Below are 115,343 nucleotides of genomic sequence, written 5' to 3'. Positions count from 1 at the left end.
AGAAATATTGATACTGTTGCTGCCGTCGCCGCCGGTACCGACAATGTCGGCAAACAGATAATCAGGACGCGGGAACGGAGCGGCGTTTTCCAGTAGCGCGGTTGCCGCACCGGCAATTTCATTCGGGTGTTCACCACGGATTTTCATGCTCACCAGTGCTGCAGCCAGTTGTTCCGGCTTCAGTTCACCGCGTACCACAGCAGAAAACAGCTGGTGGCTTTCCTGCTGAGACAGCGTCTGAGCCTGATACAGTTTCTCCAGAATGGGTTGCAGCGTATTGGTCTGTTCGAGCTTCTGTTGCGCCCAGGCCAGCGTTTGCTCCAGCAGACGCGCGCCCTGGGTAGTCAGAATGGATTCCGGATGGAACTGGAAGCCGCAGACGCGATCGGTGTCGTGACGCACCGCCATCACCATGCCGTTAAAGTGGGCGTTGATGGTCAATCCGGCGGGCACATTACTGCCAACCAGCGAATGGTAGCGCGCCACCGGCAGCGGATTTGCCAGACCGGCGAACATTGCCTGGCCGTCGTGTTCAATGCTGGACGCTTTGCCGTGCAGGATTTCGCCAGCCTGACCGACATAACCACCATAGGCTTCAACAATCGCCTGATGCCCCAGACAAATGCCGATAATTGGCAGTTTGCCGCGCAGGCGGGTTAACAGCTCCGGCATGCAGCCGGCTTCGCTTGGCGCACCAGGACCCGGAGAGAGCATCAGCACCGGGTTTTTCATGGTTGCTAAGCGGTCAATTAACGTCTGGGCCGGAATATGGTTGCGGTAAATCACCACGTTGTGACCGTTAGTGCGCAGCTGATCTGCCAGGTTATAAGTAAAAGAGTCGATATTATCGAGCAGCAGAATGTCAGCCATTAGAAAGTCTCCTGTGCGTGGTGCGCGGTGGCGATAGCACGCAGAACCGCTCGTGCTTTATTACGGGTCTCATCGGCTTCAGACTGTGGAACAGAATCCAGCACAATCCCGGCGCCGGCCTGCACGGTGGCAATACCGTCTTCCACGAGAGCAGAACGAATCACAATACAGGTGTCCAGATCGCCATGGGCCGTGAAGTAACCTACCGCGCCGCCATAGCTGCCGCGGCGGCGACCTTCGGCTTCGGCGATAAGCTGCATGGCGCGAACCTTCGGCGCGCCGCTAAGCGTGCCCATGTTCATGCAGGCACGGTAAGCATGCAGCACATCCAGATCGCTACGCAGCTCGCCTACTACCCGGGAAACCAGGTGCATCACGAAGGAGTACCGATCCACTTTGGTCAGATCAGCAACGTAGCGGCTGCCCGGCGTACAAATGCGCGCCAGGTCGTTACGCGCAAGGTCAACCAGCATCAGGTGCTCGGAAAGCTCTTTATGGTCTGTACGCATCTCCAGCTCAATACGGCTGTCGAGATCGCGGTCAAGCGAACCGTCTGCACGACGACCGCGTGGGCGGGTTCCGGCAATCGGGTAGATTTCAATCTGGCGACTGGTGGCATCGTATTTCAGTGAGCTTTCCGGGGAGGCGCCAAACAGCGTGAAATCGTTGTCCTGCATGAAAAACATGTACGGGCTGGGGTTACTTTTCTTCAGGACATAGTAGGCTGCCAGCGGTGACGGGCAGGGCAGCGAGAAACGGCGGGACGGAACAACCTGGAAAATTTCGCCCGCGCGAATGGCTTTTTGCATCCCACGCACCACGGCGCCAAATTCTTCATCGCTCTGATTGCATTCACAGCGCATCTGCGGGACTTCAGTGACGGGCAGCGGCGGCGCAGGCTCGGTAAGCTGCTGGCTCAACTGCGCCAGTCGGGCGTTGAGTCGCTGTTTTTCTACATCGTCAGGGGTAAATACGCTGGCCTGAATGCGGGTACTTTTCTTCTGGTGGTCGATCACCATCAGCGTTTCAGCCAGATAGAAGCAGTAGTCAGGGCAACGGTTGCCCGCTTCAAGTTGTGGTAACTCTTCAAAACCGGCAACCAGGTCGTAGGAAAACAGACCGCCAAAGAACATGGCTTCACGTTCTTGCGCAGGAACATTAACCAGCTCCTGCAATAAACGGAAAGCATCAAATACGGAAAGGGAGCATAAGCGAGCGTCTTCATCAAGCAGCGGGCTGACGGCAGGGAATCGCAGATGACGGCCATTTGGTTGTTGTTCGTTCTCAACGCCAGCTGGCAGAGCGGCATCCAGCAGGGGCAGCAGCGATGCGCCGTTTGCGGATAATGCCTGAATAGTGACAGCGTCACCGAGGGCGGTAATGCGTAATGCGCTGTCGACCAGCAGCAGGCTTTTCAGATCGTCTTTGCTGTCGATATCGGCAGATTCCAGCAGCAGCGTGGCCGGGCGTGCGCCACACACCTGGTGAAACAGCGCCGTTGGATTTTCACGGTAGGCGGCATCGCAGGCTAGCAGTTCGAGTGTCGGTTTTTGAGTTTGCATCGTTATTCTCATTAATTTTGTTCAAAAAAAAGCCCGCTCATTTGGCGGGCCGGGTATCTGGTTGCATATTGCAGACGTAAGACACTGCCCGAAATCAGGAAGTGCGCCACCAACCGTGCAGAAAAAATGTTGCTTTCATCTCAGATACCTTCTTCATGTGAACTTGCGTACTAGTTAACTAGTTCGATGGAATAAAGTCAACACCTGATTTCAGTATATTTGTCGAAACCGCTATGATGAGCGTGTTAAGACATTTATTGAAACGGGAGCCGCCTTGAGCGACACGAATTACGCAGTGATTTATGACCTGCACAGTCATACTACAGCCTCCGATGGACGATTAACGCCAGAAGCCTTAGTACACCGTGCGGTAGAGATGCGAGTCGGTACACTGGCGATCACCGATCATGACACCACGGCGGGTATTGCGGCGGCAAGAGAAGAAATTTCACGTTCGGGTTTAGCGTTAAATTTGATCCCCGGCGTCGAAATATCAACGGTCTGGGAAAATCATGAGATCCATATAGTGGGTCTGAACATTGATACCGCCCATCCAATGATGCGCGATTTTCTGGCGCAACAAACGGAACGTCGTCAGCAGCGCGCACGCCTGATTGCCGAACGGCTCGATAAAGCGCATATTCCCGGGGCGTGGGAAGGGGCGTTACGTCTTGCTGATGGCGGGGCGGTTACCCGGGGCCATTTTGCGCGTTTTCTGGTGGAATGCGGAAAAGCCACAACCATGGCGGATGTCTTTAAAAAATATCTTGCCCGTGGGAAAACCGGTTACGTTCCGCCACAGTGGTGTACAATAGAACAAGCTATTGATGTCATTCATCATTCTGGCGGTAAGGCAGTTCTGGCTCATCCTGGGCGGTACGATCTTAGCGCTAAGTGGCTGAAAAGACTGGTTGCGCATTTTGCTGAACATCGCGGCGACGCGATGGAAGTGGCACAGTGCCAGCAGTCTCCCAATGAACGCACCCATCTGGCGACGCTTGCGCGTTCGCATCAACTGTGGGCATCGCAAGGGTCTGATTTTCATCTACCCTGTCCATGGATTGAGCTGGGGCGTAAACTCTGGTTGCCCGCAGGCGTAGAAGGCGTCTGGCAACTCTGGGAACAGCCCGAGACCACAGAGAGGAAAGTATGAGCCAGTTTTTTTATATTCATCCCGAAAACCCACAACAGCGACTGATCAATCAGGCCGTTGAAATCGTGCGTAAAGGTGGGGTGATCGTCTATCCAACCGATTCCGGCTATGCGTTGGGCTGCAAAATTGAAGATAAAGGCGCGATGGAGCGCATTTGTCGCATTCGTCACCTGCCGGACGGGCACAACTTTACGCTGATGTGCCGTGACTTGTCTGAACTGTCGACCTATTCGTTTGTCGACAACGTGGCCTTTCGTTTAATTAAAAACAACACGCCGGGCAACTACACCTTCATCCTGAAAGGGACGAAAGAAGTGCCACGTCGACTGTTGCAGGAAAAACGTAAGACCATCGGCCTGCGTGTACCCTCGAATCCCATTGCGCTGGCGTTGCTGGAAGCGCTGGGCGAGCCGATGCTCTCTACGTCGCTGATGCTGCCGGGCAGCGAATTTACCGAGTCAGATCCGGAAGAAATTAAAGATCGCCTGGAGAAACAGGTGGATTTAATTATCCACGGCGGATATCTCGGCCAGCAGCCGACCACGGTCATCGATTTAACCGACGATTCTCCGGTCGTGTTGCGTGAAGGCGTCGGCGACGTTAAACCTTTCTTATAAGGACGCGAACCGCTATACTACGCGGCCTTAAAATGGCGCTGACTGGCGCCGTTGATTCTCCTGTTCGACGCCTGTGAAGGCGACATCTAAAGGAAGCTCTATGAGCGAAAAGTTACAAAAAGTGCTGGCGCGCGCTGGCCACGGTTCTCGCCGTGAAATTGAATCCATAATTGCCGCGGGTCGCGTGAGCGTTGATGGCAAAATTGCCACGCTCGGCGATCGCGTTGAAGTCACTCCGGGTCTGAAAATCCGTATCGACGGTCATCTGATTTCGGTTAAAGAGTCTGCGGAGCAAATCTGCCGCGTTTTGGCCTATTACAAGCCCGAAGGTGAACTGTGTACCCGTAACGACCCGGAAGGTCGTCCAACCGTGTTTGATCGTCTGCCAAAACTGCGCGATGCGCGCTGGATTGCCGTAGGGCGTCTGGACGTGAATACCTGTGGTTTACTGCTCTTTACCACCGATGGTGAACTGGCTAACCGTCTGATGCACCCAAGCCGCGAAGTTGAACGTGAATATGCGGTACGTGTGTTTGGTCAGGTTGATGATGCAAAACTGCGCGATCTGAGCCGTGGCGTGCAGCTGGAAGATGGTCCTGCGGCATTTAAAACGATCAAGTTCAGCGGTGGTGAAGGGATCAACCAGTGGTACAACGTTACGTTGACCGAAGGGCGTAACCGTGAGGTCCGTCGCCTGTGGGAAGCCGTGGGTGTGCAGGTAAGTCGTCTTATCCGTGTCCGTTACGGTGATATCCCGCTGCCGAAAGGCCTGCCGCGTGGCGGCTGGACGGAGCTTGATCTTGCCCAGACCAACTATCTGCGTGAGCTGGTAGAACTGAAGCCGGAAACGACCTCTAAAGTTGCCGTCGAGAAAGATCGTCGCCGTATGAAGGCGAATCAGATCCGTCGTGCGGTGAAGCGCCATTCACAGGTCGGCAGCAGCCGTCGTCCGGGCGGTCGTAGCAACAACGGTTAATCATGACCAGGCCTGATAAGCAAAGCGCCATCAGGCGTTAGCGTGGAGCCGGATGTGGTGCAAATCCTTATCCGGCCTACACTCAATAATCTATTCCTATTTGGGCTTTCACACCCGCTTCAAACGCGTGCTTGACCGGGCGTAGTTCGCTGACCGTATCCGCTAACTCCAGAATATCGCGATGGCATCCACGACCGGTGATAATGACCGTTTGATGGGCAGGGCGCGCGTTTAGGGCATTGATGACCTCTTCAAGCGGCAGGTAGTCGTATGCCACCATATAGGTCAGCTCGTCCAGTATCACCATATCCAGTTCAGCGTCGGCCAGCATCCGCTTGCCGTGTTCCCACACGGCCATACAGGCTGCGGTGTCGGACTCGCGATTTTGCGTTTCCCAGGTAAATCCTGTCGCCATAACCTGAAACTCTAGGCCGTGGGGTTCGAGTAAGTTTCGTTCGCCGTTTGGCCACGTACCCTTAATAAATTGCACCACACCGACTTTTTTACCGTGGCCTACCGCACGCGTGGCGGTACCAAACGCAGCGGTGGTTTTACCCTTACCATTTCCGGTGAACACAATAATAATCCCGCGCTCATCCTTCGCTGCGGCAACACGGGCGTCAACCCGGTCTTTTACGCGCTGCTGGCGCTGCTGATAGCGTTCTTCACTCATTGGGCAATTCCTGGTTTACGGCCCGGTTGGGCATCGAAAGTCATACCGGTTTTACGGCGGCTGTCATCGCCCATCAGCCACAGGTAGAGCGGCATAATATCGGCGGGGGTTTTCAATTTGTTCGGATCTTCCGTCGGGAACGCGCTGGCTCGCATACCAGTACGTGTACCGCCTGGATTGATACAGTTTACGCGCAGGTGACGGTTCTGATATTCATCTGCCAGAACCTGCATCATTCCTTCGGTAGCAAATTTGGAGGTAGCATACGCTCCCCAGTTGGCGCGCCCCTGGCGGCCAACGCTTGAAGAAGTAAAGACCAGCGATCCGGCATCGGATTTGAGCAACAACGGCAACAATGCCTGGGTCAGCATAAAGGTGGCGTTGACGTTTACCTGCATCACGTCCTGCCAGACCTGCGGGTTTTGCTCACTCATCGGGCAAATATCGCCGAGCAGACCAGCATTATGCAGTACGCCATCCAGACGCGGGAAATGCGCGGCAATACGCTGTGCGAGCTGGTGGCATTCATCAGAAGTACAGGTGAGCAGATCCAGCGTGAACCAGTGTGGTTGCGTACCGTTTTCATCGGCAATGGTGCGGGCAACCTGACGCAGCTTTTCTTCATTACGCCCTAGCAGAATAACGGTCGCGCCGTAACGCGCATAAGTTTGTGCGGCCTCACGTCCGATGCCGTCGCTGGCACCGGTGACCAGAATAATACGGTCCTGTAGAAGGTCTTGTTTAGGTTGATAATGCACGGCTACTCCTCGGCGACGCCTGGCCATCTCGTTCGCGATAACTTTTGGGCTTTATGCCTTAAACCCTGTTCTTTTTCAATCAGCCAAAGGCAATAACACCGCAAAATGAACGCTTTGTCATGCTTTTTGCTGATTCCTTGCGGGGTGGATGAAACAAGACGGGTTAACAAGGCTGTTGTACACTGAGCGAAAGTAGTGTTGTTTAACCAAGGTGGGTCTCGTGGAATTGTTGTCTGAATATGGGCTGTTTTTGGCAAAAATTGTCACTGTCGTGGTGGCTATTGCGGTGATAGTTATGCTGATCGTCAACGCGACACAACGCAAACGTCAGCGTGGGGAATTGCGGGTTATTAATCTCAGCGATCAGTATAAAGAGATGAAAGAAGACCTGTCGCTGGCCCTATTGGATGGGCATCAACAAAAGTTCTGGCATAAGGCGCAGAAAAAGAAACATAAGCAAGAGGCTAAGGCTGCCAAAGCTAAAGCAAAACAGGGAGACAGCACGTCATCTGATAAACCGCGTGTATGGGTACTTGATTTTAAAGGCAGTATGGATGCCCATGAGGTTAGCGCATTACGCGAAGAGGTGACGGCGGTGCTGGCGGTCGTTAAACCTCAGGATCAGGTAGTGGTTCGTCTGGAAAGCCCGGGCGGTGTGGTACACGGCTATGGCCTGGCCGCGTCGCAGTTACAACGCCTGCGCGATAAGCAGATCCCACTGACCGTCACGGTGGATAAAGTCGCTGCGAGCGGCGGATATATGATGGCCTGCGTGGCGGATAAAATTGTCTCTGCGCCGTTTGCCATCGTCGGCTCTATTGGCGTCGTGGCACAGATCCCGAACTTTAACCGCTTCCTGAAAGGGAAAGACATTGATATCGAACTGCACACGGCCGGACAGTATAAGCGTACGCTGACGCTGCTTGGCGAGAACACGGAAGAAGGGCGGCAGAAATTCCGCGAAGACCTGAACGAAACGCATCACCTGTTTAAAGATTTTGTGCAGCGCATGCGTCCGACTCTGGACATTGAGCAGGTAGCCACCGGGGAGCACTGGTTTGGGCAACAGGCGCTGGCAAACGGGCTGGTGGATGAGATTAATACCAGCGATGAGGTGATTCTCAGCCTGATGGAAGGTCGCGAAGTGTTTAACGTACGTTATCTGCAGCGTAAAAAACTGATGGACCGTTTTACCGGCAGTGCGGCCGAGAGCGCCGATCGTTTACTGCTGCGCTGGTGGCAGCGGGGTCAAAAGCCGCTGATGTAAATTGACATTGCCGGATGGCGCAAACATAGTCATCCGGCAAATCATTTCTCGCGTTAATCGATCAAGTGATACTTTTCAGAAAGTACATGCGCCAGGTGTTTAAACATATTAAACACCGCCGTACTTTTGGCCGTTGGTAGCCCTTGCTCGTCTAAAAAGTAATCTCCGCTGAAAACCAGCACGCCATTTCGCTGCGTAACGCCGGTGGCGACAATCCCCGCCAGCGTGTCCTCATGCTCACGAATGATTTTGTTGGCTTCAATCAGCAGTGTTTCGCGATCGATGGGTTGAGTGTCTTTATGCATTATTTACTCCTTAAACAAGGACATTAGTCTACGCCGAGCCCGGCTTGTGGGCAAATATTCCCTGACTTAAATGAAGGCTTTAGGAGGGGATTGCAACTGGCGAGATTTGTTTTTGCATGCTAATAAAGTTGCGTAACGCATTTTATCAGGTACAGTGTGACGCTTTCGTCAATCTGGCAACAGATTTGCTTGACATTCGACCAATACTCCGTCGTGCTATAGCGTTTGTGAGCAAAAAAGCCTGTTAACTCAGTAACATGAGAGTTACATTACAAGCGCGAATCAGTTTTAGGGGTTGATATCCGCCGACGCAGAGACCATATCGATGTCTCGTCGCCAGTGGAAGGTGAATCAACGTGCGACGCATTCTGGAAGAATCAAATTAGGTAAAGGTGAATATGGGTAAAGCTCTTGTCATCGTTGAGTCCCCGGCAAAAGCCAAAACGATCAACAAGTATCTGGGTAATGACTACGTGGTGAAATCCAGCGTCGGTCATATCCGTGATTTGCCGACCAGTGGCTCAGCAACTAAAAAGAGCGCCGACTCAACCTCCACCAAAACGGGTAAAAAGCCCAAAAAGGATGAACGTGGCGCTCTCGTCAACCGTATGGGTGTTGACCCGTGGCACAACTGGGACGCGCGCTATGAAGTGCTGCCCGGTAAAGAAAAAGTTGTTTCTGAACTGAAGCAACTGGCTGAAAAAGCAGACCACATCTATCTCGCAACCGACCTTGACCGCGAAGGGGAAGCCATTGCGTGGCACCTGCGGGAAGTGATCGGCGGCGATGACACCCGTTACAGCCGCGTGGTGTTTAACGAAATTACCAAAAACGCTATTCGTCAGGCGTTTGAAAAACCGGGCGAACTGAATATCGACCGTGTGAATGCGCAACAGGCGCGCCGCTTTATGGACCGTGTTGTGGGCTATATGGTGTCGCCGTTGCTGTGGAAAAAAATTGCGCGCGGTCTTTCCGCTGGCCGCGTACAGTCGGTTGCTGTGCGTCTGGTGGTTGAGCGTGAACGCGAAATCAAAGCATTCGTTCCAGAAGAGTTCTGGGAGATTGATGCCAGCACGACTACGCCAGGCGGCGACGCGTTACTGCTTCAGGTAACGCATCAGAATGACAAACCGTTCCGCCCGGTCAACCGGGAACAAACGCTTGCCGCCGTTAGCTTGTTGGAAAAAGCGCGCTACAGCGTCATGGAACGTGAAGATAAGCCGACCAGCAGCAAGCCGGGCGCGCCGTTCATCACCTCCACGCTACAGCAGGCTGCCAGCACGCGTCTGGGCTTCGGCGTGAAGAAAACTATGATGATGGCGCAGCGCTTGTATGAAGCGGGCTACATCACGTATATGCGTACTGACTCAACCAACCTGAGCCAGGATGCGGTGAACATGGTTCGCGAGTACATCGGCGATAATTTTGGCAACAAGTATCTGCCGGAGAGCGCGAACCAGTACGCCAGCAAAGAGAATTCGCAGGAAGCGCACGAAGCTATCCGTCCTTCTGATGTCGCCGTACAGGCGGAATCGCTGAAAGATATGGAAGCCGATGCGCAGAAACTGTATCAGCTGATCTGGCGCCAGTTTGTTGCCTGTCAGATGACGCCAGCCAAATATGACTCCACCACGCTGACCGTGGGCGCGGGTGATTTCCGTCTGAAGGCGCGTGGCCGTATTCTGCGCTTCGATGGCTGGACCAAAGTAATGCCTGCGCTGCGTAAGGGCGATGAAGATCGCATTTTACCGGCGGTAGATAAAGGCGATACGTTGACGCTTATCGAACTGACGCCAGCGCAACACTTTACCAAACCGCCTGCGCGCTTCAGCGAAGCTTCGCTGGTTAAAGAGCTGGAAAAACGTGGCATTGGTCGCCCATCCACGTATGCGTCGATCATCTCTACGATTCAGGATCGCGGTTATGTTCGCGTTGAGAACCGTCGTTTCTATGCTGAAAAAATGGGTGAAATCGTCACCGATCGTCTGGAAGAAAACTTCCGCGAACTGATGAACTACGATTTTACCGCGCAGATGGAAGACAGTCTCGACCAGGTGGCAAATCACGAAGCCGAATGGAAGGGCGTACTCGACAACTTCTTCACTGATTTTACTCAGCAACTGGATAAAGCTGAGAAAGACCCTGAAGAAGGCGGTATGCGTCCGAACCAGATGGTGCTGACCAGTATTGATTGCCCAACCTGCGGACGCAAGATGGGTATTCGTACCGCCAGTACCGGCGTTTTCCTTGGTTGTTCCGGCTACGCGCTTTCCCCAAAAGAGCGTTGCAAAACCACCATTAACCTGGTGCCGGAAAACGAAGTGCTGAACGTGCTGGAAGGCGACGATGCGGAAACGAACGCGCTGCGCGCCAAACGACGCTGCCAGAAGTGCGGCACGGCGATGGACAGCTACCTTATCGATCCTAAGCGCAAGCTGCATGTATGTGGTAATAACCCTACCTGCGACGGCTATGAGATCGAAGAGGGTGAATTCCGTATCAAGGGTTATGACGGTCCTATCGTTGAGTGCGAGAAATGTGGCTCTGAAATGCACCTGAAAATGGGACGTTTCGGTAAGTACATGGCGTGTACCAACGACGAGTGCAAAAATACCCGTAAGATCCTGCGTAACGGTGAAGTCGCTCCGCCGAAAGAGGATCCGGTTCCGTTGCCAGAACTGCCGTGTGAAAAATCTGACGCGTATTTCGTGTTACGTGATGGTGCTGCGGGTATCTTCCTGGCGGCAAATACGTTCCCGAAATCACGTGAGACCCGTGCGCCGTTAGTGGAAGAGTTGTACCGTTTCCGCGATCGTCTGCCGGAAAAACTGCGCTATCTGGCAGATGCGCCGCAGACCGATCCGGACGGCAACAAGTCCATGGTTCGTTTCAGCCGTAAAACTAAGCAGCAATATGTTGCCGCTGAGAAAGACGGTAAGGCTACCGGCTGGTCCGCGTTCTTCGTTGATGGCAAATGGGTAGAAGGAAAGAAATAACAGCATTCTGGCTGAATTTCTCCTCAAAGGGTCGCGTAAGCGGCCCTTTTTGTTTCTGGCGTATTATTTTTTTTCATCACTATACAGCTCACATAGAAATGATATAGTGGTTATAGTTAACACACTTTTTATTATTAAATCGTATTAGCAGCGCCAACGAGCCTGCTCTGAAACGATGATTTGATGGCGCAAATCGGGATGGCTTAACATGAAATTACAGCAGCTTCGCTACATTGTTGAGGTGGTGAACCACAACCTTAATGTCTCCTCAACCGCGGAAGGGCTTTATACCTCCCAGCCAGGTATCAGTAAGCAAGTTCGCATGCTGGAAGATGAGCTTGGCATCCAGATTTTTGCCCGTAGCGGTAAGCACCTGACCCAGGTTACGCCAGCGGGACAGGAAGTTATTCGTATTGCGCGCGAAGTTTTGTCCAAGGTCGAGGCCATTAAGTCCGTAGCTGGCGAACATACCTGGCCGGACAAAGGCTCATTGTATATCGCTACTACTCACACTCAGGCGCGTTACGCGCTGCCAAACGTGATTAAAGGCTTTATTGAACGTTATCCTCGCGTCTCATTGCATATGCATCAAGGATCGCCGACGCAAATCGCCGAAGCCGTCTCGAAAGGGAATGCAGATTTTGCTATCGCGACGGAAGCTTTGCACCTGTATGACGACCTGGTGATGCTGCCTTGCTACCACTGGAACCGTTCGATTGTCGTTACGCCGGACCATCCGTTGGCGGGCAAATCTTCCGTATCTATTGAGGAACTGGCACAGTATCCGCTGGTGACCTACACCTTTGGATTTACCGGACGTTCGGAGCTGGACACCGCGTTCAATCGTGCCGGACTGGAGCCGCGCATTGTTTTTACCGCGACCGATGCCGATGTCATCAAGACCTATGTCCGTTTGGGTCTCGGCGTGGGGGTCATTGCCAGTATGGCGGTTGATCCTGTGTCCGACCCTGACCTGGTTCGCGTTGATGCGCATGACATTTTCAGCCATAGCACCACCAAAATTGGTTTTCGTCGCAGCACCTTTTTACGCAGTTACATGTATGATTTTATTCAACGTTTCGCACCGCATCTGACGCGTGATGTGGTGGATACGGCGGTGGCGCTGCGTTCCAACGACGATATTGAAGCCATGTTTAAAGATATTAAATTACCTGAGAAATAATAACGACTGTAACCTCGTCGGTATCCTTAAACATAAAGCGATACCGACGACAGAATCTGAACTATTCATTATTTTTCATCTCTATATTAACCGTATATTGTTTATGGTGAAGTCTCACTAAAGTAGTTTCAAATTACTAAGCGCGCCAAAAATCCTTCACAAATATTTATAACCGATCAAACTATTAATTTATTTATCAGGTCGAGCACGAAAATTATCTGGCTTTTTTTCACCTTTTTTATTAGGATTCCTCCTATCTGATGATTAATTGTACCAATTGTTTGGTGCCTAAATGATAAGTGATTTCGATAGTATGAGGTTAGCGATGCCTTCAGGAAACCAGCCAGCACGCCGGGATCCCGCAATGAAACGTAAAGCCTGGTTCGCTGTGTTTCTTGGCTCTGCGATATTCTGGATCATCGTCGCGCTCGTGGCCTGGAATGTGTGGGGGTAGGTGATGTCCACACCGGAACAACGCTCCACCGCAACGCCATCTCCTGACTCTCGTGAACATGAGAGTCAACGCGACGCAGAGAATAAGCCGAATATTCCTGTGACCTGGAAACTCTCTCCTGAACAGCGGGCCTTTATCGATCTGTTTGCTGATGATGATGAACAGAAACAATAATTGATATGTTTTTTATTACTATTATTAGCCCACCGTCTTGTATCTCTACTAATTAATTCCGAACAAGCGCCCTGAGCCACGTTAATCCGCGTATTATCGAGTGGCCGTTGTCTGTTACACATTCACCGTTTAAATTTTCATTGCTTTAACCTTTCTCTCGCCATTGACTTCACCTGCCACTTTTATCAATTTGAGTTGTTATCAAAGCGTTACATTTTGTTTGTGTTATCTTTAATACTAACCCTGAAGAAAATCAGGGGAACCAACCCTGTCATTTAAGGAGGAGCTATGTCGTCGACCCTACGAGAAGCCAGTAAGGACACATTGCAGGTTAAAGATAAAACCTACCGTTACTACAGTCTGCCGCTGGCCGCGAAATCACTGGGTGATATCACCCGCCTACCTAAGTCGCTAAAAGTTTTGCTGGAAAACCTGCTTCGTTGGCAGGACGGAAATTCTGTTACTGAAGAAGATATTCATGCACTCGCGCATTGGCTGAAAACCGCCCATGCCGATCGTGAAATTGCCTATCGACCTGCTCGCGTTTTGATGCAGGATTTTACCGGCGTGCCAGCGGTGGTCGATCTGGCCGCCATGCGCGAAGCGGTGAAACGTCTGGGTGGGGATACGGCAAAAGTGAATCCGCTTTCGCCAGTGGATCTGGTCATTGACCACTCGGTAACGGTGGATCGTTTCGGTGATGATGATGCTTTCGAAGAAAACGTTCGTCTGGAAATGGAACGTAACCATGAGCGTTATGTGTTCCTGAAATGGGGACAGCAGGCATTTAGTCGCTTCAGCGTTGTGCCGCCGGGGACGGGGATTTGCCATCAGGTTAACCTTGAATACCTGGGCAAAGCCGTCTGGAGCGAGTTACAGGACGGTGAGTGGGTGGCTTATCCCGATACGCTGGTCGGTACCGATTCTCATACGACGATGATTAATGGTCTCGGTGTACTGGGCTGGGGCGTTGGAGGCATTGAAGCCGAAGCGGCAATGCTGGGTCAACCCGTCTCAATGCTTATCCCCGATGTTGTGGGCTTTAAACTGGTGGGCAAGTTGCGGGAAGGTATCACCGCGACTGACCTGGTTCTGACCGTCACCCAGATGCTGCGTAAGCACGGCGTGGTCGGTAAATTTGTTGAATTCTACGGTGATGGGCTGGACACCTTACCGCTGGCCGACCGGGCAACCATTGCGAATATGTCGCCGGAATACGGCGCAACCTGCGGTTTCTTCCCGATCGATGACATCACCCTCGAATACATGCGTCTGAGTGGGCGAAGTGAGGAGCAGGTTGAGCTGGTCAGCGCCTACGCCAAAGCGCAGGGCATGTGGCGTAACGCCGGCGATGAACCCGTATTTACCAGTTCGCTGGAGCTGGATATGGGCAGCGTGGAGGCAAGTCTTGCCGGACCAAAGCGCCCGCAGGATCGGGTGGCGCTGGCTGATGTACCGAAAGCTTTTTCGGCCAGTAATGAACTTGAGGTGAATAGCTCGCTGAAAGACCGTCAGCCCGTGGACTACACCATGAGCGGCCAGCAGTATAAGCTGCCGGACGGTGCGGTGGTGATAGCCGCTATCACTTCCTGTACCAACACCTCCAACCCAAGCGTACTGATGGCGGCGGGGCTACTGGCGAAAAAAGCAGTGACGCTGGGTCTGAAACGTCAGCCGTGGGTAAAAGCCTCGCTGGCGCCTGGATCGAAGGTGGTCTCTGATTATCTGGCACAGGCCGGGTTCACACCGTACCTTGATGAGCTGGGATTCAATCTTGTAGGTTATGGCTGTACCACCTGTATAGGTAACTCTGGGCCTTTACCCGATCCTATCGAGACCGCCATCAAAAAAGGCGATCTGACGGTAGGGGCGGTACTTTCCGGCAACCGTAACTTCGAAGGTCGTATCCATCCGCTGGTGAAAACTAACTGGTTGGCGTCTCCGCCGCTGGTGGTGGCTTACGCGCTGGCGGGAAATATGAATATCAACCTGACGAAAGATCCGTTAGGCCATGACAGAAAAGGCGATCCCGTTTACCTGAAAGATATCTGGCCGACAGCCCAGGAAATAGCCCGTGCCGTAGAGCAGGTCTCTACCTCCATGTTCCATAAAGAGTATGCTGAAGTGTTTGAAGGCACGCCAGAATGGAAAGCAATCCAGGTTGATCGGGCTGATACCTATGGCTGGCAGTCTGACTCGACCTATATCCGCTTGTCGCCATTCTTCGATGGTATGCAGGCTACGCCAGACCCGGTTCAGGACATTCACGGCGCGCGTATTCTGGCAATGCTCGGGGATTCCGTCACCACCGACCACATTTCTCCTGCCGGCAGTATTAAACCAGACAGCCCGGCGGGGCGTTATCTGCAAAGTCACGGCGTTGAACGTAAAGATTTTAACTCCTACGGTTCACGACGCGGGAATCATGAAGTGATGATGCGTGGTACCTTTGCCAATATTCGTATTCGCAATGAGATGGTGCCCGGCGTGGAAGGCGGCATGACGCGTCATTTGCCGGGAACTGAAGTGGTGGCTATCTATGATGCGGCCATGCAATATCAGCAGGAGAACGTACCTCTGGCGGTTATTGCCGGGAAAGAGTATGGCTCCGGTTCCAGCCGCGACTGGGCGGCGAAAGGCCCGCGCTTGCTAGGGGTTCGCGTAGTTATCGCTGAGTCTTTTGAGCGTATTCACCGCTCTAACCTGATTGGTATGGGGATTTTACCGCTGGAATTCCCGCAGGGCGTCACGCGTAAAACGCTGGGATTAACCGGTGAGGAAGCGATCGATATCACGGACTTACAAAACATTAAGCCGGGGGCGACAGTCCCGGTGAGTATGGTACGCCCGGATGGGCGTAAAGAGGTGATACTATGCCGCTGTCGTATTGATACCGCAACGGAGCTAACGTACTATCAAAACGATGGTATTCTGCATTACGTGATTCGTAATATGTTGAATTAAAATGCAAAAAGCCTGCGAGAGCAGGCTTTTTTACCAGTGCTGGCAATGCTTATTTGCTCAGCAAATGTCCCATCTTGGCGGCTTTGGTGTCCAGGTAATGTTCATTGTTTGGGTTACGGCCCACAATCAACGGCACACGTTCAACAATATTGATTCCCGCTTCGGTCAGGATTTCTACTTTCTTCGGATTATTGGTCAGCAAACGAACTTCATCCACACCCAGCAGCTTGAACATATCCGCACACAGCGTGAAATCGCGCTCGTCTGCCGCAAATCCCAATTGATGATTAGCTTCAACGGTATCATAACCCTGGTCCTGCAACGCGTAAGCGCGGATTTTGTTGAGCAGGCCGATGTTACGTCCTTCCTGACGGTGATAAAGCAGTATCCCTCGCCCTTCTTCAGCAATATGGGTGAGGGCCGCTTCGAGCTGGAAACCGCAATCGCAACGCAGGCTAAACAGCGCATCGCCAGTCAGACATTCCGAGTGGACGCGCGCCAGGACAGGCGTTTGGCCTGTAATATCGCCAAAAACCAATGCGACATGATCGTGTCCGGTTGCCAGTTCTTCAAATCCCACCATCAGGAAATCACCCCAGGGGGTTGGCAGTTTGGCTTCTGCCACACGTTTAAGCTGCATGTAATTCTCCAGATTATGCTGGCACTCGTCGTGCCTTCGCCTGTCGGCTTCTGTTCTGTATTACACTATTTTGCCATAAGGCAACGACGTTCACCTAATCGCGACCAAGGATTCGCTTTTGGAATGGCACAAAATTGTCAATTTTCCCGGCATGCGCAATTTTCAGTTATGATTGTGAGACTTATCGACGAAAGGAGAGGCAATGCTTTCTATTGCAAAGCGCACCGCAGTTGGGGCTGGACTACTACTTATCATGCCGGTTGCCGTATGGGTATCTGGCTGGAGTTGGCAGCCGGGACACAATGTCTGGTGGTTAAAATCCTTGTACTGGGTAACGGAAACCGTGACGCAGCCGTGGGGAATTATCACTCATGTTGTTCTCTGCGCATGGTTTCTGTGGTGCCTGCGCTTTCGTCTGAAAGCCGCAGTGATGTTGTTTGCTATTCTGGCGGCAGCGATTTTAGTCGGGCAGGGCGTGAAGTCCTGGGTCAAAGACAGGGTGCAAGAGCCGCGACCTTTTGTCATGTGGCTGGAAAAAACGCACCATATTCCGGTTGATGAGTTCTACACTTTAAAACGTAAAGATCGTGGGCACTTAGTCAAAGAACAATTGGCAGAACAGCAGGATATTCCAACGTTTTTACGCAAGCACTGGCAAAAAGAAACGGGTTTTGCTTTTCCATCCGGGCATACGATGTTTGCCGCCAGTTGGGCTTTACTGGCAGTAGGATTGTTATGGCCGCGCAGACGTACGCTGACAATTGTGTTTTTGCTGACCTGGGCCACCGGCGTTATGGGTAGCCGCTTGCTGTTAGGCATGCACTGGCCCCGTGATTTGGTGGTGGCAACGCTGATTTCGTGGCTGCTGGTGACGTTGGCGACGTGGCTTGCGCAGCGGGTATGCGGGCCATTAACACCGCCAGTACAGGAGAAAAAAGAAATTGCGCAGCGAGAACAAGAAAGCTAGCGATGATTGATTTTTCAAATTTTGCCCTTAAATCAGAAAGTGGAAAGCGCTTTTCCGTTTCGCACTCGTTGTGAAAATGGTAATTTAAAGGGCTCAACGCGGTAAGTTGGACACGATTTATTCGCTCAAACCACATAACGGGAAGTAATGTGAAATATTTACTCATTTTCTTACTGGTGTTGGCGATTTTTGTTATTTCGGTGACATTAGGCGCGCAAAACGATCAACAGGTTACGTTTAATTACCTGCTGGCTCAGGGTGAGTATCGTATCTCTACGCTGCTTGCTGTATTGTTTGCCGCAGGTTTTGCGATTGGTTGGTTAATTTGCGGCCTTTTCTGGCTGAAGGTTCGTGTGTCTCTTGCGCGCGCCGAACGTAAAATCAAACGACTGGAAAACCAGCTTGCGCCTGCGACCGACGTTGCGGTTTCTGCCGATTCGTCGGTTGTGAAGGAATAATTATTTATGTTGGAGTTGTTGTTTCTGCTTTTACCTGTAGCCGCTGCCTATGGGTGGTATATGGGTCGCAGAAGTGCGCAACAAAACAAGCAGGATGAAGCTAACCGTCTTTCCCGTGACTATGTCGCCGGGGTTAACTTCCTCCTGAGCAACCAACAAGACAAAGCGGTGGATCTGTTCCTTGATATGCTAAAAGAGGACACAGGCACCGTTGAGGCTCATCTCACCCTCGGAAACCTGTTTCGCTCTCGCGGTGAAGTCGATCGCGCAATCCGTATCCATCAAACGCTAATGGAAAGTGCCTCGCTGACCTACGAGCAGCGTTTACTGGCCGTGCAACAACTGGGACGCGACTACATGGCCGCGGGTTTGTATGACCGCGCTGAAGACATGTTCAATCAGCTGACCGATGAAACTGATTTTCGCGTCGGCGCATTACAGCAGCTGTTGCAAATTTATCAGGCCACCAGCGAATGGCAAAAAGCCATTGATGTCGCGGAGCGTCTGGTGAAGCTTGGTAAAGACAAGCAGCGTAATGAGATAGCCCACTTCTATTGCGAACTGGCCCTACAGCAAATGGGTAGCGACGATTTGGATCGCGCCATGACGCTGTTGAAAAAAGGCGCAGCGGCAGATAAAAACAGTGCGCGGGTATCCATCATGATGGGGCGCGTGTATATGGAGAAAGGTGATTACGCAAAGGCAGTTGAAAGCCTGCAGCGGGTGATTTCCCAGGATAAAGAACTGGTCAGTGAAACGCTGGAAATGCTGCAAAGCTGCTACCAGCATCTGGGGAAAAACGATGAGTGGGTGGAGTTTTTGCGTCGGGCCGTTGAGGAGAATACTGGCGCCGCCGCCGAACTGATGCTGGCTGATATTCTTGAAGCGCGTGAGGGTGCTGAGACAGCTCAGGTTTATATCACTCGTCAGTTGCAACGCCATCCTACGATGCGCGTGTTCCACAAACTGATGGATTACCATCTCAACGAAGCAGAAGAAGGGCGTGCCAAAGAAAGCCTGATGGTTCTGCGCGATATGGTCGGGGAGCAGGTACGCAGCAAGCCGCGCTACCGCTGCCAGAAGTGTGGTTTTACCGCGTATACGCTGTACTGGCATTGCCCATCTTGCCGTTCATGGTCAAGCATTAAGCCCATTCGCGGACTTGATGGGCTGTAATTTTTAAAAAAATCTCACTTTAGTTACAACATACTAGTTATATTTAATAGATCCATCCTCCAACTCCGCTGCCAGTTTCGCCTGGCAGAAATGTAATCGCGCCTGTTAATTTTCTATTACCGCAGGTAGAATGCACGCCGTTTACCCATTTCGCGCCGCCGGAGGCGCCCATCCTCAAGAAGGTCTGGTCATGACGTTTACTGCTTCATCTTCTTCTCGTGCTGTTACTGATTCTCCTGTCGTTGTCGCTCTCGATTATTCCAATCGTGATAAAGCATTAGCTTTTGTCGACAGAATTGATCCTCGTGATTGCCGTTTGAAAGTGGGCAAAGAGATGTTCACGCTTTTTGGACCTCAGATGGTTCGCGATTTACAACAGCGTGGCTTTGATGTCTTTCTTGATTTGAAATTTCATGATATTCCCAATACCACCGCGCATGCCGTTGCAGCCGCAGCCGATCTTAGTGTGTGGATGGTTAACGTTCATGCCTCTGGCGGGGCACGTATGATGACCGCAGCCCGTGAAGCCTTACTCCCTTTTGGCAAGGACGCGCCGCTGCTGATTGCGGTAACGGTTCTGACCAGTATGGAAGCCAGCGACCTCGCCGATCTTGGCGTGACGTTGTCACCTGCAGAGCATGCTGAGAGACTGGCGCGCTTAACTCAAAATTGTGGTCTGGACGGGGTTGTGTGTTCAGCGCAGGAAGCGGTGCGATTCAAGCAGGCGTTTGGTCAGGCATTTAAGCTGGTGACGCCAGGGATTCGTCCGGAAGGTAGCGAGGCGGGCGATCAGCGTCGTATTATGACGCCGGAGCAGGCGCAGTTAGCCGGTGTGGATTACATGGTGATTGGTCGTCCGGTCACGCAGTCTGCGGATCCCGCGCAGACGCTGAAGATGATCAACGCCTCCCTGAAACGAGGTGCGTAAATGAACGACTCAAACTCTCGTCTGGTCTATTCAACCGACTCCGGGCGTATTGATGAACCGAAAACGGCGCCTGAGCGTCCAAAAGGCGATGGCATTGTGCGTATCCAGCGCCAGACCAGTGGCCGCAAAGGTAAGGGCGTGTGTCTGATTACCGGTCTTGATCAAGACGATGCCGAACTGACCAAATTAGCCGCTGAACTGAAGAAAAAGTGTGGGTGCGGTGGGGCGGTAAAAGACGGTGTGATTGAAATACAGGGTGATAAACGCGACCTGATTAAATCGTTGCTGGAAGCCAAAGGAATGAAGGTTAAACTGGCAGGCGGTTAATAAAAAAAGCCACGGAAAAAATCCGTGGCTTTTTAATAATACAGACCTGAAAAAGTAAACGTATTATTATATCGAGCCGTTCAACCGTAGATTATTTACCCACCTGGTGGCCAATTATACCACCTACTGCAGCACCACCCAGCGTACCCAGCGCACTGCCATCAGTCAGGACTGCGCCACCCACTGCACCCGCACCAGCGCCGATAGCGGTGTTACGGTCTCGTTTGGACCAGTTAGAGCAGGCACTCAGAGACATTGCCAGAGTAATTGCCAGAATGGCGGCGGTCATTTTTTTGCTCGTTACTAACATAATACTTTCTCCTGAATTATTGATTCACGGAATCCAGTGTTCTTTAAGAATAGCGCTAAATTAAGACTATAGAAGATATTTCCGTGAAACCGTGTAGCGAAGGCATTACAAACACTATCCTGAAGGTGGATGTTCGTTCCTGTTATATCGCTAACATTAATTTTACGACTTTATCCTGTTAACGACAGGTAAAAAGTCTTAATTGGACTGTCAGATAACTCTCAGAGAGGAGATGATTTGCCTGCTGACAAATCATCTGCTGAAGATTTTATGCGTGGGCATCAATGATATTGACGGTCAATCCTGAATGCTCGAGCTGCATTTGCACGCTGGCACTGAGTCTGGAGTCCGTCACTACACGGCTGAATCGCTCTAACGGACCCAACGTGTAAGGGTGGATGGCTTCGAATTTTGAGCTGTCGGTTAGCACAATGACTTCTGCGCCTTTTTCCAGCACCGCGTTAACCACGTCAGAACGCATCATGTCGCGTCCGGTAAAGCCGGTGTCTGCTTGCCAGCCATCAATGCCGATAAAGGCCTTGCTGAAGTGTACCTGCTGGATAAACTGGCGAGTTAAAGGGCCGACCATACTCTCGCTTTTTTTCTGGTAAATTCCACCGAGAAGAATTACCTCGCAGGAGGTTTCTTTCAGCAAATGGGCAATGTAGCTGCTCACAGTGATAATGGTGACATCCTTTTGCTCAGCCAATGTTCTGGCCAGAAGCGCATTGCTGCTGCCGTTTTCAATGAACACGGACTCGCCTGGGCTTACCAGCGATGCGGCGAATTCAGCCAGCTCACGCTTCAGGGTGAAATTGGTCATCATGCGTGTTTCAACATCATCGCTGTTCAATGAAACAGCAAAGCCGTGCGCTCGGCGTAAATAACTCTGTTTTTCCAGCGTGTTCAGGTCCTGTCGGATCGTCACTTCTGATACGCCGGTGAGTTTTGCCAGATCGGCGACGCTCATCTGACCTTTGTCGGTCACCATCTGCAAAATAGATTGTTGTCGGGAATTCATAGTATTAATTTTATAGCGATATCGTATCGGAAATTAAACGGAAACTGCATTATCCGCAGTTTGCTGATAGCAGCGACATCAAAAGTGCGATGTCATCAGATCTCCCACGGAGCCTTAGGCTTTTTCGCCAAAGATTCGGTATCTTCTTTGACAGTGTTTAACAGTTCAGCCTTCAGAATTTCAAGGTTATGGATGGCTGAGTGGTAATCACCTGCAACGAGGATATCCAGCACGGTATCAATACGTTCGGCCAGACGCTGAGCGTCGATATCAGACATGGTCATCATCCTAATGGCAATAGAGTTTGAATTTCATGATGCAGAATTTCATGGCAAAAGAGAAGGGAAAAATAGTATTAACCTGAACGATTGGAGAATATTATATATTCTGTGATTACATGCAGATAAGATCTCCATGTAATGTCCATTTATGGCTATTCACTACGTATAATTTCTCTACATTAACGCAATTTTTTACTCAGATGTCGGCGATACCAACGTTCAAATGCGGCTGCTGGCATTGGTTTAGCGAATAAAAACCCCTGACGCTCATTGACGCCATTTTTGGTCAGAAACGCATCCTCTTTCGCGCTTTCCACGCCTTCAGCAATCACCTGCAGGTTTAGCGCCTGTGCTACTGCAACAATGGCTCGCACCAGCGACTGTGAAATGGATTGCTTGTGTACATCTCGGACAAATGTCTGATCCAGTTTAATTGCATCCAGCGGGAAGCGGGCCAGTTGCGACAGCGACGAATAACCGGTACCAAAATCATCCAAATGGATTTGCGCTCCCAACTGGCTAAATTGCTGAATAACGGACAACGCCAGTTGTTCATTTTCAATCAGGCTGCTTTCCGTTAATTCAACATCGATGGGGCAATACTCAAAGTTGAGTTCCTGAAGTACCTGCTTCAGTGCGGTAAAAAGCGTCTGGTCGGCGAGCTGGCGGGCAGAAACGTTTACCGCCACGCGCAGGTTTATGCCCTTGGCGCGCCATTTCGCGACCTGGCGCACTACGTCGAGAATAACCCAACGACCCAGCGGGACGATGAGCCCCGATTCTTCGGCGTAGGAGATAAACTCCAGTGGGGGAATGAGGCCACGTTCCGGGGACTGCCAGCGTACCAGCGCCTCCAGACTACGCACTTCACCGCGCCAGGTTATCTTTGGCTGATAATGGATAACCAACTGATCGTTTTCCAGCGCCTTACGCAGATTGGTATCCAGCCACAGATATTCAAATACGCGCTGATTCATTTCCGGAGAGAAAACACAAAACTGTCCGCGACCGCCTTCTTTTGCGGTGTACATGGCTGTATCCGCATTACGAATGACGCTCTCGCAGTCCTGACCATGCTGAGGTGCGAGGGAAATACCAATAGAGCATCCGGTATAGATTTCAATCAGGCCGATGCGAAATGGCTGGCGCAGGCGCGTCAGAATGCGTGATGCGGTAGCTTCCAGTGTGCCCTGGGATGTTTCGGTGGCCAGGACAATGAATTCATCGCCGCCAAACCGCGCCAGTATCTGGTTGTCGTCGAGACAACTGAGGATTGCCAGCGATACGCTTTGTAATAATTGATCGCCAAACATATGCCCGTAGGCATCGTTTACCTTTTTGAAGTTATCCAGATCGAGGTACACAATCCCGACCTGCGTATCGCCTGCGTTCTCAATCGCATTGCCGATCAGTTCATGAATTGCGTTGCGGTTAGGTAAGCCTGTGATGGAGTCGGTATTTGCCAACACCCGCAGTCGCTCCTGCGCGCGGCGTTCTTCAGTGATATCGGTCCCGGAACAGATCAGAAATATTTCGTTCTTGCCGCTACCGTTATGCACAAATTTATTGCGAAACAGAAACAGACGCTGGCCTTTGCAGGTTTTCACCCAGCGCTCAACCTCATACGAATTACCTTCGCGGAAAAAGACCTCGATATTGCGCCGTGAAGCCGCAGCCTCACGTCGACTCATAAATAATGTGAATACACTTTGGCCAATAACTTCACGTTCTTTGAGGCCAGTGTACTCTTCACACAGGCGATTAAACCGCTGAATGTTGCCCATCCGGTCAAGAATGACAATAACGGAATTGGCTTCAGAAACGACCTGTTCGGCAAAAGAGAGCCCGTGAGCCAGGTCGCGGGCGACGGAAGGGGTGTCATCCCAGGCGGATGCGCTTCCGGCCCATTCGCGTTTATTGATTTTTCGACCGACCAGATGCACAGGTATGTCGTCATCTTCAATGGGCAACGTCATTAACAGACTTGACGTAATCACCGTCATCTCGCGAATGCGATCGGCTTGTTCAGGTGATAACTCGATGGTCTGATCGGCGCCTGACGTTTCGTCGATAGAGAAATGCAGGATGTTGCAATCCTCTGACAAACGCCAGTAGGGGTTATGAGTGCCCACATAGCTATACAACGTAACCAGCTCCCGGACGTCTTTCATGATGTGTACTATCCCGTTTAAAGCGCATAGAGCCTCAAAAGTAAGGGTAGCCATGATTCATTCAGGGTGATTATGGCTGAACGTATTGTTTTTTTTATATATTTATGTGTAATCCAGAATCCGTAAAAAGCAAAGCAAACGGAACTGAAAATAGTAAAAAAATAATTTTGACCGATTGAAAGAAGTGTAGTGCCTGGTGGGAATTTGGGCGGAAAAAAGAAAACGACCTTTCACAAAATGAGAAAGGTCGCTGGATTACGACATTTTACATAGCGGGACGTGCGATAACGCTGCGAGTTTCCATCCGCACTTCGGCGATAGTTACGTCAATCACATCCGTGACTTTGTAAACCACTTCACCTTTAATTTGTACGGTGCCGCTTTCCTGGCTGCATACCAGTTCGTCACGAACGGCGTGCAGGAACGGGGCAGGAATAAATGCAACAGCGCCATTATCAATTAAACGCACACGCATGCCGCCACGGCTGACGTCAATGATCTCGGCTGCAAAGCGGGTATCGGTCCCGGCTTTGTCGCTCAGGAAACGGGCGTATAACCAGTCACCAACATCACGCTCAGCCATCCGGTTCAGGCGACGACGTTCCGCCATTTGCACGGTGGTATCATCCTGAGGGCGGGCGATGTTTTCACCTTTGATGACGGCCTTAAGCAGGCGGTGGTTGATCATATCGCCATACTTACGAATAGGAGATGTCCAGGTGGCATAAGCCTCCAGACCCAGCCCAAAGTGCGGACCTGGCTCGATACTTATTTCAGCGTAAGACTGGAAGCGGCGAATTCGACTGTCGAGGAAACCAGAAGGCTGTGCATCCAGTTCGCGGCGCAGTTTGCAGAAACCTTCCAGCGTCAGGACCTCTTCGGCATCCACGTGCATGCCATGGGTTTTCAGCAGCGCGGCCAGAGCGTCGGCGTTAGCGGGGTCAAATCCCATATGGACGTTATAAATACCGAAGCCCAGCTTGTCGCGAAGCACGCGGGCGGCACAAATGTTCGCCGCAATCATGGATTCTTCCACGATACGGTTTGCGATGCGGCGCGGTTCTGCGACGATGTCCAGCACTTCGCCTTTTTCACCCAGAACGAAACGGTAATCCGGGCGATCTTTAAATACCAGTGCATGATTATGACGCCACTCACCACGACTCAGGCAAATACGGTGCAGCAGGCGGATTTGTTCAGCAATCGCGTCGTTTTCAGGCTGCCAGTCGCCTGCGCCTTCCAGCCAGTCGGAGACGTTGTCGTAGACCAGCTTCGCTTTCGACTCAATCGTTGCTGCGAAGAACGTGATGTTGTCTTCAATCGCGCCATCCGCGGTGATGGTCATCCGACATGCCAGAACCGGACGCTCAACGTTTGCACGTAGAGAGCACAAATCGTCAGACAGTTCACGTGGCAGCATCGGGATATTGAATCCCGGCAGATAGTTAGTAAACGCGCGAATTTTTGCCGTTTTATCCAGTTTGCTGCCTTCTGCAATCCAGGCGGTAGGATCGGCAATGGCGACTGTTAATTGCAGTTTGCCGTCGGCCAGTTCTTCAGCATACAGCGCATCGTCCATATCTTCGGTACTGGCGCTGTCGATGGTGACAAAGTTGAGGGCGGTTAAGTCCTCACGAATCAGACCTTCATCCAGCATCTCAGTTGCCACACCGTCCGGTGCTTCCTTTTCGAGATTATGGCGTGCCAGCGTGACCCACCACGGAACAAAGTGGTCATCAGCAAACGTGATAAATTGGGTTAACTCGGCATAGAAGGTGCGATCGCCTTTCAGCGGGTGGCGGCGCATTTCAGCTACGGCCCAATCACCTTCTTTAAATTCATGCTCGACGCCGCGGGCGGCACGGCAAGGGATAGCATCTTTCAGTAACGGATGATCTGGCACAATCGCCAGGCGGTCATTTTTGCCCTGAACTTTACCCACGAAGCGCGTCAGGAAGGGTTCGATCAGTTCTTCCGGCTCGGCAGATTCACGATCTTTTTCTGTATGGATAACCGCTACTATACGGTCGCCATGCATGACTTTTTTCATCTGCGGGGGCGGAATGAAATAGCTTTTTTGTGCATCGACTTCCAGGAAGCCAAAGCCTTTTTCCGTGGCTTTTACCACCCCTTCAGCACGTGGCGTCTGGGAATGCAGTTGCTGTTTAAGCTGCGCTAGCAGCGGGTTGTCCTGAAGCATAATTGTCTATTTTCGTGGCTAAAAGAGCGGCTGACAGTTTTACGCGATTCTATCAGTTGCGGCAAGCGCTCTTTCAGTAAGTGGATCGGTTAACAAGTCTCGCCCAGCGCGATTTTCAAGCGATTCAACCATCCGCACAATCCGCTCCAGGCCAGCAGGTTAATCGCTTGTTCAGAGGAGATGTCCTGATCGAACAAGGGAGTTAACAGCGTGGCGCTAAAGCGGTCAGGCGCTCGGGTTAGCCATTGTACCGCCTGCAGGGTGACGCGCTCAACCGGATGTCGTTGTTCCCAACGCTGTAATTCACGCTCATCCAGGCGAAGCAGGGCGATGACCTCGGCTAATTCATTTGCTGTGTGAGTATGTTCATTAAAGCAGGCCACGCTGCCGTTAATCCGTGACGTCATTAGCACCGTCAGAGAAAATGCCCGCGCCGGTACAGCGCTGCGCCGGGTACTGGAAATAAGCGTCGCAAGTAAATCCAAAATGACCGGTGAATGTATCAGTAATGGCGCCAGAGCTTGCAGTTCATCGGGATAACGTCTGGTCGCCGCCTCATCAAGACCAGGATGTTTTTCTATCGGGAATGGCGCAGCGTGCCAGGTTGTGTTTGTTGCATTAAATGGCGCAGCGTGAGCGAATTGCTGTATATCCAGTCCCGGAATTCGGCGTACCGGATGTCCGGACCAGGCCTGAAACAGGGCTACGATACGGGCCTGAAAACCGACGAATCCGATAATTTGATTCATCAAAATGGTATCGCTGGTGGTCAGCCCGACAGCATCCAGATGCTGGCGATCGCGTGCACCTATCACGGCAGGAGAGCTGGCAAGTTGACGCGCATATTGGGTGATTTGCGCCAGTCGATGGTTACTCTCCCGTGAGGAGTCCGGCCCAGGAAGCGGTGTTAAACGTGCGGCATAGTGATTACACAATCGCTGGACGCCATACACCTGAGCGACAGTTAAGGCTGTACTCATCCGATCATAGGCGCTGAATGTGTGCATCTGATCCTGGTTTACATGAGCCGGGAAGAGGGTCTGGGCGAGTTTACGGGCAGGAGTTAACCAGGATTGAAAAGGCAAAAGGGCGTCATCAGGTATCGCCAGATCCAGTAAAAAGCTGTCGTCGACATGAGCGGCTTCCGGCACCAGCGGCAAAACATCTTGCGGATACGTGCTGGATTGCGTCTCATGATACCAGTGGCTTTTGCCTTCAATTCGGCGTTGTTCCATGGGCGGTCCTTGGTCTAAAAAGTGGCGACCCGGACACGTCGTCATACCACTACGCCGGATCGTTTGCGCTGCAATATCCTGACGTAAGCAGAAGAGGGGATGAAAGATTGTTACGTGATAATAAATATCAGAAAAGCATATATGGCGGCGGGTAGAGAAGAGTCATGGGCGGGTTAATTCCGCCCATTGAGGACTTACGATTATTTCAGTTCCAGCTCGTTCATAGCCGCGATACTGAAGCCACCATCGACGTGAACGACTTCACCAGAGATGCCGGCAGCGAGATCGGAGCACAGGAATGCCGCGGAGTTACCCACATCTTCAATGGTTACAGTGCGGCGAATCGGCGTAACCGCTTCACAATGCGCCAGCATTTTACGGAAATCTTTAATGCCGGAAGCGGCAAGTGTCCGGATAGGACCTGCGGAAATAGCGTTCACACGCACGCCTTCAGGACCCATCGCATTAGCCATGTAGCGAACGTTCGCTTCCAGAGAGGCTTTCGCCAGGCCCATCACATTGTAGTTAGGGATGGCGCGCTCAGCGCCTAAATAGGATAGCGTCAGCAGCGCAGAGCCTGGATTCAGCATGGAACGGCAGGCCTTTGCCATCGCTACAAAGCTGTAAGCGCTGATGTCATGAGCAATTTTGAAGCCTTCGCGGGTGACTGCATTCACGTAGTCGCCATCCAGTTGGTCAGCGGGCGCGAATCCAATTGAGTGAACGAAACCATCGAATTTCGGCCAGGCTTTGCTTAGTTCCGAAAACATTGCATCAATGCTGGCGTCTTCCGCCACATCACACTGCAGTACGATGCTGGAACCCAGTTGAGCTGCAAATTCTTCCACGCGGACTTTTAGTTTGTCGTTCTGGTATGTGAAAGCCAGTTCAGCGCCTTCGCGATGCATTGCCTGAGCGATACCCCAGGCGATAGAAAGTTTGCTGGCAAGACCCGTTACCAGAATACGCTTACCGGAAAGGAAACCCATAGTTTTAATCCTTATGGTCATTGCTTATTTTTAGCAATCAATGAGTTATGATCACAATTTCAAGCTTGCCCGAAATGGGGCTGCAATTATATCCCACTCTTTGTTCCTTGTAGAAGAGTAATCAGCCCGCAGTGACAATCACTACCCATGACATATGAAGATTATACAAGCGCGGAAGGATGGAGAAAATACAAGGCTTTAAAGGCATCTCAATGGTATTATTAGCTGCTAGCTTATGTTTATAAACATAGCAAGGTAGGAACTTTCTTAAAACAAAAAATATGACCAGATTCAGTTCTTTATGATATATTGTTTTTATCGATCGATATTGATACATTGATCGATATTATTGATTGATTGTGATTAAAAGTGCATTATCAGGAAGTTATGATCAATTGGAGTGGTCTTATGCACTATCATTTCATCGCGGAACCGATGAGAGACACAACTGATACGTTACTGGGAGTTGAGATGAGCGCCCGGTTTACTTCAGATACGGTTTCTCCGTTACATCCGGAGTTCATCATTTCAGCGTGGAATAGCGAACAAAAACGTCATTTCATGCTCGAGCAAATTCGATTAATTGCCGAAAAACGTGACTGGTTTGAAAGCCACAACCTTTTCTGTACTCTGAACCTTATTGATGAAATGGCGCTACTGGCGATTGGAGACCCGATTGTCAAATCGGCATTACATGCAATGCCATTTGTTGCACTGGAGCTTTCAGAACGCTTTCTGACGAATACCGTGTGTCTGAATAATCTACTGATTAATTCACTTCGCGACGGCCCAAACGCATTATGGCTGGGCGATCTGGGTTCCGGCAGCATTGGTGCCAGTCCGCTGGTGTGCGGTCGTTTTGACGTTGTGAAGCTGGATCGTGGTTTCTTCCTGGAGCAGGTTGAAAAACCAATGTTCCCGGTGCTAATGAAAAACATTCGTGAATATTGCGACCGTATTGCAGTGGAGGGCGTGGAAACAGCACATCTTATCGACGAGGCAGGCGCTGCGGGTGTTTGGGTGATGCAGGGAACCCTTTTCCCTTCGGTTGCTTTTAGCGAGGTAGATACACTGCTCTTACCCAGCGTTTGCCACTGAGTGCAAAATTGCCCTCCGCTGAAGGAGGGCTGCATCTGCTAGCGATCTTTACGCCACGCGTCAGCGGTAAGCGCTTCGCCGAAATGGCCTGCAATCAGGCGACGGGTAAGCTCATGCAGCGGCGAGGCCAGAACATCTGCTGTGCTGCCGCGTTCAACTACTTCCCCCTGGTGCATGACTAATACCTGATCGCTGATATGCTTCATCATGCCGATGTGCTGGGTCACATAAATATATGAAATACCCTGTTTTTCCTGCAATTCCAGCATCAGATTGATGAGCTGCGAACGCATCGACATGTCGAGAGAGGCCAGAGCCTCGTCGGCGATAATTACTTTGGGTCGTAAAATGAGCGCTCGAGCAAGGCCCAGACGCTGTTTTTGTCCCGGGGCCAGCATATGCGGGTAATAACTCACATGGTCAGGCAGCAGACCGACCATACGCATGGTCTCGACGATCTGCTTGCGACGCTGTTCCGGCTCGAGGTCGGTGTTAAGACGTAGCGGGAAATCGAGGATCTGTGAGATACGCTGCCGCGGGTTAAGTGACGTTGACGGATCCTGGAAAATCATCCTGATACGCTGACTACGGAATGAGTAATCGCCATATTTTAACGGGTGATCGTCAATCAGTACCTCACCGCTGGTGGGCTCAATCATACCGGCCAGCATCTTCGCCAGAGTAGATTTACCAGAACCATTTTCGCCTATCACGGCGAGCGTCTGACGCTCGCGCAGGGTAAAGCTCAGGGGCTTAACGGCTTCAACGGTCTGACGGCGAAATAAGCCCGTCCGGTAGCGAAAGGTTTTGCTCAGATTACGAACTTCGAGCAGGGTTTCTACCATCTCACTCTCTCTCCATATTCAGCGGGAAATGACAGGCGTAGAGATGATTCTTTGCTCCGGTCAGTCTTGGGGTTTCGATACATTCGCGCTGAGCATAAGGGCAGCGCGGCCCCAGACGACAGCCGATAGGTAATTGTTCCAGCAATGGAATTGCTCCTGGCATGGTATTCAGGCGGCTTTTGTGCGGCATTGCGCTACCAAAATCAGGAATGGCGCGAATCAACGCCTGAGTGTAAGGATGATGCGGAATCGTCACCAGGTCCTTACTGGGCGCAGTTTCCACCGTTTGCCCGCAGTACATCACGTTAACTTTGTCTGCCCACTGGCTGAGCATTTGCAGGTCATGGCTTATCAGCAAAATGGTGGTGTTGCTGTTTTGATTTAGCCGGGTCAGCAGGCGGAAAATTTGCGCCTGAGTGGTGGGTTCCATCGCGTTCGTCGGTTCGTCGGCAATCAGCAAGCGTGGCTGATTAGCCAGGGCGATAGCGATCATCACCTTCTGGCATTCGCCGTCGGTGAGTTCGTACGGGAAGCTGCGCATGGCATCTTTATGATCTTTTATCCCGACGCGGTGCAGGAGTTCAATCGCGCGGCGTTTGCGCCAGCCAATGCGCTGCCACCAGCGGCCCTTGTAGGTCCATGCCGGAATATTTTGCATTAGCTGACGTCCGATGCGCTCGGAGGGGTCGAGACACGATTGCGGTTCCTGAAAGATCATAGAAACGTTATGACCGACCAGCTTGCGTCGTTCACGAGCTGAAAGGCGCAGCAGATCGATATCATCAAAGCGCATACGGTCTGCGGTTACGCGCCAGTTATCTTTAGCAACGCCGCAAATGGCCTTGGCGATCAGGCTTTTTCCGGACCCGGACTCGCCGACCAGCCCGCGGATTTCACCTTCATTGAGGGTCATGCTGACGCGGTCAACCGCCTTTACCCACTCGTCGCCGGTCCTGAATTCAATGGTCAGGTTACGGATATCCAGTAATGGCATTATTCCACCCCCGCAATAATTGCGCGGCGCACGCCATCACCCAGCAGGTTAACCAGCAGCACGCTTATCATAATCGCTGCACCTGGCAGCATCACCGTCCACGGCGCGACATAAATCAGCTCCAGCGCGTCGCCCAGCATGGCTCCCCATTCTGGTGACGGCAACTGTGCGCCAAGGTCGAGAAAACCCAGCGCGGCGATGTCCAGAATCGCCATCGACAGCGCACGGGTAATTTCGGTGATAAGCCCGGCGGTAATATTGGGCAGAACGGCGAACCACAGAATATTGAGTGTGGTTGCGCCGTCCAGACGAGCGGCAATAACGTACTCTTTTTCCAGCTCGTCATGCACCATGCTGTAGACGGAGCGTACCATGCGCGGCAGCAGCGCCAGCCAGACGGCAAACATCGCGTGGGTCAGATGCGGCCCCGCAAAGGCCACCACAATAATCGCCAGCAGCAGCGAAGGGATCGAGAGCAGAGTGTCCAGAATGTGGTTCAGTACCGCGGAGCGCAAACCGTGCGTCGCACCGGCAACCACGCCCAGCAACAGACCACACAGGGTAGCGGCGAGGGTGACGACAAACGCGCCGCCAACGGTCGGGGCCGCACCGCTGAGCAGGCGGCTTAACACGTCACGCCCCAGATCGTCAGTTCCGAGGAAAAATGAGACTTCGCCATAGCGCGACCATGACGGCGGTAAAAGCTGATAACCGAGAAACTGCTGGTCGATGCCATAAGGGGCAAACCAACCGCCAAAAACACACAGAATCGCTAATCCCGCGCAACCATACAGGCCAATCATCGCCGTCGCATCGCCGTAAAAATTACGCCATGCGGTGCGTAGCGTACCCGGTGGGCGCTTTTCGCTGTAGACGCTATCGTAAGGCATACCATTCCTTATGTTTCAGAGGGTTAGCCATAGCACCCAAAATATCAGAGATGACGTTGACGATGATAACCAGTGAGCCAATCACCATAACGCCCGCCGAAATCGCCGCGTAATCCTGCTGGCGAATCGCGTTAATCAGCCAACGGCCAAGGCCAGGCCAGCTAAAGACCATCTCGGTGATCATCGCCAGCGTCAGCATGGTGGAAAACTGTAAACCCAGGCGCGGGATCACCGGCGGGAGGGCGTTGTGCAGGACGTGACGGCGCAGAATTGTTAAGCGTGACAGACCACGCGTGGCGGCCGCTTTGATGTAGTTTTGATCAAAGACCTCGATGGTGCTGATACGCATCAGGCGAATAACTTCGGTAGTAGGGGCGACGGAAAGCGTCAACACCGGGAGCACCATGTGCCGGATTGCGCTGACCAGCATTTCATCGCGCCAGGGCGAGTCGGAGATCCACGCATCAATAATGGCAAAACCGGTAACGGGTTTTACTTCGTAGAGCAGATCAAAACGGCCCGACACGGGAAGCCAGCCGAGGGTCAGTGAGAAGAGCAATGTCAGCAACAGCGCCAGCCAAAAAACCGGAATCGAAAAACCCATTAGCGCTAATGCGCTGATGCAGCGGTCCTGCCATTTGTTCCGCGTGATGCCTGCCAACATACCAACGGGGATCCCGACCATCAGCGCAAAACCAAAGGCCAGAATGCACAGTTCCATCGTCGCCGGGAACACCTCCTTCAACTGTTCTGAAATCAATTGGCCATTAATACTGGAGACGCCGAAATCCCAGTGGATGAGGCCATTGAACCAGAATACCCAGGCGTTCCACAGTGATGCGCCCTGTAACGGCGCATGAGGTGTGAAGTAGCTCAGACTGAATCCAATAAAGGTCAGAAAGAACAGGGTGATCAGCAGCAATAAAAAACGGCGCAAGGTGAAGATAATCATGGTTTTTTCACCTCATCTTTCTTTTCCCTGGAAACCCCGGCAAAAGAGGCATTACCGAACGGACTGAGCACCAGCCCTTTAATATCGTAGCGGTAAGCCTGCAGACGCAGTGAAGAGGCCAGCGGCAGGATTGGTAACTCTTTCGCGAGAATATTTTGCGCTTCGTCATAGGCATCAATTCGCGATGAGAGCTGCTGCGACGAGAGGGCTTTGCGCAGAACGCTGTCAAATTCCGGATTACACCAGTGGGCGAAGTTGGTTTGCGAGTTGATGGCGGCACAGCTTAGCAACGGTCGGAAAAAACTGTCAGGATCGTTACTGTCCGTCGCCCAGCCGGATAACGTCAGATCATGGTTCATATCCATTAATCGCGCCTCCTGAAATCGACCTTCTACCGGAATGATTTTCACTTTCACACCCACCTGAGCCATATCTGCCTGAATCAGCTCGGCGGTTTTCAGCGGACTTGGGTTCCAGGCCTGTGAGCTGGTGGGAACCCAAAGTTGCAAGGTCAGGTTCTCCAGCCCGAGCGCTTTTAACTGTTCGCGCGATTTTGCCGGGTTGTATTCTGTAATTTTAGCTTCGTTGTCATATGCCCACGAGGCGCGAGGCAAAATAGATGCTGCTGTTTCCGCCGTCCCGTAGTAGATGGACTGCATCAGCCGTTGGTTATTAATGGCCAGCGCCAGCGCATGCCGCACGGCAGGGTTATCCAGCGGCGGTTTATTGGTGTTGAATGCCAGATACGCGATGTTCATCCCCGGACGCAGCGTCAGACGCAGGCGCGGGTCATCACGCAAAATGCTGAGCTGGCTGGCGGCAGGCCAGGCCAGAACGTCGCACTCACCGGTCAGGAGTTTCGATAAGCGTCCGGTGCCGCCGGAGCCAAGGTCCACAACCACCTGCGGCATCAGCGGAGTACCACGCCAGAATTTTTCATGACGCTGCAGTCGAATATATTGGCCGGCGCGATTCTCCGAAAGCTGGTATGGGCCCGTGCCGACGGGTTGTCTGTCGAGCAGTTCCTGGCGATCCTGTTTTGCAAGGTTAGCCGCATATTCCGCTGACATCACCGAAGCATAGTGCGTGGCAAGGTGCCACATAAAGGAGGCATCGGGCTGGGTTAAGCGAAATTCAACGGTGTTATTGTCCAGCTTGCGTACGCTTTGGACGTTATCGGCGAACTGTAAACTGTCGAAGTAGGGGAAACTACTGCCGTTCACATTATGCCACGGATGTTGGCGATCAAAGATGCGCTCGAAGGTAAACACCACGTCGTCCGCATTTAGTTTACGGGTGGGGGTAAACCAGGCAGTCTTCTGAAACTGGACGTCACGACGCAGGTGGAAGCGGTAGGTTGCACCGTTATCCAGCACCTCCCAGCTTTCGGCCAGCTCAGGCACCAGTCGATAGGTGTACGGGTCGACATCAAGCAGTCGGTCATACAATTGGGCCGCCAGCGTGTCGACGATGAGGCCGCTGCTCGCTTTTTGCGGATTGAACGTATTGACCTGCCCGCTGACGCAATAGACAAAGCCGCTGTCACGAATATCGGCGTGCGAAGCCTGTTCAGGCGCGGCAGCAGCCTGACCACTCAGAAATCCAGCCATCACGATCAGAGATGATAAAACCAGGCGCATAATTTTAAAGGATTATAAATAAAGAGGCTATCTTACTAATACTTAATGACATTTGCCATTACCGTTTGTGTTTGGGGGCAGCAAGGGTGATAACCGCGAATTCAACATCGCGACATGTTCAACATTCATACCCGCTATCCACTTTGAATCTACTCTGTTAACTATCTTAGCATTTTCATGACCCATCTGACTCGCTTAAACGCGTGATTCGCTGGCAGACAGAAAAACGTGAGGGAAAAGAGGGGAGGAAATGACCATGACGGGCAGAAGTGAGCATTAGCAAAATCGTAGGAATAAAGAAAATCGACCGGGAAGAGTGGCTTCCTTCCCGGTTATTGCGTTACTTCTGGATCTTATTTACGCGAACCACTGGTGGTTGCATTTTCACATCGAGGCTACCGTTAATACTGATCATGTGATCGGGTTTAACCGTTCGGCCATCGAAAACCGCGTGTGGAATTAAAGTCTGGATACTGCCGGTTTTATCACGAAAGATAAATTTGTCTCCGCCTTGATCCTCGATGAGATTACCTCGTAGAGAAATGGTCGCACCGTCATGCATCGTTTTGGCCTGTTCGACAGTCATGATTCTTGCATCTTCGGTCCCACGATAACCTTCATCCAGAGCGTGGGCTGGCGGTGGAGCTGTATCATTTTTCAACCCGCCGTTATCATCAGCAAGCGCTGGCGACAATAAAAAACAACATAATAATGGCGTTATGGATAATTTCATACGTTCTCCCTTTTGCCTGGGGTGAGATGTAAATTGTGGTTGCTATTTATTAATACTGCGAACTGGAAAAGTCTCAAATGATATTGTTCAAATTAAGTCTAACGTTGGTGGGGATATAAGCGTAACGGTAGGGGGAAGTAGGGAGGGGAATATTCCGAGAAAATTAAGTACTGCTGGGGAATATAGGTCATGCCATTCACTTTGGTCTACGCTTATTAGTCTTTGTGATAAATTAAGAGAGGTAATTGCATGGCTGGCTTAAACAAGGAAAAAAAGACCATCAATAAAACCAATTCTGCGCGTTTTCCGGCGCCGCCTTTTCAACAGCAGCAGCAGCCCTTTCCAGGGCTGGCGGGGAAAATGCAACCGCGTCCCGACCATGGAGAAGACAGCTATCAGGGAAGCGGTCGCCTGAATGGGCGCAAGGTATTAATTACCGGTGGGGATTCAGGGATTGGTCGTGCTGTTGCTATTGCCTATGCTCGTGAAGGCGCTGATGTTGCGATCAACTATTTACCTGAAGAAGAAGACGATGCGCGTGAAGTGGTCGACCTGATAAAAAAAGCAGGCAGAAATGTTTTGGCCATCCCCGGAGATATCCGTGATGAGGCTTTTTGCGGTCATCTGGTAACACAGGCGGTTAAAGGACTTGGAGGGTTGGATATCCTCGTCAATAATGCGGGTCGTCAGCAATTTTGTGAGTCAATTGAGGAACTCACCACAGAAGATTTCGACGCAACATTTAAGACCAATGTCTACGCTATGTTTTGGATCACCAAAGCGGCCATACCCCATCTTTCACCAGACAGCGTGATAATTAATACCTCCTCGGTACAGGCTTATGAGCCAAGTGAAATCTTGCTTGATTATGCTCAGACTAAAGCAGCTATCGTGGCATTTACTAAATCGCTGGCGAAACAGCTGGCCCCGAAAGGGATCCGTGTTAATGCCGTCGCGCCGGGTCCATACTGGACGGTGCTGCAGTGTTGTGGCGGTCAACCGCAGGAGAAGGTGGAGAAATTTGGGGCAAATGCGCCGCTGGGACGTCCTGGACAACCGGTGGAAATCGCGCCGCTTTATGTCACCCTGGCCGCTCAGGAGAACAGCTATACGTCTGGTCAGGTCTGGTGTTCTGATGGGGGAACCGGAACCCTCTAACGTTTATGCTCTGTACGTCGAAAGTGACTTTTAAGGCAAAGACGAACACTATTGTATAAGGGCGGGAGCGGTACTTACCGCTCCGAGAATGCTAACCAATCACCGCGATACCAAGCCGCTCCATCAGCAACGCTGCCTGATAGCTATCCAATTTGACGCCTTGTAAATCTACACCCCGAATATCTAAATCACCCAGTTCTGAATTGGTCAAATCACAGTGCGTGAAGTTTGCGGCCCGCCAGTCGAACGCTGAAAATTCACCGCCCGAGAGATCTGATCCACTGAACGTTGCACCCGCTACCTGAGTTCCCATCCAGCGGTTTTCCCACAGCTCGCACTTTTCCAGGACAACCTTCGAAAAGTTGGCGTAGCTTAGATTGGTATTCGTGATGTATGCGCTGCAAAACCAGGTCCGCGTGGTGATCATGTTCATAAAACTCGCGCCGCGAAAATCTGAACCCTGCGCGCGGCAGTGGCGAATTTCAATTCCCAGGGCACTGGCGTTGCGAAAATCCGCCATGGATAAATCGCAACTTTTAAAAATGGCATCTTTCAGCATTGCGCGACTAAAATTACACCCTTTCTGGCTTTCGCGATCATAAAACTGACAGCCGATAAATTCAGTGCCGCTAAGATCGGCCCCTGAAAAATCACAGTTAAAAAAAGTACTGTTTTCAACTTTTTCCCCGGTGAAGCGGTTTCTGTCAATTTTTTCGCTAACTAATGCCAGAGTCATAATGATATACCTGTTTTTTTATACAGTGATTTCATCATGGTAATCTGTTTTAACGCTATGCGTCAAATCCTCCAGTATAACGTCGGCGAAAGTGTCCTAAATCTGGTGTTTCTTCAGCAAGGCACGAAGCTGATGGTAAGTCAGACCCAGTAGTTCAGCGGCCTTTTTCTGATTAAATTTCGCTTGCTGCAAGCTGGTTTGTAAAAAGTCTTTCTCTTGTTGCTGCTGGAATTCACGCAAATCCAGCGGTAATGCTGCAGATGCCAGCGTTGTTTCCTCTACCTGCGGCTGCGCAACATGGCGACGGAAGGGGTCGATGATTATCTCATCCAGCGGGTAATCGCTGGTACCGTGCCGGTATACGGAACGCTCCACGACGTTTTTTAGTTCACGAATATTGCCCGGCCAACGGTAGTGGAGGAGGGTCTCCCTGGCCTCGGCGGTAAACCCCGGGAACAGCGGTAACCCGATCTCGCGACACATCTGAATGGCAAAGTGTTCGGCCATTAACATGATGTCGCTTTGACGCTCGCGTAACGGGGGAAGTTGCACCACGTCAAAGGCCAGACGATCCAGCAGGTCTGCGCGGAAAGTGCCTTCGCTGACCATACGTGGCAGGTCGGCATTAGTCGCACAAACCAGGCGTACGTTAACCTGCAACGGCTGGCTGCCGCCAACGCGCTCCAGCTCGCCATACTCAATGACGCGCAACAGTTTTTCCTGCACCAGCATGGGGGCAGTCGCCAGCTCGTCAAGAAACAGCGTGCCGCCATCGGCGCGTTCGAAACGTCCAGGGTGGCGTTTTTGCGCGCCGGTAAAGGCACCCGCTTCGTGACCAAACAGTTCGGAATCGAGTAAGTTCTCGTTGAGCGCCGCGCAGTTAAGTGAAATAAACGGGCCTTGCCAACGCGTAGAGAGGTAGTGCAAGCGGTTGGCAATAAGCTCTTTCCCTGTACCTCGCTCACCGATAACCAGCACAGGTTTATCCAGTGGCGCCAGATGAGAAACCTGCTCCAGCACTTCAATAAAGCTGTTTGCTTCACCCAGAAGATTATCTTTGTATTCTGCCATGATGAAATTCACCATTTGTTAGTGTTATTCACCAATTTACCCTAATTATCTCGACAGGTAAAATTAGATATAATCATTATAATCAATGAGATAAAAAGTTGGCACGCCAAGTGCATTACGAAATCAGCAGGGCATAGCCCGATATCAGAACAGTAAGTGAGGATTACATTATGGGTATTTTTTCTCGTTTTGCCGACATCGTGAACGCCAACATTAATGCGTTGCTGGAAAAGGCTGAAGATCCGCAGAAGCTGGTGCGGTTAATGATCCAGGAAATGGAAGATACGCTGGTTGAGGTGCGCTCAAATTCCGCACGCGCTCTGGCAGAAAAGAAACAATTATCTCGCCGTATTGAACAGGCCAGCGCGCAACAGGCAGAGTGGCAAGAAAAAGCCGAGCTGGCGCTGCGTAAAGAGAAAGAAGATTTGGCGCGTTCTGCGTTAATCGAAAAACAGAAACTGACTGACCTGATTGCCTCTCTGGAGCATGAGGTGACGCTGGTTGACGATACGCTGGCGCGTATGAAAAAAGAGATTGGTGAGCTGGAAAATAAACTCAGTGAAACCCGGGCTCGTCAGCAGGCGCTGATGCTGCGTCATCAGGCAGCGAGTTCTTCGCGTGATGTCCGTCGTCAACTGGACAGCGGTAAACTGGATGAAGCGATGGCGCGCTTTGAATCTTTCGAGCGTCGTATCGATCATATGGAAGCTGAGGCTGAAAGCCATAACTTCGGTAAACAAAAGTCTCTGGATCAGCAATTTGCTGACCTGAAAGCAGATGATGAAATCAGCGAGCAGCTGGCGCAACTTAAAGCCAAAATGCAGCAAGACAAGCAATAATAACATCTGGCGGCGCCCGAACGCGCCGCCGCTCATCACCTGTAAGGAGTACTCATGAGCGCGCTATTTCTGGCTATCCCGTTAACCATCTTTGTGTTGTTCGTTTTACCGATTTGGCTCTGGCTGCACTACAGCAACCGTTCCAGTCGTGGCGAACTGTCGCAAAGTGAACAGCAACGTCTGGTCGAACTCAACGATGACGCACAGCGGATGCGCGAGCGCATTCAGGCGCTGGAAGACATCCTTGATGCTGAACATCCAAACTGGAGGGACCGCTAATGGGAGGCGTTAACCTGAACAAAAAACTGTGGCGTATTCCGCAGCAGGGCATGGTGAAGGGGGTTTGCGCAGGTATTGCGCATTATCTCGATGTGCCTGTGAAGCTGGTACGGATCCTGGTGGTGTTGTCAGTCTTTTTTGGCCTGGCCTTTTTCACCTTCGTCGCCTACATCGTGCTGACGTTTGTGTTAGACCCGATGCCGGACAATGTGGTCTGTGGCGAGCAACAGCCATCTAGCGGCGAGCTGTTGGATGCCGTCGATCGTGAGCTGGCAGCAAGTGAAAAGCGTTTGCGTGAAATGGAACGTTATGTAACGTCTGATACTTTTTCATTACGTAGTCGTTTCCGCCAATTGTGAGGTTAGACATGAACAATCGCTGGCAACGTGCCGGGCAAAGGGTTAAGCCGGGCTTTAAAATAGCAGGTAAGCTGGTGCTTTTGACGGCGCTTCGTTACGGCCCGGCAGGGGTAGCAGGGTGGGCGGTGAAATCCGTCGCCCGACGCCCGCTAAAAATGCTGCTGGCGTTGGTTCTGGAGCCGGTGTTGAGTCGGGCTGCAGCAAAATTGTCGAAACGCTATTCTGGTAATCAAACCTGATATCTGAATCAGCAAAAGCAAGCAACAATTAATCAACATTCCCTCAGTTAATTTGCGGCAGCTCACAAATACGATTTTTTGGCTGCCAAAATTCTTTTTTTACCCCCCTCCAGACCACCTCAGTTGATTGACAGCTTATTTTCCGCAGAGTAGTCTCTTGATTCATGGGACCGCTACCACGAGAGTTGAAGGTGAACCAAAAAATCCAAAAATGTCTGACAGAAGTTTATGGTGATACATTTACTTCATGCCACTATGAAGCGCTGCTTGCACGTTTAGAGAAGTCACAGGGATTAATTAAAAAGATCCGTAAAGCGCATTGGGATGAGGGCGATGTCGTTCTTATTACCTACGCCGATCAATTCCACGGGGCTGGTAAAAAACCGCTGCCTACATTTAATCAATTTTATAATGAATGGCTTAAGACGACATTTTCTCATGTGCATCTGCTGCCGTTTTATCCGTGGTCATCGGATGATGGGTTTTCCGTGATTAATTACCATCAGGTTGCCGAAGAAACGGGTGACTGGAATGATATTAAGGAATTAGGTGAATCCAGTCGACTGATGTTTGATTTTGTTTGTAACCATATGTCAGCTAAAAGCGAGTGGTTTAATAATTATTTACAACAGCTTGACGGTTATGAAAATTTCTTTATTGCAATGGATCCTGATACGGACCTGAGCAACGTCACACGTCCACGCGCATTACCGTTACTGACGCCGTTTACGCTAAAAGATAACACCGTACGCCATTTATGGACGACGTTCAGCGACGACCAGGTCGATCTCAATTATGCCAACCCGGTAGTACTACTGGCGATGGTCGATGTGCTATTGAGCTATCTTGAGCAGGGCGCAGATTATGTCCGCCTGGATGCAGTTGGCTTTATGTGGAAAGAGCCAGGAACGAGCTGTATTCATCTGGAAAAAACGCATCAGCTTATCAAACTATTCCGCGCTATTGCTGACTGTGCGGCGCCTGGCACAGCGATTATTACCGAAACGAACGTCCCACATAAGGATAACGTGTCTTACTATGGTAATGGCCGTGATGAAGCGCATATGGTGTACCAGTTCTCGCTGCCGCCGCTGGTGCTGCATGCGGTACAACGCCAGGATACGTCGACATTGTGCCAGTGGGCGCAATCACTGGAACTGCCGTCTGGCGAGACCACCTGGTTTAATTTTCTCGCATCGCATGACGGTATTGGTCTCAATCCATTGCGCGGTTTGTTGCCTGAAGACGAGATCATGCGTCTGGTGGCAGAATTACAACAGGAAGGCGCGCTGGTTAACTGGAAAAATAATCCTGATGGTACTCGCAGTCCGTATGAAATTAACGTGACATATATGGATGCGCTAACGCCAGGAAATTGTAGCGATGCTGAGCGGTTTTCTCGCTTTATTCTCGCACATGCCATTTTGCTGAGTTTTCCTGGTGTGCCGGCGGTTTACATTCAAAGCATCCTTGGATCACGCAATGACTATAAAGGTGTTGAGACGTTAGGTTATAACCGTGCGATCAACCGCAAAAAATATCAGATAAGACAAATAGAAACGGAGCTGGCAGATGAAACCAGTTTGCGTAACGCTATTTATCATGAGTTATCCCGACTCATTGTAATACGTCGCAATAATAAAGCATTCCACCCTGATAGTAATTTTCAAATTTGCAATGTTACACCAGCTGTCATGCAAATTAAACGTACGGCGGAAACAGGCGAGGAAATTACTGGACTATTTAATGTCAGCGGTCATACGCAAACCATTTGCATTGATATTGAAAATGGATTTGATTTGATTAGCGGTGAAACTATTTCAGGTAAAGAATTAACGTTGTACGCCTGGCAGGTCATGTGGGTTAAGTAATAAAAAGGAACATTTCATGCTTAAAGCTAAAATTGTGCTGATTTCAGCACTGGTTTCCTGCGCCCTGGTTTCCGGGTGTAAGGATGATAAAAAGTCCTCTGTCGCGATTGAATTTATGCACTCTTCTGTCGAGCAGGAGCGGCAAGCAGTTATTGCAAAACTGATTGAGCGTTTTGAAAAAGAAAATCCGGGCATCAGCGTCAAACAGGTTCCTGTGGAAGAAGATGCTTACAACACCAAGGTCATTACCCTGGCGCGCAGCGGTTCACTGCCTGAAGTCATTGAAACCAGCCATGACTACGCGAAAGTTATGGATAAAGAATCCCTTATCGATCGTAAAGCGGTGGCGCAGGTCATCAACGGCGTCGGTGAAGGGACTTTTTATGATGGCGTCCTGCGTATTGTGCGTACTGAAGACGGTAGTGCATGGACTGGGGTTCCGGTCAGCGCCTGGATTGGCGGGATCTGGTATCGCAAAGATGTGCTGGCAAAAGCTGGACTGGAAGAACCAAAAGACTGGCAGCAATTGCTGAACGTGGCCCAGAAGCTCAACAATCCTGGCAGTAAGAAATACGGTATTGCGCTACCCACGGCAGAAAGCGTTTTGACCGAACAGTCATTCTCTCAGTTCGCGCTCTCTAACCAGGCCAACGTTTTTGATGCGCAGGGAAAGATTACGCTCGACACCCCTGAGATGGCGCAGGCGCTGCAGTATTACCGCCAACTTGCCATGAACACCATGCCGGGCTCTAACGACATCATGGAAGTCAAAGACGCTTTCATGAACGGCACGGCGCCAATGGCGATTTATTCCACCTATATCCTCCCGGCGGTGATCAAAGAGGGCGATCCTAAAAATGTTGGCTTTATGGTACCGACGGAAAAAAATTCCGCGGTTTACGGCATGCTGACGTCGCTAACCATTACTGCTGGTCAAAAAACCGAAGAGACAGAAGCCGCAGAGAAATTTGTCACCTTCATGGAGCAGGCCGACAACATTGCGGATTGGGTCATGATGTCGCCAGGGGCTGCGCTGCCGGTCAACAAAGCGGTGGTGAATACGCCGACGTGGAAAGATAACGCCGTTATCAAAGCGCTGGGTGAATTACCCGATCAATTGATTGCCGAACTGCCGAATATTCAGGTCTTTGGCGCTGTCGGTGATAAGAACTTTACCCGCATGGGCGACGTAACCGGATCGGGTGTTGTGAGTACCATGGTGCACAACGTCACGGTAGGGAAAGCTGACCTTTCATCGACTATCAAGGCCAGCCAGACAAAACTGGATGACCTCGTTGAACAGCGCTAATGGGGAAATGGAAAGCCGTGATGAATAAGTTCTTTTCAGGTCGATCTGATATGCCATTTGCCATGCTCCTGCTGGCGCCCAGCTTACTGTTATTGGGCGGTTTAGTGGCGTGGCCGATGATATCTAATATCGAAATCAGCTTTATGCGTCTGCCGCTTAATCCGCAAATTGAGTCTACGTTTGTCGGGCTGAGCAACTATATCCGAATCTTATCCGATCCTGGATTCTGGCATTCGCTATGGATGACGGTCTGGTATACCGCGCTGGTTGTGGCAGGGAGCACGGTACTGGGGCTGGGAGTGGCGATGTTTTTTAACCGTGAGTTTCGTCTGCGGAAAACGGCGCGCTCACTGGTCATCCTCTCTTACGTAACGCCATCAATTTCGCTGGTGTTTGCCTGGAAATACATGTTCAACAACGGCTACGGCATTGTGAACTACCTCGGCGTGGATCTGTTGCATCTCTACGATCAGGCGCCGCTGTGGTTCGACAATCCCGGCAGCAGCTTCGCGCTGGTCGTGCTGTTCGCCATCTGGCGCTATTTCCCATACGCCTTTATCTCGTTTCTGGCGATTTTACAGACTATTGATAAATCGTTGTATGAGGCGGCAGAAATGGACGGCGCGAATGCCTGGCAACGGTTTCGTATCGTCACGCTGCCGGCGATTATGCCCGTGCTGGCGACCGTGGTCACGCTACGTACGATCTGGATGTTCTACATGTTCGCCGATGTTTATCTGTTGACCACTAAAGTCGATATTCTCGGGGTCTATCTCTATAAAACGGCGTTTGCATTTAATGACTTAGGCAAAGCGGCCGCGATCTCTGTCGTCCTCTTCGTCATCATTTTCGCTGTAATCCTGCTGACCAGAAAACGGGTGAACCTCAATGGCAACAAATAAGCGCACGCTTGGCCGCATTGGCTTTTACTGTGGATTAATTGTCTTTCTGGGCATCACGCTATTTCCATTTTTTGTGATGCTGATGACCTCATTCAAAAGCGCAAAAGAGGCGATCTCGCTGCATCCGACGCTGTTACCGCAGCAATGGACGCTGGAACATTACATCGACATCTTCAACCCGATGATTTTCCCGTTTGTTGACTACTTCCGTAATAGCCTGGTGGTATCGGTCACGTCATCGGTGGTGGCGGTATTTCTGGGCGTGCTCGGGGCATATGCGCTTTCCCGCCTGCGTTTTAAGGGACGAATGACCATCAATGCCAGCTTTTATACGGTGTACATGTTTTCAGGGATCCTGCTGGTGGTGCCGCTTTTCAAAATCATCACGGCGCTCGGTATTTATGACACCGAAATGGCGTTGATTATCACCATGGTCACCCAGACGCTGCCGACCGCGGTGTTCATGCTGAAAAGCTACTTCGACACTATTCCGGATGAGATAGAAGAAGCCGCGATGATGGATGGGTTGAATCGTCTGCAGATCATCTTTCGCATTACCGTGCCGTTGGCGATGTCTGGTCTGGTTTCGGTCTTTGTGTACTGCTTTATGGTGGCGTGGAATGACTATCTATTTGCCTCGATTTTCCTTTCCAGCGCCAGCAATTTTACCTTACCGGTCGGTCTGAACGCGCTGTTCAGTACGCCTGACTATATCTGGGGACGCATGATGGCTGCATCGTTAGTCACTGCATTGCCGGTTGTCATTATGTATGCGCTTTCCGAACGTTTTATTAAAAGTGGTTTGACCGCAGGCGGCGTGAAAGGCTAAGCGGCCAGTTTAATTAAGGAGTTGTAAATGAAGAAGTTAGTTGCCACAGAACCGCGCGTTGCGGCGTTGGTGGAATATGAAGACAGAGCGGTATCCGCCAATGAAGTTAAAGTTCGCGTTCGCTTTGGTGCGCCGAAACATGGCACGGAAGTCGTCGATTTTCGCGCGGCCAGCCCGTTTATTGACGAAGATTTTAACAGCGAATGGCAAATGTTCATGCCGCGTCCGGAAGGGGCGCCGCGCGGGATTGAATTCGGCAAATTCCAGCTTGGCAACATGGTGGTAGGCGATGTTGTTGAGTGTGGCAGCGATGTGACCGAATACGCCGTTGGCGATTCAGTTTGCGGCTACGGTCCTCTGGCTGAAACGGTTATTTTTAATGCGGTGAACAACTATAAATTACGCAAAATGCCGGAAGGCAGTTCGTGGAAAAATGCCGTTTGCTATGACCCGGCACAATTTGCCATGAGCGGGGTGCGCGACGCCAATGTGCGTGTCGGCGACTTCGTAGTCATCGTGGGTTTAGGTGCGATTGGTCAGATTGCCGTCCAGTTAGCTAAGAAAGCGGGAGCCTCGGTGGTTATTGGCGTGGATCCGATTGCTCATCGCTGCGATATCGCACGTCGCCACGGCGCGGATTTCTGTCTGAATCCTCTGGGCACCGATGTGGGGATGGAAATTAAGAAGCTGACCGGCAAGCAGGGCGCGGATGTGATCATCGAAACCAGCGGTTATGCGGATGCGTTGCAATCGGCGCTACGCGGTCTGGCCTATGGTGGAACCATCTCCTATGTCGCTTTCGCGAAACCTTTTGCAGAAGGGTTCAATCTTGGGCGTGAAGCGCACTTCAACAACGCCAAAATTGTCTTCTCCCGCGCCTGCAGTGAACCAAATCCAGATTATCCGCGCTGGAGCCGCAAGCGTATTGAGGAGACCTGCTGGGAGCTGTTGATGAACGGTTATCTGAACTGTGAAGAACTTATTGACCCGGTAGTAACTTTTGCCAGCAGCCCGGAAAGCTATATGCAATATGTGGACCGACATCCGGAAAAGAGCATCAAAATGGGCGTGACGTTTTAATTAAGGAATGCAGAAAATGAAAATCGGAACACAGAACCAGGCTTTTTTCCCGGAAAACATTCTTGAAAAATTCCGTTATATCAAAGAAATGGGGTTTGACGGTTTTGAAATTGACGGCAAATTGCTGGTCAATAATCTTGCAGAAGTAAAAGCGGCAATCAAAGAAACGGGGCTGCCCGTCACGACCGCCTGCGGCGGATATGACGGTTGGATCGGTGATTTTATCGAAGAGCGTCGTTTGAACGGTTTACAGCAGATTACCCGCATTCTCGAAGCGCTGGCCGAAGTCGGTGGGCAAGGCATCATTGTACCCGCGGCATGGGGCATGTTTACCTTCCGCTTACCGCCGATGACGTCCCCGCGTAGCCTGGAAGGCGATCGTAAAGCCGTCAGTGATTCATTGATTTATCTTGATAAAGTTGCCGAGCGTACGGGGACGGTGGTGTATCTGGAGCCGCTCAATCGCTATCAGGATCATATGATCAACACCCTGGCGGATGCCCGTCGATATATTGTGGAAAACAACCTGAAGCATGTGCAAATCATTGGTGATTTTTACCATATGAATATTGAAGAAGACGATATGGCACAGGCGCTGCACGACAACCGCGATCTGCTGGGTCACGTCCATATTGCGGATAATCATCGTTATCAGCCGGGGAGCGGTACGCTGGATTTCGCTGCGCTGTTTGACCAGTTGCGTGAAGATAATTATCAGGGTTACGTCGTGTACGAAGGGCGCGTGCGGGCAGAGAATCTGCCGGAAGCGTACCGTCAGTCACTGGCCTGGCTGCGTACCTGCTAAGAGGATTTCCGTGAAAAGTGCACTGACAAGCTCTCCGCTACGCGTCGCCATTATCGGCGCCGGGCAGGTGGCGGATAAAGTTCATGCTTCGTACTACTGCACCCGTAACGATCTGGAACTGGTGGCTGTCTGCGACAGCCGCCTGTCACAGGCGCGGCTGTTTGCAGAAAAATACGGTAATCCGCAGGTTTGGGACGATCCTCAAACGATGTTACGTGAGGCTAAGCCAGATATCGTCAGTATTTGCTCGCCCAATCGTTTTCATTATGAACACACCATGCTGGCATTGAACGCTGGGTGCCATGTGATGTGCGAGAAGCCTCCGGCAATGACGCCAGACGAGGCGCTGGAAATGTGTCAAACGGCGCGTCGGATGGGAAAAGTACTGGCTTATGATTTTCATCATCGTTTCGCACTGGATACGCAACTGCTTCGTGAGCAGGTGATGGCCGGTGTGCTGGGTGAAATTTATGTCACCAATGTCCGTGCTTTGCGCCGCTGCGGCGTGCCCGGCTGGGGGGTGTTTACCAACAAAGAACTGCAGGGCGGCGGGCCGTTAATTGATCTTGGTATTCATATGCTGGATGCCGCCATGTATGTGTTGGGGTTCCCGGCGGTAAAGCGCGTTAACGCGCACAGCTATCAACGCATTGGCACGCGTAAAAACAGCGGCCAGTTTGGGAAATGGGATCCCGCGACGTATACCGTGGAGGATTCCCTGTTCGGCACGATTGAATTTCATAACGGCGGTATCCTGCGCCTGGAAACCTCTTTCGCGCTGAATATCCCGGAACAATCGATTATGAACGTTAATTTCTGCGGCGATTTGGCGGGGGCAACGTTATTCCCGGCCCAGGTCTACACCGACCGCGATGGTGCGCTTGACGTGCTGCTTGCGCGCGAAATGGCTGATGACAACCGTCATTATCGCAGCATGGACGCTTTCGTGAATCATGTCCAGGGTGAGCCTGTCACTATTGCTGACGCAGAACAAGGCGTCGTTATTCAACAATTGGTTGCCGCACTGTATCAATCGGCTGAAACAGGGACCTACGTAGACTTATGACGAAGCCAGTAATGCTAACTGAACCGGCTTTTTGCCCACACAGCCTGAATAAATATGCGTCACTCATGACGACCGGCAACGGTTATATGGGCATTCGCGCCAGCCACGAGGAAGCCTACACCTTACAAACTCGCGGCATGTACCTTGCAGGACTGTATCACCGGGCAGGGAAAGGCGAAATTAATGAACTGGTTAATCTGCCTGATGTGGTGGGCGTCGAGATTTCACTCAATGGCGAGATTTTCACACTCAACAGCGGCGTTATTGAAAGCTGGCATCGTGAACTGGATTTTGCCAGCGGAGAATTACGCCGTACGCTTACCTGGCGTGCGTCTGACGGGGCGCGTTTTGCCATTGAGAGCAGGCGATTTGTCTCGGCACATAAACTGCCGCTGTTTGCTATGGAAGTTGTCGTAACACCACTGGATGCCGATGCCAACATTGGTATCTCGACCGGTATTGATGCCACGATCACTAATCATGGTCGCCAGCATCTGGACGAAACGCAGGTCCGGGTCTTTGGCCAGCATCTTATGCAAGGGATTTACACCACCCAGGACAATCGTAATGACATCGCTATCACGACATATTGTGATGTAGATGGCGCGGCGCAGCGTTGTTTCACCGCGAAAGAGCGCCGGTTGTTACAACACAACAGCGTGCATGCACAAGCCGGGCAGCGCGTCACGCTGACGAAAATGAGCTGGGTAGACTGGGCGAGCGAACGCAACCTGTCGCTGGATACCTGGGGACGTCAGTCACTGCGTAACCTGGAATCATGCGCCCAGCAGGGATATGACGCACTGCTAGCTGAGTCGACCGCCAACTGGCATGCCTGGTGGCAAACTCGTCGCGTTCAGGTTACCAGCACGGATATCAGCGATCAGCGGGCGCTGGACTATGCGCTCTATCATCTGCGTGTGATGACCCCAGACCACGATGAGCGCAGCAGTATTGCGGCCAAAGGTCTGACAGGCGAAGGGTATAAAGGGCACATCTTCTGGGATACTGAGGTCTTTTTGTTACCGTTTCACCTGTTTACCGAACCGAAAACCGCGAGAAGTCTACTGCGTTATCGCTGGCATAATTTGCCGGGCGCGCGTGAGAAAGCCCGCCGTAACGGTTGGCAGGGCGCGCTTTTCCCGTGGGAAAGCGCTCGCAGCGGTGATGAGGAAACGCCTGAATTCGCGGCGATCAACATCCGTACCGGGCTGCGGCAAAAAGTGGCCTCCGCGCAGGCTGAACATCACCTCGTGGCGGATGTTGCCTGGGCGGTAATCAATTACTGGCATGCCACCGGTGATATGAACTTTATGTCCCGTGAAGGTATAACGCTGCTGCTGGAAACGGCGAAGTTCTGGATAAGCAGAGCGATCATGGTCAACGGTCGTTTAGAGATCCACGATGTGATTGGCCCGGATGAATACACTGAGCACGTGAACAACAATGCATTCACCAACTACATGGCCTGGTACAACGTAGAGCAGGCGCTGGGTTTTGCCCGTCGGTTGGGCTGCGGCGATGACACGTTTATTCATCGCGCAGAGCATTTTTTACAGCATCTCTGGCGACCGGAAGTTCAGCCCGATGGCGTGCTTCCTCAGGATGATACCTTCCTGAACAAACCGGTTATCGACCTGTCGCAGTACAAAGCCAAAGCGGGCAAGCAGACCGTTTTGCTCGATTACTCCCGTGCAGAAGTCAATGAGATGCAAATTCTTAAACAGGCCGATGTAGTGATGCTGACCTACATGTTGCCGGAGCAGTTTAGCCCGCAAACCTGTCTGGCTAACCTGCGTTTTTACGAGCCGCGCACAATACACGACTCGTCTTTGAGTAAGGCGATCCATGGGATTGTGGCTGCACGTTGCGGTGATTCGGCTCAGGGGTATCGGTTCTGGCGCGAAGGATCGCTTATCGATCTTGGGGATGATCCACATAGTTGTGATGACGGAATTCATGCCGCGGCGACGGGGGCCATCTGGCTGGGCGCAATTCAGGGATTTGCTGGTGTGAACGTTCGCCATGGAGAGTTACATCTTGCGCCTGCATTACCTGCTCACTGGCAAATGCTGTCTTTTCCGCTGCGCTGGCAGGGTTCCGCTATGCAGATAACTATCAACGCTGCCGAAATCAGTATTCGCAGTGCTGAGCAAATTTTCCTTTGGGTCAATGGCGAAAAAATCTCCGTGCAGGGGGAGGCCGTAATCAGTAATGACGCCATTATTTCGCCCAGCTATGGGACCGCTACCACAAAAAGGGGCGATGAATGATACTCAAACCACAGGCCATCATTTTTGATTTAGATGGCGTGATTACCGACACTGCGCATCTGCATTTTCTCGCCTGGCGGCAGGTAGCCGCTGAAATCGGGGTTGCGATTGACGAAGCATTTAATGACAGCCTGAAAGGGATTAGTCGCAGCGAATCGCTACAGCGTATTTTGCGCCATGGTGGGAAGGCGGGGGCGTTTTCTGCTGAGGCCTGCGTACAATTGGCCGAGAGAAAAAACAGACTGTATGTCCATTCTTTGCGCCAGTTGACGGTGAACTCGGTATTGCCGGGTATACGTGAGCTGCTGATGACGCTGCGGGAAGAGCGAATTCCAGTGGGGCTGGCCTCTGTGTCGCTCAATGCCCCTGCGATTTTACACGCGCTTGATCTTAGCTCTTATTTTGATTTCTGTGCAGATGCGGCGCTGATTTCCCGCTCGAAACCAGATCCCGAAATATTCCTGGCCGCATGTTCGGGCCTTGGCGTTGACCCGCAGCAGTGTATTGGCATAGAAGATGCACAAGCGGGAATTGATGCAATCAACGCCTGCGGCATGCTTTCTGTCGGCATCGGTACAGGGCTGAATGGAGCAGGCTTGCAGCTTCCTGCAACCGAATTTCTGACGTGGCCGTGCTTATCGGCTTTCTGGCAACACGACAAGTAAAGGATTCAACATGGCACAGCTTTCGTTGCAACACATTCAAAAAATTTACGACAACCAGGTACACGTCGTTAAAGACTTCAATCTGGAAATCGAAGACAAAGAGTTTATTGTTTTTGTTGGACCTTCCGGCTGCGGGAAGTCTACTACGTTGCGCATGATCGCCGGTCTGGAGGAGATCAGTGGCGGCGATTTGCTGATTGACGGTAAACGGATGAACGATGTGCCGGCGAAATCGCGCAACATTGCGATGGTTTTTCAGAACTACGCGTTGTACCCGCACATGACAGTCTATGACAACATGGCGTTTGGCCTGAAAATGCAGAAAATTGCCCCTGCCGTGATTGAAGAGCGTGTCAACTGGGCGGCGCAAATCCTTGGCCTGCGCGATTATCTGCAGCGTAAACCCGGCGCGTTATCTGGTGGACAGCGTCAACGTGTGGCGCTGGGGCGTGCGATTGTTCGTGAGGCAGGGGTCTTCCTGATGGATGAACCCTTATCGAATCTCGATGCCAAACTTCGCGTACAGATGCGGGCAGAAATCAGCAAACTGCATCAGAAACTCAATACCACCATGATATATGTTACCCACGATCAAACCGAAGCCATGACGATGGCGACGCGTATTGTGATTATGAAGGATGGCATTGTTCAGCAAGTTGGTGCGCCGAAAACGGTTTATAACCACCCGGCAAATATGTTTGTCGCCGGATTTATTGGCTCACCGGCTATGAACTTTATTCGTGGCGCGATTGACGGTGATAAGTTTGTCACAGAAACACTGAAATTAACGATTCCAGAAAATAAATTAGCACAATTAAAAGCGCAGGGTTATGAACATCAGGCGGTCACGCTGGGAATTCGTCCTGAAGATATACATCCGCAGCTTAATAATGAAAATAGTGTATCGGCAAAAATTAGCGTTGCAGAATTAACCGGCGCTGAATTTATGCTTTATACCATTGTTGGGGGGCATGAGTTAGTGGTCCGTGCTGGGGCAGTGAATGATTATCACGCAGGAGAGAACATCACTATTCATTTTGATATGGCGAAATGCCATTTCTTTGATGCTGAAACTGAAGTGGCTATTCAATAAAATTCCGGGGGGATAATCATCCCCCAAGCCTTGGGGCATTTTTGCGAGTATTTTAACAAGGAATAATAATGAAAACCCTACTGTCCGCTACTGCGCTGATTATGAGCGCAGGAATGGCCTGCGCGCAGGCTGCTGAAAAGAATGACTGGCACTTTAATATTGGTGCTATGTACGAAATAGAAAATGTTGAAGGTCAGGGCGAAGATATGGATGGACTGGCTGAGCCGTCCGTCTATTTTAATGCGTCTAATGGGCCGTGGAAAATATCGCTGGCCTATTATCAGGAAGGACCGGTTGATTACAGCGAGGGGAAACGTGGAACCTGGTTTGATCGCCCAGAACTGGAAGTCCGCTATCAATTTCTGGAAAGCGAGGATGTTAATTTCGGCCTGACCGGTGGTTTCCGTAATTACGGTTATCACTATGTCAATGAACCCGGAAAAGACACCGCCAATATGCAGCGCTGGAAAGTTCAGCCGGACTGGGATGTTAAACTGACCGACGATCTGCGCTTTAGCGGTTGGCTGGCGATGTATCAGTTCGTTAATGATTTGAGCACCACCGGCTACTCTGATAGCCGCGTTGAAAGTGAGAGCGGTCTGAATTATACGTTTAACGAAACGGTGGGTTTAACGGTTAACTATTACCTCGAACGCGGTTTTAATCTGGCTGATTCGCGCAATAATGGTGAATTCTCAACTCAGGAAATTCGTGCATATTTGCCGCTGTCTTTCGGCAATACCACCCTGACGCCGTATACCCGTCTGGGGCTTGATCGCTGGTCAAACTGGGACTGGCAGGATGACCCCGCACGTGAAGGCCATGACTTCAATCGTCTCGGTTTACTGTATGCATATGATTTCCAGAACGGTTTATCAATGTCGCTGGAGTATGCCTATGAGTGGGAAGATCACGACGAAGGCGAAAGTGACAGATTCCATTATGCTGGTATAGGCGTGAACTACGCATTCTAAAAGAAACTGGGGCATTAATGCCCCAGTTTTTACACCAGTGAGTCGGCCAGCGATATGTGTGTGCTCACCGTGATATTCTTTAATCCTTTCTCGCCTGCGATCAGGTTAAATAATAAATTACAGCTTTGCTCGCCCAACTGCTGGGTAGGTACATCAATTCCGCCTGGAACCGGTGTCAGCATAAACGATAACAGCTCATTACTGTAGCCTACGACGGCAAGCTGTTGCGGAATAGTAATATTCTTCTCAGCCGCCACGCGATATAAGCTCATTAATTTCAAACTATCGGTAGCAAATACAGCGTCGGGTAACGGTTGTTGACTCAGTAATTTTCGTGAAGCGAGCAGGGCTGTTTCATGGGTATAGCCACCGTCAATAATCCATTCATCACGCATATTAATGTTATGCGCCTGAAGACTGGCTTTATAACCGTTCACGCGATCGATAGAAACATGAACGTCAAGCGGCGCATGCAAACAGGCTATATTACGGTGCCCACTTTCAATCAGCGCATTTGTCAGAGTAATACTGTCGCGATAGTTATCTGTGTCTACAGAATAGACATTGGCGTAGTCACCTTCAACTTTCCCAATAACCACAACCGGGACGTTGTATTTATCCAGACGTGCAAAAAATGATTCATCAGCAGGAGAGCTCAGCATAATGATCCCTTTGATCAATTTCTGCTTAATCTTGCTCTCACATTTTTGTAAATCATCTTCGGTGCTTCGCGACGTCTGCAATATGACATCAAAACCGACTTCTTCGGCCTTGGCCGTAATGGCATGCAGTACTTCAGAGAAAAACGGATTACCGGCGGTAGTTTTTGCAGAACGGGTAGATATCACCATTATTGCATCAAACCCGGAAGAGGTGAGCGCGCGAGCAAGTTTATTAGGCTGATACTGTAACTCATCAATAGCGCGCAGCACCTTTTCAAGCGCTTCTGGCGAGATGTTGGTTTGCTTATTCAGCACGCGCGATACCGTGGATTTTGATACGCCAGCGGCTCGTGCAATATCATAAATGGTAGGAGACATAGATCCCAAGCTCCGTCCGAGAGTCAATGGCGGACATATTATGGAGTTAATTGGCGAATGACAACAATCTCGGAATGCGGGTAGAAAAATCAAAAGGCTAACTGCAGTACGTGTCACCTGAGGAACAATCGTCCGCACCTGCAGACGGTGATAATGTGGTCGCAATATTTTCTTAAGAACAAGCGTATAGTGTGGTGGTTAAATCCAACAATCAGTCGGGAAGATATTATGTTGAAAAAAGGCGTATTAGCGTTGGCACTGGTCATTGGCATGCCGGTTTTTGCAGCCGAACACTGGATTGATGTTCGTATTCCTGAACAGTACCAACAGCAGCATATTCAGGGGGCCGTCAACATACCGTTGAAAGAGATGAAGACGCGTATCGCAGCTGAAGTTCCTGATAAGAACGACACTGTGAAGCTGTACTGCAACTCCGGGCGTCAATCGGGGCAGGCCAGGGATATGTTGACTGAAATGGGCTACACGCAGGTGACCAACGAAGGTGGCATCAACCAGATAGCGCTTCCTAAAGTAGAGAATAAATAAACCGCCCGCATTCATTCTGCAGCAGGCGGTAAGAATAATGCCGCCTGATACAGCTCAGGTAGTTGATAAGTAAGAATTGACCCCTATCTTTACTTCCTGTTTGTTATAATTTCTTCGGTTCCTTCAGCAAAACGGGATGGCGATGAAGCGACTTAAAAATGAACTCAATTCGCTGGTTAATCGCGGCGTAGACCGGCATTTGCGCCTGGCTGTCACCGGACTTAGCCGCAGCGGTAAGACGGCGTTTATCACCGCGATGGTAAACCAGTTACTCAATATTCATGCCGGTGCGCGTCTGCCGTTGCTCAGTTGCGTGCGCGAAGAGCGTTTGCTTGGCGTTAAACGGGTTCCACAACGCGATTTTGGCATTCCGCGCTTTACCTATGATGAGGGACTGGCGCAGTTGTATGGCTCACCGCCGACCTGGCCGACGCCTACGCGCGGTGTGAGTGAAATTCGCCTCGCGCTGCGCTACAAATCCAATGACTCTTTATTGCGCCATTTTAAAGACACCTCCACGCTGTACCTGGAGATCGTCGATTATCCGGGAGAGTGGCTGCTCGATTTACCGATGCTGGCCCAGGATTATCTGAGCTGGTCGCGGCAAATGACCGGGTTATTGCAAGGGCAGCGGGGCGAATGGTCGGCAAGATGGCGTCAGTTATGCCAGGGGCTGGATCCGCTGGCGCCTGCTGATGAAAACCGTCTGGCGGAAATCGCTGCCGCCTGGACGGAGTATCTGCATCAGTGCAAGCAGCAGGGGCTGCATTTTATTCAGCCGGGCCGTTTCGTCCTGCCCGGGGATATGGCGGGCGCGCCTGCGTTACAGTTCTTCCCGTGGCCGGACGTTGATGCTTATGGTGAATCGAAGCTGGCCCAGGCAGACAAACACACCAACGCGGGCATGCTGCGCGACAGGTTTAACTATTACTGTGAAAAAGTCGTGAAGGGATTTTATAAGAATCACTTCCTGCGCTTTGACCGCCAGATTGTGCTGGTCGACTGCCTGCAACCGCTCAACAGCGGGCCACAGGCGTTTAACGACATGCGTCTGGCGCTCACCCAACTGATGCAGAGCTTCCATTACGGACAGCGCACGCTGTTTCGTCGGCTGTTTTCTCCAGTGATCGACAAGCTGCTGTTTGCCGCTACCAAAGCCGATCACGTCACGGTGGATCAGCACGCCAATATGGTGTCGTTATTGCAGCAGCTGATCCAGGACGCCTGGCAAAACGCCGCGTTCGAAGGTATCAGCATGGATTGTCTGGGACTGGCATCGGTACAGGCAACCACCAGCGGTTTGATCGATGTGAAGGGCGAGAAGATCCCGGCGCTGCGTGGTAATCGGCTGAGCGATGGCGAACCGCTAACCGTTTATCCGGGGGAAGTACCCGCGCGTTTACCCGGACAGGCATTCTGGGACAGCCAGGGCTTCCAGTTTGAGGCGTTTCGCCCGCAGGTTATGGATGTCGATAAACCCTTACCGCATATTCGTCTTGATGCCGCGCTGGAGTTTTTAATAGGAGATAAATTGCGATGAGCGAGCCGTTAAAACCGCGTATCGATTTCTCAGGTCCGCTGGAGGTGGAGCAAAACGCGGCGTTTAAAGCGCAGCAGATGTTCAATGAGACGGAGGCACAGACTTTTTCTCCGGCGAAAGTGGATGAACCACTGGAAGACGAAGGTCAGGCTGAGGCCGTCATTGATGCGGCCTTACGCCCTAAACGCAGTCTGTGGCGTAAGATGGTGATGGGGGGCCTGGCGCTGTTTGGCGTGAGCGTCGTCGCGCAGGGCGTGCAGTGGACCATGAACGCCTGGCAGACTCAGGACTGGGTCGCGCTGGGAGGATGTGCCGCTGGCGCATTGATTATCGGTGCCGGTGTTGGATCGGTTGCGACCGAGTGGCGTCGGTTATGGCGCTTGCGCCAGCGCGCGCACGAGCGTGACGAAGCACGAGATCTGCTCCACAGCCATGGAACCGGAAAAGGTCGTGCATTTTGTGAAAAGCTGGCGCAGCAGGCGGGTATCGATCAGTCCCATCCGGCGCTACAGCGCTGGTATGCCTCAATTCATGAAACGCAGAACGATCGCGAAGTGGTCAGCCTGTATGCCCATCTTGTGCAGCCAGTGCTGGATGCGCAGGCCCGACGTGAGATTAGCCGTTCAGCGGCAGAGTCCACACTGATGATTGCCGTCAGCCCGCTGGCGCTGGTGGATATGGCGTTTATCGCCTGGCGCAATCTGCGGCTGATCAATCGTATTGCATCGCTTTATGGCATTGAACTTGGTTATTACAGCCGCCTGCGCTTGTTCCGACTGGTGCTGCTGAATATCGCTTTTGCCGGGGCCAGTGAGCTGGTGCGGGAAGTAGGAATGGACTGGATGTCGCAGGATTTAGCCGCCCGCTTGTCAACGCGTGCCGCACAGGGCATTGGCGCGGGGTTATTAACGGCGCGACTGGGCATTAAAGCCATGGAACTGTGCCGACCGCTGCCGTGGATAGATGACGATAAGCCGCGACTGGGCGATTTTCGCCGTCAATTGATTGGTCAGGTGAAAGAGACCTTACAAAAGAACAAATCTCCACGCGAAAGTTAACTAAAATTGGGCGCCAGTTGTTTAAGTTTACGCCCCGGCGCCCAATTTTCCAACGAGCTGTCAATATTTGTTGACAGAGTTCTTCCTGCAAACGAAATACTGTCTTATCATTTAACACATAATCCCTTGTCCAGGTGAAGGTTCCTATGCGTTTGGAAGTCTTTTGTGAAGACCGACTTGGTCTGACCCGCGAATTGCTCGATTTATTGGTACTCAGAAGCATTGATTTACGCGGTATCGAGATTGACCCCATCGGGCGAATTTACCTCAATTTTGCGGAACTGGAGTTCACTAACTTCAGCAGCCTGATGGCTGAAATCCGCCGTATCTCAGGGGTTACGGATGTGCGTACCGTGCCCTGGATGCCCTCCGAGCGTGAACATCTTGCGCTGAGCGCGCTGCTTGAGGCATTGCCAGAACCGGTCCTTTCTCTGGACATGAAAAGCAAAATCGAGATGGCGAACCCTGCGAGTTGTCAGCTTTTCGCGCACACTCAGGATCGGATGCGCAATCATACCGCCGCCCAGTTAATCAACGGGTTTAACTTCCAGCGCTGGCTCGAAAGCAATCCACAGGATTCTCATAGCGAGCATGTCGTTATTAACGGCCAGAACTTCCTGATGGAAATTACGCCTGTCCATTTGCAGGGTGAAAATCAGGAGCAGATGCTGACCGGTGCTGTTGTCATGCTACGTTCCACCCTGCGGATGGGACGTCAGCTGCAAAATATGACGACCCAGGATCTGAGCGCGTTTAGCCAGATTATTGCCGTCAGCGCCAAAATGAAACACGTGGTGGAACAGGCGCGAAAGCTGGCGACGCTGAGCGCGCCGCTGCTGATTACCGGTAATACCGGCACCGGCAAAGATCTCTTTGCTCATGCATGCCACCTGGCCAGTCCGCGTGCGTCGAAACCGTATCTGGCGCTCAACTGCGCGTCAATTCCTGAAGATGCGGTCGAAAGCGAACTGTTTGGCCATGCACCGGAAGGCAAAAAAGGCTTCTTTGAGCAGGCGAATGGCGGTTCGGTTCTGTTAGATGAAATTGGCGAAATGTCGCCGCGAATGCAGACCAAATTGCTGCGTTTTCTCAATGACGGCACGTTCCGTCGGGTGGGAGAAGATCACGAGGTTAACGTTGATGTCCGCGTGATTTGCGCGACGCAAAAGAATCTTGTTGAGCTGGTACAAAAAGGACTTTTCCGTGAAGACCTCTATTATCGTCTGAATGTACTGACGTTAAACCTGCCGCCGCTGCGCGATTGCCCGCAGGATATTATGCCGCTTACCGAACTGTTTGTGGCGCGCTTCGCCGATGAGCAGGGCGTGCCACGTCCGAAGCTGTCCGCTGACCTCAGCACGGTGTTAACCCGTTACGGCTGGCCGGGTAACGTGCGTCAGCTTAAAAATGCCATCTACCGGGCACTGACCCAGCTTGAAGGTTATGAGCTGCGGCCGCAGGATATCTTACTGCCAGATTACGATGCGGCAACGGTTGCGGTCGGAGAAGAGGTGATGGAAGGGTCGCTGGATGAAATTACCAGCCGCTTTGAACGCTCAGTGCTGACGCAGCTTTATATGAATTATCCCAGTACGCGCAAACTGGCCAAGCGCCTCGGCGTTTCGCATACCGCGATTGCCAACAAATTGCGTGAGTATGGTTTGAGCCAACAGAAAAAAAGCGAAGAGTAATGCCGTAAATAAAAATGCCTCCATTCGGAGGCATTTTTGTATGCAGACGCAGCTTACGCTTTCAGTACGTCCAGCGCCGCTGTGTAGTCTGGTTCGTTGGTGATTTCATTGACCAGTTGGCTGAAAACAACGTTGTCATTTTCATCGATAACGACCACGGCACGTGCGGCCAGGCCTTTCAGCGGGCCTTCAGCGATTTCAACACCGTAGTTTTTCAGGAATTCTGCGTTGCGCAGGGTGGACAGCGTGATAACGTTGCTCAGACCTTCCGCGCCGCAAAAACGAGAGTGGGCGAATGGCAGGTCGGCCGAAATGCACAGTACGACGGTATTGTCGATTTCTGTCGCCAGTTGGTTAAACTTACGTACCGATGCCGCACAAACGCCGGTATCGATGCTTGGGAAAATATTCAGCACTTTGCGCTTGCCTGCGAACTGGCCCAGCGTAACGTCAGACAGGTCTTTAGCCACAAGGGTAAAAGCCTGAGCTTTGCTTCCAGCCTGAGGAATAGAGCCGGCAACGGCTACCGGGTTGCCCTGGAAATGAACGGTTTGTGACATGGTTATCTTCCTGTTTACATATAGTTAACGTCAGGGCTAGTTTATGCCATCAGTAGTTAACACGGCAAACGCTATTTGCGGATATCCGCTTCAGGTACTGCATTAAGGAAAACAGATGAGAACAGTTAAGGTGTATGAGGAAGCCTGGCCGCTGCACACTCCCTTTGTTATCGCCCGTGGGAGCAGAACCGAAGCGCATGTGGTGGTAGTTGAAGTCACAGAAAACGGCGTCACCGGTATCGGCGAGTGCACACCGTACCCGCGCTACGGTGAAAGCGATGCTTCTGTGCTGGCGCAAATTATGAGCATTGCGCCAAAACTGGAAAACGGACTGACCCGTGAAGAGCTGCAAAAGCTGCTGCCAGCGGGGGCTGCGCGTAATGCCGTGGACTGCGCGTTGTGGGATCTGAGTGCGCGCCAACAGCAGCAGCCGTTGGCGGAATTGGTGGGAAGTGAACTGGCGGAAGTGGTAACGACGGCGCAAACCGTGGTGATTGGCTCGCCGGAACAAATGGCGGCGAGCGCGGCTGCGTTGTGGGAAAATGGCGCGAAACTATTAAAGGTTAAACTGGATGCGCGATTAATCAGCGAACGGATGGTCGCTATCCGTGCCGCGGTCCCTGATGCCACGATTATTGTCGACGCCAATGAATCCTGGCGGGCAGAAGGCCTGGCGGCACGCTGTCAGCTCCTGGCTGATTTAGGTGTGGCGATGCTGGAGCAGCCGCTGCCGGCGCAGGACGATGCCGCGCTGGAGAATTTTGTGCATCCGCTGCCGATCTGCGCGGATGAAAGCTGTCATACCCGCAGCAGCCTGAAAGCGCTGCACGGGCGCTATGAAATGGTGAATATCAAACTGGATAAAACAGGCGGCCTGACGGAAGCGCTGGCGCTGGCAAATGAAGCTCGCGAGCAGGGATTTGCGCTCATGCTGGGCTGTATGCTGTGCACCTCCCGGGCGATCGGCGCGGCGTTACCCCTTACGCCGCAGGTTAGCTTTGCCGATCTTGATGGTCCTACCTGGCTTGCCAGCGACGCGGAGCCGGCACTGCATTTTACGACCGGACACCTTCATCTCTAGGGTGCCAGCGCAGGAGATTGGACATGGCCAGCAGGTATTTCTCGCTCGCTTCATCTGATGAAATGGGGGGGAATTCGGCGGTTATGCAGTGTAAGTTCAGATCTGCGCACCAGCTTCCAAAAGAGCCGGGCGTTTCATAACCTACGCTGGTAACGAGGGGCAATTCAAACGACTGCGCCAGCCACGCGCCTAATTCGCTGCGTCTGGGATCTTCAATACAGGCCAGCGGATCGTGAAAAGAGACTACCCACGCCGGATGAATTCGGTGAATAAGTTGGCATAGCGCCTGGGTTTCCGGTTCTGAGCCCGGACTTTCGCCGGTCAGCAACACCACATCGCGTTCTTCTGCGCTGCTGTTCCAGCGATACACCGTTTCGCCCGCTTTCCAGTTTGCGGCGGGAAAGTTACGGTTTAGATCCACGCCGTTGGCATTTGCGCGTAGTCCGAGCTGGCAACCGTCAGGGTTAACGGCCAGCACCACATGGTGACGACGCAAGGAAGGGTTAAGCGTACGCAATGCGCAGGAGAGAGTGACGACCGATGCGTTTTCGTCGCCGTGCGTTCCTGCCAGTATCAGGCCGCTTTCACGATCGGCTGCCAATGCGGGAAACCAGATTAACGGCGCGCCTAACAATGAACGTCCGTAATGTTCGGTCCCAGGTGGAAATGCGCCGCGCTCGGCACGGGGGCGGGTAACGGTCATAGTCATCTCTGAATGCATGGGTTATTACTCGCAGTGTTGTGCAAAATGTATGGATAATCAAATCGTTTTCACACACTTATCTTTTCAGGTGTAATATCACTTTCTTGTCGGAAGTTAATTGCATTTCCTGCTGGCGATACAAATAATTACACATTCACTTAGTAGCCGGAATTGAGGGTATTTTATGCAGCATTCTGTTTCAGTAACCTGTTGTGCGCTGTTGGTAAGCAGCATTTCATTATCCTGGGCTGCTGATGTTCCCAGCGGAACGGTACTGGCAGAAAAACAAGAACTGGTGCGTCATATCAAAGACGAACCTGCGTCGCTGGATCCGGCAAAGGCCGTCGGGCTTCCTGAAATTCAGGTTATTCGTGATTTATTTGAAGGGCTGGTCAACCAGAATGAGAAGGGCGAGATTGTGCCCGGCGTCGCCACCCAATGGAAAAGCAACGATAACCGTATCTGGACCTTTACGCTGCGTGACAATGCGCAATGGGCCGATGGTACGCCGGTAACGGCCCAGGATTTTGTCTATAGCTGGCAGCGTCTGGTTGATCCGAAAACGCTGTCGCCGTTTGCCTGGTTTGCTGCGCTGGCGGGAATTAGCAACGCGCAGGCGATCATCGATGGGAAAGCCTCTCCGGATAAGCTCGGCGTTAGCGCGGTTGATGCGCGTACATTAAAAGTCCAACTGGATAAACCGCTGCCCTGGTTTGCCAATCTGACGGCGAGTTTCGCGTTTTATCCGGTACAAAAAGCTAACATTGAGAGCGGTAAAGAGTGGACCAAACCGGGCAACCTGATCGGTAACGGCGCCTATGTGCTCAAAGATCGCGTCGTCAACGAAAAACTGGAAGTTGTGCCGAATACGCATTATTGGGACAACGCCAAAACGGTGCTGCAAAAAGTGACCTTCCTGCCAATTAACCAGGAATCGGCAGCAACCAAGCGCTACCTTGCTGGTGATATCGATATTACCGAGTCCTTCCCGAAAAACATGTATCAGAAATTGTTGAAGGATATCCCGGGCCAGGTTTACACCCCGCCGCAGCTTGGTACTTACTATTATGCCTTCAATACCCAGAAGGGACCGACGGCAGATTCACGCGTGCGTCTGGCGCTTAGCATGACTATCGATCGTCGTCTGATGGCGGAGAAAGTTCTGGGAACCGGTGAAAAGCCCGCATGGCATTTTACGCCGGATGTCACGGCAGGATTTGTGCCGGAACCTTCACCGTTTGAGCAAATGAGTCAGGAAGAACTGAATGCGCAGGCGAAAACGCTGCTGCGTGCGGCGGGCTATGGTCCACAGAAACCGCTTAAACTGACGCTGCTGTACAACACCTCTGAAAACCATCAGAAGATCGCTATTGCTGTCGCGTCGATGTGGAAGAAAAATCTCGGCGTTGACGTAAAACTGCAAAACCAGGAGTGGAAAACCTACATCGATAGCCGTAATACCGGCAATTTTGATGTGATCCGCGCTTCCTGGGTAGGTGATTACAATGAGCCATCTACATTCCTGTCGCTATTAACCTCGACCCATACGGGTAATATCTCCCGCTTTAATAATCCTGCTTACGACAAAGTGTTGACCCAGGCTACTCTGGAGAATACGCAGAAAGCGCGCAATGCCGATTATAATGCCGCGGAGAAAATTCTGATGGAACAGGCACCTATTGCGCCGATTTATCAGTATACCAACGGACGTTTAATTAAACCGTGGTTGAAAGGATATCCGATTACTAACCCTGAAGATGTCGCATACAGTCGCACAATGTATATTGTGAAGCACTGAAATAGCTCGCTCGTTCGGGAAGTGGTACTGGCTATTTCCCGAACAAATAAGGCTGTGACGAAGGTGGGGTTATGAAAGCAATGGAAAAGTATCATCCGATAGATTGCGATCTTCATGATTACCTGGAAATCGCCTGTATGTACCACTATTTGTTGCGCATTGAGTTAACGGATAGCACATGTTTTGATGCCAAAGCGCTGACAACCTGTACCACCGCCGATAAAGAAGAATTTCTGCTGGTGGAGCTGCATGAAAATGAGCAAAAAATTCGTCTGGATTGTCTGTCATCAATCACCGCGCTGACGCCAGGGGCGTCGTTCAGCACAGTGAGATTTCGATGAGCCATACGGCCATATTGAAAGGGACGTAGCGCCGCCGCTACACGGTATAAATCCGGATGTCGTGCGCCTGGAAAGCCGTGGCATACTCTTTGCTGATATTTTCCTCGACGACAATTACATCAATATTGCTGCTTTCAGTGACGATATAACGGGCAACTGCCGGGATTTTCTCCGCCGTCAGCGCGACGATAGTTTCATTACACTGCTTGATCACCGCTTTTTTGAACTCACAATCCGCGTAATCAAATCCCGTTAATCCGGACTCGGGCGACATCGCGCAGCCGCCAATAAATCCCTGATCGAATAAAATACCCTGCACCTGTGAGATGGCCGGGGCGCCCACACACCCTCCCGAAGATCGCTGTACCGCGCCGCCCAGCATAATGACCTCAAACAACGGCTTTTTTAGCAAAGCGGCAGCAATCTCCGGTGAGTTTGTCACTACGGTTAACGCCAGCTCGGCGGGCAGGGCTTCTGCCATCGCCAGGTTGGTACTGCCGGTGTCAATAAAAATGCAGCTTCCCGATTTGACCAACCGGGCACATCTCTGCGCGATGTTGCTCTTTTTCGCCACATTAATATTCTTGCGCACGGTGATGTCTTCGGACTCAGGGAGTGCAATGACCGCGCCGCCATAGACCTTTTTGCACACGCCATCTTTACTCAGTTCATGCAGATCACGGCGGATTGTATGTTCAGAAACACCTAACCTGCTGGCAAGTTCGGAACAGATGACTCTGCCGTTTTCCTGCAGGATCTGATAGATAAGCGCCTGGCGTTGTTCCGGGAACGCTGCGTAATCGAGCATAAACACTCCAGAGAAAATAAAAATCGAGCAACAACAAGCATGATCGTGCATTATGGTTCGCGATGTCAACATCCCTGTGGGGAACCTATTTTTTTGGTTACAGCAAGTAGAGGTCAGCTATGAAGGTTGCGCATATCGCGTTATGGACATTGGATCTCGAGCAGCAAGCTCAGTTCTGGGTTACGTTTTTTGACGCAAGGATCAACGAAAAATACTGCAGTAAAACCAATCCTGGATTTGAATCCTATTTTGTCAGAATGGGTGAAGATATCGCGATTGAGTTAATGACTAAGCCCGGGCTGACAAAACATACTCCGGACAATAACACCTCAGGGTGGGTGCATCTCGCCATTTCCGTTGGCGGTAGCGAAAATGTTGATGCTATGGCGATGCGTGCAAAAGAACAGGGTGTATTAGTTTCTGGCCCACGCACCACAGGTGATGGCTATTACGAAGCGGTAATACGCGATCCGGACGGTAACCTGATTGAAATTGTGGCGTAGAGCTTAACGCAAGCGCCAGGAGATAAATCGTACGCTTATTATTAATGAGTATGATTCATAAGTTTGTCCTTCTTTCCACCTCTAATCACCAGCCTGTCGAGTCTCTATAATTTTTATAGTTTTCAGCATCCGGTGGCGCATGCCGCCACCGTTTTGGAGAGTCGAAATGCAAAATCAACTGAATACCGTGTCCAGCGCTGATGCGGAGATTATGAATCACCAATTTGATGGCAACAGCGTCTTTCCGCGAGGGGAGAAAAATGAAGCGTATGCGAAGTATTTCACTGGCGACAGCTATCTGACCATGCTCTCCAAGGAAGGTGTGGTAATTGGCAACGTAGCATTTGAGCCGGGTTGCCGTAACTTCTGGCATATCCATCATCAAGGGGGACAAATATTGCTGGTGACTGGTGGAAGAGGCTGGTATCAGGCATGGAGTCAACCGGCGCGTGAGCTGAAAACCGGTGACGTCGTACACATCCCGGCAGGCATGAAACATTGGCACGGCGCCGCGCGTGACAGCTGGTTTGCCCATATCGCGGTTGAAATCCCGGCGCCTGGCGCATCGAATGAGTGGCTGGAACCGGTGAGCGACGCTGAGTACAACCTGTTGCCCTGAACTATGCTGGTTCTGGTAATACCCAATCCCTGAGGAAATCTACATGGTCATGAACGTGAAGGGTTATGCCGCGCTGGCGGTGAAAGAAGATTTAGTCCCACACAGTTTTGTTCGTCGCGATCCGCGTGAAGATGATGTGGTTATCGACATCTTATACAGCGGTGTTTGCCACTCGGATATCCATAACGCCTACAACGACTGGGGTGGCGCTAAATATCCGATGGTACCAGGCCATGAAATCATTGGCCGCGTGATACATGTTGGTAAGTCGGTAACGAAATTTAAAGTGGGCGATCTCGCCGGGGTCGGCTGTATGGTCGATTCATGTCAACATTGTAGCGCCTGTGAACAGGGATTAGAGCAGTATTGCGAAGAAGGCAACACGCTGACGTATAACGATACCGATCGTCACGACGGTTTACCCACTTTCGGCGGTTATTCTGACAAGATTGTCGTGACTGACAAGTTTGTTGTGAAGGTTCCTGAAGGGATCGATTTACGCGGTGCCGCACCGCTGCTATGTGCCGGGATCACCACCTGGTCGCCGCTGCGTCACTGGCAGGTTGGGGAGGGGAGTAAAGTCGCGGTTGTCGGGCTGGGAGGCCTTGGGCATATGGCGATCAAACTGGCTAATGCGCTGGGTGCTGAAGTCACGCTGTTTACGCGCTCGCCGGGTAAAGAAGCCGATGCCCGGCGTCTGGGGGCCCGCCATGTTGTACTTTCGACTGACAGCGAGCAGATGAAAGCCTCAGCGAATCAGTTTGATCTGATTATTGATACTGTCCCGTATGTACATGACCTGAATCCGTATATTCCAACGCTGGCGCTAAGCGGTACGCTGGTGCTGGTGGGTTATCTGGGGGCATTGGATCCCTTCGTGAACTCGGTACCGTTAATCCTCGGACGACGGTCTGTAGCGGGATCGGTTATCGGCGGTATTGCTGAAACCCAGGAGATGCTGGATTTCTGCGGCCAGCACGGTATTACAGCCGATGTTGAAGTGATCAATATTCAAGATATTAACCATGCCTGGCAACGGATGTTGAAAAGCGATGTCAAATACCGCTTTGTAATTGATATTGCTTCATTGAAATAAATACAAATAAAGACGCGGATTTCCGCGTCTTTTCTTTTGTTAGTGTGTCGAGGACGATGCTTCAGGATTATCCATATACAGTGTCTGGCTGGGGAAAGCAAAGTCGGCGCCGTTTGACTGGACAATCGAAATAATTTTCAAATAAACGTCTTGCTGTACCGCGAGCCATTCCTTCCAGACGGTGGTTTTCGTGAAGCAATACACCATGATATTCAGCGATGAATCGGCAAATTCATTGAAATAAACCAGCAGGGTTTGTTTCTGGTCTATTCCCGGATGATTTTGCAGCATTTGTCTGACCGATTCGACAACAGCAGCGACTTTATCGGCATCTTCATATCGTAACCCGATCACCGTTTTGATGCGGCGGTTCGTCATCCTGCCTGGATTTTCTACGCTGATGGAGGAGAAAATCGAGTTTGGGACATACAACGGACGATGATCGAAGGTGTTTATTTTGGTCATTCGCCAGCCGATTTCCGTAACCGTGCCTTCAATATTGCGGTCTGGAGAACGGATCCAGTCGCCGATGCTAAACGGTCTGTCAAAATAGAGCATAATTCCTGAGAAAAAGTTGCTCAGAATGTCTTTGCCCGCCATACCGACAGCGATACCGCCGATGCCGCCAAAGGTTAACAGGCCGGATAAGCTCATGCCGAAATGCTCGCCATACAGCAAAATGATGGCAACGATGATGGTGATCTTGATAATTCGCGACAGGATCCTCGCGCTGGTGATATCTCTGCCTTTATTGATCTGCGTCTTTTCAAACTGATTAATCACCAGAAAAAGTTTGATAGTCAGGATTAGCGCAATCAACGAGGTGCAGATAAAGTCGACCACGCTGGGGGAGATAAATTTCAGGCTGTAGCTTTCGATAACGTTATTAGCAATACTGCCAAACGTCCCGATGATAATGGCATAGACAAAAAATTGCGCTGCGTGAAATATGAATCCTTTACAGCGCCGCTCTCCACGATGATACCAGACGCTCATCAGGACCAGCGCTGCGCAGCTGCTGAGAATTACCGTCAAATTAAACGCATTATTTATAAACAGTTCAGCGATCATGATTCTTCCAGGTAGCTCCGTGGTAGTTAAATATCATCTGACATCCTCATCATCGAATATTTTACTCAGTTCAGGCGGTCAGATCATTAATCATCAGGAGAGATATATAATGCAATTAGCGCTATTTTCCGGGAAATAGCGCAGGCATCACCTTTGTGAGCAGTTTATGTAGCAGACAGTCAGTTGATGTCATGGTATTGTTAGCGCAAAGTAACAAGGTTTTCATCTGCAAAAGGACAGTACTATGATCATGGCTAAGCTGAAGACAGCGAAGGGACGGAAGTTTCTGTTGTGCCTGCTTGGGGTGTTTATTATCGCAGCGTCGGTCGTGACGCGAGCGACGATCGGTGGCGTTATTGAACAGTATGACATTCCGCTATCCGACTGGACCGCTTCAATGTACGCCATTCAATCTGCAATGATTTGTGTCTACAGTATGGTATTTACGATTCTGTTGGCTATCCCGCTGGGTATCTATTTCCTCGGCGGTGAGGAACAGCACTAAACGTTTGTTATGCCGGATGAGGTCGCCATCCGGCATTGAGTTGAGCGGTTAATCGTCTTCTTCGTCGTCCAGTTCAACGGGCGTCTGATATTCATCCGGCTTGATGACCAGCAGGTCGCAGCGTAGATGATCGATAACCTGTTCTGCGGTGTTACCAAGAAACGCGGCAGAAATCCCGGTACGACCAACGGTCCCCAGTACCACAATACCCGCCTGCAAGTGCTCGGCTAAATCGGGAATGACCTCTTCAGGCAATCCTTTTTCAACGTGCGTCACTTTCTCATCGATACTGAATTTCTGGCGTAACGCCTTCATGGCCAGCAGATGCTGTCCACGGATCGCATCGTTATAAACGCTGGGGTCAAATTCAGGCAGTTCAATTGCGATGTTGATTGGCGTAACAGGATAGGCGCCAACTAAATGCACTTCAGTATGGTTAACCTGTTCTGCCAGTTGGATCGTTTCTTTGACCAGTTTTTCATTGAGCGCATTGTGATAAGGCTCTTCACTGGCGAGGTTAACCGCAACCAGCGCTTTGCCACCTTCAGGCCACGGCTGGTCTTTGACCATCCATACCGGACTTGGGCATTTCCGCAATAAATGCCAGTCGGTGGGGGTGAAAATTACGGCTTCGAGGCGGTCGTGTTGGTGCGCCATCTTGAGGACCAGGTCATGTTGAGCGCTAATGACTTCCTGGATGATGGCTTCAAAGGGACGGTTGTGCCATACCACTTTAATTTCAAGGGGGATCCCTGCTTCGATATAGTATTTCGCTTGTTCACGGATCCATGCTGTTCGTTGACTGATGACCCCCTGACGCATTGCCGTACGCTCATCGGGCGACAGCAGGGTAGTCATCTCGTAGGAAAAGTCATAGATCGGCAAAAAGGCTTTAATTTTGCCACCAATCCGTTGATGCAAATAAACAGCTCGCCGTAATGCTGGTTGATCGTCCTGGTTCGGGTCGATGACGACCAGCATATTTTTATACATAGCCATACAGGGTCTCCTTACAACTGTCACTGCAGTTTGTAATTAAAAGAGTAACCCAATAATGTGGATTGAAACAGGGGATAACCTCCTGCCAGATCAATAAATCGGGAAAATTTAGCGATTTGACAGAAGGATAACAGAGATGCTTGCGGAAGGATTACGCAACGTTACGCGTGTGGCCAGCAAGAACTGCCAACGCGTCGCTATTCTCAATAGTGATGTATTTACCTTTCACTGCCAGCATACCGCTTTTCTGGAAACGACCCAGCAGGCGGCTGATGGTTTCGACCGTCAGACCGAGGTAGTTACCGATGTCGCCACGGGTCATGGTCAGGCGGAATTCACGAGGCGAGAATCCACGCTGGGCAAAGCGACGAGACAAATTGTAGATAAAGGCCGCCAGGCGCTCTTCTGCATTTTTCTTCGACAACAGCAGGATCATGTCCTGGTCGCCTTTGATTTCGCCACTCATCAGACGCATCATCTGCTGACGCAGATTTGGCATTTTGCCGGACAGGTCATCAAGGGTTTCGAAAGGAATTTCGCATACCATTGAGGTTTCCAGCGCTTGGGCAAAGCTCGGGTGATGTCCGCTGCCAATCGCGTCAAAACCGACCAGATCGCCCGCCAGATGGAAGCCAGTAATCTGCTCATCGCCTTGTTCGGTAATGGTATAGCTTTTAATCGTTCCGGAGCGGATAGCATAGAGTGATTTAAGCTCATCACCTGCTTTAAAGAGCGTCTGCCCCTTTTGGATAGGCTTTTTGCGCTCGATGATGTTATCGAGCTGGTCAAGCTCATGCTCGTTAAGTGTGAACGGGATGCAAAGCTGGCTGATGCTGCAATCCTGGCAATGGATAGCACAACCGCCAGACTGAATGCGCCGTATAATTCGCTTTTCCGGGATCATAGGTCTGCTCAAGCCGTAATTGATATTTGTCAATTTTAACATCTTTTTGGTGAGCACGTAAGCCTGAGCTACTCCCAATAGAGAATAATTCAGGCATAACTGGAGTGAATGTTTGTATCTGCTTGATTAACCACACTTAATTCGGGGGCGCATTATGCGGAAGTGTGATGAATAAGGCATTAATTGCCTGGAATCTAGAGTAGCAAATAACCTTCGTGGCGCAATAACCACTCTTTTCGTTGTACGCCACCGGCATATCCGGTCATGGTGCCGTTACGTCCGATGACACGATGACAGGGGACCACAATGCTTACTGGATTGGAGCCATTAGCTGCACCGACGGCTCTTGCAGCGCCGGGGCGTCCCAACTGTTCGGCCAACTGACCATAGTGCATGACCTGCCCACAGGGGATAGTGCGTAATGCTTGCCAGACTTCACGCTGGAAAGGCGTGCCAGCGGTTGCCGTTTCCAGCGTGTCAATAATGCTGAGGTTCCCGGCAAAATACTCCGAAAGCTTATCGCTTAATCCGCCGGGGTTTTTGTTTGCAATGCGCAGATAACCTTGCGCGCGGTAATGAATATCCAGCAATTGTTCCATACGATCGCGGTGCTGATCCCATTCCACCGCGCGCAGGCGAAATTGCTCATCACAAATAACCCACAGCGGGCCCAGCGGCGTGTCGATGATGTCTTCCAGTAAGTTAAGCATCCATATCTCTCATTACAGCGTTCAGGCGAGGTTACACATTATCACGCCAGTGACCGTCGCAGCTATACCCCTAAAAACGGAGATCGGCATGTCGTGAGTAGATCTTTTCAGCGGAGTGAAGCGGATGAATTACTGGAAATAATCGTAAACCGTTGTCGGTATAATTGTGCGCGGTTATGATAACGTTCGTCGTAATTCGCTGGAGGATGAAACATGAGCCTTGATGATGCTTCGCTGTTTCTTGATGCTATGGGGGATGTTCAACCGCTGAAGGGCTGCGCCGATGTACACTGGCAGCCAACGCGCAATATCCGCACTCCAGCGCGTATAGATATGTTGCAACTGGATAACTTTCTCTCGACGGGGTTTCTCGATATTGTCCCGTTGAGCGAACCGCTGGAGTTTCGTCGCGAAGGTTTGCAGCACGGCGTGACTGACAAACTGCGAAGCGGAAAATACCCGCAGCAGGCGAGCCTTAATCTCATCCGTCAGCCCGTAGAAACATGCCGTCAGATGTTATTCAGTTTTATACTGCAGGCGCAGCAAGATGGGTTACGTAACGTGCTGGTGATACACGGCAAGGGGCGTGATGATAACTCCCATGCCAATATTGTGCGCAGCTATGTGGCGCGTTGGCTGACGGAATTTGATGACGTACAGGCATACTGCACCGCTTTGCCGCATCACGGCGGCAGCGGGGCATGTTATGTCGCATTACGTAAAACCGCGCAGGCAAAACAGGAAAACTGGGAGCGTCACGCTAAACGCAGTCGCTGAGCAACCTGGTTCATCAGGCGGCCAGCACTCTGTTCCTGCCTTCGTTCTTGGCTTTGTACAACGCGTCGTCCACGCGTTTGAATAATTCATCAATACTTTCGTTTGTTTCGTGCCGCGCAACGCCAATACTGACGGTAAAGCGGGGAAGACCAGGGAGCGTCACCCTGGCGACCGTTGCGCGGATCACCTCTGCAAGATTGAGTGCGGCCTCCAGTGAGGTTCGCGGCAGAAGCAGCACAAATTCTTCACCACCCCAGCGAAAAATAAGATCGTCTTTTCGCGCACACGATTCCAGAGTGCGTGCCAGAGCGCAAAGCACCTCATCGCCTTTTAAATGACCGAAGAGATCGTTAATGCTTTTAAAACGATCGGTGTCGATCAATAACAGGCTGTAGTCCTGCGTCAATGAGATCGCATGCGTCGGCTCGGGCTCTGTTACCTGATAAAAATGTCGGCGGTTCAGTAATCCCGTTAAGGCGTCACGCAGTGCTGCTCGCTCAAGCTCCTGCTCCAGTCGTTTTTGTTCGGTAATGTCATGAATGATGCACAACATGAGTTTATTACCGTAGATTTCAATCGGTCCGGCGTAGGTTTGTACATGACGCGAGCTGCCGTCTGCCAGTTTATGAACAAAATGCAAAGGTTTATGGCCGCCGGGCAGGTGGGCGATTTCATGCATTACCGGCAGTATGTGGCGCCCCAGCATGTTGATTTCCCAGGTATGTTTCTGACACATCACGTCATGGCTGTATCCATAAAAATTGAGGGCACTGAGGTTCGCATCAACGATTAGGCCATCGCGGGACGGATCGATAAGTAACATTGGCGCGGAGTTGGTCTGGAAAAAACGCGCATAAAATCCCTGCTTTTTTCGTTGATAAGTTGCTGAACGGCTCGCTTTCAAACCCTGCGCTGCAGGCGTCTCAATGCCTTCAAAAAGGATGACGTCACCCACATCCGGCAACGTCCTGATCGACAGGCGACAGGCCATTGCGATTTTTTCGCCGTCGCGATAAACCGTGAGAATTTCTACAATGCCGTGATGATTTCTCAAGTCACTGAGATACATAGTTAAATCATTTTGCGCATGTGTTGAAAATAGGCCGTTACGCAGTGGGGAAAAACAGAGATCCTGCATTAGCTCCCGTGCAGCGTTATTAGCGAAGACCAGCTCTTCGGTATGCGGCGAAACAATCCACACCGGAAAGGTTAATAAATCCAGTGAATTCAGCTCGGTTGTGCTCATCGATAATCCCGTTATCTTTATCTGCTGTGCTGCCCATTTAATGGCGAATATTTTAGATATCGCAGTCTCACAAGGTTATTGATTGTCGGTGAGACAAGGGTTGTACGACTGGCTTTTGTTTGATGCTGTTTTCTGGTTGTAGCAGTTCATGAATCTTATGCGCTGGCAGCGGTTTTGCAAACAGGAATCCTTGCAGCATGCTACACCCCATTTGGGTAAGAAGTATTTCCTGCTCCTGGGTTTCTATTCCTTCAGCTACTACGCGCATATTCATGGAGTGAGCTATATCAATAATGGTAGACACAATTTTTGTATTTTTGCTGTTCTCGCTAATATCTTTGACAAATATCCTGTCGATTTTTAATTCCCGCGCCGGGAGAGACTTCAACATCAATATATTTGAATAACCAGTGCCGAAATCATCAATAGAAACGGTGATCCCCAAAGCAGAAAAAGCATTCAGTATTTCAATACTGCGTTTTAAATTTTTTAGCGCAGTGCTTTCAGTGAGTTCCAGCGTAAGGCTGGCCGGTGAAAGTTGATATTGCGCAAGGGCATTACACACAACATCAATAATATCATGCTGTTCAAACTGGGCGGGAGAGAGGTTAACGGCAAGCGTCCATTCTGTATTTCCTTGTAATTTCCAGTGATGCAACTGCATGCACGCCTGCTGGATAACCCATTTGCCGACGGGAATAATCAGGCCCGTTTCTTCCAATGCAGGAAGAAATTCAGCTGGGAGCAGCATGCCGCGATCCGGATGATGCCAGCGTAATAGCGCTTCAAAGCCGGTCAGAGAATGATCTCCGGCAGTATATTTAGGCTGATACCATAGCTCAAACTGGTCGCGTTCAAGCGCTTGTGACAGTTCCTGAAGAAATGTCGGCGGCGTATCCGCGATAGCTTCCATCTCGGGACTATAAATAGCCCAGCCGTTTCTGCCCGCCTGTTTGACATGATACATCGCCATATCGGCCTTCACTTTTAGCTCATGCAGTGTTGAACCATGTTCTGGATAAATACTGCTCCCCGCACTTAACGAAACCCGAATGGTATGTCCGAACAAGGTAAAAGGGTCGCCGATCGCATCGGCAATCCGCGCCAGCAGGGCAGAGATAGCCTGCTGATTGCAGTCCGGAACCAGCAGGATAAATTCATCTCCTCCCAGTCTTGCCAACGTCATTGAGTCATCAAGGCAACTATAGATTCTTTGTGTACTGGCAATCAGCAACTGATCGCCGATGTGATGTCCCCAGGTATCGTTAACGACTTTGAAGCGATCGAGGTCGATGAATACCAACGCGAAATGCTGTTGATGCAGTTTGGAATGCCGCAGGCAGGCCTGTAAGCAGGTGTCTATTTGCGTTCGATTGGCAAGTCCGGTCAGCGCGTCGAAGTGGACCTGATGTTCAAGCTGGCAATTCAACTGATGCAGATTGTCGGCCAGTCGGGAGGTGCGCAGTTGCGAATCCACCATCGAAACCACCAGCATGATCCCCAAAATAATCAGCGTGACAGCGCAGACCCACACAGAGAGTTCGAGGGTACTGAGCCCATCGTGTGCAGTATGTCCAAAATGGGTGAAGGATGCCGCTCCCATACCGGTGTAATGCATCGAGGCTATTGCCAGCGCCATAATAAGGGCGGCAATAAGCCGGTTAATCAGCGCGCGACGGGTGTTTTGGCGTAAATGGAAAGCCAGCCATAAGCCGACGCCAGACGCAACGATGGCAATGATCACCGAGAGCAAAATCAGTGAGCGATCCCATGCGATAGCCACATGTTCGATTATGGCGTACATGCCGACGTAGTGCATCGTGACAACGCCAGCGCTCAATATACCAGTGGCAATGACCAGCCGTTTTGTTGATAGCGTATGACCTGAAATAGCGATATTGATAGCGAGAGTCGCGGATATGAGCGCAATAAAGAACGAAAAAGCCGTGAGTGCTAAGTGGTAATTGATCGGCATACTCATTTTCATGGCCAGCATACCGATAAAATGCATCGACCAGATCCCCATACCCAGCGTAGCGCCGCCAGAGAGTCGCCAGAAGGTAGATTCACGTCTGCTGGAGATTGCTACTTTACCCGCACTGTCGAGGGCTATAAAGGAGGCAATAAACGCGACAACAAAGGAAATCCCAATCAATACAGGGTCCCACGACACGTGCAACATCTTGCTACCTATCGAAAAAAAGCCGTGATGGTAAATCTAGCAGGTTTTGTCCAGTTAACCTGATAAAATCAGGTATGTTCTTGTGTTTTTACAATGAGTATTAGAAGTAAGGGCCAGATATTGAAAATAACAGGCCATTACTAATATATCTATTCATAAAAATTATAATTCTGTGTGTTTTATGCTCGTCACGTGCTCGCCATCACAAAAATCTGATAGCGGGCATCATCGTCTCTGTTTGCGGGATAAGGTACTGAGTTATTCTAAATAAACAGTGCAATTTATCGTCTTAAGTAAAAGGATCTCTGGCTCTCATTGAAAGTTAAGCTTTCATCACCGAGCTATGGAAATCTGTATTGCAGATGCTATAAAAATAACATCCACGTTATTTCTTGGTGTACAGGACTAAAATGTTAAATGATATTAGCGTCAGAACCTTTATTATTTTATTTCTGATCATTACGGCGGTTGCGCTCAATCTTGTTGAAATGATTTTCTCCGCCACCCCAGAAATCATTATTGGCACTAATGCGGTAAGTATTATTTCTATATTGTGTTTATGGTGGTACATGACGAAATATCTGGTCATGCCGATTAATACGGTTAAAAGAAGCATTGAAGAAGTGACGTCCGGAAATCTGGCAATCAGTATTCCAGAGTTTGGCAATAACTGTGCGGGTAGACTAATTCCTGGTATCAATAGTTTATCAAGTAATATCTCAACACTCGTTAATGAGATCAGAACATCCTCGCAAACGGCGATGGCGCTCTCTGAACAGCTTGCAGAACGCAGCGCTGAGCTCTCTGTGAAAACAGAACAGCAATCCGGAGCATTGATGCAGACAGCTGCCAACATGGATGAAATAGCGGTTAATACGCGAAATAATGCTGATAACACGCAAATAGCCAGCGCCCAGGCAACAATTGCCACGCAATGCGCCCGTCAGGGTGGCGAATTAATGGTGCAGGTAGCGACAAATATGCGATCAATCACCGAATGCGCACAACAGATGACAGAAATTATTACGCTAATAGATGGTATTGCATTCCAGACAAATATTCTGGCCCTGAATGCTGCTGTAGAAGCGGCGAGGGCTGGTGAACATGGTAAAGGTTTTTCCGTGGTTGCCGGTGAGGTAAGAATGCTTGCGCACCGCAGCGCAGATGCAGCGAAGAATATTAAGCAACTGATTGCCCAAACCCATCAAAATGTTCAGCAAGGCGCAGCTGTGGTGCGGGAAGCTGAAAAAAATATGCATGATATTGTCGGCGGAGCCGGGCAATTAAACCAACTGATGGGCGAGATATTAACCACCACGCAGGAGCAGGAGAAAGGGATTATCAGAATCACCCATGCTCTGGCCGAACTGGAAAACGTAACCCAAAGTAATGCCATCATGGTTGATGAGCTTTCTGACTCCTCAGGTATCCTGAAAAATCAGGTGATTGACCTTCAATCGCGAACGCATAAATTCCGCTTAAGTCATGCCCTTGAGTCAGAAAGACGCCAGCAAGCTTAACAGGGGAATCTCGTAACCAGCGCCGCATTCGTCGGCGCTTTTCTTGTTATCAGATACTTTTATGAATCATTTCAGCACAATGGGACAATGAGATATTGCTTAACATATTCTGACGGCTAGACTAACGAAAAAAGCTGAATGTTTGTGGAGGCGCTGTGGAAGCCATTAAGGGAACGGATGTTAATGTGCCGGATGCCGTGTTTGCCTGGCTGTTGGATGGTCGGGGTGGGGTGAAACCACTGGAAGATAACGATGTTATCGACAGTCAGCATCCCTGTTGGCTACATCTTAATTATACTCATCCTGAAAGCGCGCAATGGCTGGCGACAACACCTTTACTTCCCAATAATGTGCGTGATGCGCTGGCAGGCGAAAGCACGCGCCCACGCGTCAGCAGAGTTGGGGAAGGTACGTTGATTACACTGCGCTGTATCAATGGCAGCACCGATGAGCGACCTGACCAACTGGTGGCGATGCGTTTATATATGGATGAACGTCTGATTGTCTCAACACGCCAGCGTAAAGTGCTGGCGCTGGATGATGTTGTCAGCGATCTCCAGGAAGGTACGGGACCGGCTGACTGTGGTGGTTGGCTGGTGGATGTTTGTGATGCGCTAACCGATCATGCCAGCGAATTTATCGAACAGCTGCACGACAAAATTATCGATCTGGAAGATAACCTGCTGGATCAGCAGATCCCCCCGCGTGGTTTCCTGGCATTACTGCGTAAACAGCTCATTGTGATGCGCCGTTATATGGCGCCGCAGCGCGATGTCTATGCTCGTCTGGCGAGCGAACGGTTGTCCTGGATGACTGACGACCATCGGCGGCGAATGCAGGATATCGCTGACAGGCTGGGGAGAGGGCTGGATGAAATAGACGCCTGTATTGCCCGGACCGGTATTATGGCGGATGAAATTGCACAGGTGATGCAGGAGTCTCTGGCTCGCCGAACGTATACGATGTCATTGATGGCAATGGTTTTTCTTCCCAGTACATTTTTAACCGGACTGTTTGGCGTTAACCTCGGCGGTATCCCCGGCGGTGGCTGGCCGTTTGGTTTCTCACTTTTTTGTATTCTGTTAGTGGTCCTGATTGGTGGTGTTACTTTATGGTTGCATCGTAGTAAATGGTTGTAACAACTACGTTTTTTAGTGACTTTCTGGCATGAAAACGTCCTGGTTTTTGAGCGAGGTCAATAAACCATCTACCTATTCGGGGCAATATCTCTCTCGCAGGTGAATGCAACGTCAAGCGATGGGCGTTGCGCTCCATATTGTCTTACTTCCTTTTTTGAATTACTGCATAGCACAATTGATTCGTACGACGCCGACTTAGATTAGTCGGCTTTTTTTTGCCTGCATGAAATCAGCGTCTACCCTAAAAGAGTCAACCTGAATGACTGGAGGGGTATATGACCTGTCTGATTGCAACGTCGCACACTGATTCGCTACCGACTGACCCGGTTCCCATTCCCGATCCCATTCCTCGTCCGCAGCCCATGCCGGATCCGCCGCCGGATGAAGAGCCGATTAAATTGTCGCATCGCGGGCGCAGATCTGCGAGGATACGCGCCTGCTGAATGTGAGTTTTTACCGCGAGATTAAATTGTGACCGCTTTTTCAACCCTGAATGTTTTACCTGCTGCCCAACTCGAGAATCTTAACGAGCTGGGATATCTTGAAATGACGCCTGTTCAGGCTGCTGCGTTACCGGCAATCCTGGCGGGGAAAGATGTTCGCGTGCAGGCTAAAACCGGCAGTGGCAAAACGGCGGCTTTTGGTCTTGGATTGCTACAGCACATCGATGCCGCGCTATTTCAAACGCAGTCGCTGGTACTGTGCCCAACGCGCGAGCTTGCCGACCAGGTTGCGGGTGAGCTGCGTCGCTTAGCGCGTTTTCTGCCAAACACCAAGATCTTAACGTTGTGCGGTGGGCAACCCTTTGGCGCACAGCGCGACTCCCTGCAGCATGCGCCACATATTATTGTCGCCACGCCGGGGCGTTTACTCGACCACCTGCAAAAAGGCACGGTTTCTTTAGACGCCCTGAATACGCTGGTTATGGATGAAGCCGACCGCATGCTGGATATGGGCTTTAGCGATGCGATTGATGATGTTATTCGCTTTGCGCCAGCATCTCGTCAGACCCTACTGTTTTCGGCAACCTGGCCGGAAGCTATTGCCGCCATTAGCGGCCGGGTGCAGAGAAATCCATTAACGATCGAAATTGATACGGTTGATGCGCTGCCGGCGATTGAACAGCAGTTTTTCGAAACCTCCAGCCACGGAAAAATTCCACTACTGCAAAAATTACTCAGTCAGCATCAGCCTGCCTCTTGCGTGGTTTTTTGTAATACCAAAAAAGATTGTCAGGCCGTGTGTGACGCACTGAATGCGGCGGGGCAAAGCGCACTTTCACTGCATGGCGATCTTGAGCAGCGCGATCGCGATCAGACGCTGGTACGTTTTGCCAACGGCAGTGCGCGCGTACTGGTTGCCACCGATGTGGCCGCGCGTGGTCTGGATATTAAATCACTTGAGCTGGTGGTGAACTTCGAACTGGCATGGGATCCGGAAGTCCACGTCCATCGTATCGGACGTACTGCGCGTGCCGGCAACAGCGGTCTGGCGATTAGCTTCTGTGCTCCGGAAGAAGCGCAGCGGGCCAACATTCTTTCTGAAATGCTGCAACTGAAGCTGAACTGGCTGCCTGCGCCGGCTAACGGCTCAATCCTGCCGCTGGAAGCCGAGATGGCGACGTTATGCATTGATGGCGGTAAAAAGGCCAAAATGCGTCCCGGCGATGTTCTCGGCGCGCTGACCGGCGATATTGGTCTGGATGGCGCCGACATCGGCAAAATTGCCGTTCATCCGGCGCACGTCTATGTCGCCGTTCGCCAGACTGTAGCGCATAAGGCGTGGAAGCAATTGCAAAACGGTAAGATTAAAGGCAAGACTTGCCGGGTTCGGTTATTGAAATAACTGCCCGTTGGGGCGCCTGATGGCGCTCCGCTTATCAGGCCTACAGGCGTTTGTACGCATTGTAGGCCTGACAGACGCTTACTTCACTTCCACCACGTTCAGACGCAGCTCATCCAGTTGAGCATCTTCTTCTTCTGGCTGCCAGCCCGCAGGCTGCAGCGGGATCTCTTCACGATCGAACGCTAAGTCACCACCGTCAACAACCTCTGAACCGTGCTTAATACCTTTAAAGTCGAACAGATTGATATCGCTCAGATGTGAAGGCACAACGTTCTGCATCGCGCTGAACATGGTTTCAATCCGGCCAGGATAGCGTTTATCCCAGTCGCGCAGCATATCGGCGATGACCTGACGCTGCAGGTTAGGCTGTGAGCCGCACAGGTTACACGGAATAATCGGGAAACCTTTTGCTTCGGAGAAACGCTCGATATCTTTCTCACGGCAGTAAGCCAGCGGACGGATGACGATATGCTTGCCGTCATCGCTCATCAACTTCGGCGGCATGCCTTTCATTTTCCCGCCGTAGAACATGTTTAAGAACAGCGTTTGCAGGATGTCGTCGCGATGGTGGCCGAGCGCAATTTTGGTGGCGCCTAATTCAGTTGCCGTGCGATACAGAATGCCGCGACGCAGGCGAGAGCAGAGTGAGCAGGTCGTTTTACCTTCAGGGATTTTATCTTTGACGATCCCGTAGGTGTTTTCTTCGACAATCTTATATTCAACGCCCAGATTTTCCAGATACTCCGGCAGAATGTGCTCCGGGAAACCGGGTTGTTTCTGATCGAGGTTAACCGCAACTAAGGAAAAACTGATCGGGGCGCTTTGCTGCAAATTACGCAGGATCTCCAGCATCGTGTAGCTGTCTTTCCCGCCGGAAAGACACACCATAATGCGATCGCCGTCTTCGATCATATTGAAGTCGGCAATGGCTTCCCCGACGTTACGACGCAGACGTTTTTGTAATTTGTTCAGGTTGTATTGTTCTTTCTTTGTAACTTGTTGATTATCTTGCATTCTTACCGTTCTCAAAAACCAAAGGGGCATAATAAGGGGTAAACTTCCATCACAGGGCTGGTTTGTTATTCAACACCGCAACCCGATCGCCATTCATTTCTTTAATCCATGTACTGTAGACTTCGGACACTATTTGCGCGTTTTTATGCCCCATCTGATTAGCTATAAATGATGGGTTTGCTCTAGCCGATAACAGCCAGCAGGCAAAAGCATGCCGCGTATGGTACGGATTACGGCGACGAATACCAGCACGTTTTACAGCTGCGTTCCATCTGGCGCTGATGCTACTCATAGAGTAGTAAGGTTTTTGCTTTCCGTGACCAGACCAGAATGAACAGGGAACCGCATAATTGAATAAAGGTGCGTGGCCCCGGGCGGGAAGTAATTAATCAACTGAAGGCGGATGTTGAAGCGCTGAAGATATTCGTGGAACCGCTCACTGCCAGATAATTTATTTCTGAACGATCAACGTGTAGTGTCTGAAAGCAAAACCACAAGGTGTGGTGAACTGCCGCAACCATACCGTATGCAAGAGCATGGCTGCGGCCAACTGGCAAACATCCGATAGTGCGAGTATTGAATGATTGCCAGTCACAGCGGATTGTACTTAAGCAATATGACGGTTCAAGGCGTTTAATCTGAAACCAGCCACATATCAGCCTCTTCAAACATTTCCTGCACCGTTCGGCTTATCTGTTCTTTCTCATGCTTGCTGGCGTCAGTATTGATCGCCGGCAGTGTCATCATCGGTTTAACCCGAACATCAGCATCGGGGAAGATCCGGTGAACCCTCTTAGTTAACTCGCCCAGAATGATATCTTTTGCACCGGGCAGACCATCAAAATTCCTTTTGTCATAAACGAGTTCCACGAACATTGCTTATCGCTCTTTTTGCTGGATATATATACAGTATTTATACTCTGTTTTTATCCGGGTTTCAAGAGAGGGCGTAATGATGTCACGACATAGCGATACTGAAATGGCCTTGTATGCTTCGATCAGGAATCGTGGGGAAAATGAGGGCGAAACAAAAAGCCCGCAGCGATGTGCGGGCCAGACAGATTAGCGAACTACCAGTACCGAACACTCCGCATGACGCACTACGGCTGCGGCGTTAGAACCCAGCAGGTAGGTGGTGATGTCGGGTCGGTGTGAGGCAATAATGACCATATCAGCCGGTAATTTTTTAGCGATCTCCAGAATCTTGTCTTTCGGTGCACCTTCTGCAACATGAACGTGCATTCTGTCCGTTGGGATATTGAACTTCTTGATAATCTCTTCCAGTTGAGATTTCGCTTCGGCTTTCAGATCCTCCATGGCCGGTAACTCTGCCGAGTAGGCCAGTCCCAGAGAAGCATAATAGGGCAGTGACGGAATGACGGTCAAAAAATGGACCTGTGCATCGTCAATTTTTGCCTCTGCTTCAACATGGGCGATAACGCGTTGAGTTAATTCTGAGTCTGAAATATCGATGGGTACAAGAATCGTTCTGTTCATAAAACCTCCTGTTTAAGCATCCTCTTAAAGCTTACCGCGTAATGGCACTTTATGTACAATGACAACGATCACATTTTGGCATCACTTTATTTTAATTTCAGGAAACTTTCCTTTTATTACTCCATCGTAAAATCGACCTTTAGAAACGACGCTGAGGAAATCACGAAAAATACGGGCAGGCACATGCTGATATTGCAGGGTCGCCAATTGGTGAAAGCGAATTTCTAGCGTACGGGAGGATTCGTCATAGCCGACGGATGCAATACGGGATGATTTTACAGGATGATGATTCATTGCAGGTATCCTCTACTACCGGTCTTAATGCAAGATATCATCTATCAGAGAAGTGTTTTAGCGCAACAGATATAATGTTTTGATCTGAATAAAACAGAATTGTTAGAACATAAAGAGAGCCCGCTGTTGCCAGCGGGCTGAGGGATTAGAACTGGTAAACCAGACCTACTGCGACTACGTCATCAGTAGAGATGCCAGTATCTTTGTAGAACTGATCATCTTCGTCCAACAGGTTGATTTTGTAATCAACATAGGTGGACATGTTTTTGTTGAAGTAGTAGGTAGCGCCGATATCAGCATATTTAACCAGATCTTTATCCTGACCAGCGTTGCCGTTGTATGTCAGGTCCTTACCTTTAGACATCAGGAAGGACACTGCCGGGCGCAGACCAAAGTCGAACTGGTACTGTGCAGTCACTTCAAAGTTCTGGGTTTTGTTTGCAACACCGCCCTGATCAGTATTCGCCATTGAACCATACGGAGTCATGTTACGGGTTTCGGAATACATGGTTGCCAGGTAGATGTTGTTGGCGTCGTATTTCAGACCAGTAGTCCATGCGTCAGCTTTATCGCCGCCAGCAACTGTACCGCCAGCAGTAGTCTGCTCGTTAGTACGGTCAGAAGTGGTGTACGCCGCACCGAAGCTTACGCCCATACCCAGATCGTAGGTAGAGGAGATACCGAAACCGTCACCGTTAGAGTTCTGGACGTTGCGGTCACTACCGTTACCGGTGCCTTCTTGTTCATCACCTGCTTGTTCGTTCGCGCCCTGATATTGCAGTGCAAAGTTCAGACCGTTCACCATACCGAAGAAGTCAGTGTTACGGTAGGTTGCTACGCCGTTCGCACGGCCGGTCATGAAGTTATCTGCTTTGGTGTAAGAGTCGCCACCGAATTCTGGCAGCATATCGGTCCAGCCTTCAACGTCGTACAGTACGCCATAGTTACGACCATAGTCGAATGAGCCGTAGTCGCCGAATTTCAGACCGGCAAATGCCAGACGAGTAAAGTTGTTGTTACGGTTGCCTTCAGTGGTGTTGGCATTAACCTGATATTCCCACTGGCCATAACCGGTGAGCATATCGTTAATCTGAGTTTCGCCTTTGAAACCGCCACGAACATAAGTCTGATCGCCATCGCTGTTAGCGTCATCAGAGAAATAACGCAGGCCGTCTACTTTGCCATAGAGATCTAATTTGTTGCCGTCTTTATTATAAACTTCAGCCGCGTGAGCAGCGCCTGCAGCCAGCAGGGCAGGAATTACGAGAGCCAGTACTTTTCTGTTCATTGAAATAATCCTTTAGTTTTTTTATTAACCTGTGACTACCCATGTAGGGAGTAAAAGCATGCTAAAGGAGAAGTTCCGTAAAGAGATAAATATGAATTGTTACGCCTTAAGTAAAACCTTAAATAAATAATTCTACGGAAATGATGATAATTGCGATGAATGTGTTGTATGGAAATATATAAAATAAAAATTATACAAGTGAATTGTGTTGGGCTATTCTGCGCGTGTTATATGCCTTTATTGTCACGTTTTATTTTTCGTTGACCTATTGATAGCTATTATTAATTAGCCAGCGAATAAATTGACAAGCCCGAACGACTGTTCGGGCTTTTTTTTTGGTTCCAGGTTAATACTGAGATAAACGTATTACTCAGTACCGCTCTTTTCCGCTTTTCCTGCCAGTTGGGCCAGGAAGTCGTAACGCTTTTGCAGATCGGCGGCGGCGTCTTTCCACAGCTGTTCAGCCACTTCTGGCTGTTGAGCATTCAGACGACGGAAGCGCTGCTCGTTAAGCAATGTCTCGGCCAGGGCGTCCGACGGTGGGCGAGAGTCCAACGCCAGCGGCAGTTTGCCTTCGTCTGCGCGACGTGGATCGAAGCGGTACAGCGGCCAGAATCCGGTCGCCGTGAGCTGACGCATCTGATCGTGGCTTAGTGCGAGATCGTAACCGTGCTCCTCGCATGGGCTATAGGCGATAATCAGTGACGGCCCGGGATAGGCTTCCGCTTCCTGAATAGCTTTCACCGTCTGGTTCAACTGAGCGCCCAGAGAAATCTGTGCAACATACACGTGACCGTACATCATCATGCTGACGCCAAGATCTTTGCGAGCCTTGCGTTTGCCATGCTCACCAAATTTAGTGACGGCTCCGAGCGGTGTGGCTTTCGACGCTTGCCCACCTGTGTTGGAGTAACACTGAGTATCCAGCACCAGAATATTGACGTTCTCGGTCAGGCTCAGGACGTGATCCAGGCCGCCAAAACCAATATCGTAAGCCCAGCCATCACCGCCAATCAACCAGATAGATTTCTCGACCAGCGCGTCGGCATCGGTTAACAACTGCTGTGCGCCTTCGACATCCTTCAGGTGCTGGCGCAGTGCTGCAACTTGCTCACGACGTACCTCTGGCGTGGCTTCAGCGTGCAGGGCGTCATTCAGTTCAGCCGGAATGCTATCGGCAAACTGTTCCAGCAAACGCATGACGCGCACACGATGCTGATCCACCGTCAGACGGAAGCCCAGACCAAACTCGGCGTTATCCTCAAACAGTGAGTTTGCCCATGCAGGTCCGCGACCATTGGCGTCGGTGGTATACGGCGTTGAGGGCAGGTTACCGCCATAAATTGATGAACACCCGGTCGCATTGGCGATCAGCATGCGGTCGCCGTACAACTGCGTGAGCAGTTTGATATACGGCGTTTCACCGCAGCCAGAGCAGGCGCCAGAATATTCAAACAGTGGAGTGATCAACTGCGAGGTACGAATATCAATACGCTCCAGCTTCGTGCGATCGATTTCCGGCAGATTGAGGAAGTAGTCATAGTTAACTTTTTCCTCTTCAACATGCTCAAGGCGCGACATCATATTGATGGCCTTGATCTCCGGGTTCTGGCGATCTTTCGCCGGGCACACTTCAACGCACAGGTTACAGCCGGTGCAATCCTCTGGCGCAACCTGCAGGACATATTTCTGACCGCGCATATCGCGTGATTTCACATCCAGAGAATGCAGGCTGGCAGGGGCGTTTTCCATCGCTTCTGGTGAAACCACTTTGGCACGGATAGCCGAGTGCGGGCAGGCGGCAACGCAGTGGTTACACTGAGTACACAGCTCTTCTTTCCAGATGGGGATCTCTTCTGCAATATTGCGTTTTTCCCAACGCGTGGTGCCCATCGGCCAGGTGCCGTCTGGCGGCAGTGCTGAAACGGGGAGGGCATCGCCGAGACCGGCGAGCATCGCCGCGGTGACGGTTTTCACGAAATCAGGTGCGGCATCAGAAACCACCGGTGGGCGGTTGGCGCTATGCGGATCAACGGGCTGGAGCGCCACTTCGGCGACGGATTCACGCGCCAGGGCCAGCGCCTGCCAGTTACGTTCCACCAGATCCTGTCCTTTACTGCTGTAGCTTTTCGCAATCGCACCCTGCAATTCGATCAACGCGCTGTCGCCGGGTAAGATTTGCGTCAGATGGAAGAACGCCATCTGCATAACGGTGTTAATACGCGCAGCCAGGCCGCACTCGCGGGCAATTTTGGCGGCATTAATGACGTAGAAACGGGCTTTCTTTTGATTCAGTACAGCCTGAACTTCCTGCGGCAAACGCGACCAGACTTCATCCACGTTATACGGGGTATTAAGCAGGAAGATACCGCCTGGTTTCAGGCGCTCGGCCATTTGATACTTATCGATAAATTGCAACTGGTGACAGCCAACAAAATCGGCTTGCGACACCAGATATGCTGAGCGAATAGGTTGCTCACTAACGCGCAGGTGAGAAACCGTCAGGCCGCCTGCTTTTTTCGAATCATAGACGAAATAACCCTGCGCATACCACGGCGTAGAGTTACCGATAATCTTGATGTTGTTTTTGGTAGCCGACACGCTACCGTCGCTGCCCAGCCCGTAAAACAGCGCTTCGAGCTTAGCGCTACCGGGTAGCGTGTTTTCTGGCAGCGGTAGCGACAGGTTAGTGACATCATCATAGATCCCGACCGTAAAGCGAGGCTTCGGCCTGGCGTTACTCAGCTCATTAAAGACCGCCATGACGCAGTCCGGGCCAAACTCTTTGGAGGAAAGGCCATAACGCCCGCCAATCACGCGCGGTAGCGTTTCTCGCTCGCCGCAGTTAAAGGCTTCCGCCAGCGCGGTCATCACATCCAGATACAACGGTTCAGCCTGCGCGCCAGGCTCTTTGGTGCGATCCAGGACGGCAATACTCCGTACCGTTTCCGGCAGGGCGCGTAGCAAATGTCTGGCAGAGAATGGGCGGAACAAACGCACTTTCAGAACGCCCACTTTCTCGCCGCGCGCCAGCAGCTCTTCAACGACTTCTTCACTGGTGCCAATTGCCGAGCCCATCAGAATAATGACGCGTTCTGCCTGCGGATGGCCGTAATATTCAAATGGCTGGTACTGGCGACCCGTCGCAGCGGCGAAGTCGTTCATTGCCTGCTCGACGTGATCGTAAACCGCGTTGTACCACGGGTTAGTTGCTTCGCGTGACTGGAAGTAGGTGTCAGGGTTCGCAGACGTACCGCGAATAACCGGATGCTCAGGATTAAGTGCGCGGGCACGGTGAGCATCGATTTCCGCCTGCGGCATCAGTCCGAGGATCGTGTCATCGGCCAGCGGCACTATTTTATTAATTTCATGCGAAGTACGGAAACCATCAAAGAAATGAATAAACGGGACCCGGCTTTTGAGGGTGGCCATTTGCGAAATTAGCGCAAAGTCCTGTGCTTCCTGGACGCTGCTGGCACACAGCATTGCGCATCCCGTCTGGCGCACCGCCATCACGTCAGAATGATCGCCAAAGATCGATAATGCGTGAGTGGCTATCGTACGTGCCGCAACGTGCAGTACAAACGGGGTCAATTGACCGGCCAGTTTGTACAGCGTCGGGATCATCAGCAGCAGGCCCTGCGATGAGGTGAACGACGTAGAGAGCGCACCGGTCTGCAATGCGCCATGAACGGTCGCTATCGCACCGCCTTCCGACTGCATTTCCACGACGCGAGGAGTATCCCCCCACACGTTTTTAAGCCCGTTCCCGGCCCAGGCATCTGCCTGTTCAGCCATAGTCGAACTTGGCGTAATTGGGTAGATGGCGATAACCTCGCTAGTACGAAATGCGACTGAAGCAACCGCACCATTACCGTCAATTGTGATCATACTGACACCCTTACATTGCGCAAAAAGAGGGACACGCGTAACAGCGGCGAGTCCTGTAATTATCTTTCTATTTTAGCAAAAGCCGTTCAGACAGATTTTCGCTTTTGTGTCCCTGGAATTAACAGAATGAATGGTTTGATCAAAGGAGCAGGCAAAAAATTGCCAGAAAATGTAAACAACGCGCATAAATGCGCATATTGCCTCTCGACGGCGGTGTTTCCGCTGCCTATTATTTATGGCTGTGTCGTTTGGTTAATATTCAGAGGGGAGTAAGATGCGCGCAGCGTTTTGGGTAGGGTGTGCCGCGTTATTATTATCGGCTTGTAGCAGTGAACCTGTTCAGCAGGCAACCGCCGCGCATGTCGCACCGGGGATGAGGGCTGCAATGTCCAGTTCTGGAGAAGCTAATTGCGCCATGATTGGTGGTTCGCTCTCCGTTGCCCGTCAACTGGATGGTTCAGCTATCGGAATGTGTGCGTTACCCAACGGCAAACGCTGTAGTGAGCAGTCGCTTGCCGCCGGAAGCTGTGGCAACTATTAAGCCAGCGCGTTTCTTACATTAAGTCCGCGAGTTTATACGTCAGCGTTTGTTCTGCTGTCGCCAGCGTTAACTGGTCAGCAGTCAGATCAACCTGTGCGCCTTGCTTGAACATTTCGCTGACGATCCCGTCGAGCGCGTTAAGCTGTGGATCGGCGCACATCATGCGGGTCATCGCCATATCTTTTACCTTCAACTCGCCGTCGGACAGTTTGCCCTGACCGTGGAATTGATTACACATCTTTCCCGACACCGTCATGTTTTCACCAAAACTCAATTCGGGCGGGTTATTAGCGACGGTGACGGCCTTACCATTCACGCTCTGTAAAACGAAGCGGTGATGCTGCAACTGATCGCGATTGACGGAAACTTTTCCATTGCTCACACAGCCAGCCATCAGCATGCTGAGCGCAATCAACGTGACAACTTTCTTCATTAAATTTCTCTACGTTTGTGACGGGATACATTCAATATAATAATGATACTGAATGTTTTATCATCGGTGATTGTCTGAAAATGCCCCCCTGAAGTCAGGGGAGCACTGGGATTAAAAGAGGGCGTTTGGACAGGTTTCGCCTTTGGAGATTTGCGCCAGATTTTGCAGCGTAGTCTCAGAAATACTGGTCAATGCTTCGGCGGTCAGGAAGGCCTGATGACCGGTAAACAGCACGTTATGACAGGCCGACAGACGACGGAACACATCATCCTGAATCACGTCATTGGATTTATCTTCAAAGAACAGATCGCGTTCGTTTTCATACACGTCCATACCCAGAGAACCAATTTTCTGGTTTTTCAGCGCATCGATAGCGGCTTGCGAATCGATCAACGCGCCGCGGCTGGTGTTAATCACCATCACGCCATTTTTCATTTGCTCAAAGGCTTCGTGATTGAGCAGATGATAATTCTCCGGCGTTAACGGACAGTGCAGGGAGATGACATCGGACTCTGCGAACAGAGTTTTAAGATCGACATATTCAACGCCTAACTCCAGCGCAGCAGCGCTCGGGTAAGGATCGAACGCCAGCAGACGCATACCAAAACCTTTCAGGATACGCAGCGCAGCAATCCCGATTTTACCGGTACCGATCACCCCGGCTGTTTTGCCATACATGGTAAAGCCGGTCAGGCCCTCAAGAGAGAAGTTGGCATCACGGGTACGCTGATAGGCGCGGTGAATACGGCGATTCAGCGTCATCATCATGCCAATCGCATGCTCAGCGACGGCTTCAGGTGAATAGGCCGGTACACGTACGACCTGCAGACCCAGCTCTTTTGCCGCGTCGAGATCGACGTTATTAAACCCGGCGCAACGCAGCGCGATATATTTCACGCCATGCTTTTTCAGCTCTTCCAGAACAGGGCGACTGCCATCGTCGTTGACGAAAATGCATACGGCTTCACAGCCATGGGCAGTCTTCGCTGTTTTTTCCGTCAACAGAAAGTCAAAGAATTCAAGTTCAAAACCAAAAGCCTCGTTAACCTGCTGCAGATACTTCTTGTCGTACTGTTTTGTACTATAGATGGCGAGTTTCATAAGACTTTCTCCAGTGATTTTGAGGTCACATTAATCCAATTCAAATTATTTTACAAAATCTAAAAAGTTATTGATAGTCATAGGCGTAATGAATAATTTCAGCGCATCTGTTGTTAGTGTGGGCAGGTTACTCAATTTCAACAACCGGATATTTTTCCATCCAACTCAACCCCCAGATATCGCCGCAGATAAAAAGCCAGCCGAATCACATCCGGAAGGCTACGCTTATACAGGTAGCAAATATCGGGAGGGGTCATGTTAACTCACTCTGAAGCAAAACGATGGGCCACCTTAATGCTCAAGGCGGCATTATGCGATGGTATGAAACCTGATGAGATTTCCCGGCAGGTACATCTGGTCTGCGATCATCACGGTAGGGAGTGCCTCGAAGAACTTATCGAGGAAATTCTGATCGAAGCAGGTCGTATAGGACCTAAACATAGCGATGGACAACTGAGGCCTCATTGAGTCTGAATCTTACTATTCCCGACGGCACGTGTAACAGCGTGCCATATAATATAATGATTTATCTCATTGAATTAAATGGTTTTTTACTGGTTCTCTTTCATTCATTAACTCTGCGTATACTTCATGGGAATTTATTCTTAATGTGGGCATATCCTGTTAAACATGCCACAATACTGGCCTAAACCGGCTTAAATTTTCGCTAAATCAGGATATTAACTACCCATGAAGGGTAAATATAAAGCCGTTCTGGCACTCCTCTTATTATTAATTCTCGTGCCGCTGACGCTGGTAATGACGCTTGGCCTGTGGGTTCCTACGCTGGTCGGCATCTGGTTACCGGTTGGCACGCGTATCGCGCTGGATGAGAGTCCACGGCTGACACGGCATGGGCTGCATATTCCGGAACTCCGCTATCTGGTCGATGATTGCCCGCTAGCGCGCATTACTCAGGCGGATCTTTCCCATCCCAGTCGTTGGTTGCTCAATGTCGGGGCTGTGGAGCTGGATTCGGCTTGCCTGGCCAGGTTGCCGCAGACAGAATCATCCCCGGTAGCGCCCAAAACGTTGGCAGAATGGCAATCTATGCTGCCTAATACCTGGATTAACATCGACAAAGTCATTCTCTCTCCCTGGCAGGAATGGCAGGGAAAACTGTCGCTCTCGCTAACTCCCTCTAGCCAGCAACTGCGCTACCAGGGTGAAAAGGTTAAATTCCAGGGGAGCCTGCATGGGCAAAATCTCACTGTAAATGAGCTGGATATCGCCGCATTTGAAGGGCAGCCGCCGATAAAACTGGTCGGTGAATTTACCATGCCGCTGGTTCCCGATGGATTACCGGTGAGCGGTCATGCGGTTGCTACTCTGAGCTTGCCGCAGGAGCCAACGCTTGTGGATGCCGAACTTGAATGGCAAGAAAACAGCGGACAACTGATCGTCATGGCGCGAAATAATGCCGATCCGCTGCTTGATCTTCCGTGGGAAATAACCCGTCAGCAGTTAACCATTAGCGACGGTCGCTGGAACTGGCCTTATCAGGGATTTCCGCTAAGCGGACGGCTGGGCATGAAAGTTGAAAACTGGCAGGCAGGGCTGGAAAATGCCGTGGTGAGCGGACGTCTGAACATACTTACTCAAGGCGATGCGGGTAAAGGAAACGCCGTATTAACGCTGGGGCCGGGCAAGTTGGGTGTGGATAGTAGCGATATGCCGTTGCAGTTGATCGGCGAGGCGAAACAGGGCGATCTCATCTTCTACGCCAGGTTACCCGCCAGACTGACTGGCAGCCTGAACGACCCGCAACTTGTTTTTGAGCCAGGGGCGCTGCTGCGTTCACGCGGACGGGTGATCGACTCGCTGGATATTGACGAAATTCGCTGGCCTTTGGCGGGCGTAAAGGTAACGCAACGCGGCGTGGATGGCCGTCTGCAGGCTATATTGCGCGCGCATGAAAACCAGATGGGCGGTTTTGAATTGCATCTGGATGGTCTGGCAAATGATTTTCTCCCCGACGCGGGTCGCTGGCAGTGGCGATATTGGGGCAAAGGCAGCTTTACGCCGATGCATGCGCGTTGGGACGTGGCGGGTAAGGGGGAATGGCATGACAATACCCTGAAGCTTTTTGATCTCTCCACCGGGTTTGATCATCTGCAATACGGCACCATGCAGGTGGAGAACCCGCGCCTGGTGATGGACGAACCCATTGTCTGGGTGCGGGATGCCAACAAACCGACGTTTAGCGGTGCGCTGTCACTGGACGCAGGGAACACCATTTTCACCGGGGGAAGTGTGTTACCACCGTCGACCCTGAAGTTCAGTGTGGAAGGCTCCGACCCGACGATTTTCCAGTATAAAGGCCAGCTCCACGCGGGGGCGATTGGCCCTGTACAGCTAAATGGTCGTTGGGACGGGATCCGACTGCGCGGACAGGCCTGGTGGCCAAAACAATCGCTCACCGTCTTTCAACCGCTCATCCCACCTGACTGGAAAATGAAGCTACGTGAAGGGGAACTGTATGCGCAGGTAGCGTTTTCAGCTGCCCCGGAACAGGGCTTTGAAGCTGGTGGTCATGGGGTATTAAAAGGCGGTAGCGCCTGGATGCCCGATAACCAAATTAATGGCGTCGATTTTGTGCTGCCTTTCCGGTTTAGCGAAGGCGCATGGCAGTTGGGTACGCGTGGGCCTATTTCACTGCGTATTGCGGAAGTGGTTAATCAGGTGACGGTGAAAAATATCGCCGCCGATCTGCAGGGGGCGTATCCCTGGAGCGAAGCTAATCCGTTACTGTTAAGCGATGTCAGCGCCGAACTGCTGGGGGGCAAAGTCATCATGCAGCAACTGCGGATGCCGCAACACGATCCTGCATTATTGCGGGTGCAGAATATCTCCTCGAGTGAGCTTATCAGCGCGGTTAACCCCAAGCAATTCGCCATGTCTGGCCCGGTCAGCGGCGCGTTGCCGTTATGGCTGGATAACGAGAAGTGGATCATTAAAGACGGATGGTTAACCAACCCGGGGCCGATGACGCTGCGTATTGATAAGGATACCGCAGATGCCGTCGTCAAAGATAATATGGCGGCGGGTGCGGCCATTAACTGGCTGCGCTATATGGAAATAAGCCATTCCTGGACGAAAATAAATCTGGATAACCTCGGCGTTTTAACCATGCAGGCAAACGTGACTGGTAATAGCCGGGTGGATGGCAAAGTGGGGACGGTTAATTTGAATTACACCCACGAGGAAAACGTCTTTACGCTCTGGCGCAGTTTGCGTTTTGGCGACAATTTACAGGCATGGCTTGAACAAAATGCAGCGCTGCCGGAACCCCATTGCCTGGAAGGCAAGGAATGTGAGGAACAACAATGAAAACGATAGCTGCCATGCTGGGTCTGCTGGCTTCATCTCTGCTGGTCGGGTGTACCCCAAGAATCGAAGTGGCTGCGCCAAAAGAGCCGATCACGATTAATATGAACGTCAAAATTGAGCATGAGATCCATATTAAAGTCGATAAAGACGTTGAGAGCTTATTAAAATCGCGCAGCGATCTGTTCTGAGGTCACAATGAAAAAAAAGCTTGTAGCGATCCTTTTGGCGTTGAGTTTTTTGAGCGGCAACGTGTGGGCATTGACCCTGAGTGAAGCCAGAACCGAGGGGCGGGTGGGCGAAACGCTTAATGGTTATCTGGTGGCATTGCAAACCGACGCAGAAACGCAGGCGCTGGTGAATGAGATTAACAAAGCGCGCAGCGCCAGCTATCAGCAACTGGCCAGGAGCAACAACATTCCGCCTGATGAAGTGGCGAAAATGGCCGGGCAAAAGCTGGTTGCTCGCGCGAAACCGGGAGAGTATGTGCAGGGTATTAATGGCAAGTGGCTGAGAAAATAATCAACGGAGTTGTAGATAGAATCCGATTTCTGTTTAATCCAAAGAAAAGTAATAGGCGGGTACTGTTAATTAATCCACTATAGTCAACACCGTAAATTATCAAGGAGTGATGATGACGCTTTATCAGATCAAGCCCGCCTTCCAGGCACTTCTGCGCCCATTAATGTTCTGGCTACATAAAAAAGGCGTCACAGCGAATCACGTTACCCTTGCCGCAATGGCGCTCTCTTTTGTGACCGGCGGCGTACTGGTGATTTTCCCCCAGCCTGAATACTTTGTTCTCCTGCCCATCGTGCTGTTTATTCGAATGGCGCTCAATGCCCTCGACGGTATGCTGGCGCGTGAATGTCACCAGCAGTCACGCCTTGGGGCCATTCTGAACGAGAGCGGGGATATTCTTTCAGATATAGCGCTTTATTTGCCGTTTATGCTGCTTCCTGACAGTAATGGATTGCTGGTTATGGTGATGCTGTTCTGTGCGGTAATGACGGAGTTTTGCGGCGTTCTGGCACAAACGATTAATGGCGTTCGCAGCTATGCCGGGCCGCTGGGGAAAAGTGACCGGGCGCTGGTATTTGGCGCATGGGGTCTGGCGCTGACTCTGTGGCCGCAGCTTGTACAGTGGAACAATGTGCTGTGGAGTGTTGCTATTCTCCTGCTGCTATGGACAGTGATTAACCGCTGTAGAAGCGCATTACGCGAAGAGGTGGCGCAATGATGATGCTGGAGAAGTCACTCGCGGTCATTTTTGCACTGCTGCTGGTTGCAACAGTGGTGAATGGATTACTGGTGTGGCGACGACCGGATAAAGACTGGCGGGAACTGACATTACGTATACGCACCTGGTGGATAATCATCGTCCTGTTTTCTCTGGCGATTTTAAGTCCGCACTGGTTGGCGCTGACCTTTTTCGCGCTGGTCAGCTTCATGGCGTTAAAGGAATTTTTAACGCTGGCGCCGTCGCGTCAGACCGATCGCATGCCGCTGCTGTGGATGTTCATTGCTATTCCAGTCAACTACTGGCTGATCGGTATTAACTGGTACGGCATGTTTGTGGTGTTTATCCCGGTCTACGCTTTTTTATTCTTACCCGTGCGAATGGTGATTGCGGGCGATACGCAGGGCTTCTTGCGCTACGCCTCGCAGCATCACTGGAGCCTGATGACCACCGTTTTTGCCTTCAGCCATGTCGCGTTTTTGCTGGTTCTGCCTGATGATGGCCAACAAACCGGCGCATTGCTGGTGCTGTTCCTGGTTGGCTTAACGGAATTCAATGATATTGCGCAGTACCTGTGGGGCAAATCGATTGGGCGCATCAAAGTGATCCCCAGAGTCAGCCCTAATAAGACACTGGCGGGACTGGTCGGCGGCGTAGCGACCACCACGCTGATGGCGGCGCTGCTTGGGCCGCTGATGACGCCGTTAAGCATTCCGTTGTCGCTGCTGGCGGGCTTTATTATCGGCATCAGTGGTTTTTGTGGCGATGTGGTGATGTCGGCAATCAAGCGCGATATCGGCGTGAAGGACAGCGGAACATTGCTGCCAGGTCATGGCGGGATCCTTGACCGACTGGATTCTCTGATCTTTACCGCGCCGGTGTTTTTCCATTTCATTCGCTACTTTTGCTATTAACTTATGCTGAACTCAATTCTGCGAACCCTGTTTACGCTGTGCATCGTCTGGCCGGTGATTTGGCTGTGGCTGGGGCTGCGTATCAGGCACCGGGAGCGTTTGCCTACCCGCGGCCCGGCAATTATTGTCGCCAATCACAATAGCCATATGGATGTTTTTGCGCTGCTTTCGCTCTTTCCGCTGCGCCGTCAGGCGTCGGTTCATCCGGTGGCTGCCGCTGACTATTTCCTGCGTAATAAAGCCATGGCCTGGTTTGCGCTAAATATTCTTAACATTATTCCCATTTCGCGAAAGGGCGGAGAAGCCAATCCGCTGGCGCAGTGCGAACAGGCATTACGCGACGGCAAGATCCTGATCCTCTTTCCGGAAGGCACGCGGGGCGAGCCGGGGAAACTGTCGCCGCTGAAATCCGGATTGTGGCATCTGAGCCAGTGCGTACCGGAGGTACCGATTATTCCCGTCTGGCTGCGTGGTACCGAATCTGTCATGGCGAAAGGGAATCGTATCCCGCTGCCGCTGTTTATTGATGTCAATATAGGCAGTGCGTTGTATTTTCACGGGGATAAACCCCTCTTCATGGACGGACTCAGACAGCAACTGTTGCTGTTGGAGCAACAAACTAAAGGATTACATTCGCATGAGTGATACACGCGTACCTGACGAACGTCATTTTGTGACCAGTGACAATACCGAACTGTTTTATCGCTACTGGCCGGCAATTGCCCCTGGCGCAGCGCCTAAAGTGATCGTCATGTTCCATCGCGGACACGAACATTCCGGGCGGTTACAGCATATTGTGGACGAGCTGGCGATGCCGGATACCGCATTTTATGCCTGGGATGCGCGTGGTCATGGCCACTCTCCGGGCCAGCGCGGCTATAGTCCTTCTCTGGCGCGCTCGGTACAGGATGTCGAAGAATTTGTGCGTTTCGCCGCTGCAGACAGTCATGCCGCCATGGAAGATGTGGTGGTGGTGGCGCAAAGCGTTGGCGCGGTACTGGCCGCGACCTGGGTACATGACTATGCTCCCGCTATTCGCGGATTAGTACTGGCATCACCGGCCTTTAAAGTGAAATTGTATGTGCCGTTTGCTCGTCAGGGGTTGGCGTTAATGCACCGACTGCGCGGCCTGTTTTTCGTTAACTCTTATGTTAAGGGTAAATACCTGACGCATGACGTCGATCGTGTGGCGAGCTTTAACCTCGATACCCAGATAACCCGGGCTATTGCGGTTAATATCTTGCTGGATCTCTACAAAACGGCAGAACGCATCGTCAGCGATGCCGCCGCTATTACGGTGCCTGTGCAGTTGCTGGTGTCCGGCGATGATTTCGTTGTGCATCGCCAGCCGCAAATTGATTTTTATCAGCGTCTGCGAAATCCCCTCAAAGAGCTGCACGTGCTGCCGGGGTTTTACCACGACACGCTGGGCGAAAAAGACCGGCACCTGGCGTTCGATAAAATGCGTCATTTCATTTCTACGCTTTACGCTATGCCTCCACAGCGTTTTGATTACAGCAACGAAGATCGCTGGAGCCCAGGCGCCGATACCTGGCGGATGCTCAACGGGGGACCCGCGCCGTATTCTCTCGACGACATTGCGTACCGTGGCCTGCGCTACGGAATGAAGCTTCTGGGCACACAATCAACAGGCGTGCGTCTTGGATTTGAAACCGGTTTTGATTCCGGTAGCACACTGGATTATGTCTATCGCAACCAGCCGCAGGGCAACGGTGCGCTGGGGCGTTTAATCGACAAGAACTACCTGAACAATGTCGGCTGGCAGGGGATCCGCCAGCGTAAGATTCATTTGCAGATGCTGATTAGTAAGGCTGTTGCACAGTTGAATGAGCAGGGCACGCCGGTACATGTGGTGGATATTGCTGCCGGACATGGACGCTATGTGCTTGATGCGCTGGAAGGCGAAAAGGCGGTACGTTCAATTTTATTGCGTGATTACAGTGAATTGAATGTGAATAAAGGTCGGGAAATGATCGCCAGCAGAGGCATGGCTGACATTGCGCGTTTTGAGCAAGGCGATGCCTTCAACCGCGAACAACTGGCGGCGCTGGAGCCTCGTCCTGGTCTGGGGATTGTCTCTGGTTTGTACGAGCTTTTTCCTGAAAATGCGCTGGTCAAAAACTCTCTGGCCGGGCTGGCAGAGGCGATAGCGCCGGGGGGCGTATTGATTTACACCGGGCAGCCGTGGCATCCGCAGCTTAAAACGATAGCCTGGTCGCTGACCAGTCATAAAGACGGCAAAGCATGGGTTATGCGCGTGCGTACACAGGGTGAAATGGACGCGCTGGTCCGCGAGGCGGGCTTTGAGAAGTGTACCCAACTGATTGATGAGTGGGGTATTTTCACCGTTTCTATGGCGGTACGTCGTGCATCCTGAACAGCGTAAAGTTATGGTGCAGGCGGTAGGCTGGTTACTGCTGCTGGCGCCATTTTTTTTCCTTACCTACGGCAAGGTGAATCAGTTTACCGCCTGGCAGGATGCTCATTATCAGAACGTTGGCAGCATCGTTTTTGCCTGGGAATCTGCCATTCCTTTTATTCCGTGGACCATCATCCCGTACTGGAGTCTGGATCTGTTTTACGGGTTATCTCTGTTTGTTTGCACTACACGTTTCGAGCAGCGTCGGTTGGTGCTCAGGCTGGTACTGGCATCGTTGATTGCTTGCGCCGGTTTTTTACTGTTCCCGTTACAGTTTACCTTTACCCGCCCCGAAGTGACGGGCGCGGCGGGTTGGCTGTTTGCTCAGCTCGAACAGTTCGATCTGCCTTATAACCAGTCGCCGTCGCTGCATATCATTCTTTGTTGGCTGCTGTGGCGGCATTTCAGTCGCCATCTGTCCGGCGGCTGGCGCAGACTGTGCGATGGCTGGTCTTTACTGATCGCGGTATCGGTGCTGACCACCTGGCAGCATCACTTTATCGATATTATTACCGGGCTGGCGGCAGGAATGTTGATTGACTGGATGGTACCGGAACAATGCCGCTGGCGCTGGTGCAGACCGGATGCAGCCCGTCAGAGGCTGATGCGCCGTTACCTGCTGGGCTCGGCATTATGTTTTTTTGCTGCAGCGTTGCTGACGCCATGGCTGCTGTGGCCAGCGATGGCCTTGTTGATGGTCGGCTGCGGTTACGTGGGATTTGGCGCGGCGGTGACGGCGAAAGATTCGCAGGGGCGACTGTCTCCCGCGGTTTACTGGCTATCATTGCCGTGGCGTGCGGGAATGTGGCTGTCGATGCGCTGGTTTACCCGCCGTATACCGGCAGTAAGTCAGGTTGTGGCTGGCGTATCTCTCGGCAGTTTTCCGCGCTCGGCACCTGCGCAAAAGGCGGTGCTTGACTTAACCTTTGAGTTTTCACGTGGGCGGGCGACGTCCTCGCGTACTTATCATTGCGTACCGATGCTGGATTTAGTGATCCCGCATGAAGCTGAACTGCAGCAGGCGGTTAGCACTCTGGAGACTCTGCGTGAGGAACAGGGAACGGTGCTGGTGCACTGTGCCTTAGGGCTGTCGCGCAGCGCAATGGTGGTTGCAGCGTGGCTGTTGCGTTATGGCCATGCGGCGACGGTAGAGCACGCCGTGGCGCAGATTCGGGCGAGTCGGCCACAGGTGGTACTGACAGATAAACATCTGGAGATGCTGCGACAATGGCAACAGAAAGTGACAATGTAACGAATGGTGATGTGCTTCAGCATGCTCTGCTGCGGCATACGCTGGCAAGCTGGCGCTTCATGCTGCTTTTTTCCCTCCCGCCGATGGCATGGGTGCTGTTTGTTGCTCCGTCAGGAGTACTGCGCGCCGTCATGGCATTGCTGTGCGCTGTGGTCTGGTTTGGTTGCTGGCGACTGTGGCTCGACGAGCGCTATTTTTCGCTGATTAATCCGCAAAACAACGAGCAGGCCGGAAGTGCGCTGTGTTTTATCTGGCGACGTGAACGGTTGAAAACGTTAACGCTGGCTGAACGGCAGTCCGGCGCATTGAAACAGTTTCGTCATACGCTCTGCATGATTGCGGTTCTGTGGGCTTTCTGGCTGGTGCTGTTGATGTAGCATTCATCTGGATTATTCATCAACATCGCAATAGTTGCCACACGGCATCAAATTGAGGCTGATATAGTTCTATATCGGTCACGATGCGGAGTGAGATCATGTGGCTTCTCAAATGGTATGTCTGGAATCGTTGGGTATTTAAGCTATTAAGCCGGGATGTTGCCGAGCCAGAACAATTTTTGCTGCATTGCTGGGAAGAGAATCTGGCGAAATGCAGGGATTATGCAACTATCTGGCGTGATATTAATCGCATTCACGGCAAACAGATTCGGGTGCAGGTAAAGAAGTAAATACTGGAGAAACCCTCCCACCGGATGGTGAGAGGGTGAATTATCAGGCAGCGACGACGCTGTCGATAGCGGCTTTCGCATCGGACTGCGCTTTGGTCGCCACTTCCGGACCGTACGCAATGCCTTCCGCAAAGACGACGTTCACGTCGGTAATGCCGATAAAGCCCAGGAATACGTTCAGATACGGCGTGATCAGGTCGGTCGGGGTATCTTTATGGATACCACCACGGCTGGTCAGTACTACTGCGCGTTTACCTGTTACCAGACCTTCCGGACCTTTCTCGGTATAACGGAAGGTTACGCCAGCACGGGCAATCAGGTCGAAATAGTTTTTCAGCTGCGTTGGGATGTTGAAGTTATACATTGGCGCGGCGATAACAATTACATCATGCGCTTTCAGCTCAGCAATCAGTTCGTCGGACAACGCCAGCGCTTCTTGTTGACGCGGAGTCAGCGGCGCATCGCTCGGGCGCAGGGCACCCACCAGTTCGCCATCCAGTACCGGAACAGGATTTGCAGCCAGGTCGCGGACGGTGATTTCATCAGCGGAGTGCTTTTCACGCCACTGTTCAACAAAATAATCAGACAACTGACCAGACTGAGAGTACCCTGCCAGAATACTGGATTTCAGAACTAATACCTTGCTCATGGGTGTTTCCTTATATGTGTTTGAAGGGGTTATGCCCCGTTGCTTGTTGACACTTTATTCACAATCCTGTCGCAGTGATAGCGCAATATATCGAATCCTATGTTCGAAATTATTGAACAACACATGAAAAGCGCCGATGTGGTACTCTATACCTATCATCTAAAAGAGATTTAACCCGGCAGAGCACTGCCTTTTAACGCTATGACAGAACAACAAAAATTAACCTTCAATATGTTGCAGCAACAGCTGGATTCACTGATGCTGCGTGACAGACAGCGTTTTGCCCGCCGCCTGCACGGTGTTAAGAAGGTTAAAAATCCTGATGCACAACAGGCCATTTACCAGGAGATGGCAAAAGAGATTGATCACGCAGCCGGTAAAGTTGTGCTGCGTGAAGCGGCGCGTCCGGTCATCAGCTATCCGGAAAACCTGCCAGTCAGCCAGAAAAAACAGGATATTCTGGAGGCAATTCGCGACCATCAGGTGGTGATTGTTGCCGGTGAGACCGGGTCAGGTAAAACCACCCAGTTACCCAAAATCTGTATGGAGCTCGGACGCGGGATAAAAGGGCTGATCGGCCATACCCAACCGCGTCGTCTGGCGGCGCGTACGGTAGCGAACCGTATTGCGGAAGAACTGCAAACCGAGCCGGGTGGCTGTATCGGCTATAAGGTCCGTTTTAGCGATCATGTCAGCGACAACACGATGGTGAAGCTGATGACGGACGGTATCTTGCTGGCGGAAATCCAGCAGGATCGGCTGTTGATGCAGTACGACACTATCATCATCGATGAAGCGCATGAACGCAGCCTGAATATCGACTTTCTGCTCGGCTATCTGAAAGAGCTTCTGCCGCGCCGTCCGGATCTAAAAATTATCATCACTTCGGCGACTATCGACCCGGAGCGTTTTTCAAAGCATTTCAATAATGCGCCGATTATCGAAGTCTCCGGTCGAACGTATCCGGTGGAAGTTCGCTATCGTCCGATTGTTGAAGATGCAGATGATACCGAACGTGACCAACTGCAGGCTATTTTTGATGCTGTAGAGGAATTAGGCCGTGAAAGTCAGGGCGACATTCTGATCTTTATGAGCGGCGAGCGCGAAATCCGCGACACCGCCGATGCCCTGAATAAGCTGGATTTACGCCACACCGAAGTGCTGCCGCTGTATGCGCGTCTCTCCAATAGCGAGCAGAACCGCGTGTTCCAGTCGCACAGCGGTCGCCGTATCGTGCTGGCGACCAACGTGGCGGAAACGTCGCTGACCGTACCGGGCATCAAGTATGTGATTGACCCGGGCACTGCGCGTATTAGTCGTTACAGTTACCGCACCAAAGTCCAGCGCTTACCGATAGAACCGGTGTCACAGGCTTCCGCTAACCAGCGTAAAGGCCGCTGCGGTCGTGTTTCGGAAGGGATCTGTATTCGTCTGTATTCCGAAGATGATTTCCTGTCGCGCCCGGAGTTTACCGATCCGGAGATCCTGCGTACTAACCTGGCGTCCGTTATTTTGCAGATGACGGCGTTGGGGCTGGGCGATATCGCGGCGTTTCCGTTTGTTGAGGCACCGGATAAACGCAATATTCAGGACGGCGTACGCCTGCTCGAAGAGCTGGGGGCGATAACCACCGACGAACAGGCAACCGCTTATAAGTTAACGCCGTTGGGCCGTCAGCTGTCGCAACTGCCGGTGGATCCGCGTCTGGCGCGCATGGTGCTGGAAGCGCAAAAACATGGCTGTGTGCGTGAGGCGATGATCATTACCTCGGCGCTGTCTATTCAGGATCCGCGCGAGCGTCCGATGGACAAGCAGCAGGCTTCCGACGAGAAGCATCGCCGTTTCCATGACAAAGAGTCTGATTTCCTCGCATTTGTGAACCTGTGGAACTATCTCGGCGAGCAGCAAAAAGCGCTGTCGTCAAACCAGTTCCGTCGCCAGTGCAAACTTGATTTTCTGAACTACCTGCGCGTGCGTGAATGGCAGGATATTTACACCCAGCTGCGTCAGGTAGTGAAAGAGTTAGGGATCCCGGTTAACAGCGAACCAGCTGAATACCGGGAAATCCACGTCGCGCTGCTGACCGGTTTACTGTCGCATATCGGGATGAAAGATACCGATAAACAGGAGTTTACCGGTGCGCGTAACGCCCGCTTCTCGATCTTTCCGGGCTCCGGTCTATTTAAAAAACCGCCGAAGTGGACGATGGTAGCGGAGCTGGTGGAAACCAGTCGCCTGTGGGGACGTATTGCCGCACGCATCGATCCTGAGTGGGTTGAACCGGTTGCCCAGCATCTGATCAAACGTTCATACAGTGAACCGCACTGGGAACGTGCGCAGGGCGCGGTGATGGCAACAGAAAAGGTCACCGTCTATGGTTTACCGATTGTTGCGGCCCGTAAGGTGAACTACAGCCAGATCGATCCCGCACTGTCGCGTGAGTTGTTCATCCGCCATGCGCTGGTGGAAGGTGACTGGCAAACGCGCCATGCGTTTTTCCGCGATAACCTGAAGCTACGGGCGGAAGTGGAAGAGTTAGAGCACAAATCGCGCCGTCGCGACATTCTGGTCGATGATGAGACGCTATTTGAGTTTTACGACCAGCGCATCAGTCATGATGTGGTCTCCGCGCGTCACTTTGACAGCTGGTGGAAAAAGGTCAGCCGTGAAACGCCGGATCTGCTCAACTTTGAAAAGAGCATGCTTATCAAAGAGGGCGCGGAAAAAATCAGTAAGCTGGATTACCCGAACTTCTGGCATCAGGGTAACCTCAAACTTCGCCTGAGCTATCAGTTCGAACCGGGAGCTGATGCGGACGGTGTGACTGTGCATATTCCGCTGCCGCTGCTCAATCAGATCGACGAGAGCGGTTTTGAATGGCAAATTCCGGGGCTACGCCGCGAACTGGTGATCGCCCTGATTAAGTCGCTGCCGAAACCGGTACGACGCAACTTTGTGCCTGCGCCGAACTATGCCGAAGCGTTTTTAGGTCGCGTCACGCCGCTGGAACTGCCGCTGCTGGACGCGCTGGAGCGTGAACTGCGCCGCATGACCGGCGTTACCGTTGACCGTGAGGACTGGCACTGGGATCAGGTGCCCGATCACCTGAAAATCACCTTCCGGGTCGTGGATGATAAAAATAAGAAGCTGCAGGAAGGGCGTTCGCTGCAAGATTTGAAGGATGCGCTGAAGGGTAAAGTTCAGGAAACATTGTCTGCGGTGGCGGATGACGGTATCGAACAAAGCGGGTTGCACATCTGGAGCTTCGGTCAGCTTCCGGAAAGTTACGAACAAAAACGCGGTAACTATAAGGTCAAAGCATGGCCAGCGCTGGTGGATGAGCGTGACAGCGTCGCCATCAAACTGTTTGATAACCCACTGGAGCAACAGCAGGCGATGTGGTGTGGTTTACGCCGCCTGTTGTTGCTGAATATTCCATCACCGATCAAATATTTGCATGAAAAACTGCCCAACAAAGCCAAGCTGGGATTGTACTTTAACCCGTACGGTAAAGTGCTGGATTTGATTGACGACTGTATCTCCTGCGGTGTGGATCAGTTAATTGACGCCAACGGCGGTCCGGTGTGGACCGAAGAAGGCTTCACCGCGCTGCATGAGAAAGTGCGGGCTGAACTGAACGATACGGTGGTGGATATTGCTAAGCAGGTCGAGCAGATCCTGACCGCGGTATTTAATATCAACAAACGTCTGAAAGGGCGCGTGGATATGACCATGGCGCTGGGGCTTGCGGATATCAAAGCGCAGATGGGCGGGCTGGTGTACCGTGGATTTGTTACCGGCAATGGTTTCAAACGTCTCGGCGATACGTTGCGCTATTTGCAGGCTATCGAAAAACGCCTGGAAAAACTGGCTATCGACCCACATCGTGACCGTGCGCAAATGCTGAAAGTGGATAGCGTGCAGCAGGCCTGGCAGCAGTGGTTCAATAAACTGCCTCCCGCGCGGCGTGAAGATGATGATGTCAAAGAGATCCGCTGGATGATAGAAGAGCTGCGCGTCAGCTATTTTGCCCAGCAGCTTGGTACGCCGTATCCCATCTCCGATAAACGTATTTTGCAGGCGATGGAGCAGATTACAGGGTAATACGGTGCTGGACTGTAGGCCGGATAAGGCGTAGCCGCCATCCGGCCTCTGTACCCGGTAAAGAATAAACGCCAGGAGTTATAAGTATGAGTCAGTTTCCGATACTTGCCGCAACCACCCTCGCGGCTATAAATACCGTAGGGCGATGGTTGGCGCAGAATGATTTTACGGGGAATATCACCGTTCAGTCAGATTGCGTGATTCTGGCAGGGAATGCGGTTATTCCGACTATCGACGCCGCCTGCCGGATCGCCAAAGAGCAACAGGTTCCCTTGTTGATTAGCGGTGGTATCGGCCACTCCACACGATTTCTGTATGACGCGATTGCAGAGCATCCTCGTTACAACATCATTCGTACCACCGGACGTGCGGAAGCGGCGATCCTTGCTGATATCGCTCATCAGTTCTGGCAAATTCCGGGAGAGAAGATTTGGGTGGAAGACCAGTCAACAAACTGCGGCGAGAATGCCCGATTTAGCTGTGCATTACTGAATCAGGCGACAGAAAGTATTCATACCGTCATTGTGGTGCAGGATCCCACTATGCAACGTCGCACGATGGCAACATTTCTGCGCGTAACCCGCGATGAGCCGCATGCGCCGCGCTGGCTGAGTTTCCCTGGATTCATCCCCGAGCTGGCCCAACGGCAAGACGGCGTGGATTTTGTGCCAGCAGCAGAAGGTTTGTGGTCGGTAGATCGCTATCTTTCTCTCATTACCGGTGAGCTTCCGCGCTTGCGTGATGATGCCACCGGCTACGGACCTTGCGGCCGCGATTTTATTGCCCATGTTGATATTCCTCAGAACGTTGAGCAAGCCTGGCAGCAGTTGCAAAATGATACCGCGCTGACTGACTTACTGGAAAGCCGTTCTCTGTAATTCCTGCTGCCCGTTTGTTGATGTTTTGCGGCAAACGGGCAGAAATCCCACCTGGTTTTTCTCTTTATCCTTACTTTGCCAGACGCTTTTATGAAGCCGCTCACAGAACAGCCACTCCAGCCATAATGTGACAGGCATGATTGATATTAATTAACAATAGTTTTACTTGTTAAAAACAATTCAATCACAGGAGAGCCGCATGTCAGTACCCGTACAACATCCTATGTATATCGATGGGCAGTTTGTGACCTGGCACGATGAGGCCTGGATTGATGTCGTCAATCCGGCCACGGAAGAGGTTATCTCGCGTATTCCCGATGGCCGCGCCGAAGATGCGCGTAAAGCGATAGACGCCGCCCAGCGCGCTCAGCCTGAGTGGGAAGCGCTGCCCGCCATTGAACGGGCGAACTGGTTACGCAAAATTTCTGCGGGTATTCGCCAGCGAGCCAGTGAAATCAGCGCGCTGATTGTGGCGGAGGGCGGAAAAATACAGCAACTGGCAGACGTCGAAGTCTCGTTTACCGCCGACTATATCGATTATATGGCGGAGTGGGCGCGTCGCTATGAAGGCGAGATCCTGCAAAGCGATCGTCCGGGCGAAAATATTTTGCTGTTTAAACGCGCTTTGGGCGTGACTACGGGCATTCTGCCGTGGAATTTCCCGTTTTTCCTGATTGCCCGCAAACTGGCTCCCGCATTACTGACGGGGAATACCATTGTCATTAAACCGAGTGAATTCACCCCGAATAACGCCATCGCTTTTGCCAAAATTGTTGATGACATTGGCTTACCGCGCGGCGTCTTTAATCTGGTGCTGGGACGCGGTGAAACGGTCGGTCAGGAGCTGGCCGGAAACCCGAAGGTCGCCATGGTGAGCATGACCGGTAGCGTCGGCGCGGGGGAGAAAATCATGGCTGCAGCGGCGAAAAATATCACTAAAGTGTGTCTGGAACTTGGTGGTAAAGCTCCGGCGATTGTGATGGATGATGCGGATCTCGAGCTGGCGGTGAAGGCCATTGTCGACTCACGGGTGATTAACACCGGGCAGGTGTGCAACTGTGCCGAGCGCGTGTACGTTCAGAAAGGTATTTATGATCAGTTCGCCAATCGTCTGGGCGAGGCGATGAAAGCCGTACAGTTCGGCAATCCGGCGGAACGCAACGACATCGCGATGGGACCGCTGATCAATGCCGCTGCGCTGGAGCGTGTTGAGCAGAAAGTCGCACGGGCGGTGCAGGAAGGCGCCCGTGTGGTGTTGGGCGGTAAGGCCGTTGCCGGCAAAGGTTATTACTACCCGCCGACGTTGCTGTTAGACGTGCGCCAGGAGATGGCGATTATGCACGAGGAGACGTTTGGTCCGGTGCTGCCGGTGGTGGCGTTTGATAAGCTGGATCAGGCGCTGACGATGGCTAATGACAGCGACTACGGTCTGACCTCATCGATCTATACGCAGAATCTGAATACGGCGATGAAAGCCATTAAAGGGCTGAAGTTTGGCGAAACCTATATTAACCGTGAAAACTTCGAGGCGATGCAGGGCTTTCACGCTGGCTGGCGCAAGTCCGGGATTGGCGGGGCCGACGGTAAACACGGTCTGAACGAATACCTGCAAACGCAGGTGGTGTATTTGCAGTCCTAAGTTTCTTGCCGGGTGAGCCTGTACGCCACCCGGCGCAATTCTCACACTTTGGTGGCGATCCAGTTCATCATCATTTCCGGCCAGATGGCCAGCGGCAACCCCTGTGCATCGCGAATACCAAATCCGTGCTTACCGCGTTCAAACAGATGCATTTCGACCGAAACCCCCAGCTCACGTAGCGCATTAAAGAAGACCAGGCTGTTTTCCACCTTCACCGCTGGATCGTCAATGGCGTGTAGCAGGAACGTCGGCGGCGTTGTGTTATCCGCTCGTTCTTCAAGAGAATAGCGCTGCAGGTCTTCCTTTTCGGGCGTAGCGCCAACCAGCTCAAGGCGAGAGCCTGGGTGACCGATGTCTTCGCGCAGGGTGACAACCGGGTACACCAGCGCCATGAAGGCAGGACGCGCAGGTTGCTCGTCTACGTCATCAATTGGCGTATAAACCGATTCGGCAAACCGGGTTCCCAGACTGGCGGCTACGTGACCACCGGAGGAGAAGCCCAACACCCCGATACGGTCAGGGTTAATTTTCCATTCATGGGCGTTGGCGCGAATGTAGCGCATGGCGCGTTGGGCATCGGCCAGCGGTGCATTGGCGCCTTCTTCGTGCCCATCGCCCGGCATGCGGTAGGTCATCACAAACAGAGTATAACCGCGGGCGTTAAAGAACGGTGCCAGTGCGCTGCCTTCTTTATCCATCACCACGCGACGATAAGAGCCACCAGGGGTAACAAGGATCCCAATACCGTTAGGTTTGGCAGGGGCGTAAACGGTAATTTCCGGGGCGCGAATGCCGGTGACCGCGCGATCGTAATCAGACGTTCCGGTATGTCGGGGTTCAGGCGTAAATACCGCATCGCTGTTTTTTGCTCCGGGGGCTTCACCCTGTGGCCAGAGGGTAAACGTGGAAGAAAGGCTAACGGCGTGCGCCATCATTTGAGTCAATTCAGAATGGGGCAGATTCATGCTATGTGTTCCTTACAACCGCAAAGGAACATCATAAAAGATGGCAGGGCGTAAAGCAGTGATACGACAGGCGGTCACGACTGCTTTACGCATTTGCTTTATGATTTTGTGAGTAAACGCCAGGTTATGTCCGATTCCAGCGTCGTTTGATCGGATATGTTGCTAAAGGCGCTGTCCTTCAGTACAGGAAATAAGGTTACCGTAAAGCTGACCTGCTGACCCAGAGGCACCTCGTTATTTTCAACGGCGATGACGGCCTCGTTATTGTGAATATAAAGAGGATTTGTCGTACCGCTTGCAGGTGAGAAATTCACCTGATCGGTTGTTTTGCCAACCGTGTAGCTTTTGCCATCCACGATCATATTACCGACTTTTACGCCTACGCCTCCCTGATCGCCAAATTTGAAACGACCTTTCTCACCTGCAGAGCCGTTTAACAGTACGGCCACGCGCTGTTTCTCTGGGCAGTAGATATTCACGTTTACTTCACGCTCTTCCAGCTTATGCCAGTTTTGCTGTGAACTTACGATGCTCTCACGCTGGATCCGGGCGTAGTTAACTTCAGTACTTGAAAGTGTAATCTGACATTCATCCTCACCGGCATAGGCAAGTGATGACGCCAACAATGTTATCAAAGTTAAAGCGGTTAATCGTACTGACGCGCTAAAGGCGGTTTGAATCATCACTGGCACACTCCGTTGGCTTCTTCATAAAATGCCTGTTCATCTCGTGTTGGATTCAGAGTGAAATCAATCTTGCATAGTTTGCGATCGTTGTTATCCATGGCATACAGTGCGTCAAGCTGATCTGCATCCGTCAGAAATACATGTCCATCATCCACGCTGGTTACGATGTAATTTTCTTTTCCATCAACAATAGAGAGGCCCTTAGCCAGCGGTGTACCGTCCGGGTTTTTAACGCGCAGCATCACGCGACGGCTGTTCAGCACTTTGAAACTGACCTCACTTACCGAAGCATGTGCAGCAGCAATGTATTTGGTTCCATTTGCCAGCGTCATACTTTGCGGCAGCTTGTTGGCATTAATCTCCAGGCGCGAATTACGCCATTCGGTCAGGCCGGGCACCACGGCTTGTCCCCAGAAATCAGTCCAAATCGTGCCTTGCGGTGTTTCAATTTCAACGCCGCTTGTATGCTCATTTAGCCGGGCAATGGCAAAGGTATCCCGGATAGAATAGGGAGAGAACGTCACCCCATTTTTATGCGCGACGATGCCGCCTGATAATGTAGCGTTGTAGTTGCGCTGATGGTCGCTGCTGTTACCCACACCAAGTCCCAGTTGGGTATAATGCAGGTTAGTGTTCAGATTGCCATTGAAGCTGTTAGTCCGGTCCTCATCGTCCCGATCAGCGGAGATCGAGTAATTCGTATTTTCCGTTAACTGACCGGCGTTTTGTACGCCGTAGGTTGTGCGGTCATCTTCTTTACGCATGTAAGTGCTGATGCTTTGTCCGCTACCGAGTGGAATGCTGAGGTTAACGTACAGCAATTCGTTGTCCTGATCGTCATCGACATTCCCGACAGCGCTCTGCCAGTTGACGGTGACGGAAGCGTATTTAAAGGTTTTCCCCCAGGAGAGCAACAAATAGCGGCTGTCTTCAGCGTCGCCAGCCCTCTGGTTATAGTTAAAACCTGCGCTAAAAGCGCCAGCCAGGGAAGAGCCCCAGCTTAGCGTTCCCGAGTACATATTATCATATGGCTGATAATCTTCATTCAGCGCATCGGACAACTCCCGATACCCGTTGTTGTAATGGGCGGCACTCACCGATAAGCCAACACCTTCCGTCAGCCTGAGGTCGCTTTGCAGCTCGCTTTTAAACCCGTGGCTGTCCTCACCAAATTGCTCCTGGCTCGCGGCGGCGCTTGCGGAGACGCTGAAGCTCTCATTGAGCATATATTCTGAGCGGACACCCGCGGCCTGGTAATCTTCAGCCAGCATACCGGTGGCGAGTAAGTTGGCGTTTTGCATTATTCGCCACCCGTCGGACAGGCTGACAACCCACGGGTTATCATAATCACCGTCAAGATCCCGGACGCGACCGGCAGATACCGTCAGTCCCTGTGGTCGCGACAGCTGCTGCGTTCTTACGGCAGACGCCGGAACAATAAAACGGCTGCTGGAGCCATCGGTTTCGAACACGGTCACGTCCAGCGCGACGTTGTTACGCGCGATGGGAACATCTTCAAGAGTGAAGGGGCCTGCGTTTACCAGCGTATTGTAAATCAGCTGACCGCTCTGACGGACTTCAACGCGCGCCTGGGCGCTTCTGGCAATACCTGAGACATTCACCCCAGAACGGCTTCCCAGCAGACCGTTGGTGGGCATTAACTGCACGCCGGTAACGGAGACACCGCTCAGCACATCGGAGTTGGCGTTGATTTCGCCGACCTGGAGAGTCTGTTTTTGTTCGGTAAACACATGCTCGGCAAAAGTATAAATACTGTCAGTGCTTTTTGTGCCGTCATCATCGGCAAGAATATAGCGACTACGCAATGCCCAGCCGGCAACGTTAAAGCCGCCTTCCAGGCTTGCCTGGGAATACTGGCGGCTGTCGCCCCCCTGAAATTCATTTCGGGTGCTGAATAATGAATAGTTCAGTAAACCGGCCGTGCCGCCATGCTGAAAGTTTTTACTGTCAGCCGCAAAATTATCCAGCGCTGTTTCTGGCAGATAAAGCGCTACCGTATTTTCACCGGGCAGGGCATTAACAATGGCCTGGGGATAATCATCACGAATATCATGACATTGTTCATCTGCCTTGAGTGGAACAGGCATCAGCCCGGCAAAGTCCAGAAAATCTTTATCAATACAGAGTGTGCCGTCTTCCCCAAAACGTACGGCAGCGGTGCCGCGCGTTTTATTATTTATTTTTACCTGAACGGAATGTGTTCCCGGTAAAAAACGTGGGGATTTGGCGAAGTAACGATTAAGATCCTGGCTCAGGCCACGATTTTTAATTATGTCCGTGTCAAAAGTGACCTCGCGAGCGCAGAGGTCGGCTGAACTAAACAGCAGCAGAGGAAATGCGCCAGCCATAATTATCTGAATAGAAAGCGCCAGACGGCTTTTATTATACAAAGTCGTACTCTCTTATTATTTGTGGTTTAATTCAGCAATAAAACTTGGAACTTCTACTCCATAGCGACTGGCAGGGAAAAATTTGACTTGTTTATCACCACCAGTGTCTTTATTCAGCGACAGGGTGATGGACTCGCCCGGCAGAATATGTGTTTTGCCAATGTCAGTCGTCGTTTTTGATGGTAAGAAAACGGCATTTTGCGCCAGTCTGACTACATATTTACTGGGGTTGGATAAAGTGACTGTTTTACCAGACTGACTCCATTCCAGATATTTCCACGCATCGGTAACAACCGCAAGCCTGGCCGGGCGAATCAGTACGGGAATATCCTGGCGAATATTGATGCCGATTTTAATCCGGTTATCATCGCTTTTCGGCGGTATTCCTTCAAATGTGACGCGCTTATAATGTTCAACATCCAGCGGTTCATTGCTTTGCAAAATAAAACGCAGTTGCTGTGTTTGTTGTGGTTCAAGACGAACAACAGGTTGCGTCACAATAAGTTTTAACCCCTGATCGTCCTTTATATCAATGACATTGGTATACAGCAGTGACGGATGGTCGTCCGTGTTCTTGATATTTATGGTTCCGCTGTGGGTGGCTTCGTCGATCACCAGCAGGCTGGTTTCGGGGACCATGCCAGCCGCGAAGGCCGGTGCCTGCGATATTAATAAAGCACTCGACAGAACAGTGTTGAGCGTGGTGTTTTTGAATAACATAAATAGTATCTCCTTGATAAAAATAACATTCCATGTTTAGCGTGATGCCTGAAAAAAGAGTAAACGGGACCCGTTTACTCTCGGTGCGATCGCCAGGCTAAATTACAGATAACGCAGGCTGATGGTTACCTGACCATTGAGGTTGGTATCGTCAGTAATTGCGAGGGTCGCGGTATCCTGAATTGCCAGAGATGTGACCAGCGGGAATGTTGCGCTCAGGAACGCCAGCGGCTCGGTGGTACCCGCAGTTGCAACGGTGATGTCACGTACGTTGCTACCCTGGGTCGCGCCATCAGCGCTTTTCGTCCAGTCACCGGTTTTATTTTGCTGATAAATAGTATCAACCGTGTTGGTATCAGCAACGACGCCGCTGGTTTTAACAAACAGGGTGTAAGCGCCAATTTTAACGTTGCCGCCGGTTAACCCTACGCCGTAGCTCTGCGCACTGCCGAGATAGGTGCCGCCGGTAAAGGTAGCGTCATTCACCGTGATATCCGCACGCGTGTCCGCGCGGTCATCGACCATATTCCAGGACACTTTGGTGGCGGAGGCGCAAGTAATGGTCAGATCAATATCTTTCTGACCCAACTGATTGACATCCGATGCAGACAGAGATCCCAGGCGAATAGTGCCATAGTTAACGACACCGCTATTGCTCAGCGTGGGCATGCAGGCTGCGTTGGTCAGTAAACCCTTGACCTTCAATACGGCAGTCGGGTCTGCCGCAAAAGCGGAAGTCACGCACAGGGAAAGTGCCGTCGCAAGAAGCAGTTTTTTCATTTGTTAATCCTTAACATTAAAATACAGACGTTATTTAAGATTTATGCTCAGATGAATTAGTTAAATAACGTAATTACAGATAAAACATGGTAAACGTCGCCTGACCATCCATATTGGTATCGTCAGTAATTGCCAGCGTTGTTGTATTTTGAATCGCTAGCGTGGTAACCAGGGGTATAGTCACCGTGGTGAATGCCAGTGGTTCTATGGTACCAAACTTGCCAACGGTGTATTCATATGCGTTATGCGCGAACGTTGTTTTGTAACTCAACGACGCCATCATGCTTCTCCATGTATTAACGCCCCCATGGCCGTAACGAACGAGCAGCGTTGCGGAGGCTCCGTCAGCAGTGACCGTTTCCGATGCCGCACGGATGCTATAGTTGCCAATATTGACGCCGTTGGTCGTTTTACCTACGCCAAACACGAGATCTGAGGCACCAATTACCCCACCATCCGTTGCCGCGTTTTCAATCATAATACCCGCCACGCTGTCAGTACGGTCGTCGGTAACCTGAAAACCCAGTTGCGTTGGCACCGGGCAGTTAATGACCAGATTGGTTTCTTTAGCGCCCAACTGATTATTGTCTACTGCTGAAAGCGCACTCAAGTGAATTGTGCCGTAGTCGATAGTTGTTCCACCGCCAATTTCTGGCGTGCAGGCAGAGTTTGTTAACACGCCCTGGACTTGCAATACGGTCTGATCTGCGGCAAATGCAGATGCTGTGCACAGTGATAGCGCAGTAAAAAGAAGTGTCTTTTTCAATTGTTAATCCTTAACAAATGTTATCGCTGAGATAATCTCTGGATATCTTAATAGTTTATGTATGAACTCAATGTATAAACCGAATTCATAATATATTGAGGAGGGCGATACTGGCAATTAAGTAAAATTAAATATCAAATTTACATATTTTAACATTTTGTATGTGAATACATTTATGGTGTGGATTTTTTTACTTATGTAGCGAAACACAATAATGACAGAGAAAAGGTGAACCGTCATGATGCTAATGACTACATAACGGTTACTCAACGCAGAATTGAGTAACCGGATGTAATTAATCAGCTAGATCTTGATAAACTTATCCAGCGTACGAATAAGTTGGGTGACAAAACCGTATTCGTTATCATACCAGGCGACGGTTTTTACCAGTTGCAGATCGCCCACTTCGGTAATTTCGGTTTGCGTTGCATCAAATACCGAACCGAAATGCGAGCCAATGACATCTGACGAGACAATTTCTTCGTCGGTATAGCCAAATGATTCATTATTTTGCGTGGCTTTTTTCAGCGCGTTGTTAACCTCTTCAGCGGTGACTTTTTTACCCAACACGGATACCAGCTCGGTGACGGATCCGGTTTTCACCGGCACACGCTGGGCGTGGCCTTTTAATTTTCCGCTCAATGCCGGAATGACCAGACCAATGGCTTTGGCGGCTCCGGTGGTATGGGGAATGATATTCTCCGCCGCCGCGCGTGAGGCGCGCAGATCTTTCCCGCGTGGGCCATCAACCAGCGACTGTGTCCCCGTGTAGGCGTGAATGGTGGTCATGGTGCCAAGCTGAATACCGAAGCTGTCGTGCAGCGCTTTCGCCATCGGCGCCAGGCAGTTGGTGGTGCACGACGCCACTGAAATAATCCGATCGTTCGCCTCCATAGTGTCGTCGTTGACGTTAAAGACGATCGTCTTCATATCGCCGGCAGGGGCGGATATCAGGACTTTTTTGGCCCCTGCATCAATATGCGCCTGTGATTTCTCGGTTGAGGTATAAAAACCGGTGCATTCGATGATTATCTCAGCGCCAGTGGTTTTCCACGGAATGTTTTTGGCCTCTTTTTCCGCGTAAACGGCGATCTTTTTACCGTCGACAATCAGCGCGTCTTCGGTAAAGTCGACGCTCCAGGGAAACGGCCCGTAGTTTGAATCGTGTTTTAACAGATAGGCGAGAATTTTGGGCGAGGTGAGGTCATTAATGGCGACAACCTCCACGCTGCTTTTGACTTCCCGTAGCCGACGCAATACCAGACGACCGATACGACCAAAACCGTTAATGCCAATTTTACTCATGGTTTTCTCCTGTCAGGATGGGGCGGTACGACATATTTTCCCTACCAGGCTTAGTTCAGACAGGCATTCAGGGCAATAGCTGTTTTTGCGGTTAAGCGTAAGCGACTGAAAATGGGTGAACAAAAGTTAATGAATTTTTAACAAAAGCCCGTTATGTTGACGCATTATTGTTTTTATTCAGGAAGTGTTATGGGGAATAAGTATTCTGGCCTGCAAATTGGTATTCACTGGCTGGTCTTTTTGTTGGTTATCGTGGCGTACAGCGCCATGGAGTTTCGCGGATTTTTCCCGCGCAGCTATCGCCCCTTGTTCAACATGGTGCACGTCTCCTGCGGTATCACTATTTTAACGCTGATGGTGGCGCGTCTGCTGGTCAGACTGAAATACCCGGCTCCACCGATTGTGCCAAAACCGAAGCCGATGATGACCGGAATGGCGCATCTGGGGCATCTGGTTATCTATCTGTTGTTTATCGTTCTGCCGATTATTGGGCTGGTGATGATGTACAACCGGGGTAACCCGTGGATTGCATTCGGCATCGTTATGCCGCATGCGGCAGAGGCCAACTTTGATTTAGTGGACATGCTGAAGTCCTGGCACGTGACGCTGGCAAATCTGGGCTATTTTGTTATTGCTCTGCATGCCGCCGCGGCCCTGATGCACCACTATTTCTGGAAGGACAATACGCTGTTGCGCATGATGCCGCGCAAACGCTCCTGAGGTCACGCCCCGCAAGCGCGCAATGTCGTTCAGGTTGAACATGTGATTCTTGATCAGGGTTCCGTTCACCTCAGCCGTATCACTTTTCTAAAGCACAGATACCCGTGAACGTGCAAGGGAGGCTCACCGCCGCCTCCCTTGCATCCCAGGCTCCCGGCGGGAAAATCGTCGCTGCGCGAGCTAT

At 51.3% G+C, this 115,343-nt stretch carries 110 protein-coding genes, 1 pseudogene and 1 other annotated feature (1 of these 112 cut by a window edge); of the genes and pseudogenes, 62 read left to right on the top strand and 49 right to left on the bottom strand.

What is annotated here, in order from left to right; translation table 11 throughout:
- The 3 genes from trpD to trpL all read right to left on the bottom strand — a co-directional run.
- A protein-coding gene (gene trpD, locus OGW16_RS25705; RefSeq protein ID WP_003020639.1) for a bifunctional anthranilate synthase glutamate amidotransferase component TrpG/anthranilate phosphoribosyltransferase TrpD crosses the window boundary here: on the bottom strand, nt 1-870 show its 5' portion. The gene continues 726 nt to the left of window position 1, outside the view; the window shows 870 of its 1,596 coding nt (coding positions 1-870); its start codon is at nt 868-870; its stop codon lies off the left edge, out of view.
- A complete protein-coding gene (locus OGW16_RS25700) occupies nt 870-2,432 on the bottom strand; it encodes an anthranilate synthase component 1 (protein WP_047410834.1) in 1,563 nt (520 codons plus the stop codon). The genes trpD and OGW16_RS25700 overlap by 1 nt, the downstream gene beginning before the upstream one ends.
- 23 nt (nt 2,433-2,455) lie before the next feature.
- Nucleotides 2,456-2,550 (bottom strand) — a sequence feature (Trp leader region).
- The gene (gene trpL / locus OGW16_RS25695; protein WP_191229385.1) at nt 2,527-2,571 is read right to left on the bottom strand and encodes a trp operon leader peptide; all 45 of its coding nucleotides are present in this window, start codon (nt 2,569-2,571) and stop codon (nt 2,527-2,529) included. Its footprint overlaps the feature before it by 24 nt.
- A 135-nt stretch (nt 2,572-2,706) precedes the next feature.
- On the opposite strand from trpL, the gene rnm reads away from it, so the two are divergent.
- The 3 genes from rnm (at nt 2,707) to rluB (ending at nt 5,178) form a co-directional block, all read left to right on the top strand.
- Nucleotides 2,707-3,585: an RNase RNM gene (gene rnm / locus OGW16_RS25690; protein WP_047410842.1), complete on the top strand. Its 879-nt coding sequence runs from the start codon at nt 2,707-2,709 to the stop codon at nt 3,583-3,585.
- The gene (locus OGW16_RS25685; RefSeq protein WP_003020628.1) at nt 3,582-4,202 is read left to right on the top strand and encodes an L-threonylcarbamoyladenylate synthase; all 621 of its coding nucleotides are present in this window, start codon (nt 3,582-3,584) and stop codon (nt 4,200-4,202) included. The genes rnm and OGW16_RS25685 overlap by 4 nt, the downstream gene beginning before the upstream one ends.
- Before the next feature lie 100 nt (nt 4,203-4,302).
- Nucleotides 4,303-5,178 (top strand): 23S rRNA pseudouridine(2605) synthase RluB, encoded by an 876-nt coding sequence (rluB, locus tag OGW16_RS25680; protein ID WP_003020625.1) that lies wholly within the window; start codon nt 4,303-4,305, stop codon nt 5,176-5,178.
- An 82-nt stretch (nt 5,179-5,260) separates the two neighbouring features.
- On the opposite strand, the gene cobO is transcribed toward rluB, so the two are convergent.
- Complete coding sequence (cobO, locus tag OGW16_RS25675; protein ID WP_286519270.1) at nt 5,261-5,851, bottom strand: cob(I)yrinic acid a,c-diamide adenosyltransferase; 591 nt, start codon at nt 5,849-5,851, stop codon at nt 5,261-5,263.
- Nucleotides 5,848-6,609: a YciK family oxidoreductase gene (locus OGW16_RS25670; RefSeq protein WP_043016145.1), complete on the bottom strand. Its 762-nt coding sequence runs from the start codon at nt 6,607-6,609 to the stop codon at nt 5,848-5,850. The genes cobO and OGW16_RS25670 overlap by 4 nt, the downstream gene beginning before the upstream one ends.
- A 220-nt stretch (nt 6,610-6,829) precedes the next feature.
- On the opposite strand from OGW16_RS25670, the gene sohB reads away from it, so the two are divergent.
- Entirely contained in the window at nt 6,830-7,876 is a 1,047-nt protein-coding gene (gene sohB, locus OGW16_RS25665; protein ID WP_043016146.1) for a protease SohB, read from the top strand.
- A 53-nt stretch (nt 7,877-7,929) separates the two neighbouring features.
- Here the strand turns inward: sohB and OGW16_RS25660 are convergent, their stop codons facing one another.
- On the bottom strand, nt 7,930-8,181 hold the full coding sequence (locus tag OGW16_RS25660) for a YciN family protein (protein ID WP_043016147.1): 252 nt from the start codon (nt 8,179-8,181) through the stop codon (nt 7,930-7,932).
- A gap of 398 nt (nt 8,182-8,579) precedes the next feature.
- On the opposite strand from OGW16_RS25660, the gene topA reads away from it, so the two are divergent.
- The 5 genes from topA to acnA all read left to right on the top strand — a co-directional run bounded on the left by topA (nt 8,580) and on the right by acnA (nt 15,952).
- Nucleotides 8,580-11,177 carry a type I DNA topoisomerase gene (gene topA, locus OGW16_RS25655; RefSeq protein ID WP_286519269.1) on the top strand — a complete coding sequence of 866 codons (2,598 nt, stop codon included), beginning with the start codon at nt 8,580-8,582 and terminating at the stop codon, nt 11,175-11,177.
- Nucleotides 11,178-11,385: 208 nt separating this feature from the next.
- The gene (cysB, locus tag OGW16_RS25650) at nt 11,386-12,360 is read left to right on the top strand and encodes an HTH-type transcriptional regulator CysB (RefSeq protein ID WP_043016149.1); all 975 of its coding nucleotides are present in this window, start codon (nt 11,386-11,388) and stop codon (nt 12,358-12,360) included.
- Nucleotides 12,361-12,652: 292 nt separating this feature from the next.
- Entirely contained in the window at nt 12,653-12,814 is a 162-nt protein-coding gene (locus OGW16_RS25645) for a YmiA family putative membrane protein (protein ID WP_008784933.1), read from the top strand.
- A gap of 3 nt (nt 12,815-12,817) precedes the next feature.
- Nucleotides 12,818-12,988, top strand: coding sequence for a YciX family protein (locus tag OGW16_RS25640; RefSeq protein WP_167373449.1), 171 nt, complete (start codon nt 12,818-12,820; stop codon nt 12,986-12,988).
- 288 nt (nt 12,989-13,276) lie between these two features.
- A complete protein-coding gene (gene acnA, locus OGW16_RS25635; protein WP_286519267.1) occupies nt 13,277-15,952 on the top strand; it encodes an aconitate hydratase AcnA in 2,676 nt (891 codons plus the stop codon).
- Between the two features lie 49 nt (nt 15,953-16,001).
- Here acnA and ribA read toward each other — a convergent pair whose 3' ends face one another.
- A complete protein-coding gene (ribA, locus tag OGW16_RS25630) occupies nt 16,002-16,592 on the bottom strand; it encodes a GTP cyclohydrolase II (protein WP_043016151.1) in 591 nt (196 codons plus the stop codon).
- Nucleotides 16,593-16,794: 202 nt separating this feature from the next.
- Here ribA and pgpB point away from each other — a divergent pair, with 202 nt between their 5' ends.
- From pgpB to yciH, 5 genes are all read left to right on the top strand, one after another.
- Nucleotides 16,795-17,559, top strand: coding sequence for a phosphatidylglycerophosphatase B (pgpB, locus tag OGW16_RS25625; RefSeq protein ID WP_043016152.1), 765 nt, complete (start codon nt 16,795-16,797; stop codon nt 17,557-17,559).
- A gap of 149 nt (nt 17,560-17,708) precedes the next feature.
- Nucleotides 17,709-18,017: a LapA family protein gene (locus OGW16_RS25620; protein WP_006684318.1), complete on the top strand. Its 309-nt coding sequence runs from the start codon at nt 17,709-17,711 to the stop codon at nt 18,015-18,017.
- A 6-nt stretch (nt 18,018-18,023) separates the two neighbouring features.
- Complete coding sequence (lapB, locus tag OGW16_RS25615) at nt 18,024-19,193, top strand: lipopolysaccharide assembly protein LapB (protein ID WP_043016153.1); 1,170 nt, start codon at nt 18,024-18,026, stop codon at nt 19,191-19,193.
- Nucleotides 19,194-19,383: 190 nt separating this feature from the next.
- Nucleotides 19,384-20,121 carry an orotidine-5'-phosphate decarboxylase gene (pyrF, locus tag OGW16_RS25610; protein ID WP_286519265.1) on the top strand — a complete coding sequence of 246 codons (738 nt, stop codon included), beginning with the start codon at nt 19,384-19,386 and terminating at the stop codon, nt 20,119-20,121.
- Nucleotides 20,122-20,448, top strand: a complete 327-nt coding sequence (gene yciH / locus OGW16_RS25605) for a stress response translation initiation inhibitor YciH (protein ID WP_043016155.1) — start codon at nt 20,122-20,124, stop codon at nt 20,446-20,448. It begins immediately after the preceding gene.
- 91 nt (nt 20,449-20,539) lie between these two features.
- Here yciH and osmB read toward each other — a convergent pair whose 3' ends face one another.
- The 7 genes from osmB to fabI all read right to left on the bottom strand — a co-directional run bounded on the left by osmB (nt 20,540) and on the right by fabI (nt 28,655).
- On the bottom strand, nt 20,540-20,758 hold the full coding sequence (gene osmB, locus OGW16_RS25600) for an osmotically-inducible lipoprotein OsmB (protein ID WP_043016156.1): 219 nt from the start codon (nt 20,756-20,758) through the stop codon (nt 20,540-20,542).
- 268 nt (nt 20,759-21,026) lie between these two features.
- Nucleotides 21,027-21,779, bottom strand: a complete 753-nt coding sequence (gene yciT, locus OGW16_RS25595) for a DNA-binding transcriptional regulator YciT (protein WP_043016157.1) — start codon at nt 21,777-21,779, stop codon at nt 21,027-21,029.
- 95 nt (nt 21,780-21,874) lie between these two features.
- Nucleotides 21,875-22,057, bottom strand: coding sequence for a YciZ family protein (locus OGW16_RS25590; RefSeq protein WP_047410865.1), 183 nt, complete (start codon nt 22,055-22,057; stop codon nt 21,875-21,877).
- A gap of 182 nt (nt 22,058-22,239) precedes the next feature.
- On the bottom strand, nt 22,240-24,231 hold the full coding sequence (gene pdeR / locus OGW16_RS25585) for a cyclic di-GMP phosphodiesterase (RefSeq protein ID WP_043016159.1): 1,992 nt from the start codon (nt 24,229-24,231) through the stop codon (nt 22,240-22,242).
- A gap of 265 nt (nt 24,232-24,496) precedes the next feature.
- Nucleotides 24,497-26,431, bottom strand: coding sequence for an exoribonuclease II (locus tag OGW16_RS25580; protein ID WP_080625247.1), 1,935 nt, complete (start codon nt 26,429-26,431; stop codon nt 24,497-24,499).
- 89 nt (nt 26,432-26,520) lie between these two features.
- Nucleotides 26,521-27,666: a carboxymuconolactone decarboxylase family protein gene (locus tag OGW16_RS25575; protein ID WP_080625246.1), complete on the bottom strand. Its 1,146-nt coding sequence runs from the start codon at nt 27,664-27,666 to the stop codon at nt 26,521-26,523.
- Nucleotides 27,667-27,866: 200 nt separating this feature from the next.
- Nucleotides 27,867-28,655, bottom strand: coding sequence for an enoyl-ACP reductase FabI (gene fabI / locus OGW16_RS25570; RefSeq protein WP_043016162.1), 789 nt, complete (start codon nt 28,653-28,655; stop codon nt 27,867-27,869).
- A 408-nt stretch (nt 28,656-29,063) separates the two neighbouring features.
- Here fabI and OGW16_RS25565 point away from each other — a divergent pair, with 408 nt between their 5' ends.
- Nucleotides 29,064-29,753 carry an EAL domain-containing protein gene (locus OGW16_RS25565; RefSeq protein ID WP_172863310.1) on the top strand — a complete coding sequence of 230 codons (690 nt, stop codon included), beginning with the start codon at nt 29,064-29,066 and terminating at the stop codon, nt 29,751-29,753.
- Between the two features lie 38 nt (nt 29,754-29,791).
- Here the strand turns inward: OGW16_RS25565 and sapF are convergent, their stop codons facing one another.
- From sapF to OGW16_RS25535, 6 genes are all read right to left on the bottom strand, one after another.
- Entirely contained in the window at nt 29,792-30,598 is an 807-nt protein-coding gene (gene sapF, locus OGW16_RS25560) for a peptide ABC transporter ATP-binding protein SapF (protein ID WP_043016164.1), read from the bottom strand.
- Between the two features lies 1 nt (nt 30,599).
- Nucleotides 30,600-31,592, bottom strand: coding sequence for a peptide ABC transporter ATP-binding protein SapD (sapD, locus tag OGW16_RS25555; protein WP_043016165.1), 993 nt, complete (start codon nt 31,590-31,592; stop codon nt 30,600-30,602).
- Complete coding sequence (gene sapC / locus OGW16_RS25550) at nt 31,592-32,482, bottom strand: peptide ABC transporter permease SapC (protein ID WP_043016166.1); 891 nt, start codon at nt 32,480-32,482, stop codon at nt 31,592-31,594. Before sapC ends, sapD begins: the two co-directional genes overlap by 1 nt.
- Nucleotides 32,469-33,434 (bottom strand): peptide ABC transporter permease SapB, encoded by a 966-nt coding sequence (gene sapB / locus OGW16_RS25545; RefSeq protein ID WP_043016167.1) that lies wholly within the window; start codon nt 33,432-33,434, stop codon nt 32,469-32,471. Before sapB ends, sapC begins: the two co-directional genes overlap by 14 nt.
- On the bottom strand, nt 33,431-35,074 hold the full coding sequence (sapA, locus tag OGW16_RS25540; RefSeq protein ID WP_047410878.1) for an ABC transporter substrate-binding protein SapA: 1,644 nt from the start codon (nt 35,072-35,074) through the stop codon (nt 33,431-33,433). The genes sapB and sapA overlap by 4 nt, the downstream gene beginning before the upstream one ends.
- A gap of 340 nt (nt 35,075-35,414) precedes the next feature.
- Nucleotides 35,415-35,807 carry a YdeI family stress tolerance OB fold protein gene (locus tag OGW16_RS25535; protein WP_286519263.1) on the bottom strand — a complete coding sequence of 131 codons (393 nt, stop codon included), beginning with the start codon at nt 35,805-35,807 and terminating at the stop codon, nt 35,415-35,417.
- Nucleotides 35,808-36,056: 249 nt separating this feature from the next.
- Between OGW16_RS25535 and OGW16_RS25530 the strand changes: the two genes are divergently transcribed.
- Nucleotides 36,057-36,965 carry an SDR family oxidoreductase gene (locus OGW16_RS25530; RefSeq protein WP_047410880.1) on the top strand — a complete coding sequence of 303 codons (909 nt, stop codon included), beginning with the start codon at nt 36,057-36,059 and terminating at the stop codon, nt 36,963-36,965.
- Nucleotides 36,966-37,056: 91 nt separating this feature from the next.
- Here OGW16_RS25530 and OGW16_RS25525 read toward each other — a convergent pair whose 3' ends face one another.
- Together OGW16_RS25525 and pspF are read right to left on the bottom strand one after the other, a co-directional pair.
- On the bottom strand, nt 37,057-37,701 hold the full coding sequence (locus OGW16_RS25525; protein WP_032494874.1) for a quinolone resistance pentapeptide repeat protein QnrB27: 645 nt from the start codon (nt 37,699-37,701) through the stop codon (nt 37,057-37,059).
- 96 nt (nt 37,702-37,797) lie between these two features.
- Nucleotides 37,798-38,787 carry a phage shock protein operon transcriptional activator gene (gene pspF / locus OGW16_RS25520; RefSeq protein WP_167373448.1) on the bottom strand — a complete coding sequence of 330 codons (990 nt, stop codon included), beginning with the start codon at nt 38,785-38,787 and terminating at the stop codon, nt 37,798-37,800.
- Between the two features lie 155 nt (nt 38,788-38,942).
- Here pspF and pspA point away from each other — a divergent pair, with 155 nt between their 5' ends.
- The 15 genes from pspA (at nt 38,943) to OGW16_RS25445 (ending at nt 53,355) form a co-directional block, all read left to right on the top strand.
- On the top strand, nt 38,943-39,611 hold the full coding sequence (pspA, locus tag OGW16_RS25515) for a phage shock protein PspA (protein WP_043016172.1): 669 nt from the start codon (nt 38,943-38,945) through the stop codon (nt 39,609-39,611).
- Between the two features lie 54 nt (nt 39,612-39,665).
- Nucleotides 39,666-39,890, top strand: a complete 225-nt coding sequence (pspB, locus tag OGW16_RS25510; protein WP_003020509.1) for an envelope stress response membrane protein PspB — start codon at nt 39,666-39,668, stop codon at nt 39,888-39,890.
- Nucleotides 39,890-40,249 (top strand): envelope stress response membrane protein PspC, encoded by a 360-nt coding sequence (pspC, locus tag OGW16_RS25505; RefSeq protein WP_043016173.1) that lies wholly within the window; start codon nt 39,890-39,892, stop codon nt 40,247-40,249. Before pspB ends, pspC begins: the two co-directional genes overlap by 1 nt.
- Nucleotides 40,250-40,257: 8 nt before the next feature.
- Complete coding sequence (gene pspD / locus OGW16_RS25500; protein WP_047410921.1) at nt 40,258-40,488, top strand: phage shock protein PspD; 231 nt, start codon at nt 40,258-40,260, stop codon at nt 40,486-40,488.
- 164 nt (nt 40,489-40,652) lie between these two features.
- Entirely contained in the window at nt 40,653-42,359 is a 1,707-nt protein-coding gene (locus OGW16_RS25495) for a sugar phosphorylase (protein WP_286519258.1), read from the top strand.
- Nucleotides 42,360-42,375: 16 nt separating this feature from the next.
- On the top strand, nt 42,376-43,668 hold the full coding sequence (locus OGW16_RS25490) for an ABC transporter substrate-binding protein (RefSeq protein ID WP_047410938.1): 1,293 nt from the start codon (nt 42,376-42,378) through the stop codon (nt 43,666-43,668).
- A 20-nt stretch (nt 43,669-43,688) separates the two neighbouring features.
- A complete protein-coding gene (locus tag OGW16_RS25485) occupies nt 43,689-44,570 on the top strand; it encodes a carbohydrate ABC transporter permease (RefSeq protein ID WP_003840754.1) in 882 nt (293 codons plus the stop codon).
- Complete coding sequence (locus OGW16_RS25480; RefSeq protein ID WP_003020474.1) at nt 44,557-45,399, top strand: carbohydrate ABC transporter permease; 843 nt, start codon at nt 44,557-44,559, stop codon at nt 45,397-45,399. Before OGW16_RS25485 ends, OGW16_RS25480 begins: the two co-directional genes overlap by 14 nt.
- A gap of 27 nt (nt 45,400-45,426) precedes the next feature.
- Nucleotides 45,427-46,479 carry a D-guloside 3-dehydrogenase gene (ycjQ, locus tag OGW16_RS25475; protein WP_075146238.1) on the top strand — a complete coding sequence of 351 codons (1,053 nt, stop codon included), beginning with the start codon at nt 45,427-45,429 and terminating at the stop codon, nt 46,477-46,479.
- A gap of 16 nt (nt 46,480-46,495) precedes the next feature.
- Nucleotides 46,496-47,284, top strand: coding sequence for a 3-dehydro-D-guloside 4-epimerase (gene ycjR, locus OGW16_RS25470; RefSeq protein ID WP_075146237.1), 789 nt, complete (start codon nt 46,496-46,498; stop codon nt 47,282-47,284).
- A gap of 10 nt (nt 47,285-47,294) precedes the next feature.
- A complete protein-coding gene (gene ycjS / locus OGW16_RS25465; RefSeq protein WP_043016179.1) occupies nt 47,295-48,350 on the top strand; it encodes a D-glucoside 3-dehydrogenase in 1,056 nt (351 codons plus the stop codon).
- A complete protein-coding gene (locus tag OGW16_RS25460) occupies nt 48,347-50,623 on the top strand; it encodes a glycoside hydrolase family 65 protein (RefSeq protein WP_286519256.1) in 2,277 nt (758 codons plus the stop codon). Before ycjS ends, OGW16_RS25460 begins: the two co-directional genes overlap by 4 nt.
- Nucleotides 50,620-51,288: a beta-phosphoglucomutase gene (pgmB, locus tag OGW16_RS25455; protein WP_286519254.1), complete on the top strand. Its 669-nt coding sequence runs from the start codon at nt 50,620-50,622 to the stop codon at nt 51,286-51,288. The genes OGW16_RS25460 and pgmB overlap by 4 nt, the downstream gene beginning before the upstream one ends.
- A 10-nt stretch (nt 51,289-51,298) precedes the next feature.
- On the top strand, nt 51,299-52,381 hold the full coding sequence (locus OGW16_RS25450; RefSeq protein WP_043016182.1) for an ABC transporter ATP-binding protein: 1,083 nt from the start codon (nt 51,299-51,301) through the stop codon (nt 52,379-52,381).
- 68 nt (nt 52,382-52,449) lie between these two features.
- Entirely contained in the window at nt 52,450-53,355 is a 906-nt protein-coding gene (locus OGW16_RS25445; RefSeq protein WP_043016183.1) for an OmpG family monomeric porin, read from the top strand.
- Nucleotides 53,356-53,384: 29 nt separating this feature from the next.
- On the opposite strand, the gene OGW16_RS25440 is transcribed toward OGW16_RS25445, so the two are convergent.
- Nucleotides 53,385-54,395 carry a LacI family DNA-binding transcriptional regulator gene (locus OGW16_RS25440; RefSeq protein WP_043016184.1) on the bottom strand — a complete coding sequence of 337 codons (1,011 nt, stop codon included), beginning with the start codon at nt 54,393-54,395 and terminating at the stop codon, nt 53,385-53,387.
- A gap of 228 nt (nt 54,396-54,623) precedes the next feature.
- Here OGW16_RS25440 and pspE point away from each other — a divergent pair, with 228 nt between their 5' ends.
- The 4 genes from pspE to tyrR all read left to right on the top strand — a co-directional run bounded on the left by pspE (nt 54,624) and on the right by tyrR (nt 59,230).
- The gene (gene pspE / locus OGW16_RS25435) at nt 54,624-54,941 is read left to right on the top strand and encodes a thiosulfate sulfurtransferase PspE (protein ID WP_043016185.1); all 318 of its coding nucleotides are present in this window, start codon (nt 54,624-54,626) and stop codon (nt 54,939-54,941) included.
- Between the two features lie 142 nt (nt 54,942-55,083).
- Complete coding sequence (locus OGW16_RS25430) at nt 55,084-56,481, top strand: YcjX family GTP-binding protein (protein WP_075146385.1); 1,398 nt, start codon at nt 55,084-55,086, stop codon at nt 56,479-56,481.
- Nucleotides 56,478-57,539, top strand: coding sequence for a YcjF family protein (locus OGW16_RS25425; RefSeq protein WP_087050502.1), 1,062 nt, complete (start codon nt 56,478-56,480; stop codon nt 57,537-57,539). Before OGW16_RS25430 ends, OGW16_RS25425 begins: the two co-directional genes overlap by 4 nt.
- Nucleotides 57,540-57,685: 146 nt before the next feature.
- Nucleotides 57,686-59,230: a transcriptional regulator TyrR gene (gene tyrR / locus OGW16_RS25420; protein WP_043016187.1), complete on the top strand. Its 1,545-nt coding sequence runs from the start codon at nt 57,686-57,688 to the stop codon at nt 59,228-59,230.
- 53 nt (nt 59,231-59,283) lie between these two features.
- Here the strand turns inward: tyrR and tpx are convergent, their stop codons facing one another.
- Nucleotides 59,284-59,790, bottom strand: coding sequence for a thiol peroxidase (tpx, locus tag OGW16_RS25415; protein WP_003020437.1), 507 nt, complete (start codon nt 59,788-59,790; stop codon nt 59,284-59,286).
- Nucleotides 59,791-59,905: 115 nt separating this feature from the next.
- Between tpx and ycjG the strand changes: the two genes are divergently transcribed.
- Nucleotides 59,906-60,871 carry an L-Ala-D/L-Glu epimerase gene (gene ycjG, locus OGW16_RS25410; protein WP_105179602.1) on the top strand — a complete coding sequence of 322 codons (966 nt, stop codon included), beginning with the start codon at nt 59,906-59,908 and terminating at the stop codon, nt 60,869-60,871.
- Here the strand turns inward: ycjG and mpaA are convergent.
- Nucleotides 60,846-61,574: a murein tripeptide amidase MpaA gene (gene mpaA / locus OGW16_RS25405; protein WP_043016189.1), complete on the bottom strand. Its 729-nt coding sequence runs from the start codon at nt 61,572-61,574 to the stop codon at nt 60,846-60,848. The genes ycjG and mpaA overlap by 26 nt on opposite strands.
- A 184-nt stretch (nt 61,575-61,758) precedes the next feature.
- Between mpaA and mppA the strand changes: the two genes are divergently transcribed.
- Both mppA and OGW16_RS25395 read left to right on the top strand, forming a co-directional pair.
- Entirely contained in the window at nt 61,759-63,372 is a 1,614-nt protein-coding gene (gene mppA, locus OGW16_RS25400) for a murein tripeptide ABC transporter substrate-binding protein MppA (protein WP_286519251.1), read from the top strand.
- 71 nt (nt 63,373-63,443) lie between these two features.
- Complete coding sequence (locus OGW16_RS25395) at nt 63,444-63,713, top strand: Rho-binding antiterminator (RefSeq protein WP_075146233.1); 270 nt, start codon at nt 63,444-63,446, stop codon at nt 63,711-63,713.
- Between the two features lie 37 nt (nt 63,714-63,750).
- Here the strand turns inward: OGW16_RS25395 and OGW16_RS25390 are convergent, their stop codons facing one another.
- Nucleotides 63,751-64,521, bottom strand: a complete 771-nt coding sequence (locus OGW16_RS25390; RefSeq protein WP_087050504.1) for a DeoR/GlpR family DNA-binding transcription regulator — start codon at nt 64,519-64,521, stop codon at nt 63,751-63,753.
- A gap of 119 nt (nt 64,522-64,640) precedes the next feature.
- Between OGW16_RS25390 and OGW16_RS25385 the strand changes: the two genes are divergently transcribed.
- The 3 genes from OGW16_RS25385 to OGW16_RS25375 all read left to right on the top strand — a co-directional run bounded on the left by OGW16_RS25385 (nt 64,641) and on the right by OGW16_RS25375 (nt 66,739).
- Nucleotides 64,641-65,024, top strand: coding sequence for a VOC family protein (locus tag OGW16_RS25385; protein ID WP_043016193.1), 384 nt, complete (start codon nt 64,641-64,643; stop codon nt 65,022-65,024).
- A gap of 211 nt (nt 65,025-65,235) precedes the next feature.
- Entirely contained in the window at nt 65,236-65,643 is a 408-nt protein-coding gene (locus OGW16_RS25380) for a cupin domain-containing protein (protein WP_179947233.1), read from the top strand.
- Between the two features lie 43 nt (nt 65,644-65,686).
- Entirely contained in the window at nt 65,687-66,739 is a 1,053-nt protein-coding gene (locus tag OGW16_RS25375; RefSeq protein WP_080625238.1) for an NAD(P)-dependent alcohol dehydrogenase, read from the top strand.
- A gap of 39 nt (nt 66,740-66,778) precedes the next feature.
- On the opposite strand, the gene OGW16_RS25370 is transcribed toward OGW16_RS25375, so the two are convergent.
- Nucleotides 66,779-67,810 carry a mechanosensitive ion channel family protein gene (locus tag OGW16_RS25370; protein ID WP_043016196.1) on the bottom strand — a complete coding sequence of 344 codons (1,032 nt, stop codon included), beginning with the start codon at nt 67,808-67,810 and terminating at the stop codon, nt 66,779-66,781.
- Between the two features lie 244 nt (nt 67,811-68,054).
- Here OGW16_RS25370 and OGW16_RS25365 point away from each other — a divergent pair, with 244 nt between their 5' ends.
- Nucleotides 68,055-68,315, top strand: a complete 261-nt coding sequence (locus OGW16_RS25365; protein WP_003020403.1) for a DUF2534 family protein — start codon at nt 68,055-68,057, stop codon at nt 68,313-68,315.
- A 48-nt stretch (nt 68,316-68,363) separates the two neighbouring features.
- Here OGW16_RS25365 and uspE read toward each other — a convergent pair whose 3' ends face one another.
- From uspE to ogt, 3 genes are all read right to left on the bottom strand, one after another.
- Nucleotides 68,364-69,314 (bottom strand): universal stress protein UspE, encoded by a 951-nt coding sequence (gene uspE / locus OGW16_RS25360; protein ID WP_043016197.1) that lies wholly within the window; start codon nt 69,312-69,314, stop codon nt 68,364-68,366.
- A gap of 151 nt (nt 69,315-69,465) precedes the next feature.
- Nucleotides 69,466-70,218, bottom strand: coding sequence for a fumarate/nitrate reduction transcriptional regulator Fnr (gene fnr / locus OGW16_RS25355; protein WP_003020397.1), 753 nt, complete (start codon nt 70,216-70,218; stop codon nt 69,466-69,468).
- A gap of 194 nt (nt 70,219-70,412) precedes the next feature.
- Nucleotides 70,413-70,928, bottom strand: a complete 516-nt coding sequence (gene ogt / locus OGW16_RS25350; RefSeq protein WP_075146231.1) for a methylated-DNA--[protein]-cysteine S-methyltransferase — start codon at nt 70,926-70,928, stop codon at nt 70,413-70,415.
- A gap of 213 nt (nt 70,929-71,141) precedes the next feature.
- On the opposite strand from ogt, the gene smrA reads away from it, so the two are divergent.
- Entirely contained in the window at nt 71,142-71,705 is a 564-nt protein-coding gene (gene smrA, locus OGW16_RS25345; protein WP_286519248.1) for a DNA endonuclease SmrA, read from the top strand.
- Between the two features lie 13 nt (nt 71,706-71,718).
- On the opposite strand, the gene OGW16_RS25340 is transcribed toward smrA, so the two are convergent.
- Both OGW16_RS25340 and OGW16_RS25335 read right to left on the bottom strand, forming a co-directional pair.
- Nucleotides 71,719-72,951, bottom strand: a complete 1,233-nt coding sequence (locus OGW16_RS25340; protein ID WP_047411008.1) for a GGDEF domain-containing protein — start codon at nt 72,949-72,951, stop codon at nt 71,719-71,721.
- 67 nt (nt 72,952-73,018) lie between these two features.
- On the bottom strand, nt 73,019-75,133 hold the full coding sequence (locus tag OGW16_RS25335) for a putative bifunctional diguanylate cyclase/phosphodiesterase (RefSeq protein WP_286519246.1): 2,115 nt from the start codon (nt 75,131-75,133) through the stop codon (nt 73,019-73,021).
- A 410-nt stretch (nt 75,134-75,543) separates the two neighbouring features.
- Here OGW16_RS25335 and OGW16_RS25330 point away from each other — a divergent pair, with 410 nt between their 5' ends.
- The 4 genes from OGW16_RS25330 to dbpA all read left to right on the top strand — a co-directional run bounded on the left by OGW16_RS25330 (nt 75,544) and on the right by dbpA (nt 79,637).
- Nucleotides 75,544-76,653 (top strand): methyl-accepting chemotaxis protein, encoded by a 1,110-nt coding sequence (locus OGW16_RS25330; RefSeq protein WP_075146228.1) that lies wholly within the window; start codon nt 75,544-75,546, stop codon nt 76,651-76,653.
- Nucleotides 76,654-76,808: 155 nt separating this feature from the next.
- Nucleotides 76,809-77,792, top strand: coding sequence for a zinc transporter ZntB (zntB, locus tag OGW16_RS25325; RefSeq protein ID WP_043016203.1), 984 nt, complete (start codon nt 76,809-76,811; stop codon nt 77,790-77,792).
- Nucleotides 77,793-78,067: 275 nt separating this feature from the next.
- A complete protein-coding gene (gene ynaL / locus OGW16_RS25320) occupies nt 78,068-78,235 on the top strand; it encodes a proline-rich small protein YnaL (RefSeq protein WP_087050510.1) in 168 nt (55 codons plus the stop codon).
- Nucleotides 78,236-78,263: 28 nt separating this feature from the next.
- A complete protein-coding gene (gene dbpA / locus OGW16_RS25315) occupies nt 78,264-79,637 on the top strand; it encodes an ATP-dependent RNA helicase DbpA (RefSeq protein ID WP_043016204.1) in 1,374 nt (457 codons plus the stop codon).
- 78 nt (nt 79,638-79,715) lie between these two features.
- Here dbpA and ttcA read toward each other — a convergent pair whose 3' ends face one another.
- From ttcA to nifJ, 7 genes and pseudogenes are all read right to left on the bottom strand, one after another.
- Nucleotides 79,716-80,651: a tRNA 2-thiocytidine(32) synthetase TtcA gene (gene ttcA, locus OGW16_RS25310; RefSeq protein ID WP_043016205.1), complete on the bottom strand. Its 936-nt coding sequence runs from the start codon at nt 80,649-80,651 to the stop codon at nt 79,716-79,718.
- Nucleotides 80,652-80,700: 49 nt separating this feature from the next.
- A pseudogene (locus tag OGW16_RS25305) lies at nt 80,701-80,970 on the bottom strand (tyrosine-type recombinase/integrase); the annotation flags it as partial.
- A 314-nt stretch (nt 80,971-81,284) separates the two neighbouring features.
- Complete coding sequence (locus tag OGW16_RS25300; RefSeq protein ID WP_003840850.1) at nt 81,285-81,527, bottom strand: DinI family protein; 243 nt, start codon at nt 81,525-81,527, stop codon at nt 81,285-81,287.
- Between the two features lie 186 nt (nt 81,528-81,713).
- A complete protein-coding gene (uspF, locus tag OGW16_RS25295) occupies nt 81,714-82,148 on the bottom strand; it encodes a universal stress protein UspF (RefSeq protein ID WP_043016207.1) in 435 nt (144 codons plus the stop codon).
- 81 nt (nt 82,149-82,229) lie between these two features.
- Nucleotides 82,230-82,442, bottom strand: coding sequence for a KTSC domain-containing protein (locus tag OGW16_RS25290; protein ID WP_043016208.1), 213 nt, complete (start codon nt 82,440-82,442; stop codon nt 82,230-82,232).
- A 145-nt stretch (nt 82,443-82,587) separates the two neighbouring features.
- On the bottom strand, nt 82,588-83,730 hold the full coding sequence (gene ompC / locus OGW16_RS25285; protein ID WP_087050514.1) for a porin OmpC: 1,143 nt from the start codon (nt 83,728-83,730) through the stop codon (nt 82,588-82,590).
- Nucleotides 83,731-84,096: 366 nt separating this feature from the next.
- A complete protein-coding gene (nifJ, locus tag OGW16_RS25280) occupies nt 84,097-87,621 on the bottom strand; it encodes a pyruvate:ferredoxin (flavodoxin) oxidoreductase (RefSeq protein WP_043016210.1) in 3,525 nt (1,174 codons plus the stop codon).
- A gap of 274 nt (nt 87,622-87,895) precedes the next feature.
- Here nifJ and OGW16_RS25275 point away from each other — a divergent pair, with 274 nt between their 5' ends.
- Nucleotides 87,896-88,162, top strand: a complete 267-nt coding sequence (locus OGW16_RS25275; RefSeq protein WP_045442854.1) for a putative hemolysin — start codon at nt 87,896-87,898, stop codon at nt 88,160-88,162.
- A gap of 13 nt (nt 88,163-88,175) precedes the next feature.
- On the opposite strand, the gene hslJ is transcribed toward OGW16_RS25275, so the two are convergent.
- Nucleotides 88,176-88,595, bottom strand: a complete 420-nt coding sequence (gene hslJ / locus OGW16_RS25270) for a heat shock protein HslJ (protein ID WP_047411022.1) — start codon at nt 88,593-88,595, stop codon at nt 88,176-88,178.
- Between the two features lie 111 nt (nt 88,596-88,706).
- A complete protein-coding gene (locus tag OGW16_RS25265) occupies nt 88,707-89,696 on the bottom strand; it encodes a 2-hydroxyacid dehydrogenase (protein WP_003833196.1) in 990 nt (329 codons plus the stop codon).
- Nucleotides 89,697-90,386: 690 nt separating this feature from the next.
- Between OGW16_RS25265 and OGW16_RS25260 the strand changes: the two genes are divergently transcribed.
- From OGW16_RS25260 to OGW16_RS25215, 10 genes are all read left to right on the top strand, one after another.
- A complete protein-coding gene (locus OGW16_RS25260) occupies nt 90,387-93,026 on the top strand; it encodes a YdbH family protein (protein ID WP_286519243.1) in 2,640 nt (879 codons plus the stop codon).
- A complete protein-coding gene (locus OGW16_RS25255; protein ID WP_003020350.1) occupies nt 93,023-93,214 on the top strand; it encodes a YnbE family lipoprotein in 192 nt (63 codons plus the stop codon). Before OGW16_RS25260 ends, OGW16_RS25255 begins: the two co-directional genes overlap by 4 nt.
- Before the next feature lie 7 nt (nt 93,215-93,221).
- Entirely contained in the window at nt 93,222-93,545 is a 324-nt protein-coding gene (locus OGW16_RS25250; RefSeq protein WP_043016213.1) for a YdbL family probable chaperone protein, read from the top strand.
- Between the two features lie 112 nt (nt 93,546-93,657).
- The gene (locus tag OGW16_RS25245; protein WP_075146222.1) at nt 93,658-94,263 is read left to right on the top strand and encodes a CDP-alcohol phosphatidyltransferase family protein; all 606 of its coding nucleotides are present in this window, start codon (nt 93,658-93,660) and stop codon (nt 94,261-94,263) included.
- Entirely contained in the window at nt 94,260-95,177 is a 918-nt protein-coding gene (locus OGW16_RS25240) for a phosphatidate cytidylyltransferase (protein ID WP_043016215.1), read from the top strand. Before OGW16_RS25245 ends, OGW16_RS25240 begins: the two co-directional genes overlap by 4 nt.
- A 3-nt stretch (nt 95,178-95,180) precedes the next feature.
- Entirely contained in the window at nt 95,181-95,822 is a 642-nt protein-coding gene (locus OGW16_RS25235; protein WP_047411037.1) for a lysophospholipid acyltransferase family protein, read from the top strand.
- Nucleotides 95,815-97,575 (top strand): bifunctional alpha/beta hydrolase/class I SAM-dependent methyltransferase, encoded by a 1,761-nt coding sequence (locus OGW16_RS25230; protein WP_172863016.1) that lies wholly within the window; start codon nt 95,815-95,817, stop codon nt 97,573-97,575. The genes OGW16_RS25235 and OGW16_RS25230 overlap by 8 nt, the downstream gene beginning before the upstream one ends.
- Nucleotides 97,565-98,869 carry a phosphatase PAP2/dual specificity phosphatase family protein gene (locus OGW16_RS25225; protein WP_286519238.1) on the top strand — a complete coding sequence of 435 codons (1,305 nt, stop codon included), beginning with the start codon at nt 97,565-97,567 and terminating at the stop codon, nt 98,867-98,869. The genes OGW16_RS25230 and OGW16_RS25225 overlap by 11 nt, the downstream gene beginning before the upstream one ends.
- A complete protein-coding gene (locus OGW16_RS25220) occupies nt 98,845-99,246 on the top strand; it encodes a hypothetical protein (RefSeq protein WP_172863017.1) in 402 nt (133 codons plus the stop codon). The genes OGW16_RS25225 and OGW16_RS25220 overlap by 25 nt, the downstream gene beginning before the upstream one ends.
- Before the next feature lie 98 nt (nt 99,247-99,344).
- A complete protein-coding gene (locus OGW16_RS25215) occupies nt 99,345-99,536 on the top strand; it encodes a hypothetical protein (RefSeq protein WP_003020344.1) in 192 nt (63 codons plus the stop codon).
- 43 nt (nt 99,537-99,579) lie between these two features.
- Here the strand turns inward: OGW16_RS25215 and azoR are convergent, their stop codons facing one another.
- Nucleotides 99,580-100,185 carry an FMN-dependent NADH-azoreductase gene (gene azoR / locus OGW16_RS25210; RefSeq protein ID WP_043016220.1) on the bottom strand — a complete coding sequence of 202 codons (606 nt, stop codon included), beginning with the start codon at nt 100,183-100,185 and terminating at the stop codon, nt 99,580-99,582.
- Nucleotides 100,186-100,386: 201 nt separating this feature from the next.
- On the opposite strand from azoR, the gene hrpA reads away from it, so the two are divergent.
- From hrpA to aldA, 3 genes are all read left to right on the top strand, one after another.
- Nucleotides 100,387-104,289, top strand: coding sequence for an ATP-dependent RNA helicase HrpA (hrpA, locus tag OGW16_RS25205; RefSeq protein WP_043016221.1), 3,903 nt, complete (start codon nt 100,387-100,389; stop codon nt 104,287-104,289).
- 80 nt (nt 104,290-104,369) lie between these two features.
- Complete coding sequence (locus OGW16_RS25200; protein WP_172863312.1) at nt 104,370-105,167, top strand: YdcF family protein; 798 nt, start codon at nt 104,370-104,372, stop codon at nt 105,165-105,167.
- 199 nt (nt 105,168-105,366) lie between these two features.
- Entirely contained in the window at nt 105,367-106,806 is a 1,440-nt protein-coding gene (aldA, locus tag OGW16_RS25195; RefSeq protein WP_286519235.1) for an aldehyde dehydrogenase, read from the top strand.
- Nucleotides 106,807-106,847: 41 nt separating this feature from the next.
- Here aldA and OGW16_RS25190 read toward each other — a convergent pair whose 3' ends face one another.
- From OGW16_RS25190 to gap, 7 genes are all read right to left on the bottom strand, one after another.
- The gene (locus OGW16_RS25190) at nt 106,848-107,771 is read right to left on the bottom strand and encodes an alpha/beta hydrolase (protein WP_286519233.1); all 924 of its coding nucleotides are present in this window, start codon (nt 107,769-107,771) and stop codon (nt 106,848-106,850) included.
- A gap of 98 nt (nt 107,772-107,869) precedes the next feature.
- The gene (locus tag OGW16_RS25185; RefSeq protein ID WP_087050523.1) at nt 107,870-108,454 is read right to left on the bottom strand and encodes a DUF1120 domain-containing protein; all 585 of its coding nucleotides are present in this window, start codon (nt 108,452-108,454) and stop codon (nt 107,870-107,872) included.
- Nucleotides 108,454-110,826: a fimbrial biogenesis usher protein gene (locus tag OGW16_RS25180; RefSeq protein ID WP_286519289.1), complete on the bottom strand. Its 2,373-nt coding sequence runs from the start codon at nt 110,824-110,826 to the stop codon at nt 108,454-108,456. The genes OGW16_RS25185 and OGW16_RS25180 overlap by 1 nt, the downstream gene beginning before the upstream one ends.
- A 57-nt stretch (nt 110,827-110,883) precedes the next feature.
- Nucleotides 110,884-111,588: a fimbria/pilus chaperone family protein gene (locus tag OGW16_RS25175; protein WP_080625226.1), complete on the bottom strand. Its 705-nt coding sequence runs from the start codon at nt 111,586-111,588 to the stop codon at nt 110,884-110,886.
- A 102-nt stretch (nt 111,589-111,690) separates the two neighbouring features.
- Nucleotides 111,691-112,368, bottom strand: coding sequence for a DUF1120 domain-containing protein (locus OGW16_RS25170; RefSeq protein ID WP_087050524.1), 678 nt, complete (start codon nt 112,366-112,368; stop codon nt 111,691-111,693).
- A 73-nt stretch (nt 112,369-112,441) separates the two neighbouring features.
- Nucleotides 112,442-113,134, bottom strand: coding sequence for a DUF1120 domain-containing protein (locus OGW16_RS25165; RefSeq protein WP_080625224.1), 693 nt, complete (start codon nt 113,132-113,134; stop codon nt 112,442-112,444).
- Between the two features lie 303 nt (nt 113,135-113,437).
- A complete protein-coding gene (gene gap / locus OGW16_RS25160) occupies nt 113,438-114,439 on the bottom strand; it encodes a type I glyceraldehyde-3-phosphate dehydrogenase (protein ID WP_286519230.1) in 1,002 nt (333 codons plus the stop codon).
- A 189-nt stretch (nt 114,440-114,628) separates the two neighbouring features.
- Between gap and cybB the strand changes: the two genes are divergently transcribed.
- Nucleotides 114,629-115,159 (top strand): cytochrome b561, encoded by a 531-nt coding sequence (gene cybB, locus OGW16_RS25155; RefSeq protein ID WP_003020322.1) that lies wholly within the window; start codon nt 114,629-114,631, stop codon nt 115,157-115,159.
- The last annotated feature ends 184 nt before the right edge of the window (nt 115,160-115,343 follow it).

The sequence above is a fragment of the Citrobacter sp. Ce104 genome (assembly GCF_030334595.1).
Taxonomy (GTDB): domain Bacteria; phylum Pseudomonadota; class Gammaproteobacteria; order Enterobacterales; family Enterobacteriaceae; genus Citrobacter; species Citrobacter europaeus.
The sequence above is the reverse complement of the archived record's forward strand: the minus strand, read 5'-3'. Positions and strand labels throughout refer to the sequence as shown.

What these genes read in the sequence shown, in the direction of transcription:
- OGW16_RS25700 (WP_047410834.1), bottom strand. Translation starts at nt 2,432, where the DNA reads ATGCAAACTCAAAAACCGACACTCGAACTGCTAGCCTGCGATGCCGCC.
- OGW16_RS25685 (WP_003020628.1), top strand. Translation starts at nt 3,582, where the DNA reads ATGAGCCAGTTTTTTTATATTCATCCCGAAAACCCACAACAGCGACTG.
- rluB (WP_003020625.1), top strand. Translation starts at nt 4,303, where the DNA reads ATGAGCGAAAAGTTACAAAAAGTGCTGGCGCGCGCTGGCCACGGTTCT.
- cobO (WP_286519270.1), bottom strand. Translation starts at nt 5,851, where the DNA reads ATGAGTGAAGAACGCTATCAGCAGCGCCAGCAGCGCGTAAAAGACCGG.
- OGW16_RS25660 (WP_043016147.1), bottom strand. Translation starts at nt 8,181, where the DNA reads ATGCATAAAGACACTCAACCCATCGATCGCGAAACACTGCTGATTGAA.
- topA (WP_286519269.1), top strand. Translation starts at nt 8,580, where the DNA reads ATGGGTAAAGCTCTTGTCATCGTTGAGTCCCCGGCAAAAGCCAAAACG.
- cysB (WP_043016149.1), top strand. Translation starts at nt 11,386, where the DNA reads ATGAAATTACAGCAGCTTCGCTACATTGTTGAGGTGGTGAACCACAAC.
- OGW16_RS25645 (WP_008784933.1), top strand. Translation starts at nt 12,653, where the DNA reads ATGATAAGTGATTTCGATAGTATGAGGTTAGCGATGCCTTCAGGAAAC.
- OGW16_RS25640 (WP_167373449.1), top strand. Translation starts at nt 12,818, where the DNA reads ATGTCCACACCGGAACAACGCTCCACCGCAACGCCATCTCCTGACTCT.
- acnA (WP_286519267.1), top strand. Translation starts at nt 13,277, where the DNA reads ATGTCGTCGACCCTACGAGAAGCCAGTAAGGACACATTGCAGGTTAAA.
- ribA (WP_043016151.1), bottom strand. Translation starts at nt 16,592, where the DNA reads ATGCAGCTTAAACGTGTGGCAGAAGCCAAACTGCCAACCCCCTGGGGT.
- pgpB (WP_043016152.1), top strand. Translation starts at nt 16,795, where the DNA reads ATGCTTTCTATTGCAAAGCGCACCGCAGTTGGGGCTGGACTACTACTT.
- lapB (WP_043016153.1), top strand. Translation starts at nt 18,024, where the DNA reads ATGTTGGAGTTGTTGTTTCTGCTTTTACCTGTAGCCGCTGCCTATGGG.
- pyrF (WP_286519265.1), top strand. Translation starts at nt 19,384, where the DNA reads ATGACGTTTACTGCTTCATCTTCTTCTCGTGCTGTTACTGATTCTCCT.
- yciH (WP_043016155.1), top strand. Translation starts at nt 20,122, where the DNA reads ATGAACGACTCAAACTCTCGTCTGGTCTATTCAACCGACTCCGGGCGT.
- osmB (WP_043016156.1), bottom strand. Translation starts at nt 20,758, where the DNA reads ATGTTAGTAACGAGCAAAAAAATGACCGCCGCCATTCTGGCAATTACT.
- yciT (WP_043016157.1), bottom strand. Translation starts at nt 21,779, where the DNA reads ATGAATTCCCGACAACAATCTATTTTGCAGATGGTGACCGACAAAGGT.
- OGW16_RS25590 (WP_047410865.1), bottom strand. Translation starts at nt 22,057, where the DNA reads ATGTCTGATATCGACGCTCAGCGTCTGGCCGAACGTATTGATACCGTG.
- pdeR (WP_043016159.1), bottom strand. Translation starts at nt 24,231, where the DNA reads ATGAAAGACGTCCGGGAGCTGGTTACGTTGTATAGCTATGTGGGCACT.
- OGW16_RS25580 (WP_080625247.1), bottom strand. Translation starts at nt 26,431, where the DNA reads ATGCTTCAGGACAACCCGCTGCTAGCGCAGCTTAAACAGCAACTGCAT.
- OGW16_RS25575 (WP_080625246.1), bottom strand. Translation starts at nt 27,666, where the DNA reads ATGGAACAACGCCGAATTGAAGGCAAAAGCCACTGGTATCATGAGACG.
- fabI (WP_043016162.1), bottom strand. Translation starts at nt 28,655, where the DNA reads ATGGGTTTCCTTTCCGGTAAGCGTATTCTGGTAACGGGTCTTGCCAGC.
- OGW16_RS25565 (WP_172863310.1), top strand. Translation starts at nt 29,064, where the DNA reads ATGCACTATCATTTCATCGCGGAACCGATGAGAGACACAACTGATACG.
- sapF (WP_043016164.1), bottom strand. Translation starts at nt 30,598, where the DNA reads ATGGTAGAAACCCTGCTCGAAGTTCGTAATCTGAGCAAAACCTTTCGC.
- sapD (WP_043016165.1), bottom strand. Translation starts at nt 31,592, where the DNA reads ATGCCATTACTGGATATCCGTAACCTGACCATTGAATTCAGGACCGGC.
- sapC (WP_043016166.1), bottom strand. Translation starts at nt 32,482, where the DNA reads ATGCCTTACGATAGCGTCTACAGCGAAAAGCGCCCACCGGGTACGCTA.
- sapB (WP_043016167.1), bottom strand. Translation starts at nt 33,434, where the DNA reads ATGATTATCTTCACCTTGCGCCGTTTTTTATTGCTGCTGATCACCCTG.
- sapA (WP_047410878.1), bottom strand. Translation starts at nt 35,074, where the DNA reads ATGCGCCTGGTTTTATCATCTCTGATCGTGATGGCTGGATTTCTGAGT.
- OGW16_RS25535 (WP_286519263.1), bottom strand. Translation starts at nt 35,807, where the DNA reads ATGAAATTATCCATAACGCCATTATTATGTTGTTTTTTATTGTCGCCA.
- OGW16_RS25530 (WP_047410880.1), top strand. Translation starts at nt 36,057, where the DNA reads ATGGCTGGCTTAAACAAGGAAAAAAAGACCATCAATAAAACCAATTCT.
- OGW16_RS25525 (WP_032494874.1), bottom strand. Translation starts at nt 37,701, where the DNA reads ATGACTCTGGCATTAGTTAGCGAAAAAATTGACAGAAACCGCTTCACC.
- pspF (WP_167373448.1), bottom strand. Translation starts at nt 38,787, where the DNA reads ATGGTGAATTTCATCATGGCAGAATACAAAGATAATCTTCTGGGTGAA.
- pspA (WP_043016172.1), top strand. Translation starts at nt 38,943, where the DNA reads ATGGGTATTTTTTCTCGTTTTGCCGACATCGTGAACGCCAACATTAAT.
- pspB (WP_003020509.1), top strand. Translation starts at nt 39,666, where the DNA reads ATGAGCGCGCTATTTCTGGCTATCCCGTTAACCATCTTTGTGTTGTTC.
- pspC (WP_043016173.1), top strand. Translation starts at nt 39,890, where the DNA reads ATGGGAGGCGTTAACCTGAACAAAAAACTGTGGCGTATTCCGCAGCAG.
- pspD (WP_047410921.1), top strand. Translation starts at nt 40,258, where the DNA reads ATGAACAATCGCTGGCAACGTGCCGGGCAAAGGGTTAAGCCGGGCTTT.
- OGW16_RS25495 (WP_286519258.1), top strand. Translation starts at nt 40,653, where the DNA reads ATGGGACCGCTACCACGAGAGTTGAAGGTGAACCAAAAAATCCAAAAA.
- OGW16_RS25490 (WP_047410938.1), top strand. Translation starts at nt 42,376, where the DNA reads ATGCTTAAAGCTAAAATTGTGCTGATTTCAGCACTGGTTTCCTGCGCC.
- OGW16_RS25485 (WP_003840754.1), top strand. Translation starts at nt 43,689, where the DNA reads ATGAATAAGTTCTTTTCAGGTCGATCTGATATGCCATTTGCCATGCTC.
- OGW16_RS25480 (WP_003020474.1), top strand. Translation starts at nt 44,557, where the DNA reads ATGGCAACAAATAAGCGCACGCTTGGCCGCATTGGCTTTTACTGTGGA.
- ycjQ (WP_075146238.1), top strand. Translation starts at nt 45,427, where the DNA reads ATGAAGAAGTTAGTTGCCACAGAACCGCGCGTTGCGGCGTTGGTGGAA.
- ycjR (WP_075146237.1), top strand. Translation starts at nt 46,496, where the DNA reads ATGAAAATCGGAACACAGAACCAGGCTTTTTTCCCGGAAAACATTCTT.
- OGW16_RS25460 (WP_286519256.1), top strand. Translation starts at nt 48,347, where the DNA reads ATGACGAAGCCAGTAATGCTAACTGAACCGGCTTTTTGCCCACACAGC.
- pgmB (WP_286519254.1), top strand. Translation starts at nt 50,620, where the DNA reads ATGATACTCAAACCACAGGCCATCATTTTTGATTTAGATGGCGTGATT.
- OGW16_RS25450 (WP_043016182.1), top strand. Translation starts at nt 51,299, where the DNA reads ATGGCACAGCTTTCGTTGCAACACATTCAAAAAATTTACGACAACCAG.
- OGW16_RS25445 (WP_043016183.1), top strand. Translation starts at nt 52,450, where the DNA reads ATGAAAACCCTACTGTCCGCTACTGCGCTGATTATGAGCGCAGGAATG.
- OGW16_RS25440 (WP_043016184.1), bottom strand. Translation starts at nt 54,395, where the DNA reads ATGTCTCCTACCATTTATGATATTGCACGAGCCGCTGGCGTATCAAAA.
- pspE (WP_043016185.1), top strand. Translation starts at nt 54,624, where the DNA reads ATGTTGAAAAAAGGCGTATTAGCGTTGGCACTGGTCATTGGCATGCCG.
- OGW16_RS25430 (WP_075146385.1), top strand. Translation starts at nt 55,084, where the DNA reads ATGAAGCGACTTAAAAATGAACTCAATTCGCTGGTTAATCGCGGCGTA.
- OGW16_RS25425 (WP_087050502.1), top strand. Translation starts at nt 56,478, where the DNA reads ATGAGCGAGCCGTTAAAACCGCGTATCGATTTCTCAGGTCCGCTGGAG.
- tyrR (WP_043016187.1), top strand. Translation starts at nt 57,686, where the DNA reads ATGCGTTTGGAAGTCTTTTGTGAAGACCGACTTGGTCTGACCCGCGAA.
- tpx (WP_003020437.1), bottom strand. Translation starts at nt 59,790, where the DNA reads ATGTCACAAACCGTTCATTTCCAGGGCAACCCGGTAGCCGTTGCCGGC.
- ycjG (WP_105179602.1), top strand. Translation starts at nt 59,906, where the DNA reads ATGAGAACAGTTAAGGTGTATGAGGAAGCCTGGCCGCTGCACACTCCC.
- mpaA (WP_043016189.1), bottom strand. Translation starts at nt 61,574, where the DNA reads ATGACCGTTACCCGCCCCCGTGCCGAGCGCGGCGCATTTCCACCTGGG.
- mppA (WP_286519251.1), top strand. Translation starts at nt 61,759, where the DNA reads ATGCAGCATTCTGTTTCAGTAACCTGTTGTGCGCTGTTGGTAAGCAGC.
- OGW16_RS25395 (WP_075146233.1), top strand. Translation starts at nt 63,444, where the DNA reads ATGAAAGCAATGGAAAAGTATCATCCGATAGATTGCGATCTTCATGAT.
- OGW16_RS25390 (WP_087050504.1), bottom strand. Translation starts at nt 64,521, where the DNA reads ATGCTCGATTACGCAGCGTTCCCGGAACAACGCCAGGCGCTTATCTAT.
- OGW16_RS25385 (WP_043016193.1), top strand. Translation starts at nt 64,641, where the DNA reads ATGAAGGTTGCGCATATCGCGTTATGGACATTGGATCTCGAGCAGCAA.
- OGW16_RS25380 (WP_179947233.1), top strand. Translation starts at nt 65,236, where the DNA reads ATGAATCACCAATTTGATGGCAACAGCGTCTTTCCGCGAGGGGAGAAA.
- OGW16_RS25375 (WP_080625238.1), top strand. Translation starts at nt 65,687, where the DNA reads ATGGTCATGAACGTGAAGGGTTATGCCGCGCTGGCGGTGAAAGAAGAT.
- OGW16_RS25370 (WP_043016196.1), bottom strand. Translation starts at nt 67,810, where the DNA reads ATGATCGCTGAACTGTTTATAAATAATGCGTTTAATTTGACGGTAATT.
- OGW16_RS25365 (WP_003020403.1), top strand. Translation starts at nt 68,055, where the DNA reads ATGATCATGGCTAAGCTGAAGACAGCGAAGGGACGGAAGTTTCTGTTG.
- uspE (WP_043016197.1), bottom strand. Translation starts at nt 69,314, where the DNA reads ATGGCTATGTATAAAAATATGCTGGTCGTCATCGACCCGAACCAGGAC.
- fnr (WP_003020397.1), bottom strand. Translation starts at nt 70,218, where the DNA reads ATGATCCCGGAAAAGCGAATTATACGGCGCATTCAGTCTGGCGGTTGT.
- ogt (WP_075146231.1), bottom strand. Translation starts at nt 70,928, where the DNA reads ATGCTTAACTTACTGGAAGACATCATCGACACGCCGCTGGGCCCGCTG.
- smrA (WP_286519248.1), top strand. Translation starts at nt 71,142, where the DNA reads ATGAGCCTTGATGATGCTTCGCTGTTTCTTGATGCTATGGGGGATGTT.
- OGW16_RS25340 (WP_047411008.1), bottom strand. Translation starts at nt 72,951, where the DNA reads ATGAGCACAACCGAGCTGAATTCACTGGATTTATTAACCTTTCCGGTG.
- OGW16_RS25335 (WP_286519246.1), bottom strand. Translation starts at nt 75,133, where the DNA reads ATGTTGCACGTGTCGTGGGACCCTGTATTGATTGGGATTTCCTTTGTT.
- OGW16_RS25330 (WP_075146228.1), top strand. Translation starts at nt 75,544, where the DNA reads ATGTTAAATGATATTAGCGTCAGAACCTTTATTATTTTATTTCTGATC.
- ynaL (WP_087050510.1), top strand. Translation starts at nt 78,068, where the DNA reads ATGACCTGTCTGATTGCAACGTCGCACACTGATTCGCTACCGACTGAC.
- ttcA (WP_043016205.1), bottom strand. Translation starts at nt 80,651, where the DNA reads ATGCAAGATAATCAACAAGTTACAAAGAAAGAACAATACAACCTGAAC.
- OGW16_RS25300 (WP_003840850.1), bottom strand. Translation starts at nt 81,527, where the DNA reads ATGTTCGTGGAACTCGTTTATGACAAAAGGAATTTTGATGGTCTGCCC.
- uspF (WP_043016207.1), bottom strand. Translation starts at nt 82,148, where the DNA reads ATGAACAGAACGATTCTTGTACCCATCGATATTTCAGACTCAGAATTA.
- OGW16_RS25290 (WP_043016208.1), bottom strand. Translation starts at nt 82,442, where the DNA reads ATGAATCATCATCCTGTAAAATCATCCCGTATTGCATCCGTCGGCTAT.
- ompC (WP_087050514.1), bottom strand. Translation starts at nt 83,730, where the DNA reads ATGAACAGAAAAGTACTGGCTCTCGTAATTCCTGCCCTGCTGGCTGCA.
- nifJ (WP_043016210.1), bottom strand. Translation starts at nt 87,621, where the DNA reads ATGATCACAATTGACGGTAATGGTGCGGTTGCTTCAGTCGCATTTCGT.
- OGW16_RS25275 (WP_045442854.1), top strand. Translation starts at nt 87,896, where the DNA reads ATGCGCGCAGCGTTTTGGGTAGGGTGTGCCGCGTTATTATTATCGGCT.
- hslJ (WP_047411022.1), bottom strand. Translation starts at nt 88,595, where the DNA reads ATGAAGAAAGTTGTCACGTTGATTGCGCTCAGCATGCTGATGGCTGGC.
- OGW16_RS25265 (WP_003833196.1), bottom strand. Translation starts at nt 89,696, where the DNA reads ATGAAACTCGCCATCTATAGTACAAAACAGTACGACAAGAAGTATCTG.
- OGW16_RS25260 (WP_286519243.1), top strand. Translation starts at nt 90,387, where the DNA reads ATGAAGGGTAAATATAAAGCCGTTCTGGCACTCCTCTTATTATTAATT.
- OGW16_RS25255 (WP_003020350.1), top strand. Translation starts at nt 93,023, where the DNA reads ATGAAAACGATAGCTGCCATGCTGGGTCTGCTGGCTTCATCTCTGCTG.
- OGW16_RS25250 (WP_043016213.1), top strand. Translation starts at nt 93,222, where the DNA reads ATGAAAAAAAAGCTTGTAGCGATCCTTTTGGCGTTGAGTTTTTTGAGC.
- OGW16_RS25245 (WP_075146222.1), top strand. Translation starts at nt 93,658, where the DNA reads ATGACGCTTTATCAGATCAAGCCCGCCTTCCAGGCACTTCTGCGCCCA.
- OGW16_RS25240 (WP_043016215.1), top strand. Translation starts at nt 94,260, where the DNA reads ATGATGATGCTGGAGAAGTCACTCGCGGTCATTTTTGCACTGCTGCTG.
- OGW16_RS25235 (WP_047411037.1), top strand. Translation starts at nt 95,181, where the DNA reads ATGCTGAACTCAATTCTGCGAACCCTGTTTACGCTGTGCATCGTCTGG.
- OGW16_RS25230 (WP_172863016.1), top strand. Translation starts at nt 95,815, where the DNA reads ATGAGTGATACACGCGTACCTGACGAACGTCATTTTGTGACCAGTGAC.
- OGW16_RS25220 (WP_172863017.1), top strand. Translation starts at nt 98,845, where the DNA reads ATGGCAACAGAAAGTGACAATGTAACGAATGGTGATGTGCTTCAGCAT.
- OGW16_RS25215 (WP_003020344.1), top strand. Translation starts at nt 99,345, where the DNA reads ATGTGGCTTCTCAAATGGTATGTCTGGAATCGTTGGGTATTTAAGCTA.
- azoR (WP_043016220.1), bottom strand. Translation starts at nt 100,185, where the DNA reads ATGAGCAAGGTATTAGTTCTGAAATCCAGTATTCTGGCAGGGTACTCT.
- hrpA (WP_043016221.1), top strand. Translation starts at nt 100,387, where the DNA reads ATGACAGAACAACAAAAATTAACCTTCAATATGTTGCAGCAACAGCTG.
- aldA (WP_286519235.1), top strand. Translation starts at nt 105,367, where the DNA reads ATGTCAGTACCCGTACAACATCCTATGTATATCGATGGGCAGTTTGTG.
- OGW16_RS25190 (WP_286519233.1), bottom strand. Translation starts at nt 107,771, where the DNA reads ATGAATCTGCCCCATTCTGAATTGACTCAAATGATGGCGCACGCCGTT.
- OGW16_RS25185 (WP_087050523.1), bottom strand. Translation starts at nt 108,454, where the DNA reads ATGATTCAAACCGCCTTTAGCGCGTCAGTACGATTAACCGCTTTAACT.
- OGW16_RS25180 (WP_286519289.1), bottom strand. Translation starts at nt 110,826, where the DNA reads ATGGCTGGCGCATTTCCTCTGCTGCTGTTTAGTTCAGCCGACCTCTGC.
- OGW16_RS25175 (WP_080625226.1), bottom strand. Translation starts at nt 111,588, where the DNA reads ATGTTATTCAAAAACACCACGCTCAACACTGTTCTGTCGAGTGCTTTA.
- OGW16_RS25170 (WP_087050524.1), bottom strand. Translation starts at nt 112,368, where the DNA reads ATGAAAAAACTGCTTCTTGCGACGGCACTTTCCCTGTGCGTGACTTCC.
- gap (WP_286519230.1), bottom strand. Translation starts at nt 114,439, where the DNA reads ATGAGTAAAATTGGCATTAACGGTTTTGGTCGTATCGGTCGTCTGGTA.
- cybB (WP_003020322.1), top strand. Translation starts at nt 114,629, where the DNA reads ATGGGGAATAAGTATTCTGGCCTGCAAATTGGTATTCACTGGCTGGTC.